This window comes from Bacteroidetes Order II. bacterium (genome assembly GCA_016788705.1).
GTDB lineage: Bacteria > Bacteroidota > Rhodothermia > Rhodothermales > UBA2364 > UBA2364.
Genome location: JAEUSQ010000014.1, coordinates 1 through 115,343 on the forward strand (window position 1 = coordinate 1; position 115,343 = coordinate 115,343).

99 protein-coding genes and 1 tRNA gene (1 of these 100 running past the window's edge) are annotated in these 115,343 nt (G+C 46.7%); 46 read left to right on the forward strand and 54 right to left on the reverse strand.

The annotated features are described in order from the left end of the window. Positions 1 to 52: 52 nt before the first annotated feature. Both JNN12_02245 and JNN12_02250 read right to left on the reverse strand, forming a co-directional pair. The gene (locus JNN12_02245) at positions 53 to 805 is read right to left on the reverse strand and encodes an alpha/beta hydrolase (GenBank protein ID MBL7977133.1); all 753 of its coding nucleotides are present in this window, start codon (positions 803 to 805) and stop codon (positions 53 to 55) included. 25 nt (positions 806 to 830) lie between these two features. Beyond that, a complete protein-coding gene (locus JNN12_02250; GenBank protein ID MBL7977134.1) occupies positions 831 to 980 on the reverse strand; it encodes a hypothetical protein in 150 nt (49 codons plus the stop codon). Positions 981 to 1,340: 360 nt separating this feature from the next. Here JNN12_02250 and JNN12_02255 point away from each other — a divergent pair, with 360 nt between their 5' ends. Beyond that, positions 1,341 to 1,934 carry a DUF4291 domain-containing protein gene (locus JNN12_02255; GenBank protein MBL7977135.1) on the forward strand — a complete coding sequence of 198 codons (594 nt, stop codon included), beginning with the start codon at positions 1,341 to 1,343 and terminating at the stop codon, positions 1,932 to 1,934. On the opposite strand, the gene JNN12_02260 is transcribed toward JNN12_02255, so the two are convergent. From JNN12_02260 to JNN12_02315, 12 genes are all read right to left on the reverse strand, one after another. After that, positions 1,921 to 2,409, reverse strand: a complete 489-nt coding sequence (locus JNN12_02260) for a HEAT repeat domain-containing protein (GenBank protein MBL7977136.1) — start codon at positions 2,407 to 2,409, stop codon at positions 1,921 to 1,923. The genes JNN12_02255 and JNN12_02260 overlap by 14 nt on opposite strands. Further along, complete coding sequence (locus tag JNN12_02265; GenBank protein ID MBL7977137.1) at positions 2,409 to 2,597, reverse strand: hypothetical protein; 189 nt, start codon at positions 2,595 to 2,597, stop codon at positions 2,409 to 2,411. The genes JNN12_02260 and JNN12_02265 overlap by 1 nt, the downstream gene beginning before the upstream one ends. Next, positions 2,594 to 3,151, reverse strand: a complete 558-nt coding sequence (locus tag JNN12_02270) for a hypothetical protein (protein ID MBL7977138.1) — start codon at positions 3,149 to 3,151, stop codon at positions 2,594 to 2,596. The genes JNN12_02265 and JNN12_02270 overlap by 4 nt, the downstream gene beginning before the upstream one ends. A 165-nt stretch (positions 3,152 to 3,316) precedes the next feature. After that, positions 3,317 to 3,772, reverse strand: a complete 456-nt coding sequence (locus JNN12_02275; protein ID MBL7977139.1) for a hypothetical protein — start codon at positions 3,770 to 3,772, stop codon at positions 3,317 to 3,319. After that, entirely contained in the window at positions 3,772 to 4,146 is a 375-nt protein-coding gene (locus JNN12_02280) for a hypothetical protein (GenBank protein MBL7977140.1), read from the reverse strand. The genes JNN12_02275 and JNN12_02280 overlap by 1 nt, the downstream gene beginning before the upstream one ends. Next, positions 4,136 to 4,567, reverse strand: coding sequence for a hypothetical protein (locus JNN12_02285; GenBank protein MBL7977141.1), 432 nt, complete (start codon positions 4,565 to 4,567; stop codon positions 4,136 to 4,138). The genes JNN12_02280 and JNN12_02285 overlap by 11 nt, the downstream gene beginning before the upstream one ends. A gap of 628 nt (positions 4,568 to 5,195) precedes the next feature. Beyond that, positions 5,196 to 6,071 (reverse strand): hypothetical protein, encoded by an 876-nt coding sequence (locus JNN12_02290; GenBank protein ID MBL7977142.1) that lies wholly within the window; start codon positions 6,069 to 6,071, stop codon positions 5,196 to 5,198. 374 nt (positions 6,072 to 6,445) lie between these two features. Further along, positions 6,446 to 6,931, reverse strand: coding sequence for a hypothetical protein (locus JNN12_02295; protein MBL7977143.1), 486 nt, complete (start codon positions 6,929 to 6,931; stop codon positions 6,446 to 6,448). A 10-nt stretch (positions 6,932 to 6,941) separates the two neighbouring features. Beyond that, positions 6,942 to 7,427 (reverse strand): hypothetical protein, encoded by a 486-nt coding sequence (locus JNN12_02300; protein ID MBL7977144.1) that lies wholly within the window; start codon positions 7,425 to 7,427, stop codon positions 6,942 to 6,944. 1 nt (position 7,428) lies between these two features. Next, a complete protein-coding gene (locus tag JNN12_02305) occupies positions 7,429 to 8,130 on the reverse strand; it encodes a hypothetical protein (GenBank protein ID MBL7977145.1) in 702 nt (233 codons plus the stop codon). 131 nt (positions 8,131 to 8,261) lie between these two features. After that, a complete protein-coding gene (locus tag JNN12_02310) occupies positions 8,262 to 8,741 on the reverse strand; it encodes a hypothetical protein (protein MBL7977146.1) in 480 nt (159 codons plus the stop codon). Next, positions 8,738 to 9,577 carry a hypothetical protein gene (locus tag JNN12_02315; GenBank protein MBL7977147.1) on the reverse strand — a complete coding sequence of 280 codons (840 nt, stop codon included), beginning with the start codon at positions 9,575 to 9,577 and terminating at the stop codon, positions 8,738 to 8,740. Before JNN12_02315 ends, JNN12_02310 begins: the two co-directional genes overlap by 4 nt. Before the next feature lie 43 nt (positions 9,578 to 9,620). On the opposite strand from JNN12_02315, the gene JNN12_02320 reads away from it, so the two are divergent. The 4 genes from JNN12_02320 (at position 9,621) to JNN12_02335 (ending at position 13,369) form a co-directional block, all read left to right on the forward strand. Then, positions 9,621 to 9,986 carry a hypothetical protein gene (locus JNN12_02320; GenBank protein ID MBL7977148.1) on the forward strand — a complete coding sequence of 122 codons (366 nt, stop codon included), beginning with the start codon at positions 9,621 to 9,623 and terminating at the stop codon, positions 9,984 to 9,986. Between the two features lie 13 nt (positions 9,987 to 9,999). Continuing rightward, a complete protein-coding gene (locus JNN12_02325; protein MBL7977149.1) occupies positions 10,000 to 10,344 on the forward strand; it encodes a hypothetical protein in 345 nt (114 codons plus the stop codon). A gap of 10 nt (positions 10,345 to 10,354) precedes the next feature. Then, positions 10,355 to 11,584, forward strand: a complete 1,230-nt coding sequence (locus JNN12_02330; protein ID MBL7977150.1) for a sigma-70 family RNA polymerase sigma factor — start codon at positions 10,355 to 10,357, stop codon at positions 11,582 to 11,584. 231 nt (positions 11,585 to 11,815) lie between these two features. After that, positions 11,816 to 13,369: a sodium-dependent transporter gene (locus tag JNN12_02335; protein MBL7977151.1), complete on the forward strand. Its 1,554-nt coding sequence runs from the start codon at positions 11,816 to 11,818 to the stop codon at positions 13,367 to 13,369. A 506-nt stretch (positions 13,370 to 13,875) separates the two neighbouring features. Here JNN12_02335 and JNN12_02340 read toward each other — a convergent pair. After that, positions 13,876 to 14,937 carry a hypothetical protein gene (locus tag JNN12_02340; GenBank protein MBL7977152.1) on the reverse strand — a complete coding sequence of 354 codons (1,062 nt, stop codon included), beginning with the start codon at positions 14,935 to 14,937 and terminating at the stop codon, positions 13,876 to 13,878. A gap of 241 nt (positions 14,938 to 15,178) precedes the next feature. Between JNN12_02340 and JNN12_02345 the strand changes: the two genes are divergently transcribed. Next, a complete protein-coding gene (locus tag JNN12_02345; protein MBL7977153.1) occupies positions 15,179 to 15,895 on the forward strand; it encodes a hypothetical protein in 717 nt (238 codons plus the stop codon). A 7-nt stretch (positions 15,896 to 15,902) separates the two neighbouring features. Here the strand turns inward: JNN12_02345 and JNN12_02350 are convergent, their stop codons facing one another. Continuing rightward, positions 15,903 to 16,751, reverse strand: coding sequence for a TIM barrel protein (locus tag JNN12_02350; protein MBL7977154.1), 849 nt, complete (start codon positions 16,749 to 16,751; stop codon positions 15,903 to 15,905). A gap of 233 nt (positions 16,752 to 16,984) precedes the next feature. Between JNN12_02350 and JNN12_02355 the strand changes: the two genes are divergently transcribed. Next, positions 16,985 to 17,575 (forward strand): orotate phosphoribosyltransferase, encoded by a 591-nt coding sequence (locus JNN12_02355; protein MBL7977155.1) that lies wholly within the window; start codon positions 16,985 to 16,987, stop codon positions 17,573 to 17,575. 121 nt (positions 17,576 to 17,696) lie between these two features. Here JNN12_02355 and JNN12_02360 read toward each other — a convergent pair whose 3' ends face one another. Genes JNN12_02360 through JNN12_02370 form a run of 3 tightly spaced genes read right to left on the reverse strand, consistent with a single transcriptional unit; the run spans position 17,697 to position 20,502 of the window. After that, positions 17,697 to 18,470, reverse strand: a complete 774-nt coding sequence (locus JNN12_02360; GenBank protein MBL7977156.1) for a GNAT family N-acetyltransferase — start codon at positions 18,468 to 18,470, stop codon at positions 17,697 to 17,699. Positions 18,471 to 18,485: 15 nt separating this feature from the next. After that, complete coding sequence (gene nhaD, locus JNN12_02365) at positions 18,486 to 19,760, reverse strand: sodium:proton antiporter NhaD (protein ID MBL7977157.1); 1,275 nt, start codon at positions 19,758 to 19,760, stop codon at positions 18,486 to 18,488. A gap of 37 nt (positions 19,761 to 19,797) precedes the next feature. Next, positions 19,798 to 20,502 (reverse strand): hypothetical protein, encoded by a 705-nt coding sequence (locus JNN12_02370; protein MBL7977158.1) that lies wholly within the window; start codon positions 20,500 to 20,502, stop codon positions 19,798 to 19,800. 56 nt (positions 20,503 to 20,558) lie between these two features. Here JNN12_02370 and JNN12_02375 point away from each other — a divergent pair, with 56 nt between their 5' ends. Both JNN12_02375 and JNN12_02380 read left to right on the forward strand, forming a co-directional pair. After that, entirely contained in the window at positions 20,559 to 20,978 is a 420-nt protein-coding gene (locus JNN12_02375) for an STAS domain-containing protein (protein ID MBL7977159.1), read from the forward strand. A gap of 60 nt (positions 20,979 to 21,038) precedes the next feature. After that, a tRNA-Glu gene (locus JNN12_02380) sits at positions 21,039 to 21,110 on the forward strand. Positions 21,111 to 21,209: 99 nt separating this feature from the next. Here the strand turns inward: JNN12_02380 and JNN12_02385 are convergent. Next, positions 21,210 to 23,108 carry a hypothetical protein gene (locus JNN12_02385; GenBank protein ID MBL7977160.1) on the reverse strand — a complete coding sequence of 633 codons (1,899 nt, stop codon included), beginning with the start codon at positions 23,106 to 23,108 and terminating at the stop codon, positions 21,210 to 21,212. Between the two features lie 279 nt (positions 23,109 to 23,387). Here JNN12_02385 and JNN12_02390 point away from each other — a divergent pair, with 279 nt between their 5' ends. Further along, on the forward strand, positions 23,388 to 24,299 hold the full coding sequence (locus JNN12_02390; protein ID MBL7977161.1) for a ChaN family lipoprotein: 912 nt from the start codon (positions 23,388 to 23,390) through the stop codon (positions 24,297 to 24,299). After that, positions 24,299 to 24,778 (forward strand): cytochrome c, encoded by a 480-nt coding sequence (locus JNN12_02395; protein MBL7977162.1) that lies wholly within the window; start codon positions 24,299 to 24,301, stop codon positions 24,776 to 24,778. Before JNN12_02390 ends, JNN12_02395 begins: the two co-directional genes overlap by 1 nt. Here the strand turns inward: JNN12_02395 and JNN12_02400 are convergent, their stop codons facing one another. Beyond that, positions 24,779 to 26,038 (reverse strand): ABC transporter permease, encoded by a 1,260-nt coding sequence (locus JNN12_02400; GenBank protein ID MBL7977163.1) that lies wholly within the window; start codon positions 26,036 to 26,038, stop codon positions 24,779 to 24,781. A gap of 137 nt (positions 26,039 to 26,175) precedes the next feature. On the opposite strand from JNN12_02400, the gene JNN12_02405 reads away from it, so the two are divergent. Beyond that, positions 26,176 to 26,862, forward strand: a complete 687-nt coding sequence (locus tag JNN12_02405; GenBank protein MBL7977164.1) for a hypothetical protein — start codon at positions 26,176 to 26,178, stop codon at positions 26,860 to 26,862. 55 nt (positions 26,863 to 26,917) lie between these two features. On the opposite strand, the gene JNN12_02410 is transcribed toward JNN12_02405, so the two are convergent. The 4 genes from JNN12_02410 to JNN12_02425 form a co-directional block, all read right to left on the reverse strand. Then, positions 26,918 to 28,075: a threonine synthase gene (locus tag JNN12_02410; protein ID MBL7977165.1), complete on the reverse strand. Its 1,158-nt coding sequence runs from the start codon at positions 28,073 to 28,075 to the stop codon at positions 26,918 to 26,920. 107 nt (positions 28,076 to 28,182) lie between these two features. Further along, positions 28,183 to 28,755 carry a hypothetical protein gene (locus tag JNN12_02415; GenBank protein MBL7977166.1) on the reverse strand — a complete coding sequence of 191 codons (573 nt, stop codon included), beginning with the start codon at positions 28,753 to 28,755 and terminating at the stop codon, positions 28,183 to 28,185. Positions 28,756 to 28,758: 3 nt separating this feature from the next. Continuing rightward, positions 28,759 to 30,972 (reverse strand): BatA domain-containing protein, encoded by a 2,214-nt coding sequence (locus JNN12_02420; GenBank protein ID MBL7977167.1) that lies wholly within the window; start codon positions 30,970 to 30,972, stop codon positions 28,759 to 28,761. A 230-nt stretch (positions 30,973 to 31,202) separates the two neighbouring features. After that, positions 31,203 to 32,567, reverse strand: coding sequence for an NAD-dependent succinate-semialdehyde dehydrogenase (locus tag JNN12_02425; GenBank protein ID MBL7977168.1), 1,365 nt, complete (start codon positions 32,565 to 32,567; stop codon positions 31,203 to 31,205). A 173-nt stretch (positions 32,568 to 32,740) separates the two neighbouring features. On the opposite strand from JNN12_02425, the gene JNN12_02430 reads away from it, so the two are divergent. Genes JNN12_02430 through JNN12_02445 form a run of 4 tightly spaced genes read left to right on the forward strand, consistent with a single transcriptional unit; the run spans position 32,741 to position 36,153 of the window. Then, the gene (locus JNN12_02430) at positions 32,741 to 33,634 is read left to right on the forward strand and encodes a TIGR00159 family protein (GenBank protein ID MBL7977169.1); all 894 of its coding nucleotides are present in this window, start codon (positions 32,741 to 32,743) and stop codon (positions 33,632 to 33,634) included. Between the two features lie 42 nt (positions 33,635 to 33,676). Continuing rightward, the gene (dapB, locus tag JNN12_02435) at positions 33,677 to 34,414 is read left to right on the forward strand and encodes a 4-hydroxy-tetrahydrodipicolinate reductase (GenBank protein ID MBL7977170.1); all 738 of its coding nucleotides are present in this window, start codon (positions 33,677 to 33,679) and stop codon (positions 34,412 to 34,414) included. A gap of 21 nt (positions 34,415 to 34,435) precedes the next feature. Further along, positions 34,436 to 34,801: a DUF4359 domain-containing protein gene (locus tag JNN12_02440; GenBank protein ID MBL7977171.1), complete on the forward strand. Its 366-nt coding sequence runs from the start codon at positions 34,436 to 34,438 to the stop codon at positions 34,799 to 34,801. Between the two features lie 44 nt (positions 34,802 to 34,845). Continuing rightward, on the forward strand, positions 34,846 to 36,153 hold the full coding sequence (locus JNN12_02445; GenBank protein ID MBL7977172.1) for a serine hydroxymethyltransferase: 1,308 nt from the start codon (positions 34,846 to 34,848) through the stop codon (positions 36,151 to 36,153). 74 nt (positions 36,154 to 36,227) lie between these two features. Here the strand turns inward: JNN12_02445 and JNN12_02450 are convergent, their stop codons facing one another. From JNN12_02450 to JNN12_02475, 6 genes are all read right to left on the reverse strand, one after another. Beyond that, complete coding sequence (locus JNN12_02450; protein MBL7977173.1) at positions 36,228 to 37,781, reverse strand: hypothetical protein; 1,554 nt, start codon at positions 37,779 to 37,781, stop codon at positions 36,228 to 36,230. Between the two features lie 121 nt (positions 37,782 to 37,902). Continuing rightward, positions 37,903 to 39,873 carry a hypothetical protein gene (locus JNN12_02455; protein MBL7977174.1) on the reverse strand — a complete coding sequence of 657 codons (1,971 nt, stop codon included), beginning with the start codon at positions 39,871 to 39,873 and terminating at the stop codon, positions 37,903 to 37,905. A 2-nt stretch (positions 39,874 to 39,875) separates the two neighbouring features. Beyond that, positions 39,876 to 40,238 (reverse strand): VanZ family protein, encoded by a 363-nt coding sequence (locus JNN12_02460; protein MBL7977175.1) that lies wholly within the window; start codon positions 40,236 to 40,238, stop codon positions 39,876 to 39,878. Beyond that, positions 40,235 to 41,806, reverse strand: coding sequence for an NAD(P)H-hydrate dehydratase (locus JNN12_02465; protein MBL7977176.1), 1,572 nt, complete (start codon positions 41,804 to 41,806; stop codon positions 40,235 to 40,237). Before JNN12_02465 ends, JNN12_02460 begins: the two co-directional genes overlap by 4 nt. Before the next feature lie 403 nt (positions 41,807 to 42,209). Next, positions 42,210 to 42,722 (reverse strand): 2'-5' RNA ligase family protein, encoded by a 513-nt coding sequence (locus JNN12_02470; GenBank protein MBL7977177.1) that lies wholly within the window; start codon positions 42,720 to 42,722, stop codon positions 42,210 to 42,212. A gap of 737 nt (positions 42,723 to 43,459) precedes the next feature. After that, positions 43,460 to 44,143: a response regulator transcription factor gene (locus JNN12_02475; protein MBL7977178.1), complete on the reverse strand. Its 684-nt coding sequence runs from the start codon at positions 44,141 to 44,143 to the stop codon at positions 43,460 to 43,462. Positions 44,144 to 44,345: 202 nt separating this feature from the next. Here JNN12_02475 and JNN12_02480 point away from each other — a divergent pair, with 202 nt between their 5' ends. From JNN12_02480 to JNN12_02490, 3 genes are all read left to right on the forward strand, one after another. Further along, entirely contained in the window at positions 44,346 to 45,977 is a 1,632-nt protein-coding gene (locus JNN12_02480; protein ID MBL7977179.1) for an NAD(P)-binding protein, read from the forward strand. Between the two features lie 135 nt (positions 45,978 to 46,112). Next, complete coding sequence (gene nifJ, locus JNN12_02485; GenBank protein MBL7977180.1) at positions 46,113 to 49,685, forward strand: pyruvate:ferredoxin (flavodoxin) oxidoreductase; 3,573 nt, start codon at positions 46,113 to 46,115, stop codon at positions 49,683 to 49,685. Between the two features lie 21 nt (positions 49,686 to 49,706). After that, positions 49,707 to 50,699 carry a dihydroorotate dehydrogenase-like protein gene (locus JNN12_02490; GenBank protein ID MBL7977181.1) on the forward strand — a complete coding sequence of 331 codons (993 nt, stop codon included), beginning with the start codon at positions 49,707 to 49,709 and terminating at the stop codon, positions 50,697 to 50,699. Positions 50,700 to 50,856: 157 nt separating this feature from the next. Here JNN12_02490 and JNN12_02495 read toward each other — a convergent pair whose 3' ends face one another. The 4 genes from JNN12_02495 to JNN12_02510 form a co-directional block, all read right to left on the reverse strand. After that, complete coding sequence (locus JNN12_02495; GenBank protein MBL7977182.1) at positions 50,857 to 51,681, reverse strand: EcsC family protein; 825 nt, start codon at positions 51,679 to 51,681, stop codon at positions 50,857 to 50,859. A 61-nt stretch (positions 51,682 to 51,742) separates the two neighbouring features. Then, positions 51,743 to 53,221 (reverse strand): sigma-54-dependent Fis family transcriptional regulator, encoded by a 1,479-nt coding sequence (locus JNN12_02500; protein MBL7977183.1) that lies wholly within the window; start codon positions 53,219 to 53,221, stop codon positions 51,743 to 51,745. 144 nt (positions 53,222 to 53,365) lie between these two features. Beyond that, positions 53,366 to 53,791: a hypothetical protein gene (locus JNN12_02505; protein ID MBL7977184.1), complete on the reverse strand. Its 426-nt coding sequence runs from the start codon at positions 53,789 to 53,791 to the stop codon at positions 53,366 to 53,368. 24 nt (positions 53,792 to 53,815) lie between these two features. Further along, the gene (locus tag JNN12_02510) at positions 53,816 to 54,442 is read right to left on the reverse strand and encodes a sigma-70 family RNA polymerase sigma factor (GenBank protein MBL7977185.1); all 627 of its coding nucleotides are present in this window, start codon (positions 54,440 to 54,442) and stop codon (positions 53,816 to 53,818) included. 231 nt (positions 54,443 to 54,673) lie between these two features. Between JNN12_02510 and JNN12_02515 the strand changes: the two genes are divergently transcribed. From JNN12_02515 to prmC, 4 genes are all read left to right on the forward strand, one after another. Next, a complete protein-coding gene (locus JNN12_02515) occupies positions 54,674 to 55,885 on the forward strand; it encodes a C40 family peptidase (protein MBL7977186.1) in 1,212 nt (403 codons plus the stop codon). 95 nt (positions 55,886 to 55,980) lie between these two features. Further along, complete coding sequence (locus tag JNN12_02520; GenBank protein MBL7977187.1) at positions 55,981 to 57,387, forward strand: MBL fold metallo-hydrolase; 1,407 nt, start codon at positions 55,981 to 55,983, stop codon at positions 57,385 to 57,387. A 29-nt stretch (positions 57,388 to 57,416) separates the two neighbouring features. After that, positions 57,417 to 58,475 (forward strand): VWA domain-containing protein, encoded by a 1,059-nt coding sequence (locus tag JNN12_02525; GenBank protein ID MBL7977188.1) that lies wholly within the window; start codon positions 57,417 to 57,419, stop codon positions 58,473 to 58,475. Next, on the forward strand, positions 58,472 to 59,320 hold the full coding sequence (gene prmC, locus JNN12_02530) for a peptide chain release factor N(5)-glutamine methyltransferase (GenBank protein ID MBL7977189.1): 849 nt from the start codon (positions 58,472 to 58,474) through the stop codon (positions 59,318 to 59,320). Before JNN12_02525 ends, prmC begins: the two co-directional genes overlap by 4 nt. Before the next feature lie 56 nt (positions 59,321 to 59,376). On the opposite strand, the gene JNN12_02535 is transcribed toward prmC, so the two are convergent. Beyond that, complete coding sequence (locus tag JNN12_02535; protein MBL7977190.1) at positions 59,377 to 60,783, reverse strand: Glu/Leu/Phe/Val dehydrogenase; 1,407 nt, start codon at positions 60,781 to 60,783, stop codon at positions 59,377 to 59,379. Positions 60,784 to 61,092: 309 nt separating this feature from the next. Further along, a complete protein-coding gene (locus tag JNN12_02540; GenBank protein ID MBL7977191.1) occupies positions 61,093 to 63,258 on the reverse strand; it encodes a LysM peptidoglycan-binding domain-containing protein in 2,166 nt (721 codons plus the stop codon). 446 nt (positions 63,259 to 63,704) lie between these two features. On the opposite strand from JNN12_02540, the gene JNN12_02545 reads away from it, so the two are divergent. Further along, positions 63,705 to 64,574, forward strand: a complete 870-nt coding sequence (locus tag JNN12_02545) for a hypothetical protein (GenBank protein ID MBL7977192.1) — start codon at positions 63,705 to 63,707, stop codon at positions 64,572 to 64,574. Positions 64,575 to 64,587: 13 nt separating this feature from the next. Here JNN12_02545 and rnc read toward each other — a convergent pair whose 3' ends face one another. The 5 genes from rnc to JNN12_02570 all read right to left on the reverse strand — a co-directional run bounded on the left by rnc (position 64,588) and on the right by JNN12_02570 (position 69,769). Then, on the reverse strand, positions 64,588 to 65,400 hold the full coding sequence (gene rnc / locus JNN12_02550) for a ribonuclease III (GenBank protein MBL7977193.1): 813 nt from the start codon (positions 65,398 to 65,400) through the stop codon (positions 64,588 to 64,590). A gap of 500 nt (positions 65,401 to 65,900) precedes the next feature. Next, on the reverse strand, positions 65,901 to 66,551 hold the full coding sequence (locus tag JNN12_02555) for a hypothetical protein (GenBank protein MBL7977194.1): 651 nt from the start codon (positions 66,549 to 66,551) through the stop codon (positions 65,901 to 65,903). After that, complete coding sequence (locus JNN12_02560) at positions 66,551 to 68,797, reverse strand: TonB-dependent receptor (GenBank protein MBL7977195.1); 2,247 nt, start codon at positions 68,795 to 68,797, stop codon at positions 66,551 to 66,553. The genes JNN12_02555 and JNN12_02560 overlap by 1 nt, the downstream gene beginning before the upstream one ends. Before the next feature lie 60 nt (positions 68,798 to 68,857). Next, on the reverse strand, positions 68,858 to 69,289 hold the full coding sequence (locus JNN12_02565; GenBank protein ID MBL7977196.1) for a hypothetical protein: 432 nt from the start codon (positions 69,287 to 69,289) through the stop codon (positions 68,858 to 68,860). 120 nt (positions 69,290 to 69,409) lie between these two features. Further along, the gene (locus JNN12_02570) at positions 69,410 to 69,769 is read right to left on the reverse strand and encodes a hypothetical protein (GenBank protein ID MBL7977197.1); all 360 of its coding nucleotides are present in this window, start codon (positions 69,767 to 69,769) and stop codon (positions 69,410 to 69,412) included. A 53-nt stretch (positions 69,770 to 69,822) separates the two neighbouring features. Between JNN12_02570 and JNN12_02575 the strand changes: the two genes are divergently transcribed. Together JNN12_02575 and JNN12_02580 are read left to right on the forward strand one after the other, a co-directional pair. After that, positions 69,823 to 71,262 (forward strand): alpha/beta hydrolase, encoded by a 1,440-nt coding sequence (locus JNN12_02575; protein MBL7977198.1) that lies wholly within the window; start codon positions 69,823 to 69,825, stop codon positions 71,260 to 71,262. Between the two features lie 419 nt (positions 71,263 to 71,681). Next, entirely contained in the window at positions 71,682 to 72,287 is a 606-nt protein-coding gene (locus JNN12_02580) for a MarC family protein (GenBank protein MBL7977199.1), read from the forward strand. A gap of 18 nt (positions 72,288 to 72,305) precedes the next feature. Here JNN12_02580 and JNN12_02585 read toward each other — a convergent pair whose 3' ends face one another. Further along, positions 72,306 to 73,976 carry a T9SS type A sorting domain-containing protein gene (locus tag JNN12_02585; protein MBL7977200.1) on the reverse strand — a complete coding sequence of 557 codons (1,671 nt, stop codon included), beginning with the start codon at positions 73,974 to 73,976 and terminating at the stop codon, positions 72,306 to 72,308. Between the two features lie 161 nt (positions 73,977 to 74,137). Here JNN12_02585 and JNN12_02590 point away from each other — a divergent pair, with 161 nt between their 5' ends. Together JNN12_02590 and JNN12_02595 are read left to right on the forward strand one after the other, a co-directional pair. Continuing rightward, a complete protein-coding gene (locus JNN12_02590) occupies positions 74,138 to 75,079 on the forward strand; it encodes an ATP-binding cassette domain-containing protein (protein ID MBL7977201.1) in 942 nt (313 codons plus the stop codon). Continuing rightward, on the forward strand, positions 75,076 to 76,362 hold the full coding sequence (locus tag JNN12_02595) for an ABC transporter permease (GenBank protein MBL7977202.1): 1,287 nt from the start codon (positions 75,076 to 75,078) through the stop codon (positions 76,360 to 76,362). The genes JNN12_02590 and JNN12_02595 overlap by 4 nt, the downstream gene beginning before the upstream one ends. A 74-nt stretch (positions 76,363 to 76,436) precedes the next feature. Here the strand turns inward: JNN12_02595 and JNN12_02600 are convergent, their stop codons facing one another. From JNN12_02600 to JNN12_02615, 4 genes are all read right to left on the reverse strand, one after another. Continuing rightward, on the reverse strand, positions 76,437 to 77,369 hold the full coding sequence (locus tag JNN12_02600) for a hypothetical protein (protein MBL7977203.1): 933 nt from the start codon (positions 77,367 to 77,369) through the stop codon (positions 76,437 to 76,439). 265 nt (positions 77,370 to 77,634) lie between these two features. Next, positions 77,635 to 78,258: a DUF1080 domain-containing protein gene (locus JNN12_02605; protein MBL7977204.1), complete on the reverse strand. Its 624-nt coding sequence runs from the start codon at positions 78,256 to 78,258 to the stop codon at positions 77,635 to 77,637. Then, complete coding sequence (locus JNN12_02610; protein ID MBL7977205.1) at positions 78,255 to 78,977, reverse strand: DUF1080 domain-containing protein; 723 nt, start codon at positions 78,975 to 78,977, stop codon at positions 78,255 to 78,257. The genes JNN12_02605 and JNN12_02610 overlap by 4 nt, the downstream gene beginning before the upstream one ends. Before the next feature lie 38 nt (positions 78,978 to 79,015). Further along, positions 79,016 to 80,371: a Gfo/Idh/MocA family oxidoreductase gene (locus JNN12_02615; protein ID MBL7977206.1), complete on the reverse strand. Its 1,356-nt coding sequence runs from the start codon at positions 80,369 to 80,371 to the stop codon at positions 79,016 to 79,018. 73 nt (positions 80,372 to 80,444) lie between these two features. On the opposite strand from JNN12_02615, the gene JNN12_02620 reads away from it, so the two are divergent. From JNN12_02620 to JNN12_02630, 3 genes are all read left to right on the forward strand, one after another. Then, positions 80,445 to 80,696, forward strand: coding sequence for a hypothetical protein (locus JNN12_02620; protein ID MBL7977207.1), 252 nt, complete (start codon positions 80,445 to 80,447; stop codon positions 80,694 to 80,696). Positions 80,697 to 80,895: 199 nt separating this feature from the next. Beyond that, entirely contained in the window at positions 80,896 to 82,188 is a 1,293-nt protein-coding gene (locus tag JNN12_02625; GenBank protein MBL7977208.1) for an APC family permease, read from the forward strand. Between the two features lie 146 nt (positions 82,189 to 82,334). Beyond that, positions 82,335 to 83,096 (forward strand): 1-acyl-sn-glycerol-3-phosphate acyltransferase, encoded by a 762-nt coding sequence (locus JNN12_02630; GenBank protein MBL7977209.1) that lies wholly within the window; start codon positions 82,335 to 82,337, stop codon positions 83,094 to 83,096. Between the two features lie 7 nt (positions 83,097 to 83,103). On the opposite strand, the gene JNN12_02635 is transcribed toward JNN12_02630, so the two are convergent. Continuing rightward, the gene (locus tag JNN12_02635; GenBank protein MBL7977210.1) at positions 83,104 to 83,700 is read right to left on the reverse strand and encodes a dephospho-CoA kinase; all 597 of its coding nucleotides are present in this window, start codon (positions 83,698 to 83,700) and stop codon (positions 83,104 to 83,106) included. A 4-nt stretch (positions 83,701 to 83,704) separates the two neighbouring features. Then, positions 83,705 to 84,511: a DUF1295 domain-containing protein gene (locus tag JNN12_02640; protein ID MBL7977211.1), complete on the reverse strand. Its 807-nt coding sequence runs from the start codon at positions 84,509 to 84,511 to the stop codon at positions 83,705 to 83,707. 130 nt (positions 84,512 to 84,641) lie between these two features. On the opposite strand from JNN12_02640, the gene JNN12_02645 reads away from it, so the two are divergent. Next, complete coding sequence (locus JNN12_02645) at positions 84,642 to 85,370, forward strand: hypothetical protein (GenBank protein ID MBL7977212.1); 729 nt, start codon at positions 84,642 to 84,644, stop codon at positions 85,368 to 85,370. Positions 85,371 to 85,475: 105 nt separating this feature from the next. Here the strand turns inward: JNN12_02645 and JNN12_02650 are convergent, their stop codons facing one another. Continuing rightward, the gene (locus JNN12_02650; GenBank protein MBL7977213.1) at positions 85,476 to 87,899 is read right to left on the reverse strand and encodes a leucine--tRNA ligase; all 2,424 of its coding nucleotides are present in this window, start codon (positions 87,897 to 87,899) and stop codon (positions 85,476 to 85,478) included. Between the two features lie 249 nt (positions 87,900 to 88,148). Between JNN12_02650 and nspC the strand changes: the two genes are divergently transcribed. From nspC to JNN12_02685, 7 genes are all read left to right on the forward strand, one after another. Next, the gene (gene nspC, locus JNN12_02655) at positions 88,149 to 89,339 is read left to right on the forward strand and encodes a carboxynorspermidine decarboxylase (GenBank protein MBL7977214.1); all 1,191 of its coding nucleotides are present in this window, start codon (positions 88,149 to 88,151) and stop codon (positions 89,337 to 89,339) included. 72 nt (positions 89,340 to 89,411) lie between these two features. Then, on the forward strand, positions 89,412 to 92,090 hold the full coding sequence (locus tag JNN12_02660) for a PP2C family protein-serine/threonine phosphatase (GenBank protein MBL7977215.1): 2,679 nt from the start codon (positions 89,412 to 89,414) through the stop codon (positions 92,088 to 92,090). 408 nt (positions 92,091 to 92,498) lie between these two features. Then, a complete protein-coding gene (locus JNN12_02665) occupies positions 92,499 to 94,307 on the forward strand; it encodes an NACHT domain-containing protein (protein ID MBL7977216.1) in 1,809 nt (602 codons plus the stop codon). Positions 94,308 to 94,448: 141 nt separating this feature from the next. Continuing rightward, positions 94,449 to 94,910, forward strand: coding sequence for an IS200/IS605 family transposase (tnpA, locus tag JNN12_02670; GenBank protein ID MBL7977217.1), 462 nt, complete (start codon positions 94,449 to 94,451; stop codon positions 94,908 to 94,910). A 432-nt stretch (positions 94,911 to 95,342) separates the two neighbouring features. Beyond that, positions 95,343 to 96,764 carry an aminopeptidase P family protein gene (locus tag JNN12_02675; protein ID MBL7977218.1) on the forward strand — a complete coding sequence of 474 codons (1,422 nt, stop codon included), beginning with the start codon at positions 95,343 to 95,345 and terminating at the stop codon, positions 96,762 to 96,764. A 6-nt stretch (positions 96,765 to 96,770) separates the two neighbouring features. Further along, a complete protein-coding gene (locus JNN12_02680) occupies positions 96,771 to 99,023 on the forward strand; it encodes a M1 family metallopeptidase (protein ID MBL7977219.1) in 2,253 nt (750 codons plus the stop codon). 155 nt (positions 99,024 to 99,178) lie between these two features. Beyond that, the gene (locus JNN12_02685; protein MBL7977220.1) at positions 99,179 to 102,358 is read left to right on the forward strand and encodes a pentapeptide repeat-containing protein; all 3,180 of its coding nucleotides are present in this window, start codon (positions 99,179 to 99,181) and stop codon (positions 102,356 to 102,358) included. 292 nt (positions 102,359 to 102,650) lie between these two features. Here the strand turns inward: JNN12_02685 and JNN12_02690 are convergent, their stop codons facing one another. The 4 genes from JNN12_02690 to JNN12_02705 all read right to left on the reverse strand — a co-directional run bounded on the left by JNN12_02690 (position 102,651) and on the right by JNN12_02705 (position 109,011). Continuing rightward, complete coding sequence (locus JNN12_02690) at positions 102,651 to 103,874, reverse strand: NAD(P)/FAD-dependent oxidoreductase (GenBank protein ID MBL7977221.1); 1,224 nt, start codon at positions 103,872 to 103,874, stop codon at positions 102,651 to 102,653. 1 nt (position 103,875) lies between these two features. Next, positions 103,876 to 104,667: a hypothetical protein gene (locus JNN12_02695; GenBank protein ID MBL7977222.1), complete on the reverse strand. Its 792-nt coding sequence runs from the start codon at positions 104,665 to 104,667 to the stop codon at positions 103,876 to 103,878. 252 nt (positions 104,668 to 104,919) lie between these two features. Beyond that, complete coding sequence (locus tag JNN12_02700; GenBank protein ID MBL7977223.1) at positions 104,920 to 105,672, reverse strand: hypothetical protein; 753 nt, start codon at positions 105,670 to 105,672, stop codon at positions 104,920 to 104,922. Positions 105,673 to 105,732: 60 nt separating this feature from the next. Then, on the reverse strand, positions 105,733 to 109,011 hold the full coding sequence (locus JNN12_02705; protein MBL7977224.1) for a DUF1080 domain-containing protein: 3,279 nt from the start codon (positions 109,009 to 109,011) through the stop codon (positions 105,733 to 105,735). A 211-nt stretch (positions 109,012 to 109,222) separates the two neighbouring features. Between JNN12_02705 and JNN12_02710 the strand changes: the two genes are divergently transcribed. From JNN12_02710 to JNN12_02740, 7 genes are all read left to right on the forward strand, one after another. Further along, on the forward strand, positions 109,223 to 109,519 hold the full coding sequence (locus JNN12_02710) for a 4a-hydroxytetrahydrobiopterin dehydratase (protein MBL7977225.1): 297 nt from the start codon (positions 109,223 to 109,225) through the stop codon (positions 109,517 to 109,519). A 119-nt stretch (positions 109,520 to 109,638) separates the two neighbouring features. Continuing rightward, entirely contained in the window at positions 109,639 to 110,499 is an 861-nt protein-coding gene (locus JNN12_02715; GenBank protein MBL7977226.1) for an SGNH/GDSL hydrolase family protein, read from the forward strand. A gap of 117 nt (positions 110,500 to 110,616) precedes the next feature. After that, the gene (locus JNN12_02720; protein MBL7977227.1) at positions 110,617 to 111,612 is read left to right on the forward strand and encodes a MoxR family ATPase; all 996 of its coding nucleotides are present in this window, start codon (positions 110,617 to 110,619) and stop codon (positions 111,610 to 111,612) included. Beyond that, positions 111,612 to 112,637, forward strand: a complete 1,026-nt coding sequence (locus JNN12_02725) for an HPr kinase/phosphorylase (protein MBL7977228.1) — start codon at positions 111,612 to 111,614, stop codon at positions 112,635 to 112,637. Before JNN12_02720 ends, JNN12_02725 begins: the two co-directional genes overlap by 1 nt. A 292-nt stretch (positions 112,638 to 112,929) precedes the next feature. After that, positions 112,930 to 113,418, forward strand: coding sequence for an isoprenylcysteine carboxylmethyltransferase family protein (locus JNN12_02730; GenBank protein ID MBL7977229.1), 489 nt, complete (start codon positions 112,930 to 112,932; stop codon positions 113,416 to 113,418). A gap of 252 nt (positions 113,419 to 113,670) precedes the next feature. Then, a complete protein-coding gene (locus JNN12_02735; protein ID MBL7977230.1) occupies positions 113,671 to 114,963 on the forward strand; it encodes a 4-hydroxy-3-methylbut-2-enyl diphosphate reductase in 1,293 nt (430 codons plus the stop codon). 93 nt (positions 114,964 to 115,056) lie between these two features. Continuing rightward, positions 115,057 to 115,343, forward strand: the 5' portion of a protein-coding gene (locus JNN12_02740) for a DUF4377 domain-containing protein (GenBank protein MBL7977231.1). The gene runs 58 nt beyond the window's last position; 287 of the gene's 345 nt are visible here — the first part of the coding sequence; its start codon is at positions 115,057 to 115,059; the stop codon falls past the right edge of the window.

A 115,343-nucleotide genomic window follows, 5' to 3' on the forward strand; every position in this document is an offset into this window, starting at 1 on the left:
ACTATACAAGTTATGAATCCCAAGAACCCTCTCTTGACTAATTTGAGTACTTTCATTTTGCTAAACCTCGATGAACTAAATACTGATGGACAAAATTCATGACATTCTGATTGGTGTGCATGGCACCATGTGCGTCCCATATACCTGGGTTTTGTGTTCTATATCCTACTTGGCGACCTTTTGCATAAATTGGAACTTGTAGGGATTTTAAACCTGTTAAGTCAGTTACATCTCGATTATCAAAACCTCCGTGTGCCCTGCCAGCAGGTCCAATTTCAAAACCGCCTGTATAAACAGGATTTCCTAGACGATCTCCACCTACAAATCTTGGTGTACTTCCGCCATTAGTTTGTACTCCATCATATTTATTGTACAAATTGAGCGTCGTTTGAATATGTCGTCTTGCAGTATCTGTCAGTTTGTACGCTCGTGAAGGGGTACCCATCATAACGACCGTTTTTGTGTTAATACCTGCATTTGCAAGTGTATTAAGCGCCATAATTGCAACATTGCCACCATGACTGTGTGCAACGATATTAACCGTTTTGGAAGGATCTTTGTGTAGTGTTTGCATGATTGAAAATGCCAATTGAGCTGCTGCCTCCCTCCGTTCTTTATCATTATTTCCACCTGACCAATTGGAAAAATGCCCTTCTCCTGTATCTCCTAAAGCATTTTGCCATGATCGCAGATGACCCTCTGCATATCTTTTTCCTAACGATTGAAAATGATTATCATCTTGACTATAATCCGCAAATATTGTTCCATGTACAAACCAAGTGTCTTTCCCATCCGGATCCACCATCCCCAGCGGGTTGTTCAGCACATAATTATACGGACTCTATGCGGGGTATTTCTCCGCCAGCGGGTCCACCGACAGCCACCGCCCACTCCCCGAAGCGTAGTACCCGTGCGCCACACGAGGCGAAGCCGACCAATGGAGCGAAGCGGAATAAAGTAATCAAGCCCCGTCTCTGCATCGCGCTCCTTGTTCCGCTCGCTAAGGCGGAGCGGTGAACCGCTCCTTTGTAGGATTGCCAATCGCATAACTACGACCGGGCATAATACCACCCCATGCCTCATAATCGTGCCCCTCCATAACCATACCATCTTCTCGAATAACCGAACGGGTGCTTCCAAAGTGGTCTTTTTCGGCACACCCAAACGCCGTGTTCCAATACTGGTTGGCTTTTGGTAATAATTTGGCTATATTTTCTCATTGGGAATCAGTTAGCCCTGCTGAATTGCTTTAGTGTATGGAAAATACAAAATAAAACCATATCCTACACGTACTGGATAGCTTTATTAAATCCGTTAATCTTAAAAAATATCGCTGCTTTATGAATGAAAGAATAGTAAGAGCTGTATATGATAACAATACCATTACAGTTTATCAAGCGTTTAATAAATATATCGCTCAATCCGCAGTAGAGCATCAAACTTTTGTATCTCCTCCTTTTAAAAAGGAAAGAATGACTTGGATTAAACCTTCTTTCCTGTGGATGATGTATCGTTCTGGTTGGGCTATCAAAGAAAATCAGGAGTGCATTTTAGCAATAAAAATAAAGCGTTTAGGACTTGAATGGGCTCTACAAAACTCCTGCCTATCTCATTTTGATAGTTCAGTTCATACATCATATGAAACATGGAAAAAAATACTCAAAAATTCGCCTGTTCGTATTCAATGGGATCCTGAAAAAGATATTTTCTTACATCCCTTAAATTATCGTTCTATTCAAATAGGTTTATCAGATATTGCAGTAGAAAGATATGTTACTGATTGGATTGTGCAGGTTGATGATATTACAGAGAATTGCAAACACATCAACCAACTTATTAATGAGGGTAAAATAAATCAGGCAAAGGATTTATTGCCACAAGAACAAATTTACCCTTTGCCTGAAAATATCGCTTTAATAGTTAATGCTTTTTAAGAACTTCCTCAAGTTGAAAAGTTGCATTTTCTTTTATAATTGGATCATCAACTTTTTCTAAAAGCTTTAATTTTTGTATTGCTTCAGGTGTATTAACAGCACTCAAAGCCCATATAGATTTTTTGGCTATAGCTCTCATATCATCGTAATCAGGAACATCAAGAGCAACTTCATATAATTTGTCTACGCTTTTAGGGTCTTTAATCAATTCGAGAACACTTATAATATCCTCTTCAGAAGTGTGCCATTTCTCATCTAAAAGTTGCAGTAAAATATCTGTGTAATCAGCATCTGCGCCGTCATAAAAAAGAACAGATAGAGTGGTTTCTAAACCCTCTTGGTCTTCATTTTTGACATTTTCTTTTAATAAAGAAAGGGTTTCTTTTTTAAAACGCAATAATCGCTCTTGAGGAAATTCATCAAAATAAATTTCACCATTTAAAAGCTTTTTATAAAATTTCCAAAATTCAAACATTACTTAATTACTTTAAAGTTATTTATCCATGGATTAAACATATGAGTATTTTGTTGTATTCCTAAATTCCAAGCTTTTCTCTCATATTTCCACATTAATAATCCTCTATTTGCCCATCCTTTACTTGCCGCTGGTGTTCTATGCATTACCCCAACCTGTTTAAAGTAATTCATTGCACCTGGCTTCATATTAAACTGAACCAATACATCATACCATCTTTTTGTAGGTACGGTCTTGAATATGCAGATTTTGTAGAAACAAACAACTTTTTTCCTTTCATATATGTTAAGCCTTGATTGGCTTCTAATGCAGCATATTCAGCATTAGACATTGCTCTATAAAACGCTACTTCCTTCGTGGCAAGGAGTGCAGAACCTCCTCCTTGTGCTAGCCTTTGGGCAACCCCCAAAGCACCGCCAGACAATAAAAAAGGAAGGGTATCATCTTCTACTAAACCTTCAGGGTTTGCTATTTCTCCTGCTTCTACTAACTCTCGTACATAAGGGTCTGTTATATTTTCGCTAACCCAGAGCTTCCATGCAAGTAAATAATCCGTACTACTAGGAGGGGAAGACCAACCCCAAGATGGTTGACGTTGTTCATGAAGGTCAAAGGCGATTGAGTTGATTTCACCCCGCCGTTCATGACTAAAACCGACCGCTTCAACGGCCACTTCTTGGCAATAACCCTGTGTCTTTACATCCCAGTTCTTACATGGTTCAAGCCCAAATAAGTCCACCATCCCCAGCGGGTTGTTCAGCACATAATTATACGGACTCTATGCGGGGTATTTCTCCGCCAGCGGATCCACCGAAAGGATGTTTTGGCACTTTAAGCAACGAAACTCACCTATAGTAAGCCATTCATTGAATTAATTACTTACTTTGCTATTATTTTAAAAGTCTAACTATATAATCCTGAATGGCCAGATCAACTCAACCCTTTCACTGGGTGGTATCAATACCTTTACTTTTTTAAATTCGGATATCAACCACTTTTCTAGAATTTCATCTATAGGAGGCTCAGAAAATCCATGCTTATAATAAAAAATTGTTTCACCTTTACCATCCCAAAGTTGAATAAAATTTATCCGCTTTATCTCATATGTTTCATCGGGAAAAAGAACCACTAAAGCATCAGAACCTCCATTCATAAACCCTTTGAAACGGCTTCTAATTTCGTTTGGCATTACAAAATGGGGTGGTTTATCCAAAACACGCCCAGTTGGCTTTGAAACAACGACAGGGCTCCCTTCTTTAGGAGAAAGGACGGCCTCTTTAGGAGAAGGTATCACCTCTTTAGAGGAGCAACAAGCCCCCAAGAAAAAGGAAAAAACAATAAAAGGTAGTAAATACTTTTTCATTACATTCCAAAATTAGCCCTCTGTGGATGATAAAACCTAATTATTAATGGTTGAGCAGAAACTCTGATAAAATAATCTTTATATATAGATCTTTCATTGTTCTTACTCCCTTTTTTAAAATTCAGGATTGCTGTTTTATATTTTTGATGGTCAAATTCAATTTGGGGGTTCTGTAATTTGTCTGTTAATCCTACCATTGAGCTTTGGTAAAGTTCACCCTCCTTATTATTTCTACCAAAAGGCATTCCTGATAGCCCTGGCAAAGTAGTGTTGATAAACAACTCCTGCATCACAAATACCTTAAAAATATCAGCCTCTACCTCCATACTGATAAAACGTCCCGTTGCATTTTTCTGATCGTGTTCATAAAACATGATATAGTTCGTGCGCAATCGCTTTTGTATCAGTTTTAGTATCATCTGAAAGATCTCCTTTAATCGTTCTTGATTTATGAGAATAGGACATAGAAGCATTAATCTCATCTGGCTTTTGGTGATTAAAGGTGTAGGTTTCTTTACTCCCAACAAGCGTTGATATAACATGGTTTCCTGATTCAGATTTAGAGATTAGGTTTAATTCACTAATAGCTCTATAAACAGATTTATTGTATTTATATTGTTCTGCATCCATACCTTCTTGATAATAAAGGGCACACTCCCGCTTTTCATTCATATATAAACACACCTGCTTCCCATCTGGGTCTATGGCATTTAGTGGAGAATTTCCTACGTAATTATACGGCGACCAGCTGGGGTATTTCTCCGCCAGCGGGTCCACCGCCAGCCAGCGGCCAATCCCCGAATCATAGTACCGCGCGCCACACGAGGCAGAGCCGACTGATGCAGCGAAGTGGAAAAAATACCAGCCCTAAACAACCAATTAGGACTGGCATAATCTCAGTTTATTATCTCAATGGCTCAGTAGCATGACTTCGCCGTATCGCTACACCGCACCGCTGCCGTTGTCGCTACGAAGCAAAACGGTACTTCGGAGAAGCGCCGTTTTTGAAATAAGTTTTTATACAACACGATGAGCAACATTATGGTATAATACTAATCCAATTAGAAGAGTAATAGATGTGATGCTACTATATAAAATTGCTGAGTAAATATAATATTTTACAAGAATACTACTTTGGATCATGTTTTTGTTATAGATGCTAAATATAAATAAACTTAATTGCATAAAAAGTAAAAATAAATACAGTTGATACTTGATCATGGGAATAGTATCCATTAAAAGAACACTATCTTCATAAGATTCACTCAAGTTAGTAATATCTTGACCAACGATCATAGAAACGATTTTATTTGAATAAGTATAAAAACTATAAAGTATTACAATTGCTGAAATATATAATACGAGATGAGAAATAAGTTTTTTTTGCATTGTAATAGCTTAAATAGGGTGAATCAGAAAATTATCAGTGTCTTTTTATCATGTAATTACGCAGGATCATTCCAGAAGCGTATTCTCCTCCTGGATATGGCATTTGATGAGGAGCTACTTTATGCCCCATTGCTTGCATCCCATATGCCCACCTTTCTTTGACATTCATCAAATTTCCTGAGGCAGGGAAGGGTGCCATACCAGGTACTAAAATTGGTGCAATAATAGACATACCAGCCAGACCCTGTTTTGAAGCCGCTGAAACCAGTCCAAACGCTTTAGTATTTTCATACAACGGTTGAATTAAACTTTGTTCCTGTGCCAAAGTAAAACCATCCCATCTTTTTGCATCACGTCCTTTTAAGACAGTACCTTTAATGAGATTTTTGAGTTTGGGGAACACATTCTCAAATATAACTCTATTCCCTGTTTTTGCAAATTGAGATGCGTCAGCAGAGCTATACCCAAGTAAAGCTCCTGCTTCATATCCTTCATACTCATCAGATAAAAAACTGATAGAACCTGCAACTTTAGATGCTGCCTTTGCCCAACGCGTTTCAAAACCTAAACGAGCCGTATAACTATCAAACCAACCATAAAAAGCTGCTCTTTGTTCAATAGTTTGATATTCCCAATGGCGCTGGTTTTCTAAATTATAGAGATTTGCATTTTGCCATCTAACAGTATTATTCATCCTATCGTCATAGGTCCAATCTTCAGGGTTGTTAGATTGCAAGCAAGTTCTTATCTTGAATGCTCCCAACGATCCTTGCATATATCCATTATAACAGGGCAATTCTTTTTTACCGTCAGGATCAATTCTGTCGGTAACGCTGTTACTTACATAATTGTATGGAGACATATCAACAAAAGATTCCGCCAGCGGATCCACCGAGAGCCAGCGGCCAATCCACGAAGCGTAGTACCGTGCGCCACACGAGGCGTAGCCGACTCATGGAGCGAAGCGGAATAAGTCGCAGATTCACCGGAAGGTAAAGTAATCTAATCCCGTTTACTACGCTACGCTTCGTGAATCTGCGCTAACGCTTGATTTCGGCATCGCGTTCCTTACCGTCAGGTCGAGGCTCTAGCCTTCGATGGGCGCAGTTACACCCTCTTTTAGCACAGATCGCATTGTACCAAGATGTAATTTCTCTATGCGTGCTTATGCCAGTCTTAAACAACCAATTAGGGCTGGCATATACCCATAATCAGAATGATGCCAGCCCTATCGCGTTATACCCCTCTCTAAAACATCTTCACATGTAAAACATCTTCATAGCCTTACTCTTTTTTCCATGACTTATAACGAGAACAGGTCCTTGCTGAAAACCCAAAAAGAATAAGGGGCATTTTCTCTTGCCGACTCATCTCAAGTTGGTCTGCTTCCGTCTTTGAAAACAGGTTGGGATAACGGGCATAATAAGCATAAAAAGCCTGCTCTAACCACAATGGATTCATATACGTATTCTGACGGGCTAAAGACTTATTCTTGGCGTTATCTTCCACAGAAATATCTTCCCTTTTCTTGATATCATAATACGAATAAACATAGGTTCGTAAGTATATAATACGGTTGTTTTCCTTCTTGTATAAAAATCTAATTCCTGCCTCACCATGATTTTTTATTTTTAAGGAATCGGGTACAACAATGCAGGGATCACCATAAAAATCAAGTTCTTCTTGTTGCTGCCCGTAGCAAAATGTGCTCGTTAAAAAAAGGATTTTAAATCCGCTAAGGCAGCATATCCTATAAAATAGTTGTTTCATCTTCACAGCCTTACTCTTTTTTCCATGACTTATAACGAGAACAGGTACTGGCTACAAACCCAAAAAGAATAAGGGGCATTTTCTCTTGCCGACGCATCTCAAGTTGGTCTGCTTCCGTCTTTGAAAACAGGTCGGGATAACGGGCATAATAAGCATAAAAAGCCTGCTCTAACCACAATGGGTTCATATACGTATTCTGACGGGCTAAAGACTTATTCTTGGCGTTATCTTCCACAGAAATATCTTCCCTTTTCTTGATATCATAATACCTATAAACACTAGTCCTTAAGTATATAATACGGTTGTTTTCCTTCTTGTATAAGAAAGAAATTCTTGCCTCACCATGATTTTTTATTTTTAGGGAATCAGGCACAACAATGCAGGGATCACCATAAAAATCAAGTTCTTCTTGTTGCTGCCCGTAGCAAAATGTGCTCGTTAGAAAAAGGATTTTAAATCCGCTAAGGCAGCATATCCTATAAAATAGTTGTTTCATCTTATTTCCTTACGTTTTTGTAAAAGGTGGTAATAACAGGAGGGCGGGTTAGGGTATAGGTAAATTCCTTAAAGTTTGCATAAGACCCCATTTGCTTAGAACCCATCTTGAACAAACCAACCGCATCATTAAAATCTTTCACAGGAAAAGATTGTTTTTTATGAAACGCTTCTAATAGAGTATTTATTTCTCTATTGTAAGCCACTCCTTTATCTATATCATTTCCCCCTTTGTAATCCCTTATGGATGTTGTCTTATTATTTGATAACCTATCCTGAATGAAGTAGCCATAGAGATACCCTTCAACTTCAATATCAATTCCACTTCCAAATTCACTGCCAAGTTTATCTTTTTGGTAAGCATGGAAAAGTTCATGTCCCACCCTCATCATGTCATCAATATCCATCTCTTCACTTCCAAGCCCACCCATATAAAAGGTTCTTGTTGTTCCGCCAAAAGCATAAGCCCCTTGGGGAGAACGTTGATCAGAGAATATATACCGCTCTGGGCTCTTAATCAATGTGGCAATGACGGTTGCACCCACATCAATGGTCGCAAGTTTGTTGAGTCCTAGAACAAAATTATACAGGTCTTTATTGTCCTTAAACTGCTCGGCATCCATCCGTGATTTGTATTGCTGGGTACAAGATTTGCTTTTGTTGTCATAGACCAAGCATATTTCTTTCCCATCCGGATCCACCATGCCCATTGGGTTATTGAGCACATAGTAGCGAATTTTAAATTCGCCATAAGGGCTGGCATGATGCTGATTAGAAATCAGAAAGGTATTTATCCGCTAGCCGATCCACCACCACCGCCCGATGCCTTGAAAGACTATTCTTTACGAGAACAGGTATATACGCCAAGTGAAAAATAATACAAGGTTGCTCTGTCTGTTTTATACATATAAGTTAAGAACTCTTCTCGCTTCTTAATAATTTCTGGATAGGATGAGACATATCTATAAAAGGAAGCCTCTAACCAAGCAGGATTCAAGTAAGAATTGGGGTGTTTTTTGTATTCAACTTTTAATAAATCAACCCTGTCAAATACATCAACCTCTTTACGCTTATTGAGATCATAATAAGAATACACCCTTGCTTTTACCAGAAGATTTTCTCCCTTTTCTGAATTTTTATAAAGGTAGCTAATCAGAGTTCGGTTATGATAACTGATTTGCAAGCTATCTGGAACCTGCAAGCATGGGCGCTCATCTATGGTAGGTAGTATCCAGTTTTGCGAGTAGCAGTATTGGAAAACCATCCCAAAGCCAATGAAATATTTTCCATACTTATTGAAAATTAATGTCATCATTGTTTTACCTTGGTATGATAAAGTGAAGCAATAACAGGCGTTTGTTTTTTCGTATAAGTGTAGATTGGGAAATCTTTATATGCTCCCATCGTATCTGAACCCTCCTTAAAATTATCAGCTGCTTTGCGAAAATCACGGATAGGAAATTCTTTTCTATCCAGATAATTTATAGCCATAGAAATCATACCCTTAGAGTATTCTTCTCCTTTTGGTACATCATTTCCGCCAATATAATCATTAGGGTCAGGGCGATAGTTATCCAAACCATAACGAATAATGTATTGAAACAGATAGCCTTCAACTTCAATATCAATTCCACTTCCAAATTCACTGCCAAGTTTATCTTTTTGGTAAGCATGGAAAAGTTCATGTCCCACCCTCACCATGTCATCAATATCCATCTCTTCACTTCCAAACCCACCCATATAAAAGGTTCTTGTTGTTCCGCCAAAAGCATATGCCCCTTGGGGAGAACGTTGATCAGAGAATATATACCGCTCTTGGCTCTTAATCAATGTGGCAATGACGGTCGCACCCACATCAATGGTCGAAAGTTTGTTGAGTCCTAGAACAAAATTATACAGGTCTTTATTGTCCTTAAACTGCTCGGCATCCATCCCCGCTTTGTATTGTTGGGTACAAGATTTGCTTTTGTTGTCATAGACCAAGCATATTTCTTTCCCATCCGGATCCACCATGCCCAGCGAGTTGTTCAGCACATAATTATATGGACTCCATGCGGGGTATATTTGTCCGTACAGCACAGGACACTCGTATGGGTCTGAAAAAAATTCTTCGGGTGTCCGGATTTTGGCACATGATTCGTCTATGATCATGTAACATGGGAGCATTTTCCCAACACACCTAACAAAAACGTTTATGAAAACCCCTTTTCTTTATCTATTCCGGGAGTCGCCAGAGGAAATGGCCCGTTTATCGCCAGCAGAACTACAAGAAGACATGGCGCGGTGGATGGCTTGGACCGAAGCCCTTGCACAGCGCGGCAACCTCGAAGATGGGCAACCCCTTGTTGCTGAGGGCCATGTGGTGGGTCCGACATTTGAACGTATGACCGATGGCCCGTATCCCGACGGTAACGAGGTCGTAAGCGGCTACTTGATGGTCCGCGCAGAGGATTTAGACCATGCCACCGAACTTGCAAAGGAGTGCCCCATTTTGCATTATGAAACCGGCTCTGTAGAAATCCGCGAAATCATCAAACTTCCCAATCCTTCTAATGACTAACACAAACAAACGCATGAAAAACTTTATTTATCTTTTCCGAGGAGGCGAAGCCGATCCAGAAAACCCTGCCGCTGCGCCGAGTGCCGAAGAACTGCTTTTGTGGGACCAATGGATGAAGCCCCTACTAGCCGAAGACCGCGTGACGGGTGGAGACCCGCTTGTACCAACAGGCCGGGTGATCCGGAGCAAACACAAGATCGTCTCTGATGGCCCTTTTACGGAGGGGAAGGAAATGGTGGGCGGATATTTCTTTTTAAAAGCCCATGATTTGAAGGAAGCTGTCGCCTTATCTAAAAATTGCCCCATCTTGCAAACAGCAGATGGAACCGTAGAAGTTCGTGAAGTACATCAGTTGTAAAAAGACCTGAATGGACGAACATTTTTTCAGACACGAATCCGGACGTTTGGTGGTGCGGCTAACCCGCTTTTTCGGAACGCACCACCTTGCATTGATCGAGGATGTCGTTCAGGACACCCTTGTTAAGGCATGGGAGGTTTGGCGATTTCGCGGTCTTCCAGAAAACCCCTCGACATGGCTCTTTCGGGTGGCCCGTAATAAGGCCCTTGACGTGCTAAGACGCAAGAAAAGAGAACAACCGCTTTCGTGGGAGCACTTGGAAGCATTCGAGACAGAGGAGCATGAGCGCGAAGTTTTGGCACATCCGCTTCTTGCAGACGATGTCTTGCGTATGATGTTCGTTTGTTGCCACCCCAGCCTTCCGCAAGAATCGCAGATTGCCCTGATGCTCAAATACCTTTGTGGTTTTTCGGTTCAGGAGATTGCCCGTGCTTTTCTCACGACCGAAGCCAATATTGAGAAGCGTCTTTATCGGGCACGCCAAACGTTTCGGAAACAACACATTCCTTTCGAGGTTCCGACACAAGGTGCACTACCAGCGCGTTTTTCGCAAGTTCTGTTGGCGATATACCTCCTTTTTAATGAAGGCTACAAATCCAATCAACTTCATGAAGTGATTCGGCAGGAGTTGATGGAAGAGGCCCTCCGGCTGGGGGTTTTACTGACTGAACAACCTCAAACCCGTCAACCAGAAGCGTTTGCCCTGCTTGCACTCATGTGTTTTCAAGCGGCCCGCACCCATGCCCGCCTTACGGAAACGGGCGCTTTGTGTCTTTTACCAGATCAGAACCGATGTTTGTGGAATGGTGCACTCATCGAGATTGGAAAAACGTATCTAAACAAAGCTGCTACGGGCACCCATTTATCACGCTACCACCTGGAGGCGGGTATTTCGTGGGAGCATACCCGTGCCGCTACCTACCAAGCAACCAACTGGGGCAAAATTTTGCAATATTATGATGCCTTGGAAACAATAGCCCCCTCTCCGATAGCCTCCCTCAACCGCTTGATTGCACTTGCTGAGGTTGAAGGCCCCCGTGTTGCCCTCGCAGCCTTCGACCACCTCCCCCATCGAGATGCGCTCTCCACACATCACCTGTATTTTTCCATTCGTGCCTATTTATTGTCTGCAGCCGGAGAAAGAGAAAAGGCACTTTTGGCATGGGAACAAGCCTTAGAAAAGGCGCCGTCTGAAGCAGAGCGCCTGCTTATTCAGCACAAGATAAACGCCCTTATCTGAAGCCTGATACGCTACTTGGGGAGCATGATCGCCCTTCTACGCTCAAAATAAAATCCGTTTTGCCCAAGATTGTGGACGGAAAATGAAGAAAAGCCTTGCTTTCGCCTATATCTTTTTTGTTTCTTCATGGGTTACTTAAACAAGGTTCGGGTCGTCCTTATTTTATATACAACATCTAAGATTACCCTACAAACCCTTTTGTTTTCATTTTCCCCTAACAAAGATACCGTAATGAGTACAAACACAGAATCCTGGGGCTCGCGGGTGGGACTGGTTCTGGCCATGGCAGGCAATGCTGTTGGTCTCGGAAACTTTCTCCGCTTTCCCGTGCAAGCCATTGAAAATGGCGGTGGTGCATTCATCATTCCCTATTTAGTCTGCTTTCTACTAATGGGCATTCCCCTGCTCTTTGTAGAATGGTCTATGGGCCGTTTTGGTGGTCAACACGGACACCACAGCACTCCCTTCATCGTTGGCTCGATGGCCCCCAATGGCAAACTATGGAAATACGTAGGTGTTTTTGGGATATTCACCAACCTTGCCGTTGCTGCCTACTATTGTTATATCGAATCTTGGACCATGTCTTATGTATATCATACAATCGTCGGTTCTTTCAACGGGAGTACCCAGGCATCGGTAGCACAATTCTTTACTGATTACACTGATATTGGCGTTTCGCATACGGGTATTCCCTACGAACCAGTGGTATTTTATATACTTTGCTTGCTACTCAATACCTGGATTCTGTCTCGCGGTTTGAGTGGCGGGGTAGAAACCGTTGCAAAAATCGGAATGCCACTCCTCATTATTTTTGGGATTTTCTTGGCCATTCGCGGCGTTACCCTGACCGCAGGAAGCGATGGAGCGGTAAATGACGGTACAATGGGGCTTAATTTCCTCTGGAATCCGCAATTCGATAGCATCTGGAATGCAAAAGTATGGTTGGCAGCCGCCGGACAAATCTTCTTTACCCTGTCTGTGGGGATGGGAAGTATCCATTGCTATGCGTCCTACCTCCGTTCCCGCGACGACGTGGCGTTGAATGCAATGGGCGCTGGATGGACCAATGAATTTGTTGAGGTGGTCTTGGGCGGCGCGATTGTTATCCCGATCACTGTTGGCTATTTGGGGATAGATGGCGTAAAAGAAATTGTGGTAAATGGGGGCGGTTTTGGTTTAGGTTTCCAAACCCTGCCTTACCTCTTCCAGCAATGGGGGCCAGTTTTGGGTGTTATTTCTGGTGTGATGTGGTTTGGCTTGTTGTTTTTTGCAGGAATCACGTCTTCTTTGGCCATGGGAACCCCGATTATGGGTTTCTTACAAGACGAATTTGGCTGGAAGCGCGAGAAGTCCGCTTGGACGTTTGGTCTGGCCGTATTGATTCTTGGCTTGCCCACCGTTATCTTCTATAAAGAGGGCGTTTTTGGCGAATATGACTATTGGGCAGGAACGGTCTCGTTGGTGGTTTTTGCCTTGTTGGAAATCATTCTCTTTGCATGGGTGTTTGGCATGAAACGCGGCTGGGACGAGATCAATCGTGGGGCAGATATTCAGGTTCCGACAGCCTTTAAGTTTATCATCCAATACATCACGCCGGTGTTTTTGCTGACCGTGTTTGCTTTCAGCCTTCCAGACATCATCCAAAAACTGACAGACCCACAACCAATAGCGGTACATCTTTCTCGCTTGCTCTTGTTGGCACTTTTTGTAGGAATTGCCTACCTCGTTCGGGTGGCCTACTATAAGCGCATCCGAGAAGGCCGTCATATTGTTAACAACGCATAGGAGGTACGATCATGACTACTGCAGCACTTGTTTTATGGTTAACAACCATTATCCTTATCACTGCGATTACGGTGTATTTCTTCCTAAAAGTATTAAATACACCGCCCCACGAAGGAGGAGAACATGAACCTCCGCACATAAAATCCTTCGACGCAACCTGATTGGTTTAACCCACGAGAGAAGGTAAAGGCCCGCAACAACAACTGTTGACGGGCCTTGTTTTATTGATCGCGTCACAGAACACAGAAGAATGGAAAGGCGTAACCCTAAAATCCAGATAAACCCTAATATTCCTCGCCTATGCGTGTCACCAACCAATCATTCCCGCTCCAAAGCACCTCAACACGGCGGCTTTAGTTCATTAACAGGGGTAACCACTTCTCCGTATCGCCCCGAAAATGATGTATAAAACAGGACTTTCCTCCCATCCATTCGTATTCCCATCTCCATTTAACCATCTTTTATTTGGAACCTTGCGGGTAGCCTCGGAGAAGCCCAAGGTAGGCTCACTTCAGAGCAGCCAGAATTTTCAGTTGACTCTCGGTAACATCACCAAAGAGGGAAATTCCGCTGGCACCGTTCCTTCGCGCATAGCGCACGCCCATTTCGAAGGTGTTGTCATTGGCAAAGGCAGGCAAGTACAGGCCTGCATAAAGAGGCTTTGTATCCCGAAGCCCAAAAACCCCTTGCTCCACTGCTTCGCCAATCCACTGTTCCGGTTCCAAATAAAAACTATGGTACACCATTGGGCAGAAGGCATCCAAGTTCCAACGAGTCCAATCTTGCCGCACAATGCGCTGAGCAATTTCCGGCGTTGGGAAAACCGCAGCCGTAATGGGTTTTTTATGTGCGCTAACTACCTTTGCCAAACGATTTACCAGTTGTGTAACCGCATCGTAGCGAAACTTCCGCCACGAGTACTGGTCGGATGGATAGGCAATGTCCTTGGGGTCTTTGCCATATTGTGCCTTATACTTCGAGCGACACACATCACAATAGCAAAAATCATAATCCGGCAATTCCTCGGTTTGTACCAAGTTATAGGTGGGCCAAAGTTCCACTGGCAAGATCACATCGCAGAAACGCACATAATCCAAATGAATGCCCTGTACGTATGGCTTTTTAAGGTGATCGCGGACAAATTGCTCCAAGTAATCACCCACTTCTTTGCGGCTCGGGCATACCCATCGGTAGTACTCCACGTAGGGCGGCTGATCAAAACAAGACTTTCCGTTACGACTTACCGCATACCATTCCGGATGGTTATCCCGAATCCATTGGTCGCGCCGATTGGTTGTCCACATCCAGAGGTGCGTAGAAAGTCCTGCATTGGCTGCCGCTTGGAAGGTTGCTTCGTGATACCACTCTATAAACACGCCGTAAATCCCATAACGTTTATACATTCGGAACAAGTCACGGCGTTGTGCATCGGTCTGCTTGTCATCTGGACGAATCCAAATCCAGTTCCGAATGGGGCGTTTGGCAACAGCCGCCGCCATGCCCATTTGCGGATCGGCCAAAGCCATCGCACCCATGCCCATTAGTTTCAGCGAATTTCTACGGTCCATATTTTTGGGGGATTAGGTTGAAGGGGAAGAAAATAAGTTATCCAATTCCAGTTATATCTCCAAGACATTTTAAAGACTTGGCAAACAAAAATACCAAATAGTGCGTTTATAAAAAAACATCAGGTTTCCGACTTGTTATTTTTCCAATCAATCGCTATTCGCTATGTACTTTCCTAAGCCGTTTCCCCTAATCGCATTTTTCGCCTTATGCGGTACACTGGTTGTATCTGCTCAAAATACAATGGTTTCATTTAAGCCCGTTACTGCGGACGAGCGAGAGGTGGTACAACAACTAACAGAAGACAATACCGTTTCGCTCTATGTGGATATTTTGGGCCGGAGCCACCTTGAGGCATTTTTGTATGGCGTTTGGGGTTTAGGGCCTGGCCCTTTGCGCTCAGTTTTACTCCGCACCAAAGACGGTGGAAAAACGTGGCGCGAGGTCATGACCCCCGTAGGTTCCAGTCAAGTCTGGGAAATGCACTTCTTGAATGCCAAAACTGGATTTGCGCTTGTGCTGTTTACGATGGAAGGACCAGGTGAAGTACAACTTTTTCGCACCTTAGATGGCGGTGCTACCTGGACTAGGCGTACAGCAATACCCAAATCGGATCACTCCGATGTTCCAGTCCGGATGTACTTCACCTCCGCACAGAAGGGCGAGGTCTATCTGACGTGCAACCCTGGCGCTGATGCAGAACACCTTATGCGCCAAAGCACGACAAATGGGGGGAAGACATGGAAAAAAGGGCCTTGTCGGTTGGCGGATACCTTTACCTTACCGCAGCACCGTCACCAACTACCCAAGGACCTGACGATGTGGGAGCTTGAGCAAGCGGAGCGTAGTCCCCACATAACTATTTTACGGTATCGAGCCACCGAACAACAAAAACCACCTGTTGCCCGCCTCCATCGGATGTGGAAGATCGTCGGCAACCAGCTACACCCCGCAGAATGACCCGTACTTAAACGTCACAAATCCGAATACCTTCTTGTAGGGATGCCATTGGGTTTTTACTTTTGGGGATAAACTCCTGTGCTACATAGCCCTTATACCCGATCTCCAAGAGCGTCTTCATGATGATAGGATAGTAAATTTCCTGCGTCTGATTGATCTCATTTCTGCCCGGATTCCCTCCTGTGTGGAAGTGCGCGAGATGTTTTTGATGTTTCCGGATCGTGCGGATGAGGTCGCCCTCCATGATCTGCATGTGATAAACGTCATAGAGCAGTTTAAAATTGGGATGGTCCTCCAACTGGTTACAAACCCCCACGCCCCATTCGGTGGTATCTGCTTGATACCCTTTGTGATCTATGCGACTATTTAGCATTTCCAGAACCAGCGTAATACCCGCACGTTCAGCCAACGGCAATAAACGTCGGATACCGGAGGCCATATTTTGAATGCCTTCTTCGTCCGAAAGGCTGTTTTGATTTCCGGAGAAACAGATCACTTGTTTATAACCATTTGCAGCCGCTTTCGGGATCAGGTCTTCATATCGTCGTACCAATTCATCATGGAGGGCGGGGTCATTAAAGCCACGGGTAAGGCTAATTTCCGCCCCATTCACCATCGAACATGTTAAACCATGCTTTTTGAGCACGGGCCAGTCGGCCTCCCCTACCAAGTCTATGGCTTCTAAGCCCAAAGCCTTGACTTGACGACAAAACGTATCCAATGGTATTTGCCCATAGCACCATCTGCATACGGAATGTCGGATACGACCTTTCAAGGGACCATTCTCGGCAAATACCCCCAGAGGAGCGGTTGCCAATAAAATAGATTGCTTAAGCGCGGTACGTCTGCTTTGCATGTTCTTTTGGTTTTTACAGGTTTGTTAAAGCAATATAAAAGTATTTGCCCTCAAAAGCATGAATAGACGGATGGAAAATACAGACCAGCACAACCACCAGAACATTCCACCAATCTTTTGCCCCTGCTCCCAGATCAGGTTTTTTATGGGAAAACCCGCTTTTTCCTGTTCTGAGAATACAATTCGCGCATGGTTTTTGTATCTTCCTATGATATAACCCAAAATGTTCTGACATGACCGAGACCGAATTGATTGACCTTGGCAACCGACTCTATCAGCAAGCCATGGTTCGTAGCGAACAGGAAGCCATTACCGATCCAGCAGGATTGCCCATTCGTTGGATGTTGGATACCCGAACCCCGATGTTGGATGCCGTTTTTTTTAATGAGGTCGGGGGCGTTTTGGCAAAACGTTTAGCAAAGAAGGAAGTACATCAGGTGGTTGGCCTGGGGTATGGTTCCTTTCCATTGGTGTGTTCAGTACTGAGTTCGGGACCTGAAATGGGGTTTAAAGGTGGATTTGTACGCGAAACCCGCAAGGCATATGGCCGTCGTCGCTTGGTGGAAGGCCCTATCAACCGGAATGAACCTGTGGTGTTGTTAGACGACGTCCTGAACAGCGGCAAAAATGCACGTCTGGCCATTAAATTACTGCGTGAGGATGGATTTAAAGTTGTGGGTCTTTTTACCCTTTTCTGTTTCACATGGGGTAATGGAAAAGAAACCTTGCAAAACGAAGGGGTTTGGGTGGACTCATTGTTAGACCTGAATCTTCGTAATAAAAATGACGACGAAAAGAGTACCTCGGATAGCAGTCCGGTCTAAGGATGGTAGCGAGAACGACGTACCAGAACTTGCTTATGGAACATTTGCCCTTCACAACGCATAAGGACGTCTCACTTCTTGCATCATTGGCGTAGATCCAGCAGGTGAATATATCACTTGCCTAAGCGCGTGATCCTTTTCGAAACATTCGGATATGTGGGATACCTGCTTCATCAAATAATTTGCCAATCGGCCGAAATCCGAGTGTATTATAAAAGGCTTGTAGGTGCGCTTGCGCATGTATTATCTGTACCGAATATCCCGCTTTTTCGGCCTGGTCTATTGTCCATTCAACTATTTGGCGACCATAGCCTTTGCCCCGAAAGGGGGTTAATAATGCAAATCGCTCTAATTTGGCAAGGCCATCTCCATCCCCACTTTTCACGGTGCGCCATCTTGCACAGGCTGCGGGGACACCATTTACCGTACCCAAAATATGCGTTGCCGTTTCATCAAACAAATCCCATTCTTCTTCCGGTGGACAAGCCTGCTCCAGAATAAATACTTCCGTCCGGATGTGCTTAACGGACTGCCATTCGCTTTCATTGGATACCAGACGTAAGTGGAGAGGAGGCAAAGCTGGCTCCCCCCCTTCAGGGCCATAAAACATCACCCAAGCCGAAAAATCATCTGAAAAGTCCTCGAACCGATGCACCACGCCAGCCGGAACAAACAAAACATCGTTTGGGCCAAATGGATGCTTTTGGTCGCCATTTACAAACCAACCAGTACCACTTGCCACCACATACAATTCGTCGCGGGTATGTGGGGTTTGCAAGTCCTGCTGTTGAGGTGCATAAAGTTCCACCACCAACGTCCCGTGTTCAAACAACTTGACAAAGGGCTGGTGGTGGTGTTCGAGTATCGTTAAACCTTCCGCAAGGCGTAGGTGCATGGCCTCTTACGTTTATCAATGGGTATGTAAAAGTGCGTATATCACGATGTATGCCGCTGCACCCGCAAAATAGCCAATGGCCGCCCAGATCGAAATCTTTTTGACATACCAAATAAAGTCTATTTTTTCCATGCCCATCACCGCTACGCCAGCAGCAGAACCGATGATTAGAATAGAGCCACCTGTTCCGGCTGTATAGGCAATAAACTCCCAGATTTTGGAATCCATCGGATAGGTTGCGAGATCGTACATCCCCATTGTGGCAGCGACCAATGGTACGTTATCCACAATGGCAGAAAGAAGGCCAATCACCACGGCGATCACATCCAAGTTCCCAACCGTATCGTTCAGCCATTGCGCAGTTGCTCCGAGGATACCCGATACCTCCAGTGCCGAAATGGCCAGCAATATCCCTAGGAAGAACAAAATACTGGGCGTATCTACTCGCTTGAGTGCTTCGGATGCGGTATAAGGCTTACGAACTTCTTCGTCTTTGTTTTTATGCAACAACTCGGAGGCAATCCAAATAACAGACAAGGAAAGCAACATCCCCACATAAGGAGGTAAATGCGTAACCGTTTTGAAAATAGGTACAAAAACCAAGCCCCCTACGCCGAGGATGAGCATGAGGGTGCTACCATCCGGAATGTGGTCTTTGGCTGGTTTGGCAGGTGCTTCTACGGTTCCCTTCAGGTGAAACCCAATCCAAATTAGCGGAACCAACAGGCAAATGACGCTTGGAATAAAAAGAGATAAAATGATATTAACCGTTGATATCTGGCCGCCAATCCACAGCATGGTCGTTGTAACATCCCCAATTGGTGAAAAGGCACCGCCTGCATTCGCGGCAATCACCACCATACCCGCAAACATTTTCCGCATTTCGTGGTTTTTAATCAATTTGCGCAGCAAACTAACCATCACGATGGCGGTTGTGAGGTTATCCAAAATAGCAGATAAGAAGAAGGTAACCCATGAAATGAGCCACAGCAGTTTGCGTACATCCTGCGTCCGGATGCGATCTGTAATCATGCGAAACCCTTCGTGCGCATCCACCAATTCCACAATGGTCATCGCACCCAACAAAAAGAACAGAATTTGGGCAATATCCGCGAGATGGTGGCCCAACTCCGTTTCTATATGATGTACCTCTCCCGATGTAAGTACGACAACGGTCCATAGCAGTACGCCCGTTAGCAGCGCCGTAGCAGACTTATTGATTTTGATGGGGTGTTCAAAGGCGATTGCGGCATACCCAATAATAAATATACCTACCAACAAAGATTCCACAATATTTAGGATTTAAACGTAAAGGAAAACATGCCCTTTATGGGCGCGGCAAATAAAGCTGGCCTCCTGGTGATACAATGCCCGATGTATGATGGGCTGTATTTCCGCAAGCACCCAGTAAGGTAGCAAATTCAGAACTGATTTTGAATAGTTCTGAATTGTTAATCATTTGAGAAGGCGCATAAATCGCGGCTGCAACATGACGCGTTTCGGGCAAGGTCTTGGTTTTGAGGCTATCTTTCACTGGATTTACGATCGGAAGCCCAGTCGGGTAGTTCTGAAAACAGGCGCACCCAACAGGAAGGTCTTGCAATCCTATTTCTTGGCTTCCGGAGTTAAAAACATAGGTCTCGCCGGGTTGACCAAGCCGAAATAAAAAATCATCAGTACCTGCCAACTCCAGGTCCCATAATGAGATTGGGAGTAAATATTTAATGCTGATCAGGTTATTGATATCTACTGGTGCATTGATTCTAGGGAACTTTTCTCCCTGTACCGCCCGGATCAAATATTCATTTGCCGGTTTTCCACGACCCGTCGGTTTATAATTCCCATTACGAAGCATATCCCTCGCGGCTTTTCGGATGGACTCATCCTTTTCGCTAAGTGGTTGTTTTCTATATGTAAGCCATTGTGATAGCTCTTCATTGAATGTAGGTGGGTAGGTACGTGCATCAATGCCAAAGGCACACGCAATACCAATGGATATCTTTCCGCCTTCAATTTGATTGATAAAATTCACGTTTTTCGATAAATAATGGTATGGAATTAGATACAACGTCCGACAAAACACCCGTTATGCCGAACCAAGATATGGCTTTCCAACTTCAGCCTGCAACAGACCTTATAACAATTGCCGAAATTGGACCTGCTTTAGACTTTCGTAATGCCTCGGCTTTCAAAGAGGTATGTATGCAGGAAGTAGAAAAAGGAGTCCGTTTTTTTGTATTGGATTTCTCTGATACTGGAATTTTAGACTCTACTGGTTTAGGCACTATTTTTTATTTACATCGTCAGGTAAAACCTACTGGAGGACGAGTGGTTTTTGCGGCCCCCTCGCGCCCTGTTCAGGTTGTTGTCCAACTTACCCGTGCCTTTAAACACTTCCAGCAGTTTGTAACCATCGAAGAAGCGTTGGAACGACTACAAATGCACAGCCGAATGGCCGTCGGCCCCATTCTTACACAATACAAAGCCCAATTAAAAAAAGAAGTTTGAAATGAACTTCACTTGATTCCCCAGATCCTTATTTGTTATCTTGATAGTCTATCAAAAAATGTCCAGTTCGTCTAGCGGTCAGGACTCCGCCCTTTCACGGCGGCAACACGGGTTCGATTCCCGTACTGGATACCCCAACCGGACTTCCTTAAGAGGTCCGGTTTTTTTATGCCTATTTTCAAACAAAAAAGCCCCGACCATTGGGCGGAGCTCTTTCGCAGAGAATTATGGTTAGAACCTACCTATGGCAAACCGCACACGAGATCGGCTCTCGTTGGTTACATTGTCTTGCGCTCGGATATCTATAGTGTAGATTCCTTCTTTTAACCCCTTAATAGAGCCAACAAAAGGCATCTCCTTCCCTCCATTGATGGCATACCAAATAGCCTTCGTACCGGAAATATCATCGGTTGCAGCCAGAAATATTTGCGTGAGTTGCGGATAAACCCCTAATACCTCGCTGCCCTGTCGGATGTCTTCATACTTATTGGCGCTGAGGTGACTAAAGATCTGAGGTGGCCGATCATCTACCACAAAAGCAACCCGCCGATTTTCTTCTCGGTTATTTACTTGGTCAATCGCGTGGAAAATCACTTCATGGAAGCCACGCCCTTGGATGACAAATGGGTTGCTAAATATCTTCTGTGGATCGGTATCTTTTTTATAATTAACCAGTTTTACCGTAGAGTACTTATCCGTAGCGGGGAGTTTCAGATGGGTACGGGTGGTGATGTAGAGGGTGTCTCGCAGCATAAAAGTTGGTCCATCGAATATATAATCTGAAACGGGTTTTTCTAAATCCATATAAACGATCATTCGTTTAGGCTTCGAGGTGTTTTCTACATTATCCGTAGAACGGTAGTCTATGCGATATTCGCCATTTGATTGTGGAATCTTAAAGGGTTGTGTATAACGTAAAAACCCACTCTCATTGATTTGGTATTCAATCCGACTTACGCCAATTTTATTGTCTTGAGCCGCCAATTTCACTTCGGTACGCGGGGAAACATATTGCCGACCATTAATAAAGAATTTATCCCCTTTCACTTCAGAAGAAGACAGAGGGCTTGTAAGGTCAAAATAAAACGAGAAAACCTTATCTGGTTCCCTATTGCCTACGTGGTCTATGGCGTAATAATATAATTTATTGCCCCCTTCTTTAAGGCTCCCCAGTTCAATGCTTTTTCCGTTGTATAATCGGTATTGGGTTTCACCCTCGTATCGGTAGTAAATTTCCCGCACCCCAGAAAGATTATCTCGGGCACTCAGCACAACCGTTGTTTGGGGTGAAATGGTTTCCGAAACATATGGTTTTTGAAGGGTCATTGTAGATTGAGGCGCTGTCAGGTCCACAATAAACAACTCTTCTTTGGGCTTTCCAGCATTTCCTACATTATCCACCCCATAGGTACGAAGGCTATAGGGTTTCTCTTTATCGAAAATTAAAACGGATTGGTTAGAAATAAAGGCGTCACCGTCAATAGAGACAAAACTTTCTTGCAGGCCAGAAATTTTATCCTCGGACTTCACGTCCACTTGCAGGCCCTTGCCAAAATACACGGTGCTGTCTTTGGCATAACGCTGGGCTCCTTTAAACTCTGTCCAGACTTTGGGGGCTGCATCATCCGATGTGAGATTAAAAACATTCAGATCAGCACCGCCACGCTCAGTATGAGAATGACGAAGATGGTGTTCACCAGGCCCGTCTAATTTCATGGGCGCAGCGTTCATCCCCGTCAGACGATAGGACGGCGCATTGGGGTCTTCAGAAACGGCAATTTTGACATAGACAGGCATTTCTTGCTGTACATAGACCTCTCCCTTGGCGCCAATAAACACTTTGTGTGGATGTTGATGCGGTTTGGCCATGTTTGAGCGATCCATGGTTTTCGCCAATAACTTGGAGACCGAAACCTGCGGCTTCTCCGACGGCGTAGCAGGGGCATTGATCCACTTTTGGTACCCCCAAACACCACCTGCAATTAATCCCAGCACCCCACCTGTTATCAGCAACAATGGCCAGAGAGATGGTTTAGGTTTAGGGGGTTCTGGCTCCGGCTCTAAAAAGGGTGGCCCCTGATCAAAAGATTTTAAGGGCACTTCGGGAGGATAGGACGAAGAGTAAGACATAACAAATACGTTAAACGGGTAGTGGGCAATTTGTTTAAAGACATGGTTTTGATGTTGCAAAAAACAAAACGCTTAATCCATTCATGACACAAACCTTTAAATTATAATTACTTGTTTAGACAATTAAAAATTGTTTAGCCAAGCAGTTGGATAATTTGATTGTTTTATATTTTGTGTGCCTCTGAACGGACTACCGGGTACAAAAGAAAGCAAAATGTTGTAACTTCAGACATAGCGGTTAGCCACTGCGTATTTCCCATTGATCATCTTAAATAGCCCATGAAAGCCCTCTTAACCCTCTTCTTGGCCCTCGCCCTTAACACAATGCTCTCTGCTGGAGTACCTGATTCCACCATTACAGCATCGCATTACCGGATATATGGAAAAAATGGTGAAGCCTTGCGCATAGAAGATATTGTACGGCAAATGAGGGCAGCCGATGTGGTTTTTCTGGGAGAAGAACACAACGATCCCGTGGCCCATCACCTCCAATTCGAGTTACTCAAAGCCCTTTTCGAGGCAGAGAAAACACGCCCGATCGTGCTGGCGATGGAGCAATTTGAGCGAGACACCCAAGAAGTACTGGACTTATACCTTTCAGGTACCATCAGGGAGCGAGACTTTAAATTAGATAGTCGCCCATGGACCAATTATGAGACTGATTATAAACCGATGATTGAGTTTGCAAAAACAAACCGTATTCCAGTCATTGCAGGCAATGCGCCCCGACGGCTTGTAAGCCTGACAGGCCGAGAAGGTATTGCCGTACTCAATTCTTTACCTACGATCGCCAAGCAATGGCTTCCACCCTTGCCCTTGCATCCAGCATCTGCCACATATGGCCAGAAGTTTAATGCAGAGATGGAACGGCAAATGGGTGTTGCACACAACAATCCAAAAATGTTAGAGGCCCAAAACCTCCGAGATGCAACCATGGGATGGTCTGTGGCCCAAGCATTCAAAAAACATAAAAAAGCCCTTGTCGTCCATATAAATGGGGTGTTTCATAGCGAAAGCGCCTTGGGTACTCCTGAACAGGTATTGCACTACCACAAAAAAGCCCGAATTTTTACTGTGACCATGCACTCTGGTATGGGTTTTCCCGAATACAAACCGAGTGAACACCAACATTTGGGTGATGTCTTGATCTTGACAGATCCCTCTCTACCCCGTACCGACAAGCGCAATTGATGATGCGTAAAACATTATTTCTCTTGGTATTGGTCGCATGGATGGGTTGCAAACAGACACCCTCTCCTATCCCACTTCCCCCGCCAGGGATGGCTTTTTACGAAAAGCAGTGCGCTTCGTGTCACCAATCGGATGGGGAGGGTGTGTTACGCACCTTTCCTCCACTCAAAAACAATGTAACGGTCGAAGGACCACATGGACGATTGATTCGTTTGGCACTTCATGGCTTGGAAGGCGAATTGGTCTCTGAAAACGAAGTATATCGTGGGGCTTGTCCACCGTGGGGACATCTAAGCGACGAGGATATTGCAGACATTCTTACCTTTATCAGAAGTCGCTGGGGAAACAATGCGCCCCCCGTCCCTGCCGACGACATAAAAATGATTCGGTTATTCTATCGCGACCGCACCACACCTTGGACGCCAGAAGAATTAAAAAAGCCCGAAAACACGTCGGTTCCGGGTGTTGCTGGTTGGTAACTATTCCCAACGAATCGCCTCCACAGGCTCTGTCTGTGCAGCCCGCCATGCTGGATATACGGCGGCCAATGTACATAAGACCAATACCCCAAGGGCAATTACCAACACATCGCCATACTGTACCGCAACGGGATAGGCATCAATAATGAAGGAATCCCCGCCCATCAGTGGGACCCATTTAAAGCGATCTTGTATATAGCAAAGGAGCAAACCAATGGTTGTTCCAACAGCTATGCCTACGCTACCAATCAGCAAGCCTTCTAAGAGGAAAATGTGACGAATGTGAGACCGTGAAACCCCCATCGCCTGAAGAATGCCCAAATCCCGCCGTTTCTCAATCACGACCATGGTGAGCGATCCTACGATATTAAAGGCAGCCACCAGAATAATGAGGCCAAGGATTAAAGAGGCGCCCCACTTTTCGAAGAGCATTGTCTCGTAGAGGGTTTTCTGGATATCAAACCAAGTACTAACGCGAAATTTTTGGGCGTTCAGCTGTGCCAAAAGATGGGCTTTTACTTGCGTAGCAGCGTTCAAGTCGTTTAAACGTAGTTCGACCCCTGTTACCCGACCATTCATTCTGAACAGACGCTGGGCTTCTGGCAAATCAATAAACACATGACTTTCGTCGTAGGTGGGGTCTATTTGGAATAGGCCCCTGACCTGAAATCGTGGGAAGTCTGGAAAACCAAATGTAGCTAAACTACGGGCAAGACCCGCCGCAGACCGAAGTTCCACCCGATTGGGACCATAATCATTATTAAGTGAAAAAATACCAATCCGATTGGCCAATGCCTCGCCCAATATTACACCCGGCTCGCCCTCGCCACGCGCCAATTGCAGGGTACCAGTTGTCATCTTTCCGGAAACGGTATTTTCGCCTGTTCCTAAGTGACCTACAATGCCTCTGACGATCACAACCTTGTTACCGTGTTTCCCCTCGCCCCAGATAAACTGTGCTTTTCCTTCTACATACGGTGCAACCGATTGTACGTGGGGGGTGTTACGAATGGCTTGAATCAGAGAATCCGGATTTAAAAACCCTCTTGAACTGGCCGATTCTATCCGAATGTGGGGATCAAACGAGACCATAAGGTCGCGCACAAGATTAAAGAAACCATTCAATACCGAAAGCACAACAATCAGCACTGCCGTCCCCAATGTAATCCCTGCAATCGATATGCCGGAAATAATAGATACCAGTGAGAATTGTTTTTTGCTCGCAAAATATCGGCGTGCGATTAGTAAGCGATAGTCCATATCTCCAATTTTCGTTACCCCAATATCGCCAAAGGCGGCTTTTGGGGCAGGAACAATTTTTAAAAGTAGGAATCAATTTTCCATCATGGCCGTCTAAAGCCTGTTTTCCAATTGATTTTCACTAAATGACCCCCAATATGAAAACGATCGTATTCGGTGTGCTCTTGTGCTTTGCATCTGTTATGGGTGGGTGGGCACAAAAAGTTCAGACAACCACCAAGCCGTTTGACTTTAACAATAACAAAGGCTTAGCAATTAACCTGCACAACAGTGGTTTCGGCATCAACGGCTTTTGGACCAAGTCCATGTCTAAGGATCTGGCCTTTACCGTTGAAGCCTCTCTTCGTTCCGAGAAAGACGAAAAAGAAGAAAAATATTTTGACTGGTGGGGGAATAGCATTATCCCATATAAGTTAAACTATCTTTTGTTATTACCCGTACAGGCTGGCATTCAAAAGCGGCTTTTCTCGGAGGTCATAGACGACAGTTTTCGCCCCTATGTGCAAGTGACCGCAGGTCCAACGGTGGCGTGGGTTTCGCCATATTTCGACGATCAAAACCAAAATAAACAGTTGGATGACGTGGAACGAATTTATGACTCCATTGCATCTATTCCGCATGGGAAACCAGTTTTGGGTCTGGGAGGTGGATTGGCATTGGGAGCACAGTTTGGAAAGAGTCGCCGTGCGCTACAAGCAGTTCGGATTGGAGTGGATATTCAGCTTTACCCCGCCTCGATACAGTTAATGGAGCCCGCCATACGCGAATCGCAACAAGTTTTCCTCACCCCCAGTTTTGCCATTATCTTCGGGAAGTACCGATAAGTAATTGGAAATTTTGTTTCGAAAGCGACTTCTGATGACTTTGGAGCCGCTTTTTTTATTTCCAAAGGTTCTCGATATATTTATAAGCAGACCCCGTATTGATCAACACCACTTTATCTTTTGATTTCACCCAGCCAGACTCCCGAAGTTTTTTGAGGGCCATCCAAACAGCAGCACCTTCGGGCGCCACAAAGAATCCCTCGCCTGCGGCCAATTCACGAATTCCCGATTCCATTTCCTCGTCCGAAATGGCGATGGCCGTTCCGTTACTTTCATACAGCGCCTCCAGAATCAACCGGTCACCAAACGGAGCTGGTACACGGAGGCCATTAGCAATGGTTTCCGGCGGGTTTTCTACTGGCCGACCATCGGTTTCGTGCGCTTCAAAAGCCGGAACTATTGGATCACATCCTGCCACCTGTACCGCCACCATTCGGGTAGTGATTTCGGAAATCCACCCCAAATCCAACATTTCTTTAAACGCCTTCCAAATTCCGATGAGGCCCGTTCCGCCACCTGTAGGGTACAAAATCACATCGGGGGTTTGCCAATGCAGTTGTTCCGCCAATTCGTAGCCCATGGTTTTTTTGCCTTCTATCCGATACGGTTCTTTTAGGGTAGAAACATCAAACCAATGGCCCGGATTGGTCCGAGCCATCGTCTGGCCAGCATCCCGTATGCTTCCCGGGACGGTGGTTACACGCGCACCAAACCACATACAATCTGTTTGAAAAACTTTTGGCGTAGCTTCCGGCATAAAAACATGGGTTTTAATACCAGCTCGTGCGCCATACGCCGCCAATGCACTTCCGGCATTCCCAGCAGTAGGGATGGCCATTTCCTGAATACCGTACTCATGCGCCTTAGAGACTGCCATTGCCAGTCCCCGTGCTTTGAACGATCCAGTAGGATTTACCGACTCATCCTTAAACCATATGTCGGAAAGTCCTAATTTTTCGCCAATCCGCTTTAAGGGTAGCAACGGGGTAAAACCCTCGCCCAGTGTTACAATGAGCCGTTCGTCTTCTATTGGCAACAGTTCACGATACCGCCACATATTACTATTTCGGCCAGCGAGAATATTTTTGTCTAAAGGTGTGAGGTCATATACCGCCAAAAGAGGTTTTTTACATGCTGGGCAAAAAGTTTGGGGTTCATTTTTAGGAAATATGCGGTCGCAGACCGAACAAACAAGATGGGTAAAACGTGTCATAGGTCATTGTCTCAGATTGTTTTACATAAGATACGCGAAAATGACCACGGAGAAGGGTATCGAAAAAATAAAAGACGTTACCAAGAAGCCCGAGGAGAGGAGTGATTTTAGTCGTTTAAGGCTTTAGAACCAAATGATTGATAGACCAGAAAATTAAAGCGGGCATCCAATTGCTTCTCCACGATTTCATGAAAAGCCTTGCTTTGCCGTCTGGGCACAACCAACTCGCAACGCATCCGCTGCTGAAGCTCGTTACGACAGAAGAAAACATACACCTCGGCATCGGCTCGTTCATGTATCACATAATCTTCCACCTGCCCCCAAGCAAGCCACATTTTTTGGTTGCCTAATCTTTGAACAATGCCTTTTTCTGTAATGAGTGTACGGCTTACAGCAAGCCCGGTCAGCAATATAGCAAGCGTAACGAAACCATAGACCCATAATGCCCCCAGAACGGGCTTTCCTGTTCCCAAAGCCGCACAAATCCAAAGCATTAAATTACTAATCACACCAAGCAAAATCCACCGTGGCAAATAAAAACGATGAGGGGTGTACCAAGAGAGAAGAACATTTTTTAGCGTGAAGCGGGTTCGGAGAATGGCACTTACGTACAGAACTCCAAAGATGGTAAGCACCATCAGGAAGGAATCGTGTAGATACGTAAGAATAGCCCAGAACATGGCTTAAGTTTTTTGTGAGGAAGATTTTTTGCGGAGTGCCACAAACATTTCGGCAAGCAGGCATAACAACGCTAAAAACAAAAAGACGTTCCACAGATTTTGGCCAAATCGTGCCGTTCCAATGGCTTCTTTTATCTGACGGTCCGTTCCTGCTCCTACATCCACCATCCGAACCGAGGTTCCAGTCATTTGCTCTATTTGTTGTTTCCCTTCTTCGGGTGGCATTCGTACCAGATCAGACTCACGGCTGTCTGCATTAACAGCTACTTTCCGTAAAACTCGGTCCCCTTGCATTACATCGTAGAGGCCGGATTGCTGAATCGCTTCATCCACCGAAATCACCATCCCGTTATATACTAGGTTTTGCTGCGGTGTATATTCATCCCCCTTTACCCCTACCAATTTGACTGGCTCCGATCCTTGTAAACCGGATACAAAGACCTCTCCATCATCCGAGGTTCCCAAACTCCCCTCGCTCTGTGCCCGACTGGCCGAGAGGTAATACACTGCACGGTAGAGCAATGGAATAAACAAGCCGCGTGACGGTAAATCACTCCACAATGGATCGGGCGCAACCGTCACCAGCAGGGCTGATCCTTTGCCATTTCGGATTTCATGTAGAAAGGGCTGATTATTCGTGAGGCGGATCAGGGTCTGTTCGTCGCCCGTTCCCGGCTGATATAACATAATATAGCGGGCATCCACCGTCTCGACTTGCTTTCCGACAGACAGATCGCCGTTGGCAAACATCCCCTCAAAGAGGGGGTGCTCGGTTTCCACTCGGTCAAATTTCCCAATGGCAGGGCCTCCTGCCTGGCCAGAGAATCCACTAGCCTTCCCGCCGCCAAGAGCCGAAAAGAGTGCTGTGTACTCCCCAGCAACCATCCCCCCACTGGGGAACATTAAGAGACCGCCGCCGGAAGCAATGTAGCGTTTTAGATTTGTGATCTCGCCGGAAGAGAACCGCTTTTTTCCAATGATTAATACGCAATTATAAGACTCCAATGCCGTTCCACCCAACATGCCCTCTGTGATGGTTTGGGTTTGGAAAACCACCCTACCACCAGTAACCTGTGGCGAAAGGGCCAACTCTACAAAATTAGTCCGTTCCCCATCGCCTCGTACCAATAATACCGTCCGTTTTTCCGGAACAAGGAGCGAGAAATACCGACGATTGTCGTCTTCGAAAGTATCTCCTTCAATCCGCACTTCGCCTCCCAACCAACCACGTTTTTGCGGAGTTAGGGTAAATTGTACGGTTGCCTGATCTTTCGGACCTATGTTTGCAAGGGCTTGCGCAACAGGTTGGCCTTCCAAATATACACTTGCCTGAAAATTACTTAGTGCCTTGTCGCTATAGTTGGTGAGTGTGGCGGTCACCCCAACTGGCTGGCCTTGTTCTATGATACGACTATCTATCTCGACATCGGTAATCGCCACATTTGCCGGAGCGTCACTCCCTATCGGAACCAGTGCGATGGATACATTTTGCGGCTTTTCGGTTTCTAAAGAGTCTAAAAACGTAGCACGCTGTAAGTCTGAAATGAGATAGACCTCTTTGTTCCTGTCGGATATTTCTGCCAATCGTCTAAAAGACTGACGTGCGGTACGCATCAAAGACCGTGCGCCTGGTTCTGGCTGAATTTTCCGGATTTCCTCTAAGAGCGGTCCGGTATTCCGGTAGAGGTTGCGGGCTGTCAAACCATTGTTTGCCGTTGTAAGCAATAAAAACTCATCTCCTTTTTGCGCTTGTTTCACCAATTGAGCCGCAACGGTACGCGCCTGCTGAAGGTACTCGCCACGTACATTCCGCAATTTCATGGATAATGAATTATCTATTACAATGGCATATACGGTTTTGGCATGCTTTGCATCACTGGCTGAGCCTTTTAACATAGGCTGTGCAAATCCCAAAACCAAAAACAAAATGGCCAATACGCGTAGTGCCAGCAATAACCATTGTTCTATTTTCACCCGCTGCATGGCCGTTTTTTCCAGCTCTCGCAAAAAAGCAAGCGTGGAGAAATCCACTTTTTTGGGCTTTCTAAAATTAAACAAATGAATGAGAATGGGAATGGCAGCAGCCAATAACCCCAATAATATCAGTGGATTGAGAAAAGTCATATTAGCACTAAAATATTCATTAACGGTGGCGCACGTAGGCTTAACCGAAAGGCTTGCTATATGAACGACCAACCAGACTTCAGACTGGTACATCGCCCACAGAAAAAACAAAGGAGGATCATCAGTATCCTCCTTAACAACGATGCAAATGACGTTCCGGTTTCTCTTATTGGGCTTCGCTTAAAAAAACTTGCACCCTCCCAATTTTTTGTGTGCCCAAATATTCTCTGTGAGCGCATAAATTGACGCTGTTTAGGGATGCGGAACGCATACGCCCTCAAACCAATTCCAAGGAGAACCCAAAACCGTTCTACAAAATATTTTTACCGCACCCAAACCGTCTTTGCGTTCACAAACTCGTGAATCCCCATTTCCGATAGTTCTCGGCCATAACCGCTGTGTTTAATGCCCCCAAAGGGTAAACGGGGGTCACTTTTCACCATGCCATTGATGAAGACACAGCCCGCATTGATTTTGGCTCCCAGAGACTCGGCACGTGGCAGATCATTTGTGAAAATGGTGGAACCCAAGCCATATTCACTCCGGTTGGCCAAATAGAGGGCCTCTGCTTCGTCTTCTGCAACCACGAGAGCTGCTACTGGTCCAAACAATTCTTCGTCAAAAGCCGCCATACCTGGTTGAACATTGCCCAATACGGTTGGTTCATAGAAAAATCCTGTCCCTGTTGGCATGTGGCCACCACACAAAATTTTTGCCCCTGCCGCCACCGACCTTACCACTTGATCGTGAAGTTGCTGACGAAGATCGGCACGCGCCATTGGCCCAATGGCAACATCGGGCTGCACCGGATCCCCCACCTTAAGTGCTTTAACGCACTTTACAAATTTTTCCGTAAAAGCTTCGGCCACCGATTTTACCATGATAAATCTTTTGGCCGCAATGCACGTCTGTCCGTTGTTAAGGTATCGGCTAGAAACCGCAACCTCTGCCGCCAACGCCAAATCGGCATCTTCTAAGACGATAAACGGATCGCTTCCGCCCAGCTCCAGTACCGTCTTTTTGAGTGCTTCTCCGGCCAACCGTGCAACAGATCTGCCTGCCCCCACACTTCCGGTGAGAGTGACCGCTGCAACCCTCGGATCCTGAATGATACCAGCTACGGCCTCCACTTCCACAAACAGATTTTGGAAACTGCCTTCTGGAAAACCTGCATCAATCATCAACTTTTCCATCTCGTATGCCGATTCAGGCGTATTCGGAGCATGTTTTAAGAGAAACACATTTCCTGCCATCATGGTTGGCACACACGCACGAAACGCTTGCCAAAGTGGAAAATTCCAAGGCATAATGCCTAAGATGGCCCCCAATGGGCTATATGCCACATAAGAGTGGCTGGCATCACTGGCAATGGTGACTGGTTTCAGGAAACGGGTCCCATTTTCGGCATAATACCGACACACCGAGGCACATTTTTTGACTTCGGCAATGGCAGCCACAAGTGGTTTTCCCATTTCCTCCGTCATTATCTGTCCGAGATATTCAGCCCGCTCTTCCAAAAGTGCTGCCGCCCGAACCAGCCAGCCAGCACGTTCTGCCAAGGTGGTCTGGGCAAATGACGAAAAGGCATGATCGGCACGTTGCAACTTTTGTTCAAGTTCAGACGAAGTGAGGGTCGGATACGATTTTCGAACGACTTCGGTAGCAGGATTAACAGAAATAAAAGGCATTTTTCGCTTTGGTTAAAGGGAGCTTGATACACGGAAGGACCAGAAAGTAACGGGTTACTCTGCCAAAATCAAGTATAAATGGAATGGTGGTTTCGTGAAATTGCCTAAACGCTTTTTTTAGCTGTGTTGCATACCTATTTTTAGCCCATAGCTGTCCCAAGACATCCAAACACATGACCTTGTTCGAGATATATTTTTTACGCGTAACCCTCATAGACGTTCTGGATGTGGGCATAGTGGCTTTGCTCATTTATACCGTTTATCGGGTGATGCAACGAACCATTGCCATTCAGGTATTTGTGGGCCTTATCGTACTGTATTTTTTTGATGTATTGGTAACAGCGGCAGACATGACCATGCTCCGGTTCTTATTCCGAACCCTAAGTGAGGTTTTTGTGGTGGGTATTATTGTGTTGTTCCAGCCGGAGTTGCGTCGGCTATTGCTAATGCTGGGGCAAACAACGGGGCTTCAGCGCTTTTTTCGTCCTCCAGACCAAAGTAAAATCGTGGAAGATGTATTGACAGCCGTTGCCGATATGTCTCAAAAAAAAACGGGTGCTCTTATTGTATTCCGACGTTCTACCCCATTAGACACCTACATTGAAACAGGAACGCTTTTGCAGTCGCAGGTAAATCCCGATTTACTGATTGCGGTCTTTCAGAAAAACAGCCCGTTGCACGACGGCGCCATGATCATCCAGTCTGGTCGTATCGAGGCGGTACGTTGTATTTTGCCTGTTTCGGCAAGCAGAGAACTAAGCCCCAATCTGGGGCTACGCCATCGGTCTGCTATGGGACTTTGTGAACAGAGTGATGCGTTTATCATTGTTGTCTCGGAAGAACGGGGAAAAATCTCGACCGCGCACAACGGCAAACTCATGACCAATTTATCTTTGATTGAATTACGCAACCAGTTACATAAGGCCATTTCTTTGGACCCTGACCGGATTTCTGACGAAACACGAACCATGGACGAAGGCACCCCAGCCAAAATGACTGCTAAAAAACGGGCCAAAAGAGGGATTGGATCAACCCATCAGGAACCAGAGCCTCCCACCGTTCTATAATTGCCGTAAATTATTTAACGAACGATAAACGCTACAAAAAACATGAAAATTGCGCTCAATGGGGCCTCTGGACGTATGGGGCAAGCGATTGCTTTGCTGTTGAAAGAGGGTGGAACACATGACCTTGTGGCCTGCTTTGATGCGGAAGCCCCTTTGCTAACCGAGCACGAAATGGAGGTTATGAACGAGGCAGACGTAGTTATAGACTTCTCGCATCCTGCCGTAGTGATGGACCACATCCACCGTTACTGCCTTTGGGGGTTTGATGCCGTCATTGGCACAACGGGCTGGTACAACAAAATGGAACAGGTGAGAGATTGGGTAGAAGAAGGTCAAATAGGTCTCTTGTATGCCCCCAATTTTTCGATGGGGGTCGCCCTCTTGGTAAAAGCCCTGAATGCTGTTTTACCCACCTTAGAACACCTGAATGAATTTGATGCGTATGTACACGAGTGGCACCATACAGGAAAAGTGGATAGCCCTTCTGGAACCGCGCTTAAATTAGCCCAAACCATCTTAGAGGGCCTTTCCCGCAAAACACACCTGAGCACAGAAGCCCAGCATGGCGCAATAGACCCCGCAGCCCTGCATGTTACCTCGACGCGGGTGGGTCATGTTTTTGGGGAGCACTATGCGGGATTTGATAGCCCTTACGAGCAGTTACTGTTTCGGCACGAGGCAAAAAGTCGGGCGGTTTTTGCTGCCGGAGCGATCCGCGCCGCCGAGTGGTTACAAGGTAAATCTGGCTTATTCACCTTGCAGGACGTTTTGGGAGATTAATCCTTAACCCGAAAGACAACCATGAAACTCAGGTACTTTTTTTTAATCGCTTTATTCGCTCTTGTGGGCTATCTGGCCTATACCAACCCGAACGAAGCTGAATTTCGGACGTTTTCTCGGGATATGGTGGAAAAATTCTTCCGCGAACGTACCCAACTGCCGGACCACTCAATGAGTGGCCTGATTCAAGATCTAGCCAGTGTTTTGGCGGGTCAGATGGCTGAAAGTTTGGTACAACGGGAAAACTATTTTTTATTCAGTTTTTTCACCCTGGAAGTACCTGATGCCTTTGCCCATCATAATTGGCGATTTTTGGGGATTGGTGGGTATTTCATTCCACTTGAAAGGCCGGAATTTCTCGAAAATAACCCACATTTACACCCTTAACTGGGTTATCTTCGACCCAATCCTAAATTCAAACCCTTGCAAACATGCAATATTTGCCCCTTCACGACCCCGAAGTTTTTGCGGCCATCGGCCAAGAAGTTGACCGCCAGAACAATGGGGTGGAACTGATTGCTTCAGAAAATTTTGTTTCACTGGCTGTACTGGAGGCCGCAGGATCGGTACTGACCAATAAGTACGCCGAGGGCTTGCCCGGAAAACGCTACTATGGCGGATGCCAGTTTGTGGATATCGTAGAAGACTTAGCCCGAAATCGTGCCAAACAGCTTTTCAATGCCGATTGGGTGAACGTCCAGCCCCATTCTGGTGCATCTGCAAACGCTGCGGTTTACCTTTCCTTGCTCCAACCCGGAGACACGTTATTGGGGTTGGATTTGGCACATGGCGGCCACCTGACACATGGTAGCCCGGCAAATTTTTCGGGTATCACGTACAATGCCGTGTTCTATGGCGTAGAAAAGGACGGCCCCCTTGCTGGTCGGATCAATATGGACAAGGTGCGGGAAAAAGCACGCGCCGTTCGGCCCAAGATGATCTCCATTGGTGCAAGTGCTTATACCCGTGACTTCGACTATACCGCCTTCCGCGAGATTGCCGACGAAGTGGGTGCATTCCTCTGGATGGACATGGCGCATACAGCGGGCCTCATTGCGGCTGGGCTTCTCCAAAACCCATTACCCCATGCACATGTGGTTACCACAACGACCCACAAAACCTTACGTGGGCCTCGTGGCGGAATGATCCTCATTGGTCGCGATCACGAGAACACGCTGGGCAAAACAGCCCCTAAAACAGGCCGGGTGAAGATGCTCTCGGAATTGATGGACTCGGCGGTGTTTCCGGGGACACAAGGCGGCCCCCTGATGCATATTATTGCTGCAAAAGCCGTTGCATTTAAAGAAGCACTCGCACCTTCATTCAAAACATACAGCGAACAAGTTATCCAGAATGCACAGGCCATGGCAAACGCCTTCCTCGAAAAAGGCTACAACCTCGTTTCTGGCGGAACCGACAATCATTTGCTGCTTATTGACTTACGCAACAAAAACATTACCGGAAAACAAGCAGAGGAAGCACTGGGAAAGGCGGAAATTACCGTCAACAAAAATATGGTTCCTTACGACACCCAAAGCCCGTTTGTCACTTCTGGTATTCGTATTGGGTCTCCAGCCATGACCACACGGGGATTGATGGAAGCAGATTTTGTTCACTTGGTAGAACTCATGGATCGCGTACTTTCTGATCCAACTAACGAAATGGTGCAAGATGCTGTCCGCTCGGAAGTGCATGATTTTTGCCACCGCTTCCCACTCTATGACCTAACCACCTCCTAAGCGTGGTTCAGATATACAAAAAAAGCGCACGTTTCATGCCGTGCGCTTTTTTATTTAGTATTATCGGGCATACGTTATAAATCAGGCGAAAAGCCCGGAACCAATTGCCGAATATGTGTATCCGAAAGGGCATCGGGGATGCCAGCACCCAAACGGTCGTACTTTTTCGCGATGGCATCCACCTTATCGCGGCAGGTTTGTACGGCACGTACCAAGTCGGCATATTCTGTCTGGAACTCATTCCGGGTTCGTTTTTCTTTGGCATTATATCGGACGGCATAGGTAGCAGCCCGAACCCTCAGATCAATCAGTGACTCAATAAGTTTGTCGCTATCGGTGGTGAATTGTGTTGGATTTGGAAAAATGGTGGTGCGTTCCAAACTGGCCAAAAGTGCCGTAAGTCCGCCCCCAACAGCCGAACCCCAGATTTGTGGTGTACCTTTGGTGGCAGCCCCCATGATGGCCGTAGCTGCACTTATGACAGCCGTCAAAACGGCCCTACGGTTTTTGGATCGTTCGGCTTTACTGGCCCGCTGACTTAGTACCTGCTGCAAATCTTGTATCCGGTCAATTTCCCGCGCCGAGTTTTCCAATACATCCCGGTATTGATTATAGAGTGAACCATGATCGGGTGCATCCAATACATCCAGTTCCACAGGCAAGTCTGCACGTTTACCATTCCGGTCCACGACAAACAACGTAAACTTCAGGGTCTGCTTTTTGACCGCCGCATCCGATGAAATAAACGTAAAAGGAGGCGTCCACGAAAAGGTATATACATTCCCTTCTTGGCTCAACTGATAACCCTCTGGTGGATTTCCTTCTATGCCCATAGGGGCTAAGTCATCCAAGCCGTCTGGATCATAAACCTGTGCACGCAATAGAAAAGGCTCCGCCTCCCGGACCTCACGTTTTCCGGAGAGTTGGGTGATGGCGGGCGGCAAACCAGCATCGTATTTAGACAACGTAAGCGTCTGAACGATTTCTGCCTCGCCATCGGTCAGTTTAAAAGAAATACTGATAGGTAAGCGGTCGTATTGGGTGGGGGTTGCCGTCCATTGAAACACACCTCGGTTAGAAAGGGAAGCCCCAGAAGGCATAGGACCCGACTGTTCGAAGCGCAACAGGTCGTTGTCTTCGTCGGTTGCGTTTAGCTCATGCGTAATCCGTACATTGGGCAGAATGGTCACATAAAGAGACGTGGGATCGATCTTAGGACTACGGTTTACCTGTCGCACATTTAGCAGCACTTTCTTGGAAATAGCCACCCCTTCTGCATCCCGAACAGAGAAAAACAACTCTATTGGCCTGATGCGGTTTTGCGTGGTAGCCACGTCGAAGCCCGGAGTCCACTTAAACAAATTATCAGTAAGTGAGCTACCAGCGGGGAAGGGCGAAGAAGACTCGAACAGGTATGGCTCGCGTCCTCCCGTAGCTTCCAATATCAAACGAACAGCTTCCCCTTCGTTTACCGTAAGCGGTTCTTGGGGCACCAGCAGATGAAGAGGCGCTTTCAACAAGGTATCGGGAAGCGCTCGAAAAAAAGGAAAAGCGTCTGCTTGGGCATATACGGGCAAAATAGTTGACCACCAAAGCCAAAGCATTAGGCATAAAGAACGAACTTTCATGCTAAACTTAGACCATTAAACAAAACAAGAAGTAACAACGATTCGGAAGTGGTGGTAGGGTATATACGTTATTTTAAAGTACGGATTTCACGATTAAATTTCAAGAACAGGCATTAGAGGCCTACCAACGCCATAAAACACCGATGGAAATATGAGGAAACAATTGGGTACGCCCCTTCCGCGCTGCATGAAGTACTTCCGGAATATCCGGTAGGGTCTGGTGGAATTGTTGACGGATGTTCTGATATTGGAGCCAACCTTCTGCGTGAAGAGAAGAACCTTTGCCAAGTGGAAAGACCACCGCCGTCGTAGGCCCTAATTGTCGGATAACTTCCCATCCTGCTCCCGATAGGGCTTTGCGAATGGGCTTACCATCAGCCCCTAAGGTGGGTTCTCCATTTCCGTCCCATTGGTCATAGTATAGCGTGAGGTTTTGGTTATAATCTTGCCGGAGGAAGAGCCGGACACCCACTTCAGCCGTCCAAGTGGTTCCAACACGATAACGTGCCCATCCGCTATATGTTTGCACGGTATCAAACGGAATTTCGGCAAAAGCGGCCCATAGCAGTCGTCCCAACCTCAAATCACTAAAATCAGATGCCAGACTCAGCCGGCTTTCGTCTGACCAACGGTGTTCGATGGTTGTATCAAAGCGCAATTCGCGGGCAGATTGGTCATTTTTGAGTCGTCCGGCCAATTCAAAATCATCAACAGTATAAGTAGCCCGCACCTCTGGAGAGAAGGTAATACGGGTTTGATCGGCGGGCAGCCAGCGGATAGTCGGCCGCCAGCGCAAGGAATGCTGGATATTGTTTTCTATGGAGCGGTCCGCTTTCAGATAAACCGTATGGTAGTAGGTGCCTAAAACCTGAAACTGTGCCATCAGAGACGGGGCCACTTGCCAAACAAGACGAAGTTCGCCATTATGGAACACTTCATCGCGGTCGTCAGGATTGGTTTCTGGGGTGTCGTGTCTCAAAATACTGGAAGCACCGTTGGCCTGAAGTTGTAAGCGCGATGTCACAGGTAAGTGAATTTGGGTATTCAGCGCAAAGGTTCCCCGCTCAAAATTGGTTTTGCGAAGTTGCTCTCCCCACGATGCCGGCAGATTAAACCCGACGGCCAAACGCCTTGCCTCTGCCTCAGCACCCCACTGAGCGGCCAAACGAAGCCGGACATTTCGTTGATGATAGGCCACACCAACTTCCCCATTCAGGCGTTGACGATTCAGGTTGGTATTGGGCGAAAGGGCCTCTTCCGGATGCTGTATGATGCGAATCCGGCGGTTATTCGCGGCAAAATCCGCCGAACCTATAAATGCAAGATGTTTTGAGATGGGTGTTTGAAAATTCAACCCGGCTTCCAATGTGTCACTCAAGATGGCCTCTATCATTTCCCCTCGCACATCGGGTGTTTGCTGTTGAAAAACCGCTTCTTGATAGGTATCTCGTCTCAGTGTAGCAAATTTCGCACGGACCTGAAAGGCTTGTGCTCCTTTTTGACGGCTAAAACCTGTACGAACCGATATTCCATGGTTTTGTCTGGGCTGGATTTTTTGGTAATCTGCCTCTCCCGAAACGTTCAGTGTACTTCCTTCTTCCAAAACTGGCACTGCCTCGAAGCGGAACCCAAGTGCAGGCCCACTATCCAGTCGCAATATCGGAATTCCTTGTAGATCCGGAATCCCCTGTCTTCGGTCCCAAGCAAAACCCATCAGGGGAAGTACCCGCCAAGTCGCATTTTTCTGATATTGAACGCCCGCCAACACCTCTTGAGACCAAACATTATTCTGACTAAATAAAGCGGTACGGTTAAGAAGTACCGTTTCTACATATGGACTTAGGCTGCGATTCAATTGAAAAAAAGTCAGGTTTTCATCGCGCCAAGCGGTGGTATTTCCCAAAACCAGGGCCTCTGAAGCAAAGCGATTACGCAACAAAAAGTATCCTTTGGGAAAAGCCTGACGAAGATTTACGTCGGCCTGCCATCTGTATCGGTTGGTCGCATGTTCAAACCGAGTCTCAACTTGGGCGTTCGTCACCAAAAGGGAACACGACCATACTAAGCCCAACAAACGCAGGTACCGCTTCATAATCAGGGCAGGGGTTGTTTTTTGGAAGACCTCCGCAAAAACCTCCACAATGTCACGCCCGCCAATGCCCCCAGCCCGTCCGCCAATGCATCTGCCCACTCAAATGCCCGCTTAGAGGGAATCAGATAAGGCAACCAATATTCTTGATGTACTTCGATCAACAGGCCAAAAGCAAACCCAAGCCCCACCACAATCATTGGTTGGATGGTAGATGATTCCAGCACCAAGAATGCCCAAACCATCAAAATAACAAAGTGTAGGAATTTATCTGCGGTAAAAATGGCCATGTCCGGTATGGCGCTACTCGGTACCGAACAACCCAGAATGATCAGAAAAGTCCAAAAAAATAAAAGTGCTTTTTTCAAGTAGTTGACGTTTGGATTTCATACAAAACGCGGGGTAATTCTTCCAATAAATCGGAGGCAATCATACCCGCCATCGCATTCCGTTTAATGTATCGGTCAGAGGCTTTGCCGGCCAAAAAATAACCACAAACAGCCGCCTCGAATGGTGGAAGCCCTTGTGCCAATAAACCCGCCACGCATCCCGCCAATACATCCCCTGTTCCTGCGGATGCAGCAGCCGGATTTCCCGTTGGGTTGATAGAAACCCGGCCATCGGGAGAAGCTACTAGCCCCGGAAAACCTTTGAGCAAAATGACACAGTTCCACTCTTGTGCATACTTCCGAACGAGCGAGAAACGAGCCGCCTCGTCTAACTGGGGATCACCGACCAATTTCTTGAACTCTCCCCAATGTGGGGTAAGTACCCATTTTCCTTGTGCATGTTTTTGAAGCAGATTCGGACTTTCGGCCAACGCTGTCAGACCATCGGCGTCTATTACCATCGGATCCGGATATTGTGTAAGCCAGTATCTAATAAATTGTTTGGTCGAAATGGCACGGCCCAATCCTGGCCCAACCAACATGGCCCGTGCTTTTTCCAAACGTTTTTGTACCACTTCCAAGCCAGATGGATCCAACCCACCGTCGGGTGCTTCAGGAAGGGCAAGGGTCATGGCCGTAGTAAATTTACGGGCGAGGATGGCTTGTGAGGCCGAAGACGTGGCACAAATTACGCCACCAGCTCCTACACGTTCCGCAGCCCATGTACACAACGTAGCCGCTCCGGTCATCTCCGGTGATCCGGCCAAAGTCATCAGATAACCGACACGATACTTATGATCCAGATTGGTGCGCACAGGTATCATTTTCTGTACCCATTTTTCTGTAGGAAGCCATGCACCGCCTTCAGAACGGGCCTGTTCTTGTATAAGATGTGCTGGAATACCGATTTCCAAAAGATCCAGACCTCCTGTAAAGTTGCCGCCCTCTCCCAGCCACAAACCTGTTTTATAGGCGGCAATAACATAGGTATGGCGTGCCTTTACGGCAACTCCGAGCGCGTACCCCGTGGTAGCATCCAAGCCACTCGGCACGTCCACCGAGACAATAGGTTCTGACTGTTGGTTGAGCCACTGAATGATGGATGCATGGGGTTCTCTTACATCCGAATGCAGGCCCGTGCCAAGTAAGGCATCCACCCATACATCTGGCCGAGGCAAACTATACAATACTTCGGGGCCCGAATAATACCAAAAGTGTAAGGGGGCAGTGGGGTCTTTTTGCTGGATCTCGGCAAGTAATAGAAGGTTTTGGCGGACGTCGGGTGTGGCTTCTTCAGGTGTACCGACAAATACCACCCTTGTACGAATGCCTTGTGCTACCAGATTTCGGGCGATGACCAAACCATCGCCACCATTGTTGCCTTTTCCACAGAGGATATTGACCTGACGTGGTTGGAATTGCTGTTTGATACATTGGGCTGTGGCGCGTCCAGCAGATTCCATGAGGGTAAAACCGGGAATGCCAAACTGCTGAATGGTGGCCTCGTCTGCCCGTTGCATGGCCGCAGAGGAGAGAAGGGGGATCATGTGTGCTCAGATTTTTTTTAGTGAAGGTGTTGTATCTAAAATAGCATGATCTCCCAAAAAAACCGAATAAAACACGATAAAGAAATGGTCGTTAGGCAATTTTGTAGGGAATGGCCTTGTAAGCAAAAAGAGTACGTTTCAAGTAGGGGCCTTGAAGGGGCAAAATCAAGCAACGTCATTTCTGACGGAACACGCACATTGATATAAAAGAAAATTTTGAAATACGATGTACAAAAAGCATTTGTACAAGGCGGATATTAGCAGTACCAAACCCTCAACCTTCAACGAGTTTGCAGGGCAACGCATTGGTCTTCCCGAAAAGCGATACGCTTGAACTCGCCGAAGCCTCACCTTCCCTGATACAAAATCCATACTAGTGGCTGGCGTTTCTTCGCTCTTGGTCTTAGATGCGGTCTGACAAATTAAAGTCTTCCAAAATTTCCCATTCTCCGCCGTCCTTTTGTTCAATAAGGCTAATTTTCTTAAAATTAAGTTTTATTGGCAACTTTATTGTTCTCACTTTTTTAAAAATCTTGTCTGTACAAGTTGAGTTTCTTGGATGCATCAAAGTTATATGTGCATTTTGTTTTATTGGATTATGAACAAGTCCATTCAAAATTTGTTTGCGCAAATTGTCAAACTCTTCATTGTCGCTGGTTGCAGGGAGAAAAAGTCCTTTCCCATTATCAAATCTTTCTACTTTTTCAAATTCAATATTAATATCAATATGTGCCAAACAAAGTATGTTCGATTTTATTTTTTCAATATTTTCAATTTCGTCTTCCCTACATAAAGTAATATGGGCCTTAATTATTTTAAATTGTATCGGATTAAATTCTTGCCTAATCTGTTCAATAGCTTCAGCATCCTTTGGTTCTACGAATAGGGTCAGTTGTCTGCGAATATTAGAAATCATTTTTGTCTCTTTATTATGGGTCTTTACGCTTATCACTAACGCTCCGGGCTTCGCGAAGGCAGGAGGTAAAACTGTAAGCGATCTGTTAGCACCAACGTCTATTAATTTGGTACAAATATTTCTATTTGTTTTACCATAATGTTTTAATCGAAGTCATAGAATGGCTCAAGTTGCTAGTACTCACTCCCTGTGAATCCAATTGGAGCATAAAAGTATAGAAAAGTCCATAATGAACCACTAAAAAGTTTGCTGTGCATACCATCCCCTTCATGAGAAAAATAAATCACCTCCGAGGGGTTATAATCAACCGCAATGATGTCACCATTTGGAACATTCATAAATGACAGTTTGTCTTTCCAGATTTTTTCAACCCCATCAATTGTATCTTAGTCATTATATTTTGGGTCTAATGAAGCAATTATCCACCATCTAAAACCTGCATATTATTTAGTCAACAAATTTAAGTTTCAATAAACTAAAATAGAAAATATTTGTGTAAATTATTCTAATGTTATTTTATTAGATTTATATCTAATCTCCGCGTGTCATGATAAAATGAATAATTATTTTAAATCTCACAATACTATTTGTTATATTTATATTTAAAAATGAATTTATTTTGTTAATTATTATTTAATTATTATTTAATTATTATTTTTAATAATCTTAACCGGTCAATCTATTTTATTAATTAATTTTTCAAATATTTTATTCGTTCTTCATAACGATAAAACACCTCAACCCATCACCCGATACCCCGCGCCAAAAACCGTGACAATAAATTGTGGATTCTTTGGGTCTTCTTCAAGTTTTACACGCAGGTTACGGATGTGAACATCTATTGTACGCTCGGTACCATCACTCATTTCGTCGTGTAGGTGATCAAAAAGTTCGCCTCGCGAAATGATCTGCCCCGGAGACGCCATGAGCAAGTACAAAATATCAAACTCTTTAGGGGTAAGCGATACAGAGGTGCCATTGCATTTCACTCGCCGTTGAACAGGATGCAAGGATACCCTTCTTATCCGTATCCAGTGGCTTTCATCTGGAGTCGGCGATTTCGTGCGACGAAGAATGGCGTTGATGCGGGCCAACACCTCTCGCAGACCAAACGGCTTGGTAACATAGTCGTCGGCCCCTAACTCCAGACCAATGACCTTATCGGTTTCTTCTTGACGTGCCGTGAGAAGCATCACGGGTGCGTCACTTTCCCGACGAAATGCGCGAATAAAGTCGTAGCCATCCATATGAGGCATCATAACATCTAATAAAACCAGTTCTGGCTGAAATACTACGGCTTTTTGGAGCGCTTCACGGCCATCGGCAGCAACTTCAACCCGAAAGCCTTGGGCTTCTAAATACTCCTGTAACATAGTCCGGACATTCGGCTGGTCGTCTGCTATTAAAATTCGTGTCGGCATTTTTCCTTTATTAGATACACAAAACCAACACGAATATAGCAACGGTTCTGCCCCTCTGTACTGTGTGCTACAATTATTGTACGTATTTCCCCTACTTTACCTTTCTCCAATATCGCAAAGTAGTTTTGCATAACAGGTCTTACCTTAAAAAAAGGTTTTTCATAACCTAGATCATACTTTTTCAGTAGCATCGTAGCACACCATGCCATTTACCCAGTCTGACATGACCGCGCCGCCCGATTTGCGCCAACATGCAAAAGGAACAGGTCCGCGACGGTCTCAACGCCCCATCTATCAGGATATGTTGCCCCCTTGTAATCATGCTTGTCCGGCAGGCGAAAATATACAAGGGTGGTTATCACTTGCGCAAGCAGGGGATTATTATGCGGCGTGGCAGAAATTGGTAGAGGAAAATCCGATGCCCGCGATTCACGGACGGGTATGTTATCACCCGTGCGAGGACTCGTGCAACCGTGCGGCAATAGACAAAACGGTGAGCATTCATGCGGTCGAGCGGTTTTTGGGCGATATGGCGATCGAGCAAAACTGGCAAGTCGCCTTTCCAAAAGCACGGTCTGGCAAGCGGGTTTTGGTGGTCGGCGCCGGGCCAAGCGGCCTCTCGGCGGCATATCATCTTACACGCATGGGGCACGAGGTGGAGATTCAGGAGGCTGGGCCATTGCCTGGCGGGATGATGCATTTTGGCATTCCGGCGTATCGCTTGCCACGCAACATATTAATGGCCGAGATACAACGGATCGTCGCAATGGGCGTAAAAATCCACCTCAACCAAAAAGTAGAAGACGTGATGGCGGCCAAGGCCACCGGAAATTTCGATGCCGTATTTTTAGCCATTGGTGCACAAATTGGAAAAAAAACCACCATTCCCACACAAGCCGCTGGTCAGATATTGGATGCTGTGAGTTATCTACGGGATGTGGAAATGGGCATTGCCCCGAAACTGGGACGGCGCGTGGCCATTTATGGCGGTGGGAATACAGCGATGGATGCAGCGCGGACGGCCAAAAGACTCGGAGCCGAGGAAACATTGATCATCTACCGACGAGACCGCGAACACATGCCAGCACACGACTTCGAGGCCGATGAAGCCTTGGGGGAAGGGGTAAAAATCCATTGGTTACGCACCATCAAATCCATCGAAGAAACCACCTTTACCGTAGAAGTGATGCGGGTCGAAAACGGAAAACCGGTGCCTACAGGAGAATTCGAGACCTTGGAGGCCGATGCACTGATTATGGCACTTGGACAAGACACCGATACCCGTTTTTTAAAGCAGGTCCCCAACTTGGTCTTTAACCAAGACGGTACCTTACAAGTGGGGTTGGATATGATGACAGGGTGCGATGGCCTGTTTGCAGGTGGTGATATGGTTCCTGAAGACCGCAGTGTAACCATTGCGGTGGGGCATGGCAAAAAAGCCGCACGTTTTATGGATGCCTATCTAAGAGGGAAAAGTTACCTGAAAGCACCTAAAAAACCCGTCGTAGGTGCAGATCTTCTGCATCTGTGGTTCCATACCGATGCCCCACCCCAAGAACAACCCCACCTTCCGAATGAGGTAGCAACAGAAGGATTTGATGAAATTGTGGCTGGATTGACGGAGGCTGAAGCCCGCTATGAGGCACAACGCTGTTTGTCTTGTGGCAATTGCTTCGAGTGTGACGGCTGTTATGGCTCATGTCCGGAAGGAGCCATCATCAAACTGGGCACGGGTAAACGATATCGGTTTAATTTAGATTTATGCACGGGATGCGCCGTTTGCCACGAACAATGCCCGTGTCATGCCATAGAGATGACACCGGAGCCTCTATAAATGAAACGCAAAGTTTTTTGGGTGCTGGTTTTGCATACCTATACAACCTTCCAACATCCAGAAAAACTTTTTCATTTGCAGCGCAACCCAACCTTTTTACGTCCCCCAATTTAATCCTATCAAAACCAACCGATCATGGCCGATCAGCATACCGTTCTAACCGTAGATGGCAACGAAGCTGCTGCCTATGTGGCATATCGCGTGAACGAAGTTTGCGCCATTTATCCGATTACGCCTTCCTCTACCATGGCCGAACTTGCCGACGAGTGGGCAGCCAAAGGCGTTAAAAACTTATGGGGCAATGTACCAGAAGTCATCGAAATGCAGAGCGAGGGCGGCGCTGCTGGCACGGTCCATGGTGCGTTACAAACGGGGGCCTTGACTACCACCTTTACCGCTTCGCAAGGGCTTATGCTGATGTTGCCCAACATGTACAAAATTGCGGGAGAACTTACGGCTGCCGTTTTTCATGTTGCAGCACGCTCACTTGCAGCACAAGGATTGTCCATCTTCGGAGATCATAGCGATGTAATGGCTGCTCGGACTACTGGTTTTGCAATGTTGTCTTCGGCCAATGTACAGGAAGCCCACGATTTTGCTTTAATCGCACAAGCAGCAACCCTCGAAAGCCGCTTACCGTTTATTCATTTCTTTGATGGCTTCCGTACGTCCCACGAAGTTAATAAAATAAACGTCTTATCGGACGAACAAATCCGACAGATCATCAACGACGACTTGGTAATTGCACACCGAGCACGGGCGCTTAATCCCGACAATCCCTTCATACGCGGGACGGCTCAAAACCCCGATGTGTACTTTCAGGGGCGTGAAACCGTCAACCCGTATTATACCCGCACCCCCGATGTGGTGGAAGCAGTAATGCACCATTTTGCCAAGTTGACAGGACGCAGGTATCAGCCATTCGAATATGAAGGTGCACCGGATGCCAACCGCGTGGTCGTTATCATGGGTTCTGGCAGCGAAACAGCCCTCGAAACCGCACATTACTTGGTAGGGAAAGGTGAAAAAGTAGGCGTACTGCGTGTAAGACTCTACCGTCCGTTTTCGGCCAAACACTTATTTGACGTATTACCAAAAACCGTCACCAAATTGGCGGTGCTTGACCGGTGCAAAGAGCCAGGGGGCATGGGGGAGCCCCTTTATCAAGACTTGTTGTCTGTTTTTGTAGAGGCATTTACACAAGGAACATTCCCATGTATGCCACACATCGTCGGCGGACGCTATGGCTTGTCTTCTAAGGAGTTTACGCCCGGAATGGCGAAAGCTGTTTTTGACGAACTGAAGCAGGAGCAACCGAAAAACCATTTTACGGTTGGGATTGTGGACGATGTCACCCATTCGCACTTGCCATACGATCCCGCTTTTGCATTGGATGAATCGGGCTGGACGCAAGCCTTGTTTTATGGATTGGGCGCAGATGGAACCGTGGGCGCAAACAAAAATAGCATCAAAATTATTGGAGAATCTACCGATTTACACGGACAGGGCTATTTTGTCTATGACTCCAAAAAATCGGGTGCAAGAACCGTTTCCCATTTACGATTTGGCCCAGAGCCGATTCGGGCGCCATATTTAATTAGGCAGGCGGATTTTGTAGCCGGGCATCAATTTAATTTTGTGGACCGTGTGGATATGTTGTCACTCGCAAGATCAGGGGCAACCTTCCTCCTGAATAGTCCATACGGCCCAAACGAAGTCTGGGATCATTTACCCCGCTCGGTGCAGGAAGCTCTTATCCATAAAAAATTGCACTTTTTTGTCATTGATGCCAATACCGTAGCACGCAAAACAGGTATGGGCGGACGTGTGAATACCATTATGCAAACGTGTTTCTTTGCGCTTTCGGGTGTTTTGCCCCGCGATGAAGCCATTTCACAGATCAAAAAAGCCATCGAAAAAACCTATTTCAAAAAAGGACAAGCCGTCATTGCGCAAAACTTTCGAGCGGTAGATCAGACGTTGGAAAACCTCTATCAAGTCACTATTCCCAATACCGTTACGGCCACCCGAGAATTACCAGATACTGTTTCCGACGAAGCACCCTATTTTGTACAAAATGTGACAGCCAAAATGATGGCCGGCTTGGGAGACGAGTTGCCCGTCAGCTTACTGCCCGCAGACGGAACCTACCCCTCTGGAACCACCAAGTGGGAAAAACGCGATATTGCGGATTTGGTACCGGAATGGGATCCCTCGGTTTGTATCCAATGCGGAAATTGTAGCTTTGTATGCCCTCACAGCGTGATTCGCGCCAAGTTTTATCACAAAGATCATCTCGCCGAAGCACCAGCAACCTTTCCTTCTGCGGCCATCAATGCAAGAGGTTTTCCCGATACGCGCTATACCTTGCAGGTATATGAAGAAGATTGTACCGGTTGTACCCTATGTGTAGAGGCTTGCCCTGCAACAAATCCGACAGACCGTACCCGCAAAGCCATTAATATGCGGCCAAATACCGCGCCCAAGCCAGAAATCAGGTCAAAAATCCGTTTCTTCGAGTCATTACCCATCAATGACCGTGCGCGGGTAAATTTTGCAACAGTACATGGCACCCAATTTCTGGAGCCGCTTTTCGAGTTCTCCGGCGCTTGTGCTGGTTGTGGCGAAACACCTTATGTCCGGCTCCTAACACAATTGTTCGGAGATCGTCTGATTGTTGCGAATGCTACCGGGTGTTCCTCTATTTATGGCGGTAACTTACCCACCACCCCATGGACAAAAAATGCAGCAGGCAAAGGCCCAGCATGGTCCAACTCATTATTTGAAGACAATGCCGAGTTTGGCTTGGGGATGAGGGTTACCGCCGATAAGCACCATACACTGGCCATAGAACTCTTGTGGCAATTGGCCCCACGTCTGGGCTTTGACTTCGTAAAACGTATCGCCGAAGCGCCACAGGTATATGAATCGGAATTGGTTGAACAACGGGCACGGGTGAAAGAATTAAGATCCCGCCTACAACACATTCATGCTCCCGAAGCCCGACACTTGCTCTCGGTGGCCGATCACTTGGTGCGGCGAAGCATCTGGTTGGTGGGAGGAGATGGCTGGGCGTATGACATCGGTTCGGGTGGCTTAGATCACGCCCTTTCAACCGGACGTAATGTAAACGTTCTGGTCTTAGACACCGAGGTCTATTCCAACACAGGTGGACAAAGCTCCAAGGCCACTCCTACAGCAGCCACTGCTAAGTTTGCCGCTGCTGGAAAACGAGTAGGCAAAAAAGACCTCGCTATCCAGGCCATTTCGTATGGGAATGTGTATGTAGCACAAGTGGCCATGGGCGCCAATCCACAACAAACCCTACTTGCCCTCCGAGAAGCAGAGGCATACGAAGGCCCTTCGCTGGTGTTGGCCTATAGCCATTGTATCGCACATGGGATCAACATGGAAAAAGGGATGGACCAACAAAGTAAAGCCGTTGCATCTGGATATTGGCCATTGATCCGCTACAATCCCGTTCTACGAAAAGAAGGACAAAATCCATTTATCTTAGATTCGCCCGCTCCTTCTATGCCGTTTAAAGATTATGCGTATAACGAATTGCGTTACAAAGTACTGACCCGCACCAACCCGGAAGAGGCCGAACGCCTCATAAAATTGGCACAAGAACTGGTGGATCTCCGTTGGAAAAACTATGTGGAAATGGCAGGCTTTGGAGCCGATGCCTTTAGCCCAATTGCCTAAACCGTATAAACAATAGTTAAAATGGACTTACGGACTACTTATATGGGCCTTGAACTTCGGTCTCCGATCGTTGTCTCCGCATGCCCCCTCTCCGAAGACTTGGACAATATCTTGAAGATGGAAGACTACGGTGCAGGCGCGGTGGTACTTTTCTCACTCTTCGAGGAGCAAATCCGGCAAGAACATGCACACTACGATGCCATTATGGCAGCTACCAATCATATGTTTGCCGAAGCAGCAGATTTTTTTCCTGAACTGGACGATTATCATGTGGGATCAGCGCAATACTTAGAATTGATTCGTCAGGCCAAAGAGCGCGTGGACATGCCCGTCATTGCAAGCCTAAACGGTATCACAAACGAGGGCTGGATTCAGTATGCCGCCGAGATGGAGGCCGCAGGTGCCGATGGCTTGGAAATGAATGTCTTTTGGATTCCGGCGGATATTAGGCTTCGGGGAGACGAGGTGGAAGCACGATATTTAGAGATTATTCGAGCCGTAAAAGCGGCAGTCCGCATACCTGTTGCCTTTAAACTAAATCCGTATTTTAGTGGAATAGCACATTTTGCCGACCAAGCCAGTAAGAATGGGGCAGATGCGTTGGTTTTGTTTAATCGCTTTTATCAACCCGATTTCGATATTCACAAGTTGAAGGTACTACACAACCTACGTTTCTCGGACGCCGCCGAAATTCGTCTGCCCTTGCTTTGGATTGCCGTTTTGTACCATCGCATTGGGGCCTCATTGGCCGCAACAACGGGCGTCCAAAGTGCCAGCGAGGTGGTAAAGTACCTGCTCGCAGGAGCCGATGTTGCCATGACGGCATCGGCTTTGTATAAATATGGCATCGGCTATCTAAAAAACATGCACCATGACTTAGAGGAGTGGATGCAGGAAATGGGATTTGCAAGCGTAGAAGCCTTTAAAGGGGTGATGAGTCAACAAAATATTTCTGACCCTGTAGCCTATGAACGCGCCAATTATATACGCATTTTGGAAAACGCCAAACCCTGACCTGAGCAAAGCGTCATCTGAACCGTATCACAAATCCCGCACTTAAGACCTATACTTGCATAACGAAAAGCAACAGGGGAACGAACGATTCCCCTGTTATTTCCTTAAAAACCAAAATAAAAGATAAGCCCGCCTTTCCTTACCCCATTCTCCAGCACTACATGCGTTCTTTCCGTTCGATGTACAACTGACGAAACAACATAAACGTAGTTAGCGCAGTTTGTGAAGTAAACCAGTAATTTACCCCTGCACCAATTGCAATACCAGCCAATGGAATCATTTGTCCCAATTTTGCTCCGATAAGATTCTTGGCAATTTCGCGGGGCAAATGACGATTCTGATCTTGGAAGTTTGCTCCTTTTCGTCCTTTATAGTTCATTTCGTTCGCAAATGCCGCCGCAGCCACACTTATTTCACGCAAAGCATCTTTTTTGGCGGTTTGGCCACCGGAAGAAGCCACATTATAAATAGACAACACAAGCGGGGTAAATTGGTCGCCGCGCATGGAAAAGCCATAACAAGCGCCAATTTGCTGGATCAATCGGAAATTGATGGTGAAAAGCAGCGGTACGTCGGCCAGTAACAAGACAGGGCCACCAAGGCTCATTCCACCACCCTGAATTGCCGCCAACAAGGCATTTTCATCAAAGTAAGACCGCGCCAGTTCATCCAGTTTTTCGAGGGGCTGTTCCTGTAAATCCTCAATCTTTTCTAAGCTGATTTCAGATTTTTGTGCGCGCTCCAGAATAGAATGCTCGGTGTAGGTCCATTGCGACGCATCATTCAAGACTTCCAAGCCCTTTGTGATTAATCCATCGGCTTCAATAAGCAAATTTTCTGGAACAAATTGGTTCACGGCCCAATCCACTGGCATCATTGCCCAGTCCATCATCTGTTGGACTAAACTGGAACCCCCACCATGCCATTTGTCAATTTCTTTCAGGGCTTTTTTTTCGTAGTCAGTCAGTTTCATAAAAGGAATCGGTTGAGGAAAATGAGGCATCCGATTCCGCGCAAAACGCTTGTCACGGCTCGGTAAGCCCTTAAATGTCCAAAATACCAAATTTCTTCAGGAGACGGTACATGGTGGCACGGCCAATGCCAAGTTCAACAGCGGCTTTGTCCACATTGCCCTCACATAGCCGATAGGCCCGCTCCACCGCCTGCCGCTTTAGATCATCTAAAGAAACGATGGTGTCGTCCTGTTTGGTTCCCAGTAAGACCTCTATTGTAGAAGGTGTTTCCATTACGGACTCATCAAACTCAGGTTTCGCTGGTTGAACCGAGGTTTCGGTAGTGGGCGGTTTTTCACGCGAACCACTCCGTTCTTCCCAAGGCTTAATGGAAAGGGAGAGGTGAAGCATGAGGTCTTCCGTCATAATTTCCTCGGTATCCGCCACCAAAAGCGCACGTTCTATGACACTTTTCAACTCACGGACATTGCCCGGCCAATTGTACTCCAAAATAGACCGTGTAGCCTCGGAAGATAGGCGCTTGGCAATGGTATCCGGCTTGGCTTTCCGGTATTCTTTTAGAAAATGTTGCGCCAACACCAAAACGTCTTGTCCACGTTCACGTAATGGCGGGAGTGTGATGGGGAATTGGAAGAGGCGGTAATACAAGTCTTCGCGGAACTTGCCTTCGCGGATCATTTGAAGGATTTCGCGGTTGGTGGCCGATATGACGCGGGCATCAAACATAAAGGTGTCATTCCCCCCCACACGGGTAATTTCGCGGCTCTGGAGGGCGCGTAACAACTTGGCTTGCAGCCCCAGATCCAATTCCGAAATCTCGTCGAGAAAAATAGTCCCACCATGTGCTTGTTCAAACTTACCCGTTTTTCGGGCGATGGCCCCTGTAAACGAGCCTTTTTCATGACCAAAAAACTCGCTTTCCATTAGTTCATGTGGAATAGCAGCACAGTTTACCACCACAAATGGCCCTCGGCGTCGTGCCGAATTGTAGTGGATGGCACGCGCAATAAGCTCTTTGCCAGTTCCGCTTTCGCCCTGAATGGCCACTGTAAGATCGCCACGTAAGGACTTTTGAAGGAGGCGGTACACACTTTCCATGGAAGGCGAGTCGCCCACGATTTCGTTAAGGCCATATCGTTGGGCCACTTCGCCGCGCAGATTTTCCACCTCGCGGGCCAACGAAATTTTTTCGGTAACATTCCGAACAATATTGTTCAGCTTTACAAAATCATCTTGCCCCTTCGTGATATAATCATAGGCGCCACTTTTCATGGCTTCGATGGCAATGTCTAAAGTACCTTGCGCAGAAACCATCACCACGGCTGCTTCGGGCATACGACGCTTAATTTCCTTCAGGGTTTGAATCCCATCAATACCCGGCATCATAATGTCTAAAAGGATTAGATCGGGACGGTCGTCCATGACAGCCAGGACATCTTCCCCACTATTATACACCCGAACCTCATTTTCGGTACCCTTTTCGAGTTGGTAGCTAAGCAATCGGGCATAATGCCGATCGTCATCCACGACGTATATCAAGAATTTCATGGTCTATTTTGGATTGCGGAGTTTTGCAGATGAGAGACAATATCAGAAGGTAGAATATACAAGAATAATGCTCTTGTATCAAAATGAAACAAAAAAAAAGCCCCGAACGAGGCTTTGTGGATAACAAATGACGAAGGTCTTGCATTACCGGATTTCTTGTACCGAGTAGATAAAGTACCGGGTTTCTCCCAGAAAAAAGACATCCATAAACTTTTCCCTATAATACAATTTTACTTTCTTGTTTTCGGTAATGGCCTTTTCAATAGACCTACGCACGTTTTCATCTTTGGTGTGTACCGAGAAATTCCAAATTCGGGTATTAATCCCACCTGGCTCCTGAGTGATGTACCCTTGATCCAATTGGCCTTCCCAAGTTTTAAAGACAAAGCCCTTATTGCTCATTTTAATGACATTGCCCACCCGAAACCCATCGCTGTAATAACCAAAAGTGGCATAGGCGAAGATACTGACAACAATGACTACGGTTAGCACGAGGACAAGGACGAGGTAACGTTTTATTTTTTTTCCGAGAGTACTGACTGGTTTCGCAGCGGAAGGAATGTCAACCATTGGTTTGTGGTTTTAGTTGTTCAGTTAAAATTCTAAAGACGTTCTGTTGTCTTTTAGAAAACGATACAGCATTTCACGCGCACGGAAGATATGTGCCTTTACGGTTCCTAAGGGCAAACTTAGTTGATCGGCAATTTCCTCGTAGCTCATTTCTTGCTGGTGGCGCATCACTATAACACGATGGTATTTTTCTGGTAACTTGGCGATCGCCTCTTCAATCAGACGATTGCGCTGATCTTCCACAATATGGCGATCTGGGCGATACTCCACATCCGGAATTTCCAACTCCATTTCTCCGTCTTTCGTCTGAACCGGCTTGTCTATGGAAATGGTTTTAAGGCGCCGCTTCCGCAAGAAGTCTATTGTGTGATTCGTGGCTATTTTGTACAACCAAGTCGAAAAGGCAAATTGTGTGGAGTACGAACCAAGCGAAGAGAAGGCTTTGATAAACGCCTCTTGCACCAGATCATCCACTTCTTCGTCGTTCCGGATCATTTTTCGGATGTGGTGCCAGATGGGCTCACGATATTTATTCATCAGACGCTGAAAGGCCACTTCGTTTCCGATCAGGGCCTGCTCCACCCACGTACGGTCTTGTACACTTGAGGCAGAGGGCGCGGACGATTGTCCGGTGGATATTTGATCCGTCATGGGTTTTGGTATGCTGGGAGGGGTTTTCTCGGAAAGGGAATCTAAGAAAAAAATAGCCCATCCTGTATAGTACGATCTTTTTTTCGCAGTTCGTATGGCAGATCAGGCAAACTGACGTTTATGTTGGTCATTTCAACAGAACGATAAAAAGGATAATTGGATTCATCCAGTAAGAATTTCCTTATTTTCGGATAAATTATTGTATCAACCTATACAAATACGCTTATGCCAATGCGGATACCCCAATATATCGGCCTGTGCTGGATTGGATTGGTTTTCATAACGACTGGATGCAACAGTACCGCGCCTTCCGTAAAACCAGCCACTCCTGTACCACCAAGTGCTCTTCTGGATGCTGCCCAGGAAATTCAAAAGACCTTTGCCCCAGATGGTCGAGTAGCCCATTTCCAAACAGATTTTCTGCCTCGTGGTACTCGGTGGGTACTGAAAGGTGAGACGAATCTGCCCGTTGCAAAATTGGCATTGCTGCAAAAAATAGCCCAACTCGGCATGGTAGTGACCGATAGCCTACAGTTGTTGCCCAATACCACTGTCGGCGAAAAAGCGTGGGCCATTGCCAATAATGCCGTTATCAATTTGCGCTATAAGCCTGAACATGCCGCCGAGATGGCCACACAAGTATTACTGGGGCAATTGGTACAGGTTCTTAAAGCAGAAGATTATTGGTATTGGGTACAAACACCCGATGGCTATTTGGCATGGGTGGAGGGAGGAGCCTTACATCGCCTCACGCAGTCAGCCAAAAAACAATATGAAGCGGCACCCAAAATGGTGTATTTACGTCCTTTTGGATTTTCTTTTTCCCGACCTGATGAACGGAGTGAACCTGTCTCGGATCTGACTGCGGGCAATATTTTGGTGATTGTACGGGAGGAAGGCATGTTTTTTCAGGTGAATTACCCTGATGGTCGTATGGGGTTTGTCCCTAAGGCGGATGCAATGCCCTATGATTTATGGCAAACACAAACGCGGGCTACCTCGGCCTCTTTGGTCGAAGCCGCACGCCGTTTAATGGGCGTGCCGTATCTGTGGGGCGGCACATCGGCGAAAGGAGTGGATTGTAGTGGATTTACCAAAACCATTTATGCCATGAATGGCTTAATGCTCCAACGGGATGCATCACAACAAGCACATGAAGGTATTTTGGTGGATGAAACGGGCGATTTCTCCCACCTTCAGCCCGGAGACTTATTGTTCTTCGGCAAAAAAGCCACCCCAAATAGCCGAGAACGGGTCATTCATGTGGGCTTATGGATTGGAGAAGGACGTTTTATCCATGCTTCCTCACGAGTCCAGATCAACAGTATGATTCCGGAACATACGGACTATAGTGCCTACGAACGCGGTAGGTACTTGTATGCCCGCCGGATGCTGGGCCATGTTCCCGAGGTTCGTTTGTCTGTACCCCTCGTGCCGCAATAAAAACAAATGCAACATGGGGCGTTTATTAAAAGATGTGGCTATCTTGCGTCATCTCTTGAAAATCTTTTTTTGTTATACCACTATCTACACTACGCATGAAACTCACTTTTTGCGGCGCCGCTCAAACAGTAACAGGTTCGATGCACCTGCTCGAGTTGGAAAGCGGTCATAAGATTTTAATGGACTGTGGCCTGTTTCAAGGAAGAAGGGACGAGGCCAATCACATCAACCGGACTTTTTTGTTTAATCCCGCCGAAATTGATGTGGTACTTCTGTCCCATGCCCATATAGACCATGCAGGTCTTCTGCCCAAACTCTGGAAAGATGGCTTTCGAGGACGTGTTTATGCCACCCATGCCACCTACGACCTTTGTGCAATTATGCTCATGGACTCGGCCTACATTCAAGAATCCGATGCAGCTTTTTTGAATAAACGCAACAAAAACCGCCGTGGGCCACAAGGTCCGGAAATTGTACCGCTTTATACACAGGCAGATACCGAGGACATGCTCAAAAGATTTGTTTCGGTGGGCTACGATACCCCTTTTTCACCATTACCAGGGCTATCGGTAGAGTATCGGGATGCGGGGCACATTTTGGGATCTGCTTCAATGGTCTTGAAAATCCAAGAAGGCGGACGAGAGAAAAGATTAGGTTTCACTGGAGATATAGGCAGACCGGAACGACCAATCATCCGTGATCCCCAAACCATGGAAGACTGTGACTGGATCATTACAGAATCCACCTATGGCGGCCAAACCCATCCGCCCACTACAGAAACCAATGAGGCGCTGGCCAATGTCATCCGTAACACGGCCAGTAGAGGCGGTAAAATTCTGATTCCAGCCTTTGCGGTAGGACGAACCCAAGAACTGGTATATGCCTTAGACCAGTTGTGGAATGAAGGTGAATTACCCCGAATTCCGGTGTATGTGGATAGTCCGCTTGCGGTAAGTGCTACAGCCGTTTTCCAATCACATCCAGAATGTTACGACGAAGAAACCCGGCACTACCTCCGGGAGGATGAAAATCCATTTGGTTTCGAGAAACTGCGCTACGTTCGTTCGGTAGATCAGTCTAAAGCCTTGAATACACAACGTGGTTCAATGGTCGTGATTTCGGCATCGGGTATGTGCGAAGCTGGCCGCATACTACACCACCTACGCAACAACATCAGCAATCCCAAAACGACGGTATTGATGGTGGGCTACTGCGCCGAGAACACCTTAGGGCGACGCCTGATCAATAAGGATCCTGTGGTACGTATTTTTGGCGAAGAGTATCTCCGAAAGGCTGAAGTGGTTACCCTTTCTTCGCTTTCTGCTCATGCCGACGAACCGGAATTGCTGGATTTCCTGGGGAAATTAGACATAGACCGCCTCCAACAAACATTTCTAGTACATGGCGAATTAGAACGCCAGCAGTTGCTACAAACAGCCCTCAAAACCAAGGGCTTTAAGCAGGTGGAAATTCCGGTCCGTGGTCACTCAGTTATATTGTAAATGGGGTACAGCCCAAGTTCTAAATAACAATGGATTGGTTACATCCTATATTCTTATGGTCGTTATTCGCGGTTCCAGTGGCCATTTCAGGCTATCTTTGGAAAGCATTTCAACGAAAACGGGCACGTGATGTATTTGGGGACGCCATGCTGGTGGAACGCCTCTCCGAAGGTGTTAGCACCAGACGGCGTAGGTGGAAAGCAACGCTGTTTGCACTTTCGGTGTTTTTTTTGGCTCTGGCTTTAGCTGGACCAAGAATGGGGACAAAGGTCCGGGAAGTTTCTCGTGAAGGGGTAGATTTGATGATCGCCCTAGATGTCTCCACTTCCATGCTCGCGGAAGACGTGGCCCCCAACCGCCTGAAAAGGGCTAAGTTTGAGCTAACAAAATTGGTAGAAAAACTCAATGGCGACCGAGTTGGGCTAATCCTATTCGGTGGAGATGCCTTTCTTCAATGCCCCGTGACATTGGACTATAACGCCCTAAAGTTGTTTTTAGACATCTCGGAGCCAGACCAGATGCCCACGCAAGGCACACAGTACGACCGGATGTTGGAGGTGGTCATTAAGGCGTTCGACATGAAAGGGACCGACAAGGATTCTAAAGGCAACCGCAGCAAGGTTCTATTGGTTGTATCAGATGGCGAAAGCCATAGCGGAGACATGAGCACACTCAGGAGTAGGGCGGCAGAATCTGGCATTACCCTATTTACAGCTGGTGTAGGCGAAACCGTAGGCGTAACCATTCCAGCATATCTAAACGGCCAACGCACCGAAGGACTTAAAACCGACCGAAATGGCCAAGCCGTGATCACCAAATTAGAGGAAGCAGCCTTACAGGATTTAGGCAAAGACGGCGCCTACTTCCGGATTGCCCGTACCACCAGTAACCTTTCAGACTTCAGCGATGTATTGGCCGGAATGGAAAAAACAAAATTTGGAACCACTAAGTTTGCTGCCTATGAGGAACAATTCCAATGGCCTTTGGGTGTGGCGTTGCTGCTGTTGCTGATTGAATGGCTCTTGCCAGATCGCAGAAAAAAGCCCAAAACATTGTTCTCTTCTGCTATGACCCCACACACACTTTGACATACCGCGATCTAAAACAAGCATCCATTCACCGTTTGATGCAATTTGGGCTAGAGACACCCGAAGCCAACCTCGAAGTCCGTTGGCTATTAGAACACCTCACGGGATGGTCTGGAACTGGTGTATTACTCCACTTGGATGACTCCGTCACCATTACGCATCTCGCACGTTGGGAATCTTTTTTGCACCGAAGAATCCAGCATGAACCCATTCAATATATTATTGGAACGGTACCCTTTTTGGGATTAACCCTAAAAGTTAACCCAAATGTTCTCATTCCTCGCCCCGAAACTGAGTGGCTTACCCATTGGCTTAGCACACACTTACGCGGCCCTCTACGGATACTAGATGTCGGGACAGGTAGTGGATGTATTGCACTTGGTCTAAAGCATTTACGACCAGAATATCAGGTGACAGCCTGTGATGTGAGCATAGGCGCCTTGGAAGTTGCCCGGGAAAATGCCCAACTGAATCAGATAAATGTTCAATTCTATAGCGCCGATATGCTTGACCCTATGTTTCCAGAAGTCTTTCACACCCCTTTTAACCTGATCGTTTCTAATCCGCCCTATGTGTTGCGCGAAGAGGCACATACATTGCAAAATGAAGTGATCGCATACGAACCACATTTGGCACTTTTTACGGAAGGGGAGCCTTTAAGATTCTACCGCGCCTTGGTTTTAAGTGCCACCAAAATGCTTGCACCGGGTGGATGGGTGGCCTTGGAGTGTCATACCGACTTTGCCGACGATGTAAAAAATCTCTTGGAGGACTCCGGCTTCTTTGAAGCTCAAGTGATCCATGACCTATCGAATAAACCCCGTCTGGCAATAGGCAAAAAGTAAAAAAGAGCCGGACTTTATAAAAAAGACCGACTCTTTAGCCCTGACGCAAGGTTTTATCAAGGGAAAATACCCATTTCCAAATATGAAACCGCTACTTTATCTATTGCATTGATGAAAGAAGCGGTTCTTAAGTCTGTTTTGTGGTGTTGTGCAATCGCCCGTACTTCGTTATACGCATTGATCATCGTGTCCTCAAGTCCGGAGTTTACCAAGTCTTCTTCGCTTGCTCCATGTATCACCTCCTCCATAAACCGAGGGTCTAATTTTTGTCCAATTAATGTTTGAATAGCGTCCAGCATTTTGGTTTGCATATTCTGTTCGAACCGCTTGCTCATTCGTCCAAATCGAACATGTTGTAGGTTTCTAAGCCATTCAAAATAAGAAACCGTTACTCCCCCCGCATTCAAAAACACATCCGGAATAATCATAATGCCTCGCTCATTCAAAATGGTATCGGCATGGGCCGTTACAGGGCCATTTGCTCCTTCGGCTATGATCTTGGCCTGAATTCGGGTGGCATTTTCTCCAACAATTACGGCTTCGAGTGCTGCCGGAACCAAAATATCGCAGGGCAATTCCAATGCCGCTTGCGAGTGGGTAATGTTCTCGGCACCAGGGAAGTTCAAAATAGAACCGGTTTCTTTACGGTGTTTAACCACTTTTTCCAAATCCAAGCCATTGGCATTGTAGATAGCACCTTCATACTCTGCAAGACCGACAATAACCGCCCCGCCTTCTTGAATAAATTTGGCCGCATGATAGCCCACATTCCCCAACCCTTGCACGACCACCGTTTTCCCCGCAAGCCCAGGACTGAGCCCCAACTGAGCCATATCTTCGGCGTGGGAACATGCTTCACGCAGGCCAAAGAATACACCGCGTCCAGTTGCCTCTTTACGCCCCCGAACCCCGCCTTGCCCCACTGGCTTTCCGGTTACACAAGCAAGTGCATCCAACGAATCGCTGGTAAGAGAGTTGTAGGTATCCAAAATCCACGACATCTCTTTTGCTCCGGTTCCATAATCCGGTGCCGGAACGTCTATACCCGGACCGATGAAATTTTTCTTCACCAACTCGAAGGTATAGCGCCGGGTAATGCGTTCAAGTTCGGCTTCCGAATATTTGCGACGGTCAATACAAATTCCTCCTTTTGCGCCACCAAAAGGGACATCCACAATGGCACATTTATACGTCATCAGCGAAGCGAGTGCCGTAACCTCGTCTGCATTTACATTGGGTGCATAACGGATGCCACCCTTGGTTGGAGTTTTATGCTGGCTATGTTCTGCACGCCACGCCCGGATCACCTCGATCGAGCCATCGTCACGTTTTAATGGAAATTGCATGGCATACGTACTATTGCAAATACGAATCTGATCCAGCAATCCTTTTGGGTGTTTGGTGTGGACCGCAGCCTTTTCAAACATACGGTTGACTTGAGCTAAAAAACTAATGTCGGACATAAAATTGACGTTTTACGTTAGAAAAAGCCACTCTGAAAGCAGCATGTTTCCGAGGAGAAGACTTCATATAACGGGTACAAGTTGTACTTGTTGTTTTTGACCCTGCAATCCACAAGTCTTTATGGAAACGCTTCCAATTTAATCAAAAATAAGAACTAAAAAGCACCCGAAGGAAAATTATTCGTTGTACCACGGTTAAATAGCATCCATTCCGCTTATACCTCCCACAATCTGCTACCACTCCCCCCCAAAAAAAAACGGCCTTCTGCTGAAACAAAAGACCGTTTAAAAAACGAGTGGGTGAAAAACTTAGCGACGTTTCTTTTTAGTAGTCGTTGTTTTTTCTTTTTTGCTGCTCTTGGTATTGGCTTTGGTGCCTTTAGGATCAACCGTTTTGCCACCTTTAATTCGAAGAATATCACCTGGCTTAATAGTGCTACTTTTCAGATTATTGACAGACTTCAGTTCCGCAACAGTTATACCATATTTACGGGCAATGCTCGTCAGACCTTCTCCTTTGGCAACACGATGCGAGGAAGGCGCAGCCGTTGTTTTCGTCTTGGAACTACTTGTGGTACGTTTAGAAGATTCCCGTGCAGCCGCCACTTCCCGTGCACCTGGCTCCTCCGGCTTGGTATCCGAGAAGATCACAATGCGTTGACCAACATTGATTTGGTTATGACGCAGGTTATTCCACTCTTTGATGTCGGAAGCCTCTACTCCATACTGGGTTGCCAACTGTGTAAGGGTTTGACCCGGTTTTACTTTTACAACCTGACGCTTACCCTTTGGTGCGGCCACTTGGCGCTCCTGTGGTTTCGGTGTAGGTTTAGCCTTTGTTTTGGGCGGTGCAGGGGTCAAGTCCGCAATGGCCGCTACAGCAGGAGCGGGTATGGTAACAGGAGCAACAGCCGTATCGCTTGCTGATGTTGAACCAAAAACGGAAGAGGGCTGGCCACTATCCGGTTTCGTCGGAGAGGTTTTAGGTTCAGGCTTGGAACGAACCCGATCCCGTGAAGAAGGCAACACCGAAGCGAGGCTTTCTAAGGGGTTTTCGGCACGTTGTGCAAGGTTACCAGTCCGTGTGCCATAACTTACCTGCAATGGTGTACCCAATGCAAGGTCACCCAAGTTTGAACCCGTATTCTTAGGAACCCGAAGTAAATACCCTTGTTCAGGCATTTCACCATTCCCCAACAAAATTCGGTCAGGCATGAATGAGGCAGAAACAGCCGACGGTGTCTTGTCGGTTTTTAGTTCTGGATTCAATGCGCGAATATGGGTGATGGGGATTTGTAACTTGTCAGAAATCTCGTCTAAAGAAGTACCCCCCTGAACAGCTACCACATCATACTCATATGATGGCGCTTGTGGATAAGTACCCAAATCGAACGCCTGTTGGTTGTTCATAATCAGGTACGTCGCAATGAATAACGGGACATAATTGCGGGTCTCGCGTGGGAGTTTGTCCATAATCTCCCAGAAGGTGGCTTTGCGGCCCAACCGCTGAGAGGCTTGTTCTAGTGCTCGCTTTACGCGGTAAGGATTACAGTTATATCCTGCCAGCGCCAATTGCCAGTCTCCACCAAACATCTGGTGTAGATCACGGAGGTGGCGTGCGGCAGCACGAGTTGCTTTTTCTGGGTCCCGCCGTTCGTCTATTGCATTATTGATATTAAGACCGTATCCCGCTCCTGTAGCCGGAATAAACTGCCATAAGCCAGCAGCGGCAGCCCAGCTTTGGGCACGGGGATTCAAAGCACTTTCTACTACGGCCAAATACTTGATTTCATCCGGCAAACCTTCTTCTTCCAAGATGCGCTCAATCATAGGGAAGTATAAGTCTGCACGGGTACGAACCGTCCTAAAGTGTGTTTTATTGCGACTGAGCGAGGAAATTGCCCGGAGAACGGGGCGTTCCAGATCCATCTGAAATACCGTATTAACGGGAGCCAGACCGAGCTGGGACGGCGCGTTCACATTTTCGAGCAAATTAGAATTGTCGTCGGTCTCAAGTTCTGCAATCACTTCTGCACGAAGTTCAAAGACTTCATCATTCTCGGCAACCAGTAAAGGATCTACTTTTCCGTAAAAATCTTTTGTGGTCCGAATAGCCGTCCGGTACATATCCCGGAAAGGCATCAAATCTGTAATACCGGGTTGGGTTAACAAAGATTGCAGTTCTGCAACAATGTTCCGTAAAATTCCGTCTGCCTTGTTGCGGTCTTTGCTACGGTCCAACTCCAGAAAACGGGCATAATCTCGATAGATTTTCGCAATTTTACGATCTTGCTCATCTACCGAGATGCTTTCATCCACAGGTGTGGACTGGATGGCCCGATACAGCCGTCCCTCAACTGACATTGTCGTAGGCTCAGGCTGAGTGGCCAATGGGGTTGTTTTAGGTTGTTGCGCAAAGACCAGTCCTGTAGGCCCCAGACACAACACCCACGCTAATAGTTTTGATCGGTTCACCTTTTCACTCCTCTCTGTTTTTGGCTTGGCATACACAAAGCTGGTGGGTTCCCTTATGTTGTTTAAGGTAAGAGTATAAAAAATTTAGAACAGTACAACGGTGAATTTCATCTGGTGGACATACTGCCCCTATACCGGAAGCGCTTTTATTCATAAAATTTAAACAATTTGAAAAGGCTTCTTTAAATTCAGAGCACACACCATTGCTATTCTAATAGAAACAATGATCGTCTATCGTGATTCCATTCATCGAAAACACGTAGTTTTCTGAACGAAATATTTTCTCTATGTACTACAACGCCAAAACCGTGCCTTTTATGATGGGCGTATAGATTTTGTGGAGAAACCTCCATCGTATATTCCCATCATTGTACGCCATATTTTTAGCAGACCGAAAAATTAATAATCGTACAACTTGGATGAAGACCAAAAGAAGAGGTTTAATAATGCAGTTTTTGCGTGCTGTCGGTTGTTGGCTGGGGTATTGCCTTTTATTCGGGGCAACCTGTTTGTGGGGCCAAAGTATCTGGGTATCGGGGCGTTTGGGTAGCCTTACATCTGCCTATGACGCACTTGGGAATACGGTAGAAATAGGCGGTGGTGTACGACGGTGGGAAGGTGTTATTGGCGGAATATTGCCTTTGCAGAATGGTTGGTTTATACAAGCCTTGTTGGCAGGGGGCGGCGAACGTTTTACCAATACAACCAATTTGCAGAAAATTTATGGCCTTCGTAAATCATCCCTCGGCGGCGGATGGGAGCGGAAGCCCCATCAATGGGTCTTCATATTTCATCAAGACCTTGCGCAAAACCGAAAAACCTTTTTCCCACAGCCAGGCGAATCACTGACAGATGACCAAACTGCCTGTGAGTGGTCTTACCACTTCAGCAAACGAATGGGTCGCCACACCAAAAGTACTGCTATTCATCTTACCGGACATGCAAGTTATTTCTACACCTTTCCATTGACGATTGAAGCGAGGAGCCGATTCACTTATGATGGAGGAGACCGTCTCATCCTAGGTATGGGGATAGTAGGCCAAAAAGGGCCATGGCGTGGAAGTTTTGCGCTACGCCAACACGGAGTATATTTTATGCGGATAGACGGAGAAAAGATTCAAGATTTTAGCCTTCTAACCGATATATTGGCTGAATTGACCTACCAACCAAAAGAGACTCCCTTGAGCCTCTTAGTAAATAATGCCTTACCAGCAGATATGGGAGTACAAGGCTGGGGGATTGCAGGCATACGCCAAATGCGCGGCAGGGGGATTTCTTTTGGCATACGATGGCATTTCGTGCCTACAATGGATTAGGGATGTAAACCGATTAGTGTTCTAATACAGAATTGTAGTACTCCATAGCTTGGGCAGCGGCACGTTGTTCCGCTTGTTTTTTAGAAGCACCTGTCCCTTGTCCTAAAGGCTTGTCTTGGATATAAACACAGACGGTAAAGACCCGTTGGTGACTGGGGCCTTCTTCCGAGACCAAACGATAGTCGGGCTGTGCCCACCCCTTAGATTGTACATATTCCAGTAACTGACTTTTAAAGTTTTGCTGCTGTTGCACCAATTCGTCGAAGCTGGCATGTTCTACAATAACACGAAGCACAAAGCGTTGCGCAGCCGCATACCCCTGATCCAAGTATAATGCGCCAATAACCGCTTCAAAGGCATCCGCCAAGATAGTGGTATTGGTACGCCCTCCCCCATCTTCCATATTTCGGCTGATCAGTATCGCATGATTAAGGCCAATCCGGCGTGCATAAATAGCCAACACCTCGCCATTCACCAATTTGGCACGGGTACGGGTAAGAAAGCCCTCGTCTTTGTCGGAGAACCGTTGGTACAGATACTCCCCAATGATCATGCCCAAAACGGCATCTCCCAGAAACTCCAAACGTTCGTTCGATTCTAAAATCCGAGAGGGGTCATTGCGTAGAACAGAGCGATGACGTAGCGCCATCTCGAATAAATACAGGTTTTGGATAGGCGTATCCAACATTTCCTCTAGGGCGAGGCGGTCCACAGGCGATACAACAACGGACGGCGGAAGAATCTCTACCGGAGGAGATATAACCGTAGGTCGTTTAAACAAACTACGAATGGCCCGAAATAAGGGAGCTGGCTTGGGCAAATGCATGGCTGGGAGCGCAATAACGCCGTATCAGGTGAATGACATCTGGCACCGGAGTGCAAAATGCAGAAAAAAAGATCGTTTGCCGTAGAATGGAGGGAGGACATTAAGGGAATTTAAGCAGATCACGTTCGGAAAAAAAATATTGTCCATGTTCCCATAAACAATAAATAGATTCTTAATCGTTTATCAGGAAATGTCTCCTTGAACAACCACGAATGAACAAATTATTATATTTTGGACCTGCCATTGCTGAGTGTACTATCAGGACCATATAAGCCTGTGTCTAAACTTCTTGGGGTAACGATCTTGTACCCTATAGAATACTTAACGCTTTCAAAGAGGAACTGGCTTTCTCGGTGGGTTTAAAACCTAAAAACATTGCCCAAAAGCACAAAAACAAAGTGACCTTATCTATTACCATAGGTGTATAAAATTTAATGTCTTATAGAATAAAACATTGCAATTTAAACCTATTATTAAGTTGCACCTATCTTTACGAGGCATTACGTCATTCTTTTTTCCCAGTAGGTACATTCTCGCTTCAGGTTTTTGCGGGCGATGGCTTCATAAGTACGAAAAAACGATTCGGCATAAAATATCCGGTCCCGATCCAAAAAGCAGTGCAACACGGCCATTCGGCCATTACGGTAACTTTCGTCTGGATAAAGCGCATATTCGCTCCGAATGGCTTGGGCGTAGCGCAGATATTCTGGCCATGTACTCCCCAAAACAGCAAGATCGGCGCCAATAAAAAGATTAAACGTCTCCTCGTTATGACGCCGATGCGTCGCTGTTGCCAAAATTAGCGCTTCGCAAAGGTGTAGAGTGGCAGTTGGCACAAGTTTATCGAATCGTTCGCAAGCCCATTTAGCACTCTGGACTTCATTGTCTGAAGCCACCGGATTATATACAACATCGTGACAAAACAAGGCCAGTAGAACCGCATCCCAATCCCGTAGAGTATGCTTATAAGGGCGTAGAACATGGAACATATTTTGTAAATGCACCAGATTATGGTAAGCACGATGAGGTTCTGAGTAAGCCTTGGTCAACTCTTCCCAAAGTAGAGCAGCTTTTGTACCCACAAGGCCCAAGAAAACCGGCCAAAGTTTTTCGGCGGCCTCTATGCGACCTTTTTCAGAAGCGGTAGTCATTAAAAATATATCCGATAAAGCAATTTCATGTTAAACCCCGGTTCTGGCATAATACTCTTCACCCGAGATAAATGATCTCGATAGATGGTATTGGTCAGGTTGTTAAGGCTTAGGTCTATGGTATGCAGTTTTTTACCCGTTGTAAGGTGGTATTGTGCCGATAGGTTTGGAACCACATACCCATTGGTGGCTTCCTCAAAATCGCCTAATTGGTCTTGTTTTACAGCAAACTTAACACCACCGGAAAGACGTAGATTGCCCAGATGATACTGTACAGCCGCATTTCCATTCATTGGCGGCATTTGTGGGAGTGGTTTTGACGCCTCTACCAAGGTCCCTGAAACAAAACTAAGGGTGGTCGTTACCGAAAGTCCAGCAAAAAGCGATTGATGAAGCATCGCCTCGAATCCCTGCAATCTTGCATCCCCACCACTATACTGATATACTGGTAAAAGGGTGCGGTTATTGATTTTTCCAGTATTGGCCAAATAAATGTACGTCGGAATCCGGTTGCGGAAAAGCGTTAATTGGGCTTCGCTTCCGGTAGTGCGGTAACGAGCGCTCCACTCTGCACCATAGCCTTTTTCGGTGATCAGTTCAGGATTTCCTGTGTCATAAGAATAGGCCGCCAAGTGCGGGCCTTCTGTAAACAATTCTTCTATGGCAGGCATCCGGATAGAACGATTGAACGTTAATGCCATCGAGAGACGGCGGCTCACTTGGTTGTTTATACTAACCGAGGCCGCAAACCCACCAAAATCGCGTTTTCGGATAAAACCAATACGGGTTTGGGTTTCTTTTTCGGGAATGGCTGTACGAACATCGTATCGAATTCCAGCACTAAGCGTCCAAGGCCCTGCTTTTGCTTCCTGATACGCATAACCGTTTGCCGCAAACTCAGTGACATTGGGTGAAAAAACAAGCCCCCCTACATTATACTGGCGATACAAACCCGAAATGCCTGTCTTGCCGCGCTGGAATGGCCCGATGGATTTGGTTTGCGCATCTATTTTGGTATGTACTTCGAGGGTCTGAAACTCCATACCAATGGCACCACTGGCCTCAAATTCTTGATGGAAATAATACGTGAAATTATTTTTGAGGGTTATATTTGTCAGATGGATTGCATTTTGTGGTACATATTCAGCGGAAAACTCTGCATGATTGCGGTAGAGTGCAATACGTACCCCATTAGGGTGCGCACCCACAAATCCACCAGGAATACCATATCGCGAATTGTAATGACTATAAGCGACACCCACATGTCCCCACTTTTGGATAGAGGAAAGACCAATAGAGCCATTGAGGGTACGGAGGTCGGTATTTTTAAGTACTCCAGAAGGTGTCTGGAGATCTTGGGCTGTTCGAAACGAGCCATCGGTATGTAAGGCTATTTTTCCGATGGGTGCACCAACCATGTACCCCACCGAGATGCCTTTATTTACACTTTCTCCTTGCAAAGATGCTGCCACATGTAGGGCTTCTGGTTGATGTGTGGGAATGAAGTTCCGCACAACGTTAATAACTCCACCAAGGGCACTGGCACTATACGCCAATGCTACGGGACCGCGTAACACCTCGATACGCTCGGCGTTGAGTGGTTCGATGACCACCGCATGATCTGCCGACGAAGCCGAGAGGTCGCCCGTCCGTCCGCCATCTTCCAAAACGGTTAAACGATCTCCTCCCATCCCTCGCAACACAGGCCGCGCAGGTGCCGGCCCCATAGAGCGCATCGCCATTCCTGCTGTTCCCAAAAGCGTCTCGGCAATCGTTCCGGACAAGTTTTGGCGGAGCGTGGCGCCTTCCACAGCAAGTGCAGCCTTCTCTAATTTATTCTCTGATTCACCCATAATTTCCACCTCCCCCAGTTGGTTAATGGAAGCCGTTAGTCGGACCGTAAGGCGAACCGTGTCTTGGGTACTTACTTGAATAGGTTGTTCTATTGACTGATACCCTACCCTAAAGGTTTTCAGGTGATAAATTCCAGAAGGTACATTAGGAAATACAAACTGCCCACTTTCATCTGTCATCGAGGTTCTCCGTAGTTCCTCTAAGAGCAATTGGACAAAGGGCACAGGATCACCCGTGGCGAAGTCGGTAATACACCCAGCAAGCACCGCACCTGGAGATAGGAGAGAAGATGAAGGTGGCGCCCAGTAAGGCTCTTGTTTGACCCGACTGTATGACGTCTGGGCAAACACAAAGTTAGGAAGCACCAGCAACAAAAGGAATGAACGGCTCATACCAGCAAATAAAGTGCATCCGGACACCATTGGCACCCGGATGCAAACAGAAAAACGTGATTATTTAATTTCTACAGGAATGGTTCTTTTCGCAAAGTCGAAATGGCCTTCATGCAAAAGACCCACCTCCAAATCGGCTGTACCTGCTTTTTTGCCGGTCACCTTTAATCCCCATGCCCCATCAAGGGCTACGGTAAAAATGGTGGCATCCGTACTGGCGATATGTAGGGAACTCCCTTCTTCCAGTTCAGTAATTTCTTTTTTATCGGCATCTAACCATTTAACCGTATAGGCATCGGTTGCATTAAGCGTAAGACTGATTTTGCTACCGCTGTCAATTTTCCCATCAAAATAGCGAATCACTTCGGTGGAGCCTTTATAGATGGCAAAACCTTCGGCTTCGGTGTGTTCTTCGTGGCCATTTACCAAATCGCAGGCAGGAACAAAAGCCAATACTGCAAAGAGCAGTGTTGAGATAACTTTCTTTGTCATGATTGTAAACATTGAATTTTATAAAATGAATCGTTATGAGGTGTCGCAAGTTTTGCGCACGCCCATGTTCCGAAGATGTTTTATGTTCGGAACAACAAGTGATGGCCTAGTAAAAAAGTATTAGCTTAGCGGGGGCGCCCGGCTGGGTGGAGTACAGAGAAATGCAAACTCATTTTGTTCGACTGTATCGGCGAATAATAGAGCCTTAGGATGTAAGAACGCCTGCTTCGCCACAACAACGGCCCCATTCCACAGGGTCAAAGCATGGTGCAGGGCACAATCGTGATGATGTACATCTGCACTACATGGTTTTTCTGCGTGGGGTTCGTGTTTATTTTGTACTTGATGATGCGTGCGATCGTGAACAATGGCTTCATGTGCTTGAGATACTTCATGAAACATCGGCGAAACCATACCACCCAACAACAAAGCTGTTAGGGCAAGATGGAAAACTTTGGATACAAAGCCGATGGATCGCATAAAACACCTTGCACGGTCGGATACAGTTTTTAAAAGCCAATTTAAGACGTCTTATGCTCAGAAAATGTTTCCTCTTGTTGCTTTGTCTGCCATCTGTGGCTGTAGGGCAATCATCTGCAGATACCGTTTTGTTTCGGATTGACCTACGCACCGCCATTAAGAACGGCACTTTTAATCCTCAATATGAACAGATTGGGATTCGTGGAGGCCAGCCGCCCCTATCGTGGGCTACCTCTGTTATGGCCTTTGATGTGGATCAGGATGGGATTTATGAGGCTGCTGTTATTTTTGCAAAAAACGACGCACGTTCGATGCGTGTTTCGTACAAGTTTAAGATAGAGCACCCCAACGAGGGCAACAGTGGCTGGGAAGACGGCCCCAACCGTACTGTAGTGGCAAAGGGAAAGACCAAAATTGAACGGGTTTTTAATGCACCGCCCGAAGCCACTCCGCCTACTTTTACCGGAAAGATCATCACTCATTCAGACTTCAACTCCAAGTATTTGCCTGTGCGCAATATCTTTGTGTATTTACCGCCCAATTACGATCATAAGTCCCGACAACGCTATCCTGTTCTCTATATGCACGATGGGCGTAATGTCTTAGACGCATCGGTAATTGGCCAAGAGTGGGAGATGGACGAAACCGCAGAGCAACTTATTCCAAAAGGGGAAATTCCTCCATTTATTTTGGTGGCCATAGACAATACACCACATCGAATTTTTGAATATACACACGAAGCAATAGCCTCTGAAGGTACACAAATCCTTAAACGAATAGACCCGTCTTCCACCTCAGCGGCAGACCTATTAGCAGCTCCGGGACGTTATGGAGCAGACTTTCTAACCAATATCAGCATCACCGCTGCCGAAAGAAGTCTTTGGCTCCGCTCAAATGGCTCTGCATCAATGGTAAAATTAGAAAAACACACAGACGGAACCTATCACTCGGTAAAAAAAGACCTCCATATTCGGTTTTTACGGGATGCGAACAGCCAAATAACAGGGGTTGAAACAACAGGTCTTCGTATTGGCGGAGGAGGAACCTTGTATGGCAAGATGCTGGTGGAAGAAATCAAACCTTTTATTGATCGCACCTACCGCACCCTAAAAGCGGCAAAACAAACATTTGTAGGTGGTTCCTCATTAGGCGGCTTGCTTTCCATGTACTTAGGGATGACGTACCCCGATGTTTTTAGCGGTCTTTTGGTGGTTTCCCCCTCGGTTTGGTGGAATGGCGAGCGCGTAGTGCAAGCTGTCCAAACATTCAAGCACAAGCACCGCCCAAAAATCTGGATAGACATGGGAACGGCGGAGGGTACGAATGCAGTCCCAAGTACCGATCGCTTGGTTGCAGCATTGCGCGCCAAAGGTTGGACAACCCAAAACCTCAACTATGTGGTGATTCCAAATGCCCAACACAACGAGGTGGCATGGGCGCAACGCGCACCCGATATGCTCAGATTTTTATTCTCCCATATACAACGACCATGAATGGCTCTGTACGTCTTGCTTTGTGTAAGCAACCCGATGAAACATGCTCTTCGTCACAATATATTTTCGATCGTTCGGATTGGCGTAGCATATTGCAGTCTTGAATGGCTTATTGGCTCTTGGTTTCTACCACAACGTAAGTGCGTTTATCGTTGCCGCATTCTTGCTTGATTAAAGCCCAATCGGGGTCATGGTTGCTAATAGACGTTTTGACCACAAGCCAAGGCGGTAATTTAATGTAAAACGTCCTTTCAGCTTTCAAAGGTTTTGCACAACCTCGTTCCGGCGTAGAAAGAGAATTATCAAGAAGATGATTGGGGCACAGCGCCGGAAGTGTCATAATGGAACGGTGGATACTGTGCTAATTGGCGTAAAATTTGCAATGTCATTATCCTAAAACCTAACCCCTTTATACCATCATGGATTTTCAACCATTTATCAAAGCCTTCCTACCCCTCTTTGTGGCCATAGATGTCATCGGGATTTTGCCGCTTTTTGTGGGAATCACACGGGGGATGGATACCCATAACCGCAATAAATTGGCATTGGAAGCGATTTTGGCGGCGTTTATATTGGCGTTTCTCATTTTGTTTTCCGGCAACATGATTTTTCGCGTTCTGGGCATCCAATTACATGATTTGCAAGTGGGCGGAGGAATCATTTTATTGGTCTTGAGCATCAACGATTTGCTATTTAGCGATTTTCAGCGACGTAATCCCAAAGACGAAGCCGATTATACGGTGGGGGTAGTTCCCTTGGGCATTCCGCTGGTCATGGGGCCCAGCGCCATTACGACCATCATGGTTTCGCAACAATCTTTTGGATACGGACCAACCTTATTCGCTATGGTGGCCAACTTGTTGATTGTTTTGATCGTTTTTTATTTTGGCCCACGGTTATTGCATTACCTGGGTACTGGAACCACAAAAGCCATTGCCAAGGTAGTAAGCCTGTTTTTGGCGGCGATTGCCATCGCCATGATTCGTTCCGGTGTCTCCGAGATGATCCGAACATTCAACGGTTAACCCAAACCACCCAAGACCTTACCGCACCACGGTTAGATTTTGCGTTTCCCGCGTTTTTGGGGTTTGAAGTACCAGAACATAGGTTCCATTAGGCAGGTTATCGGCAGTAAGACGCAAGGTGTGGAGTCCGGCTTGGCTTGGCCCATCCTGTAAAGTTGTCCGCAAGCGGCCTTGCACATCAAATACCTGAAGCCGGACATTCTCGCTTGCAGAGAGTTGGTACTGGATGGTGGTTTCTGAATGGAATGGGTTGGGGAAGTTGCCTTGCAGACGACGAGCTTGAGGCGATACTTCGGCCTCGTTTGCAACCGAGACTGCTCGGTCAAGGCGATAAACCCCATCGGTTTGCGTTCCGGCCAAGAGATAGCCGTCTTTGTTCAGTACCAAAGCGGTTGCGCCAATGGTATTCGGGGCAAGGGTCGTCCACGTTGCGCCTCTATCGGTGGAAGTCCAGATAAAATCGTTATTTATGGCAAATATCTGACCATTTCGTGCGGCGTAAAAATTTCCGGCATCCAATGGGCCTGTAGGATGGGTGGCTGTTTTCCAGTTCTCGCCACCATCTTCCGAGAAATACGTTCCGCGACTGGTGTGCGCCAATACCTGCTTTTCATTGACCCACTTCAGCTCGTGTACCAATCGGAACGGTGTTGTGGTGTTTTTCCATGTTTTTCCGCCATCGTCCGAGCGCACCAAGCCACCTTCTTGCCATGCCGCCAATAAGATAGCGCCTGATTGTGCAAGTGCTGTCACCGTCTGCCCGAAGCCAAAGGTTTTTCCACTCAGTCCGCCATCTTCTGAAATCCACAATCCTTTGCCCGCCGTTCCCACCATCCAACAGTCTTGTACCACAGAAAAGGCGGTTACGGTTGCATGAAAAGTGGCTTTATCTTGCCATGTTTGCCCTTGGTCGGTAGAAGTGCGAAAAACGCCCGGCTCGGCGGCCACCCATGTACCATTTTGGATTTCTATAAAAGGCGTGGTTGTGGGAGTAGTGGCCACCCAAGAACGGCCTTCATTTTTACTACGCCATATACCGTTTGTGGGGCTTACCAAGAGCAAACTGCCATCGGTGTCGCGCAAAAAGGCATGACTTTCAAAAGCCGTAAGGTGGGCTTTTTGCCACGTTTGGCCACTATCTGCCGAGCGCCACAAGCCGTTTGGGGTCCCAGCCAACCAATCGCCATTAGTGGATATCGCCACACTCACAACCACATATCCTTCGGGACGATTAACACCTTGCCACGTGTGGCCGCCATTTGCCGAGTGTTGCAGGTGGCCATTATTCACCTTAAGCCCCAGACCACCGGGGAGTATGGCCGGATTTTTTGTTTTAAAAAGGGGCGTTTGAACATCTTTCACCTCTTGCCACACATTATAAGTGGTATCTAAGGTGTACCAAACCGGGTCGTCGTCCTCGCCTGTTCTGGCCCAAAGAACGCCTTTTGTGTCGGTGTCTAATTGTTGGACCCAAAGATTGCCCAACTGCCGATTGAGCGCCTTCCAAGAGTTGCCACCATCTTCCGAGGCGAATACGCCCGCCGTTGCCGTTGCTGCAAAAATTTGTCCATTGGGAAGGGCAACCAAATCCGAGATATGGCCGGAGTAGAGACCGGTAGAAGTGTGTATCCAGTTTTGAGCCTGAGCAAACGAGGCAAAGAAGAGTAATAAAGAAAGGATCGTTTTCATGTTTTTTAAAGACTTGGATAGGTTAATCATAGCGTTTCCAAGATGAAACATTAGCATCACAAAACATAACCTTATCGGAAGGTTTTTTTGGTTGTTTCGGTTGTAACTTATGTCTCAAAACAGCGAACCATTGACCATCCTTCCATTAACCCATTTTGTTTATGCCTGTATTACAAATCGAGGGCGTCACCAAGCGGTACGACCGAACCTTGGCCGTGAACGATGTTTCTTTCTCGGTGGCGTCTGGGCGCTTGTTTGGCTTACTTGGACCAAACGGTGCCGGAAAAACCACCTCGATCCGCATGATTACCTATATCACAACGCCCGATGAAGGCCGCGTGCTTTTTCAGGGAAAACCCGTGGGGACGTGGAGCCAAGAACGGATGGGATATATGCCCGAAGAACGGGGCTTATACAAAAAGATGAAAATCGGTGAGCAATTAATTTTTATGGCCGAACTGAAGGGCCTTTCCCGTAGCGAGGCACGCAAGCATGTGCAGTATTGGTTAGAGCGGTTTGGCGCAGCAGATTGGGCAAACAAAAAAACCGAAGAACTTTCTAAGGGGATGCAACAAAAGGTGCAGTTTATTTCCACGATTGCCCATAATCCTGATTTGATTATCTTGGACGAGCCTTTTTCTGGCTTAGACCCAGTGAATGCCGAGTTGCTCCGCGAGGTGATTCTGGAACTAAAAAGTGCCGGAAAAACCATCTTGTTTGCCTCTCATCGTATGGAACAAGTGGAGCAAATGTGTGATGACATCTGCTTGATTGCCCACGGAAAAGCCGTTCTAACAGGCTCCCTCCGCGACGTAAAACGCTCGTTCGGGCGCAATACCGTAGAGGTGGAATTTGAAGGTTCGGATGAGTGGATTGCCCAAACAGGCGCCCATCTAGGTATTTCGGTAAAAGCGCACACCCGTAACCGTGCAGAGTTGGTCATTACCCAAGAGGCGCAAGCACAAGAAATCCTCCAAATGGCGATAGGTGCTGGTGTTGCCATTGTCCGCTTTGAACTCATGGAGCCTTCGTTGAACGAGATTTTTATCCGCACCGTCGCCTCAGACACGCCCTCTTCCACTTCAACCCATGTTGCGTCATGAAAATAAAATTGGTATTCCTGCGCGAATTTATGCAGCGCATTAAATCTAAAGGGTTTATTCTTTCCACTTTGCTGGCCCCTTTTGGATTGGTGGTTTTTCTCGGCTTAACCATTTATAGTGTCTCCCTTGGTATGGAAGAGGATAGCAACCAGAGAATAGCCGTTAAAGATGAAACGGGTGGAGTCGCCTCATTACTAAAATTGCCATCATCCTATACCCTAATACTGGAGCCAGCAACCGAAGAAGCCTTGCGTAAACAGGTTTTGGAGGGCAAGTTAGACGGTTATTTGTTTATCCCGTCCGATGCATTAAAGGGCGATGCCAAACTGACGTATGTCTCCGGTGGGGGAGGCGGAATAAACAAGCAAATCCAGCTACAAAATGCCGTAGAGGATGCCATTCAGGAGGCACGGCTGAAGCAGGCGAATATCCCAGACAACGTAAAGGCCATTTTTGCAGCCAATACGCGCCTCGAAATGAAGGAAATCACTGCCTTTGGCGAGAAAGCAGACACAACGGGTGCGCTCACAGGTATCGCTTTTGCGATGTCTTTCCTGATTTATATGATGATGTTTATCTATGGTTCTTTAGTGATGCAAAGCGTCATCGAGGAAAAACTGAACCGCGTGATGGAGGTGCTCATATCGTCCGTTCGTCCATTCGAGTTGTTGATGGGAAAGGTCTTGGGCATGGGCGCACTGGGCTTGGTGCAAATGTTGGTCTGGAGCGCCCTCTCGATGGCCATGACAACTGCTATGGGGCCTTTACTGTTGCTCTTTTTTGATCCAGCCAAGATGAACCTGCCCGATACGGCCTCGCAACAACAGGTTTTGGACAGCGCCGGATTTGCCATTCCAGAACTTTCGCCTATGTTGTTTGTCTGGTTTGTGCTGTTCTTTATTGGCGGATACTTGTTATATGCCAGTTATTTTGCGGCGGTTGGCTCGGCGGTAGAGTCACCACAAGATGCCCAACAACTGATGATGCCTGTTACGTTTCTGATCATCATACCGATGTTGTTTATCAATACGGTGATTATGAATCCAGATGGCACAACGGCCAAGATCCTTTCCATGATTCCGTTTTTCTCTCCAATTCTGATGCCGGCACGTATTGCCGCCACCGATGTGCCCTTTTGGGAGCCTGCGGTGGCATTTGTATTGCTCGTTTTCACCTTTATCGGAGCCATTTGGGTGAGCGCCCGTATTTACCGGATTGGGGTTTTGAGCTATGGCAAAAAACCTTCCATCCGCGACCTCGTCAAGTGGATCCGAACGGCGTGAGGCCAACCGCCCCTTAACAAGAGCGCCTTGCATGTGGAATCAGGCAAGGCGCTCTTTCGTCTGTATTTTTGTGACTACCGCAACGTTAGGGTGTATAAAGGATTCCATTGTCCACCTGTCCGCCAAAAGGAAGTTCCTCCAGAAACAGGAATCCGAAGTTGCATATTGCGGGAGCGGTCTTCAATCACATAAAACGTCTTGTCTTGCGATATTTCCTGAAACGTATAGTTTGGCAATCCGTTTTTATCGGTTTCTGTCCATATGGTGCCCTGCTTCAGAAACCACCCCCCTTCATGATGGTATTTTGCACTAAACGCTTTTTTTCGGGCATTCCGAACGTTCATGAAAGGAGAATTGTCCAAAATAAACAAATCTTGAAGGGTGAGTGTGGACTTAGGGTAAAGGGTGTAGCCATACATCATCAACGCATTCGACTGATCGGTGACGGCATGAACCAAGCCAAACGCATGACCTACTTCGTGCGCCAAGCCACCGTACCACCGTCCGATGTAAGGCTGATCCGTACTTAGCCCACTCACTCCCAGTACATCATGTTCTGGCAACGTGGCTCGTCCACCGCCGCCTGTTCCGGTTTGGCCCTTGGCGTCCACATATACCACCCAGTTATAACGTGGGTCGTTGTACACGTCTCCATAGATGCTTTTCATCTCCGTTCTGGTATTACCCGTAAACCACAAATGGCGGTATTCGCCGTTCCATACCTGATCGGGAGTATTGTCAAACCAATCTGCGGGTTTTTCGCTACGCTTGATTTCCACAACAGGTTTGGAGAGCGTAAAGGTCATACCTGTGGTGGTATAATACCAATTTCGCACCTCCTTGATGGCTTTTTCGATAGACTTGCGGTATAATTCCTTTGGTTCTCGATCCGCCGGAACTAAATAGACCACGCGAACTATTTTTCGGTCATTCGTATTCTGAGCGTACAATAAGGGGCTGATGGCCAAAGACAAAACCATCCACCATAAAGAGAACTGATACTTCATAACGATTTTGGAAAAAAGTATGGCAGAAAACAGAATGCCAAAGATAAGGCAATATCCCCCACTTTTGTACCAAAATCACCGATATGTGGCCCATGACAAATTCACGCCACATTTTGGGCACCGATCGCTTTGTACAACGCTTCGTTCCGAGAAGTCAATCAATTTAACGCAATCCTAAAGCCTTTTGCGCCTCTACTCGATCGCGGTATTTATCTAAACGATATTCGAATCTCTTACGCAGGTCTTTGTAAAATAACCCTTTGCATTATGGAGTAGATCGTGTCAATGGCGTTAGCCTCAGGTTTCGCCAACGAATTTTGATGCCGCCCCCATCGTGTATTTGCAAAGCAATTTGACCACTCGCTGCCCCAATTTTCTCGTCCTTAATCGAGATCATCTCGGTTCCATTCAGCCACGTAGTCACTTGGTTGGCCACCACCCGAACGCGCAAGGTATTCCACATCCCCACTTTGAGGGCCTGTTCTTTTTCGGGCAATGGCTGAACAAGCCAGCCCCGCCCATACGATTCGTAAATCCCTCCGGTGTGTTGTCCCAATGGCGCAACTTCCGCCTGCCATCCTGTGATTTTCACCCCTTCGATGGAGGAGCGGAAGAAAACACCGCTATTGCCATTGGCCTCTTGTTTAAACTCCGCCGTGAGGTCAAAATCGCGATAAGATTTTTCGGTGGCCAAATAGCCATATTGTTTGTCTGGCCCACTTTCCGAAATCAACTCACCGTTTTCTACATACCATTTTTCGCTCCCATAAACCACCCATCCGCTTAAATCACGGCCATTAAAGAGCGTAATATCTTGCGAGTTTTTACGAACTCCGGTACATCCAGAAAAGATAAAAAGTGTGGCCAGCAATAGATAATATTTTGTCATAAAGATTTGATTTTAATGTTTTTGAACCAAATCTGATTACCATGATCCTGAAGTGCAATTTTACCTTTTTTTGCACGGCCATAACCTGGAAAATTCTTCCATTTACCTTCTGTCACCATTCGTTCCCATTCCGGTGTCCACATTTGGTATTCCACCGTTTTTTGGCCATTTAGCCAATGGGTTACGTGCCCCCGATTCACCACAATCCGGGTATGATTCCATTCGCCAACAGGCTTAAAGGCTTTGACAACTGGCGGGTGCATGGCATAATTGGCGGCACTGGTTTGCCAATCTTCTAATTTTTGAGGGAAGCCCACGTCGTCTATTAACTGGTATTCCGGCCCTGTTTCATACACGGCTTTGTACCGTTTGTCCTCCACGACATTAAAAAAAATGCCACTATTACCGCCCTTCGAGATTTTCCACTCCAAGACCAAGTCAAAGTTCTCGAACTCTTGTTCCGTAACAATATCATTGGCGGTTCCTTCGTGGCCAGCCTGCCCTAATGCCACCATTTCTCCATTCTGAACCGCCCATCCACGGGTTCCGGCAATCCCATAGGTATGCCAACCTTGCATGGTTTTTCCATCGAAGAGTAATTGCCAACCTGCTTTTTCTTCCGATTTACTGAGGGTATTGGGCATCTTAGCAGTTCCGGAACAGGCACTGAGGTAAAACAGACCAACCAGAAGGCCGGTATATAAAAAGGTGTGTCTCATGGTTTTTAGGAAGATTAATCATAAGATAAAAAGATGGCCTATCCCAAGAGTTTCATGTTTTCGGGATCCCAGCGAACGGATTTTTCGCCAAAATAACTATCGTTACAGAGCAGGGCAGGGGCACAAGCCCGATAGCCGAAAACGGCATCCTCCGCCACCGCTTCCCCCAGCCGTATGCCACGCATCCAGTTTACGAAATGGTCGTAATGCGCACCTTTATACCCTTCTTCCACCTGATATTTTTGTTCACGAGGTGGGAGCATTTTTTTCCGGTCGCCCAAAACACGGTCTATTTCATTCCCTTTCAGTTGCATAAAGGCATCCTGAGGATCACTTGCGAGATTTTTTCGGAGGATTACATCATCCCAAGTCACATCCATCGCTCCTTCAGAACCAACGAGCCGCAAATAGGTGCTCCCCGATGTACCGTCCACAAAGTTCACCCGAAGCGAAAGGTTAAAGGCCGCATGTTGAGGTGTTTCGGGATAATCAAACATACCGAGTAACACATCTGGCACTTCTCGGCCATCTTTCCAATAGCGAAGACCACCCGTTGCCATAATTTTATTGGGGCCATTAGACGAAATGACAAAATGCAAACTGGAAAATAAGTGAACAAAAAGATCACCCGATACACCGGTGCCATAGTCTCGATAGTTCCGCCAGCGAAAAAACCGCAACGGATCAAACGAACGCTTATTGGTATTGGCCACATAGCGATCCCAATCCACCGTTTTGGGAGAAGCATCCGTCGGAATGGCGTATTGCCAAGCCCCAACCGGAGAATTACGTGCCCAGTACCCCTCAGCATAGATTAATTGTCCGATCGCACCCGCGCGAAAAAGTTCTCTTGCCTTTTCGTTTCCCAGTGAACTCATGCCTTGACTACCAACCATAAAGGCTTTCCGGGTGCGTTTTTGTGCTTCAATAACCGCAGGCCCTTCGCCAATGCTGTGTACCATTGGTTTTTCGCAATAGACGTGTTTGCCCTTGTCCATGGCATCCACCGAGATTTGTTTGTGCCAATGGTCTGGCGTACCCACAATAACGGCATCCACATCACTATGTTCCAAAACCTGACGATAATCCTTCGTGACCATAAGGTCGTTTCCCCAACGCCGCTTGGCCTCGTTTAGGCGGCCATCGTAGAGGTCGCAGGCCGCCACTATTTTCACTCCCGGCACTTGTAAAGCGGTCATGGCATCTGCCACACCCATTCCACCAGCTCCGATCAGCGCAATTTGGACTTGGTCATTCGAGCTGTATTTGTCCGGATTACTGCGATACAAGGGTTGTTCTTTGGCAGAGAGGACGGCAGGAGCACCCGTAAAAGCAATGGCGGCGCCAGCAAATTTCTGGATAAAATCCCGACGTGTCTCGGTTGTCTTTTTCATGAGAATACGGGGTTGAGGATAGAGTACGTAAAAATTTAAGCTAATTCATTTATGTCCTAACTTCAACCCTTGAATGACTTTATTTAGAAAAAGCGTTTTTATAACCATTTATGATAGTTGTACCGAACCGTTATTGTTCATTATTGATCGAGCGAAAAAACTGTTTCATCAGACGATCGTAGAAGTCAAGACTTGTAAAAACTGCGGTGCTTGCCACGTCGTCACGCCCAATAACACCGAGTTAACGACGGAGCCAATAGAGTTGACCGCCAAGACCTACCAAGAACGCAACCGTACCCGTTCGACTGATCGGGTTTTGGGGTGACCCATATTCTGGTCGAAAATTGATTAAAAAAACCAAATCGTTGACACCATTTAAAAGTTTGCATTTGGTACTCAAATCTTTTTGTCGCTCGAAAACTTGGAACCAACTACTAATTACCACTACCTCTTATGTAGGAAATGGCACTGCTTCGGCTTAGTTTGAGCAGTCGGAGCAAGTCTTTTTATTCGAGGAAACCTATATGAAACAACCAAAACTTGCAAAAATTGGCTGGATAACCGCCACTGCCTTGGTGGTTTCCAATATGATTGGAACGGGGGTTTTTACCAGTTTGGGTTTTCAATTGACAAATGTGCAAAATACGGTGAGCATTGTCTTACTCTGGTTGATTGGCGGGGTTTTGGCCTTAATTGGGGCTTTTACCGTTGCCGAGCTTGGCACGTATCATAAGCGTTCGGGGGGAGATTATATTTTTATTTCGGAAGCGTTTCATCCATTTTTTGGTTACTTATCGGGCTGGACTTCCTTGGTAGCGGGCTTTTCTGCGCCAGTCGCCATTGCTGCGATTGCGATGGAGGACTATTTCAAGCCTTTGGGCGTGCCTTATACCCGCTATTTATCGGTGGTCTTGATTTTGGGACTAAGCGCGATGCACTCGATTAGCATTAAACATAGCGGCTGGTTCCAATTGCTCACAACCATCGTTAAAGCCTTGTTTATTGGCATTTTATTAGCCCTACCTTTTTTCTTTGGCGGTGTACCCAACCACGCCATCAATTTTTATGCACCGATCCAACCCGAAGTTTTTTCAACAGGCTTTGCGGTTTCGCTGCTTTATGTAACGTATGCTTATACCGGTTGGAATGCCGCCGCTTATATAGTAGGCGAAATTGACCAGCCGCAGAAAAACTTACCTAAAGCCTTATTAACGGGTACGTTGATCGTCACCATCGTTTACATTGCGCTACAACTGGTGTTTTTGCAGTTTGCCCGCACCGATCAATTAACGGGTAAAAGCGAGGTAGCCTTGGTTGCCATTCAAAACATTTTCGGAAACACCGGAGCCAACTGGGTGAGTTTGGGGATTGCCGTTCAACTCGTCGCCACGATGAGTTCTTATATCTGGATTGGCTCGCGCATCACCCATACAATGGCACAACAACATGGTCTATGGCAGTTTCTGCGCCCTTGCAATGCGGCCCAAGTGCCCGTTCGGGCGCTCTGGTTGCAAACAGGCATTACGCTTATCTTGTTGTTTTCTGGAACCTTAGAAGAAGTACTGCTTTATACTTCTTTCGTGCTGCAACTCATGGGGACTTTGGCCGTTGCCAGTCTGCTCCGTACCAAGCGCACCGTGGGGCACTTCCACAGCCCACTCCGCCCCTATATTCAATGGGCCTATGTATTGTTCAGTTGTGCCGTCTTGATTTTCATCATGCAAGATCGGCCAAAAGAAAGCATTAGCGGACTTTTGATGATCTGTGTAGGCGGGGCTACCTACTTCTTTTCTAAGGTGCGATATAATACCAAATAACAAAAACCACTGCAAATCCTGTACAAACAGTGCCCATCAATGAGAGCCAGCGAAGATTTTATTATGGGACGATGCGCTTAAGAGCGTCTTTGAGTATATTCTGGCTTGGGTAGTGTACCGTAAAGACAAAAAATACAAATGCCAACATGCCATTAGCCATCCTCCGCTGCGCCTTATTGATTGTCGTTTTAGCCACCGGAATGTTTGTCATTCTGTTATTGGCACTCATTCCGTTCCGATACAAAGGCATTCGCTTGGCGGTATGGATACCCATGTGGATGTCACGGATTACGTCGTGGCTTTTTGGGATACAGGTTGTCTGCACCGATTCGACAAAATTCCAACAGCATCAGGGCTTAATTCTACCCAATCACCTCTCCTATGGCGACATTACCACCCTTTTTTCGGTTTCGCCAGTACGGTTTCTGGCCAATCACGGGGTTAAAACCATTCCATTCATTGGATGGATTGCTTTTGCGATAGATACCGTTTTTGTAAATCGCTCAGACAGAAAATCGTTAGCGGCTGCCAAGAAAAAAGTCGCCGAGAAGTTGCACGAGACACCACGCCCCCCTTTGGTCATTTTTCCAGAAGGGGCTATTAACAACCAAGAAGAAGATAACCTACTACCTTTCAAACTAGGTGCTTTTAAGCTGGCCGTAGAGAGTAACTTACCTTATCTGCCCGTGATCATCCACTATAGCCATCCCAATGTTTGCCGCTGGTTATCAGATTCCGAAAGTATGTACACTGCAATGTGGCGTTTGGCCAAGGACCGACACCGCAAAACGGCAACCGTTCATCCCTTGGTCTCTTTTAGCCCGGACCCGGCTATTCGCGCAAATCTGATAGCTGAACAAACCCGTGCGTTCATGTGCAAGGCCATTGAAGAGGGGAATTGCCGCTAAAACAAGATTATGGCTCCACAAATTGCTTCCAGAACCGAATCACCTGTTCTTCCAGTTCTATGAGATTACCTTTGTTTTCGATTACAAAATCGGCACGGCGACGCATTTCATCCGATGAAAGTTGGTTTTTTATTCGGACTTCTACTTGCTCCACCGTGCTGCCATCCCGTGTTTGTACCCTTTGAATACGGTCGAGGGTCGGAGCATCTACTACTAAAACAGCATCCACCACGTCTTCACCACCCGTTTCAAAAATAAGAGCGGCCTCATATACCAAGAGCGGGTATCCAGCATTCTTGGCACATTTCTTTTTATCCAACAAAGCTTTTCTAACCCTTGGATGTACAATGCCATTCAGCAAACGCATTTTAGAAGCATCCGAGAAAACCTGCTGAGCCAAAAAAGCCCGATTTAGGCTCCCATCTGGTAAATAACTCGCAGTTCCGAATACTTGTTCGATTTCTGCACGGGCTTCCGGGTCTTCCACCTGAATCCGCTTGGCTTCTATGTCTGCATAAAAAACGAGGGCACCCCGTTTCTCTAATATTTTACAGACAGTAGTTTTGCCAGAGCCAATTCCACCTGTTATCCCTAATGTTTTCATACACTTATTTCATTTTTTCGCTATTGGCTTCCTTTTTTGGCCTCCAAGGAATAAATGCCGAAGTGCGTTGTATGTATCCTTGATAGGCCAATTTTCGCGTTATCAACCCCGTCTCCAGCATGGCCACTCCAGAAACCCTAACCAATAAATACGTCATCATGAGTGGTGCATATAACGTCCACCATCCACCTACTCCAACCGCAAAACAGCCGTATCCCCACCAAAGCACCGCTTCTCCAAAATAATTTGGATGTCGAGAGTATCGCCACAAACCACGATCCATGACTTGCCCGCTGTTTTGTGGATTTTTTTTCCACTTCCGCAACTGCCGATCGGCTACCCATTCAAATATAACCCCCCAGCCCCACAACACACTTCCAACAGTATCCCAAACGGTCCAGTCATCTGGAATAGGAGTAACCAAAACCACCATCATCACGGGAAAAAGGACCAACATGATTGCCCCTTGCAACATAAAAACCTTCAGATAGCTTTTCCACCACCATTGAAGCGGCTGCGCAGACCGCCACTGGGCATATCGCCAGTCTTCGGGCTTTCCCACCCCCCTAAAAAAGATATGCATTGCCAATCGGAGAGACCAAATCAATACCATTGCCATGAATACAAATTGGCGTGGAACCCCCACCGACTCCCACCAAAAAGTATAAAGGGAAAGCATCAAAAAACCCAGCCCCCAGAAGACATCCACAATGCCGGAATCCCGCCGAATCAGGCTTAACACCCATACAAGGGTCATTAACCCCCAGACCATTCCTACATTATTCATCCAGAGTTCCCGCATTGTATTCATGATCGCCTCATTTTTTATACGCCTTCCTGTAACCTTTTTCCAAATAAAGCCGTAGTTTCCCCTGTTAACTTCCGGTGATTACTAAATTACATCATTACCGGGCAACTACCCTAAACTCTTGTTCAAACCCATGAAAAAAATTTTCACCTTTTTCCTTCTTAGCTTTGTATTTGCTGCATCCGGCGCTTTTGCACAAGATGTTGCTGTCACCGACGCAAAATCTTTGCTTCAAGCGGCCTATGACAAAAGCGGCGGCACCAAGTGGGAAAATGTATTAACACTCACCCGAAAGGGAACCCTTACCATTATCGGCACAGAAATTGGCGATTTGGATGGCACCATCAGCCAAACCAATAAATTCCCTACACATTCGGTTGTTTCCCAAGAAATTGGTACCCCAATGGGAATGATGTCTATTAAGAATGTGGTAACGCCAGAAAAAGCATGGATGGACCATAGCTTCTCTGGACGTCAAGAAATTCCAAAGGACGAGGCAAATATTGAAAAAAATGCCAGTTCCGAAAAGAATTTGCTTAATGACACCGCAACCACCTATACCTTTGCCGAAGGGACTTTTGAGAACAAGGCGGTGTATGTACTTACCTACACCAAAAAAGAGGACACCCACACCCGTTATTACGACAAAACGTCTCTGCTTTGCCTCGCATCTAAAGTAGAGTCAGACAACGGAACCTCTACCCAGTATTTTGTAAACCGGATAGACAAGGATGGCCTTTCGTTTGTCAACGAAATGAAGATCGTTCAAAACATGGGGGGCAATGAGTTGACCATCAAGGTTAAGTATGATGAGATATCTGTAAATCCCACCGTAGCTGACGACCTGTTCTCTGACAACTAATCCTGTTTCGTTTTATACACGATTTAGCAATAAAAAAATCGCCTCTCTCTGTATGGGAAGAGGCGATTTTCTTTTTGTTATTTTTTGTACTCTCACCTTCGTTCATCAACCCACCACAATATTAACAATTTTCCCAGGCACATATATTTCCTTCCGAATCGTTTTGCCTTCTAAATGTAGCTGGACATTGGCTTGTGCCTTGGCATGGGCCAATACTTCATCTTTTGGGGCTTCCACCGGAATGGTAATGGTAGCGCGGAGTTTACCATTGATCTGAACAGCAATCTCTACGGTATTTTCTTGCAGATACATGTCGTCGTATTTTGGCCAAGGCTCATAAGCCAACGTCTCCCCGTGTCCCATTCGGCTCCATAATTCTTCCGCCAAGTGCGGGGCATATGGGCTAAGTACTAAGGCAAAAGGCTCCATCACCTTGCGCGGACGGTTTTCCCATTGCATGGCTGCATTCACAAACTCCATCATCGCGGCAATAGCCGTATTATATCGCATAGCCTCGATGTCCTCGCCCACTTTTTTGATCAAGCGATGAATTTCTTTCCACTGTATATCTGTAGGTTCCTCGTCCGAGACCAGTATTTCGCCAGATTTCTCATCCACCAACATCCGCCATGCCCGATTCAAAAAGCGGTGAACACCAGCCACTCCATTCATACTCCAAGGTTTCATTTGTTCTAATGGCCCCATAAACATTTCGTAGAGGCGCAAAGAATCGGCTCCAAACTCCGAAACGATATCATCTGGATTGATGACATTCCCACGGCTCTTAGACATTTTTTGATTGTTTTCGCCCAAGATCATACCTTGGTTCACCAATTTCTGGAAAGGTTCCTTGGTAGGGACTACGCCCAGATCATACAAAACCTTGTGCCAGAAGCGTGCATACAATAGGTGCAGAACGGCATGTTCGGCTCCGCCAACATATAAATCAACCGGAAGCCAGTAACGGAGTTTATCTATATCTGCCAACGCATGTTCGTTTGCCACATCTATATACCGGAGGTAGTACCAGCACGATCCAGCCCACTGCGGCATAGTGTTCGTTTCCCGAATGGCAGGTTTCCCGGTTTCTGGGTCGGTGGTATGTACCCATTCTGTTGCTTTGGAGAGCGGGCCTTCGGGGGTTCCGGAAGGTTTAAAGTCTTCCATTTCAGGTAAAACCAAGGGCAAATCGTTCAATGGAATCAGTTTAGGTTCGCCCTCCACATAAATAATCGGGAAAGGCTCACCCCAGTATCGTTGCCGACTAAAGAGCCAATCGCGGAGTTTGTAGTTTGTTTTTTTGGTGCCAATGCCTGTTTGCTCGACCCATTGGATGGCTTTGGACTTGGCCTCTTTTACACCCAATCCATTCAAGAAGCCGGAGTTGATAGCAGGACCATCCCCTAAATACGCCTTGCCTTGAAAGCCTGCAGGAGGCTGAACCGTTCGAATGATGGGCAAGCCGAACAATTCGGCAAATTCCCAGTCTCGTTCGTCTTGTGCCGGAACGGCCATAATGGCCCCAGTTCCATAGGTCGCCAACACATAATCGGCAATCCAGATAGGGATTCGCTCTTCATTGGCCGGATTAATGGCATAGGCCCCGGTCCAAACGCCAGTTTTTTCTTTTGCCAGTTCGGTTCGTTCTAAATCAGATTTTCGGGCTGCGGCTTCACGATAGGCTTCTACGGCATTTGTTTGGCCTGGCGTCATAATTTGCATCACCAGCGGATGTTCTGGGGCCAAAACCATAAACGTTGCGCCAAAAATAGTATCTGGCCTAGTAGAATAAACCCGAATGGCGGCATCGTGCCCCTCCACAACAAACTCGAATTCGGCCCCTTCCGAGCGCCCAATCCAGTTGCGCTGCATGGTTTTTAGGCTTTCTGGCCAATCCAAGGTATCTAAGTCCTCCAGCAAACGCTCTGCATAGGCCGTGATTTTCATCATCCACTGCTTCATCGGACGGCGGACAACCGGAAAGCCGCCCACTTCCGACTTGCCGTCTATCACCTCTTCGTTCGACAGTACCGTTCCTAATGCTTCGCACCAATTCACAGGCACTTCGGCCACATAAGCCAAGCCTACTTCGTAAAGTTTAGCAAAAATCCATTGCGTCCAGCGGTAGTACTTCGGGTCGGTGGTATCCACCTCACGCTCCCAATCATACGAAAAACCGAGGCTCTGTAATTGTTGACGGAAGCGGTTGATGTTTTGTGCAGTTGTAGCGGCGGGATGTGTCCCAGTTTTGATGGCATATTGCTCTGCGGGCAGGCCAAAAGCATCCCACCCCATGGGATGTAGTACATTAAAACCTTTCATCCGCTTGTAACGTGCGGTGATGTCGGTGGCAGTATATCCTTCCGGATGTCCCACATGCAATCCAGCCCCGGAAGGATACGGAAACATGTCTAAGGCGTAATACTTGGGCTTACTGGTGTCCACCTCTTCAGGAGTACAAAACGTTTTGTGGGCTTGCCAGTAAGCCTGCCATTTACGTTCAATTTCAGAAACAGGATATGATGCCATTGTGGTATTATTTGCGGAAGGATGAATATTCGGTTTTTTGGTACGCTTAAGGCGTAATTTGCCAAATGCATCAGGTTAATCTAATACGCAAGATACCAAGAACCTGCATATTTTGTGTAAAAGCCACATGTTTTGATTTTAGATGCTTAACTATGGCGTATGGTTTTTAAATCCCCCTTTTTTTCGCCTTTTCCGGTTTGTTATTGCCGTATCCTTTGTCATTACGCTCCTATTTTAGCCCCGCAATCCATGACCGTATTACCCGTCGAAAAAACCACCGTCTCAACAACCGTTGACTTTAACAACCTCCCATCGCCATGTTTTGTGATGGAAGAGTGCCTACTTCGCCGGAACTTAGAGAAGTTGCACTATGTAAAGGAACAATCGGGCTGTACCCTCATTTTGGCGCTTAAAGGCTTTTCCTTGTACCGTACCTTTCCGATGGTGCGTCAATATTTGGATGGTGCAACAGCCTCATCGCTCAACGAGGCTCGGCTGTGCGTGGAAGAAATGAAAACCTTGGCACATGTTTATGCACCTATCTATTTAGAAGCCGAGTTTAGCGAAATGCTCACCTATACCCGCCATCTAACCTTCAATACGTTGGGGCAATGGGAACGATTTAAAGACCGTGTGGCCGCCTATGAGAAAGAGACCTTACATAAAATATCATGTGGCATTCGTATCAATCCACAATACTCTGAGGTAGAGACCGAAATGTACAACCCATGCGTCCCCGGCTCTCGGCTGGGCATTACCGCAGACCATTTTGGAAAAACCCTACCCGAAGGTATTGAAGGACTACATTTTCATACCCTTTGCGAAAAAGATTCTTACACTTTAGAACGCACCTTGGTTCATGTAGAAGCCCGATTTGGCCACTTGCTGCATCAGGCAAAATGGGTGAATTTTGGCGGCGGTCACCTCATCACCCGTGCCGATTACAACCCGGCGCATCTAATTTCCTTGCTCCAACGATTCAAAGAACGGTATCAGGTAGAAGTTATCCTCGAGCCCGGCTCCGCTATTGGCTGGCAAACGGGCTACTTGCTCTCGACTGTGCAAGACCTTTTCGACTCGCAAGGGATACAGGTTGCGATGCTGGATGTTTCTTTTGCGGCCCATATGCCCGATACACTCGAAATGCCCTATAAACCCCGAATTCATCATGCCTATCAAGACCCTATTGACGGAAAACCCACTTATCGGTTCGGCGGGATGACATGCTTAGCGGGCGATTTTATGGGTGATTATTCTTTCGACGAACCCTTAAAGATTGGAGATCGCGTGGTTTTTGACGACATGATGCACTATACAATGGTCAAAACCACCACTTTTAATGGGGTTCCTTTACCCTCTATTGGTATTTGGCATGAAGACAATCAATTTGAATTACTCCGAAGCTATGGATACGAAAGTTTTAAAGACCGCCTCGGATAGGTGGCCCCGGTTGTGTATCTCGCAGCATGGCCGAATACGTAACTTTTGGCTTCTCCTTATGGTCTTTAAGTTATGCGCCTAAACCCTTTCTCACTTCCATTTTTTGGCCATCGGCTGTTTCTGAAAGACCTCATCCTTTTGCTTGGGGCATTGGTGGGCATATGTATTTTTTTGATTACAGCCCCTCTTACCCATCCGGATACCACCGCCGATTGGCACTTGGGGAACGACGTGGCTATTCAGCGGGCACAAACTTTTTTGAAAAGGGCAGGATATAGCACTGCCGGATTTACGCCCACCGCCGAGCTACGACGAAATACGGCCTTATTGTCCCTGATTCAATGGGAAAAAGGACGAAATGAAGGCGTTACACTTTTACACCAACGCCCTTTTAGCGAACGATTTCCGGCTTATTACTGGCGGGTTTCGTTCCGTAGATCAGGCGAAAACCAATTCCGTAGCCCTTTAGCCGAGGTTTTGCTCACACAATCGGGGCAAATTTGGGGACTGCGACAAGAAACACAAGGATTGGAGGTGGTTAAAGGAAGCGACGCTGGGTTGACCAGCGCACTTCAACAGATTCATCAACAACAACTTTCCCTCACCTCAGACCAACGCCGTCTTCTAACGGCACGACTCGAAGGGAAGGAAGACGCTACCAATCGCCCACTTTTTTATTTCTCTATTCCCGACACATTAACAGGCGAGGCGCTAATGCGGACGATTGCAAACGCATCTTCCAAGATAGACGTACCCCGTTTGTTGGCCGGCGAACCACAGCCCTTAGACGCTGCCTCAGCCATGACCCTTGCACAGGCACACCTCAATACGACCACAAACAAGGGTATTTCGCTGCAATTGGATTCTCTCTGGGTACGAAATTCGGTGGCGCATCTTCAGTTTTCGTCTAAAACACCCTCTCATGACCTCTCACAGCGAACCTCCGTCCGGCTGACCCAAAATGCGCAGTTGCTTAGCATCCGAACCACCTTTTTACCCGCAAAGCCCCATCAATTCGTCCCTAATCTTCGAGACATAACCGCACCCATCACATTGCTTTTTGGTATTGTAGCCATTGGCCTAACCCTTTTCTATCTCTTTGTGTTCTTCAGGCGGATTTCCGCACGCATCCTCGATATCCAGTCCGCCACTCGCGATGGATTATTTGTTGGGGGGGCTTTAACCGCCATGCTGGCCAGTACCCTTTGGCACGACGCCACGAATACAGCGCTCCCCACCGAGGCACGCTTGAGCATCTTCTTAGGGATTTTCTTCGGCGGTGGAGCGGGTGCATTACTGATGTTCATGATTTCGGGCGCCACCGACTCGATGATGTATGCCGTATGGCCGGAAAAACTCCGCTCTTTACAATTGATCCGAAGGCTATATGTCTTTAATGCTGTTATTGGTCGTACCATATTACAAGCAATTGCCATCACAGGGGTCTTATTGGGACTTTCCGGGCTTTATCGGTGGTTATTCTCTGGCGCCTTAATGGTTTTTGGCGGGGGCAGCCCAGACCAGTTTTTGACCAACCAGGTTTTTAGTCCGTTTTTATATGCCCTCTTTTATGCAACCTTTAATGGCATTTTGTTCTTACAATTGCTCTACGCAGGCGTAGGAAGTTGGCTAAAACCCCGCGTATCCACCTTTTGGTGGTTTATTCTGATGGGCCTGACCCTCTCCACCATTCCCCTTTTTGCATCGCCAACCTTCCCGCTCTATCACAATTTTTTCCTTTTTCTTTTATTTTCGCTTACCACTTCTTGGGCCTTTTGGCATTATGACCTTCTAACGATTTTTTTGGCCTATGTTCTTTTTATAACAGCAGAGTTATTAACCCCAAACTGGCTGGCTATTGCAGCTCCCGACCGAACCGAATTTCTTTTCTTTGTTTCGCTGGTGGTTTTCTTGTTGCTCTATGGGGTTTTCGCCCTATCAAAAGGACGCACAGATACAGCATTGCCTACTGGAACCCCGGCTTATTTGCTTGAAATGGCCAACCAAAAACGGGTAGAACGCGAATTAGAAATTGCCCATGAGGTGCAACAATCTTTTCTCCCAGGGAAAATGCCGGAAATGCCAGGGGTAGCCCTTGCAGCGTTATGCCAAGCAGCACACGAAACGGGCGGTGATTATTATGAAGTACTCCAGTTGGACGAACACCGCATGGGAATCGCCATTGGTGATGTTAGCGGAAAGGGCATTCAGGCCGCTTTTTACATGACCCTCATAAAAGGGATGCTTCAAACCCTGATGATGGAAACCAATGATCCCGCCGAAGTGCTTTGTCGGGTGAACCGCCACTTCAAACGAAATGCCCGCCCTGGCATCTTCGTTTCTGTGGTCTATGGCATACTTGATATCCAAAAGCGTACCTTTACATTTGCTCGTGCCGGACATAATCCCACCTTGCTTAAGCGCTCCAATAGCCAAATCGCCGAGAGCCTCCGACCAAACGGGATGGCCATTGGCATGACCTCCGGTCTCCAGTTTGATGCCTTGATAGAGGCACAAACCATCTCGTTGCGTGCTGGAGACACGATTGTCCTTTATACGGATGGCTTCTCGGAGGCTGCCAATGAGCAAAAAGCCATTTTTGGCGATCAACAACTGGCAGAATTGGTGGCTCAACATGCCCAAAAACCACCCGAAAAACTGATTCAGTTTTTGCAAGAACAAGTGCAATCTTTTGTCGGTAGGGCTGGTCAGCGCGATGACATGACGATGCTGGTGTTTAAGCTCACCTGATTTTTTCCCATGATAAACGCCTTCCGATGCTTCGGATGCGAAAGGGTTTTCTTTCCACCTTTCGGCGTTCGCAGCACCTATAACCTTTCGGCGTTCACAGCACCCGAAAGCGTTACCAACCCCGCGCCTCGGTTCAAACGCCTTCCGATGCTTTGGATGCGAAAGGGTTTTTGCAGCACGAAAGCGTTACCAACACCGCGCCCTGTACGATTTCTTTAGAACGGGCGCAAATGGGGCGTAGCCCTATGATCTTCGTAGTAGGAGCCACACATTCAAGAAGGCACAAAGGGGCGTAGCCCTAACATCTTAAACCGATGATAAAGCCACAAAATCGCAGATAAAAACCTTGTGCGAAACACAAATCATTCATAAATTGCGAAGCAACCATTCCTCTTATTTTGCTTGCTTATGCGTAAAATCATCCTCATATTTTTGGATATTTTTGTTGGCGTTGTCGTGCTTGGCGTATTCGTGAACATTCTTTCTGATTTGGATTTTCCTCCAAAATGGTTCAAAGTCAACGGATATTATGTTTGGGCTACGTTCTTACCTTTCATTCTACTTTGGGTTTATCTTCGTTTTTTGCAAGACAAACTAAATGCTCCTTCCAAGAAACCCAAAACGCTTTTAGACAAAGCCAAAGCCCATTACCAAAAACGCACCGAGCAGAAACTCATGAAGCGTTTGCCTGTAACGCTCACGCTTAAACCCAGCACCACAGGCACAGACAAAGCATTTGCCGAGAAGTATTTCAAACAAGAGAAGCGCGACATTAAGCCCGAAGAATGGTTAGAAACGTTTGATGCACACAAAAAACTGCTGATGATTGGCAAGCCCGGCGCAGGAAAAACGATCTTGCTCTTAGACTTGGCGCTACAATTATGCCAACGCGCTGAACAAGACGACACGCAACCCGTTCCTGTGTGGCTAAACGTGGCAACGTGGCACGAAAACATCGCCGATAAAGAGATGAAACAAGGCTTTTTGCAGCGTTTTGGGTTTAATAACGCACCGAACAAAGCCCTGACCGACACGCTTGCCACCAAGTTGCCCTTTGTGCGTTGGCTCGGCGCTACCTTGAAGCACGATCCCATTTTCAGCCTCTTGCCCGATGAACTGCTTTCGTTGCTTCAACAAAGCAAAATCTGCCTCATGTTAGACGGCTTAGACGAAACCGCCCAAGCAGAACGCGCCTCGTTTTTGCAAGCGTTGGATAAATTTTGCGGCGAATACCCCAATGTGCGCTATGTGCTGACTTCGCGTGTGGACGAATACGAAGATGTGAACGAAAACGCTTCGGTGAATGCCCAACTCGAAGTGCAACCGCTAACATGGCGCTCTATTCGTGCTTCGTTACAACGTGCCGAGCAAAAAGACCGCCCCGAAGCCCAAAACTTGATTAAGGCAGTGGAACACAACGCCGCGTCGAACCAGGTTGTTACCACGCCGTATTACTTGAACTTGGCAATGGAATGTTACCAATTTCGCAGCGACGTACCAAAATGGATGGAAACGCAAAACCCCGAACTTTTAGCCGCCGAGATACAAGAGTATTTCATGGAAAAGCAGTTGGGTAGCGACAAAATCTTGCGCCACACGCTTTCATGGCTTGCCGCACAGATGCAACCACGCAACAAGGTTACGTTTGAGCTGACGGACTTGCAACCCACGATGTTGGGAACGCGAAAATGGGTGTATGGGCTGATCGTCGGGCTGATCTTCGGGCTGATCTTCGGGCTGATCTTCGGGCTGATCGTCGGGCTGATCGTCGGGCTGATTGATGCAGGAATGCGAACCGAATCGTTAGGATCACTACAAAAACCTTATACACGCTTAAAGGCTTCGTTATGGAATGAAGGATTGAAATGGGCGTTTATCTTTTTAATTGCACTACCACCTGCTGCCTACTTCCAAGCACAATACAAAGGCTCAAATTTAGATTTTATTTCGTGGCTATGGGCAATGTTGCAAAACCCAAAACAACCGCTTGGCTTCATAGGTATTCCAATCGTTTTACTCATCTCAAACGCCTTCTTCCAGCATCTCTGCCTTCGGGTTGCGTTGTGGCTTGCGTATCGGTTTCCGCTTCGGTTGGTTACGGTGTTGGCGCGTGGCGTAGCGGCGAAGCTGTTGGAGCAAGACGGCGGCATTTGGCGGTTCAGGCATCAGAACTTGCGGGATGCGTTTGCGAAGATGGCTGCTGATAAAACGGCGTAGCGCTCTGTTCGTCGGCGCGAAGATTCAGCCATTCGAGCGCTTACTTTGCAAAATAGGGCAAGGGTGTAGCCCCACAATCTTTGTAGATCAATCAGTATTTCACCACAACATAAGGGGCGTAGCCCTGACATCTTATACGAAATGGCAAATACCTACACACAATTATACATTCAATTTGTTTTTTCCGTTAAAGGCAGACAAAACCTTATCAAAGAGGCATTTCGAGATGAATTAGAAAAAGTAATGTGTGGGATTGTAACCCATCAAAAATGTAAACCTCTTGCTATTTATTGCAATCCCGACCACACGCATCTTTTCATTGGGTTGCATCCAACGATTTCGCCCTCGAAGTTAATGGAGCAAGTGAAATCAGGTTCGTCTAAATGGCTAAACGAAAAAAATTACATACAAGGAAAATTCTCGTGGCAAGATGGATATGGCGCATTCACCTATTCTAAATCACACATTGACAAGGTTGTGAAATACATTTTGAATCAGCCCGAACATCACAAAAAACAATCCTTCAAGGATGAATATCTGAATTTGCTTGAAAAATTTGATGTGGATTATGACGCGCAATACCTGTTTGAATGGTACGAATAAACAAGATTGCAGGGCTAGCGCCCCTTTGCCAATATTTGAAATCCTTTTCTACTAAGACATCAGGGCTAACGCCCCTTCCATCAATCAAAGCCGTAAGCAGATTTGGGAACATGATTTGAATGGCACGAATAAACAAGATTGCAGGGCTAACGCCCCTTTTATGATAAACGCCTTCCGATCCTTCGGATACGAAAGGGTTTTCCGTTCCACCTTTCGGCGTTCGTAGAACCCATAACCTTTCGGCGTTCGCAGCACCCGAAAGCGTTAACAACCCCGCGCCTCGGTTCAAACGATTTCCGATCCTTTGGATGCGAAAGGGTTTTTGCAGCACCCGAAAGCGTTCATAGTACCAAAACAGGGAAGTAGAATTTTCTGTTTGCCTTTTTTGTATCTTGTTCTTTTCCAATTCACTTATCTTAATGCGCGCTTCTTATGTTCAAATATCTTGCTTTCTACTTGCTTTGTGCTTCTTGCGTGTTTGCACAAAACGAAATTCGTTATCAAACGGATTTTCCGCCCGAAGAATTTGCTGCACGATGGAATAAGGTCTATGATAAAATTGGGCAGAACGTTGCGATCATTCAATCGGCTGCCGAGCCATTAGACTATCGCGTGTTTCGTCAATCGAATGATTTTTATTACCTATGTGGACTTGAAACGCCCAATTCGTACTTGGTTTTAGATGGTCGCTCGCGTCGCGCAACCTTGTATTTACCTCACCGCGATCAGGGACGAGAGCGTAATGAAGGCAAGCGACTTTCCGCAGAAGATGGCGCAAAAGTGCGCGAATTGACGGGCGTTTTCTCAGTCTGGCCCATTGAGCAATTGGGGCGCGACTGGGTTTGGGGCAACTTGGTTCGACAACCGATGCCCGCGATTTTCACCCCATTCAGCCCTGCCGAAATTGGCAACGATGCCCGCGACCAATCTTTGGCGGCTTTTGCCAACAACAGCGCCGATCCTTGGGATGGCCGCCCTTCTCGTGAAGGTTGGTTCATTGAGCGCTTGCAACAACGTTATCCGCAGTTGGCGGTGAAAGACCTTTCGCCGATCCTTGACGAAATGCGCATGATAAAATCTGAGCGCGAAATTGCCCTTATCCGCCGTGCTTCTGAATTGGCGGCTCATGGCATTATGGAAGCGATGCGCTCTACGGAAGTGGGCGTGTATGAGTATCAGCTTGAGGCGGCGGCGCGGTATATGTATCAAGTCAATGGTGCGCGGCGCGAAGGCTATTCCGCTATCGTCGGCGGGGGCAAAAATGCGTGGATGGGGCATTATTTCCACAATGATATGCCGCTCAAAGATGGCGACTTGGTGCTACTGGATTATGCGCCTGATTATAAATATTACACTTCCGACATCACCCGAATGTGGCCCGTCAATGGCAAATTTAGCCCCGAACAGCGCGAATTGTATGGTTTTATTATTGCGTATCGAGATGCCCTTTTGAAGCAGATTAGACCGAATCGTACCAGCAATGAAATCATGGATGCGGCGGCGGCAGAAATGAAAACGTACATCGAATCGCGGAAATGGTCGAAGCCCCATTATGAAGTAGCCGTTCGTAATGCGCTTTCGTTTCGTGGACATTTGTCGCATGGGGTGGGCATGAGCGTTCACGATGCAGCGAATTATCGGGCGCTTCCGCTTCAAAAAGGCATGGTGTTCTCGGTGGATCCGATGATTTGGGTTCCCGAAGAGCTGCTCTATGTGCGCATGGAAGAGGTGGTGGTCGTTACCGAAAAGGGGGTAGAAAACTTCACGGCTTTCATGCCAACAACGATTGAGGAGATCGAAGCGCTGATGAAAGAAACGGGTATTGTGCAGTTTAGAAAAGCACTCAAAAACTAAATAGCCATGCAAAACTTGATTTTCAGCCCTTGTTTAAAAGCAAACGTCCAAACGAAGCATCGCACCAACATTTTCCTCGTTGCGAATATTTTTTCTGTTTTATCTATCTTCGTTTCCTCAATTTCTGCACAGCCCAAAGCGTTGTTTGAGGCAACGCCGTTTCCCGAAAAAACGCGCAATTATGATGTGCTGCATTATAAAATTGACCTCCGCTTGGATTTTGCACAAGAGGCCTTTTTCGGAGAAACAACGGTTTCTTTTCGCGCTTTACAAGACGGTCTGAAGAAAATCGAATTGGATGCAGAAACCTTTAGGGTTAAGGATGTACGCGACTTTCAGGGGAAAGCACTGAAATTTGAGTATGCGCCAAGTCTGCGACATCGGCAAGGCGGCTTGCAAATTGAATTGGGTAAATCGTTGAAATATGACGAAAAAGCTGCCGTTACGATTCGATACGAAGCCATTGGCGTAAAGCCTGATCCTACTAAGTTTGGCATGTCGGCAGATTATGATTTAGGCTTGACCTTTAAAAAAGCGACGGAATCGCGCAACGTTTTGGCCAATACGCTCTCTTTTCCCGAAGGTGCGCGGCATTGGTTTCCTTGTAATGACACGCCCAACGACAAAGCAAGTCAGGAACTCATCGCGCACATTCCTGCTTCCATGAAGGCACTCTCGAATGGGAAACTAATATCCAACACGGTAAAAAATGGCGTTCGCTCGGTACATTGGAAGCAAGAAAAGCCCCATTCTACCTATCTTTCTGTGCTGGTGGTGGGCGATTATGCGGTTTTGCACGAGCAGTATAAAAAGGTGTCGCTTGGGTATTGGGTGTATCCCAAAGAGGTCCCAAATGCGATGCGCTCGTTCCATCAAACACCAAGCATCATGGCGTTTATGGAAGAACTTTTTGGTACCGCATTTCCTTGGGATAAAAACGATCAGATCACGATTCCAGGCATCGGCGGTGGGGCGGAAAGCACAGGTGCAACGGTTCTGGGCGAAAGTACGATCCACGATGAACGTGCCGATCCCGATTTTCCCAGCCATTGGCTGGTCGCACACGAAGCCGCGCATCAATGGTTCGGCAATCTCATCACCGCACGCGATTGGTCGGAAACATGGCTCAACGAAAGTTTTGCGACCTTTGCCGAAAATGATTATATCCGTCATTCACTTGGCGAAAAAGAAGGGCAAAAATACCGCATGGACAAATGGAATGGCTATTTGCAAGAAACAAATACGAAATATACGCGCCCCATGCGCTATCGCGGATTTACCATGCCCAACGAGCATTTTGACCGCCACACCTATCACAAAGGCTCAATCGTCTTGCATTATTTGCGTGCTGTCATGGGAAAAGACGCTTTCACCCGATCTTTGGCACTTTTTTTAAAACGCCACGCCTTCCAACCTGCAACGACAGAAGACTTGAAAGATGCCATTAAAGATGCAACAGGGCAAAATCTCGATTGGTTTTTCAATCAATGGATTGACCGTGCAGGACATCCGAGTATTACGGTAAACTATGAATGGAACGAGGCGGAAAGGGTCGTGCAGTTAAATGTGTTACAAACACAAACGCTTTCGGAAGCCGTTCCGCTGTTCAATATCAAAACACAAGTCGAACTCGTTTTTTCCAATGAAACCATCCGCGTTCCTTTCGAGGCGCAAAGTTTGAAAACGGGTATTTCTTATCGCATCAAACCTGAACATATTGGTAAACCACGCATCCGATTCGATCCTGACATGACGCTGCCAGCAGAAGTGCAATATGATGTATCCGAAGTTGAATGGCGCAAGATCCTTCAAGACGGAAATGTGCGCGACCAGCTTTTGGCGGTTGCATATTTTGGGAAAGACCTTGAAAAATATGCTTCGTTGTTACAAGAAACTGCGCAAAAAGCTCCGTTTTGGGCAATACGCCAAGCGGCAACCCAGGTTTTTGTGAATGCCTCCGATCCCAATCGCTTTGCTGATTTCTTCCGCGCACAACTGAACGATGCGCATTCACGGGTTCGTGTTTCGGCGGTTCGGGGACTTGCCGCAACCAAGCAAACGACGCATGCACCAACCCTCCGCACCCTTTTTACCAACGACAAGAGCTATTTGGTACAAGCTGAAGCACTTCGTGCCTTGGGCGCTTGCGGCAACCCATCGGATATTTCATTGTTGGAAGCGGCGCGAACAATGGCTTCGCCGCGCAATGTACTTCAAACTGCCGCCGATGAAGCGCTTCGGGTATTGCGCAAGCCTTAGGGATGCTTAATACCTTTTATGCAACAAAACCGCGCCCTGATCCTCGCAATGCGAAACTACCTTTCAGCGTTTGCAAAACCCAAAAGCATTAACAAAACTAAATTCCGAAGCAACCATTTTCCGTATTTTCCTTAACGATTTAGCACACCAAAGCGATGATAATATCCATTGGACAAGACAAGAAAAAAATAGGTGAACACGGAAAAAACGTGTTACAAGGCATATTGAACAATTTAGATGACCTTGCCGACTTCAAATTTGGTAGCTTTTTGCGGGAGGCTTATAAGGACATTAAAGACAAAACACCCGAACAACAGGCTTTTTTATGGCTACAATCTGCGTTAATCGAGGCGTGGATTGAATGTTTGGAACAATATCATCGTGATTATGCACTAGATGTGTCCTTGTACCGAAAAGAAGGCATTCTGGATGTGTTACAAGAAAGCTTCGAGATAAACGAAGAGTTTTACCAAAAACCCGATGAGCAGCCTTTTGTGAAAGCCGCGCAACGTAGTTTTGAAGCATGGTTGAAAAGGGAAGCGATGGCAGCCCGTTTGAAGGAAAAGTATGTATTGCAATATCCCACCTTCGTAGCCAAAGCGTTGTACACCGCCTTACAAGCAACGCCAAGCCAAAGCGCGTTTATTGATCAAGCGCTGAACGATAAGTTTTTTCCGTATCAAAAGCGTGTGCTGCGCTGGCGCGAGCAACAACAAACGTGGAAGCAGCTCTACGAAACCGCAGATGCCTTTGGGAAAGAATTTGCGCTGAAAGAGGCGTACATCATGCCCCGTTTTGTGCTATTTGCAGGGAAACAGCCACATGAATGGGGTTCGATGGGTGAAGATGAAATGGAAGAAGCATGGAAAAACAAGCAAGGCTTTCCCGACAACCCACGCTTACAACAAGAATGGCGGCGAAAACGCACCAAGCAATATCAATTTACAGCACCTTGCGACAACCCTGAAAACCATGATATACATAAGTTCCTACGCGCTTTTGCACAAGGAAAAATACGCAACCTGAACTTATCGAAGATAGATAAAGAAGCCCAAAATGCACGGCTTCTGCTCTTGCTCGGTCATCCCGGACAAGGCAAAAGTTCCTGCTGTTTACGCTTTATGCACGACTTGGCGCAAGACGAAAGCACCGAAACGAAGCCGTTATACTTTGTGAAATTGCGCAATCTTGAAGCACAAGACACATTCTGGGGAAGCCCTTTGCATAGCTTAAAGACCTGGTTTGCCCAAAAACACCGCCTCGATGATGCCGATTTTGAATTTAAGGAACATGGTATCTTGATTTTGGACGGCTTCGACGAGTTGTATATGCAGCAAGGGCGCGGCGATACCGATGTTAAAAGTTTCTTGGACGTATTGAGCGCACAGTTGAAAGGCGAAGAATACCGCACCTTGCGCGTTTTGCTCACCAGCCGCACCATGTATGTTCCTTTGCACCAACTTGAACACCTTAAAACCGATGTCTTGGTCGCGCATTTAGCAGATTTGAGCTTTGAGGAACAGAAAAACTATGTGGCAACGTACCAAAACGCTACACAAAAAACAGCCTTGCCCTTAGCGGAGTTTTTGAATAATACTGATGATGATGACGACCTCTACCAAAATGTGTGCGAATTGCTGTCTCAACCGCTTTTGTTGCAAATGGTCGCCATGTCTGAAATGGCCATTATGACAGGCATGAACCGTGCTACCTTGTACGAAGAATTGTTTGATAAACTCATTCAAAAAAGCATTGAGCGCGAACAACCCAAGATAGACAGTAAAGGCAAAAGCCGCTTAGGATCGCTTACGCCCCGAAAAGAAGCCGATCAGCAGATTGCGCGAAGTTTCTTGCGGGATATGGCCTATTTCATCTTCCTAAACCGCCACGAATACATCCGCCATACCGATTTTGATGATACCGAAGGGCTTTTGCGTAAAAGTGCCAATACCTTTGCCAAGGCCATTGGGCGCGAAAGCTTCAAGGACTTAGAAGCCGATTTACGAAGCCTGTTCTCGGCATTCTATTTTGTGCAAGTGCCAACCTCAGACAAAGATAAAGTTGCCGAAGCCAAAGAAGCACAATATGCCATTGAGTTTTTGCACAAGTCGCTTTGGGAATATTTGGCTGCGGAACGGCTTTTTACACGGATGTGCCGTATTTTGACCTTCAAAGATGAGGAAGCGAATTTTTATGATGCCAAAACCGTCTTGGCAAAACTGCACGAACTCCTTGCTTACAAATGGCTCTCGCCCGAAATTGTGCAGTACTTTCACGACATTTGCCACCGATACGCCAATAACCCCAACCACGACAAAGACCGCCACAAAATACGCCAGCGCCTCACCGAGCTATTGCCCAAACTGATCCGCCGCGACTTCGTTTCTGCCTTGACCGATGACGGCTTGCCACCCATCGAAGCGGCATTGAATACGTTTTATGCGGTTTGGATTTTGGGTACGAATTTGCTTTCCGAGCAAGAGAAACAAACCTGGGATAGGGTTGTGGATGCGGAAATGGAAACGTATGAAAAAAGCGAAACCGCAAAAAAAGAACGCGCTGAATTGAATAAATTAAGGTATTGGGATTCGGCTAAAAAACGCGAAGTGATAGAGAAATATCGTGCGCCTTTGTACCAACGCATCGAAGCAAAACGCTTGGAACAAAAATTGGATGTTTTAATAAATTGCCAAGAAGGGGAACGCAACAAAGTTTCGATTTTATTATTTGCCTTACGCCATCAACACCTCCAATTTAGCCAACAAAAATTGGGTGATTTAGACACTTGGCAGTTTTCATTTGCCTATCAAAATTGGAAAAATGCGAATTGGGCGGGCGCAAATCTTGAAAGCGCAAATCTTGTAAGCGCAAATCTTTATCGCGCAAATCTTGAAAGCGCAAATCTTGTAAGCGCAAATCTTGTAAGCGCAAATCTTGTAAGCGCAAATCTTGTAAGCGCAAATCTTGTAAGCGCAAATCTTGATAGCGCAAATCTTTATCGCGCAAATCTTGATCGCGCAAATCTTGATCGCGCAAATCTTGTAAGCGCAAATCTTGTAAGCGCAAATCTTGATAGCGCAAATCTTGATCGCGCAAATCTTGTAAGCGCAAATCTTGTAAGCGCAAATCTAAAAGGGGCAGATTTATCTTTTGCCGATTTGCGCCATTCAACATGGAATCGAGACGTACAGTTTGGAGAAGGGTTATGGGAGGATGAAGAAACACGCGGCATGGAAACGGCGCAATGGGAAGGGGCGACTTTCGAGGGGCAAGCAGTGCAGTCGTGGGCGGAGATGAAAGCGCTCTTGGTGGCGCATGGTTGCTTGAAGGAATGACCACCGGCATAAAAACCTTGTTAATAACAAACGCCTTCCGATCCTTCGGATGCGAAAGGGTTTTCTCAGCACCCGAAAGCGTTAATAAAACCGCGCCCTGTACGATTTCTTTAGAACAGACGTAATAAATGGGGCATAGCCCTATGATCTTCGTAGAAACCGCACATTCAATAAAGCAAAAGGGGCATAGCCCTGGCATCATAAAAAACATACTGTTTTAAAAAGCCACGAAATTACGAAAGGGTTGATTGGTCATAACCTTTGCCACCCACAAACGCGCTATATCCTTCACCTAAGACGGTGATGTCATGGCACTTCCGGCGATGTATCCCGATGTCCAAGCATGTTGAAAGTTGAAGCCACCTGTTAAGGCATCCACATCCAAGACTTCTCCGGCAAAATACAACCCGGAGAACCGTTTGCTCTCCATGGTTCGGAAGTCCACCTCGGATAAACGCACACCGCCACACGTTACGAATTCGTCTTTGTTGGTAGATTTTCCTGCCACCTCGAACGTTGCCCTCACACATTGTTGGGCCAGGTGTTGCAAGTGCTTTTTGGAAACATCCGCCCACCGAATGACCCCGCATTGGGCGGCCTCGGTCAGGCTTTGCCAAAGTCTGGTAGGCAGGCCCCAAAGAGGGATTGTCCCCATATTTTTTCTTGGGTGCAAGGTTCGTTGTTGTTCAAAGAGCGAAAGGGCTTCGCTTTCGGTGGCCTTACCTGTAAAGTTGATTTCTATCGTAAAGCGGTAATGGGCTTCGTTTAATAAGCGTGCACCCCACGCCGAAAGCCGCAGAATGCTGGGTCCAGAAAGCCCCCAATGCGTCACCAAGAGCGGGCCTTCGGCTTGCAGCTTGGTTCCCACAACCCGAATCGTCGCATGGGGAACCGAGACACCCGCCAAACCCGCCAATCGTGTATCGCGGGTATTAAAGGTGAACAAAGACGGAACCGGTGGCTCGATGGTGTGCCCCAAGTCGGCTAATTGTTGCCAAATAGCCGCATTGCTCCCTGTGGCCACCAAAATTTTTGGGGTATTAATAACTTGCCCGTCGGAAGTGATCACCCGCCAGCCAGCCATATTCAAAGGCATAAGCTTGCGGAGTCCACATTTGGTTTTTACCACCACGCCCGCCTTTTTTGCGGCCTCGGTCAAGCATTGGATAATGGTCTCGGAAGAGTCGGAAACGGGAAACATGCGCCCATCGGCCTCGGTTTTGAGGGCAATGCCACGCTCGGCAAACCACGCCACGGTATGTTTTGGATTAAAGCGGTTAAACGGGCCAATCAGTGCTTTTCCACCACGAGGATAATGACGGATCAGGGCGCTGGGATCAAAACAGTGATGGGTTACGTTGCATCGCCCGCCACCGGAAATCCGTACTTTGCCCAAAACATAGGGCGCACGTTCCAATATGCAAACGTTTGCGTTGGGGTTAGACGTCGTTGCTTGAATGGCCGCAAAGAAGCCAGCGGCTCCACCGCCAATGACCAAAATATCGGGGTGAGTCATTTTATATACGGCTTCTATTGCGTAGATTTACAGAAATATCTTCGTCTTCGATAGGGAGTTCTTCGTCGGGAAGCGAGATACGCGGGGATGCCGAAAGAGTGACGGCATTGGCGGCTCGTGTAGGAGCCTCGGTTTCTATCATCTGGCGAAATTCATGGAGCAAAACCTCTCCTTTTGTGGGCTGTCGGTTGCTTTGTATAACCGCCAATCGTTGAAGTAAATACCCTACAAATAGGGTTAAAAATGCAAATAACCAACCCGAAAGTCCGGCATCGGATGCGGCGTCGCCCACAATACCCGTTAAAATAAAGATAAAAATGGTACTAAACACCAAGCCCAATTGTAAGCCATAACGTTCTTCTCGGAGGCGAATCCGGGTGCGGCCATTTTTAGAGGTGACGCTGATCGCTGCTATTTCGTCGTCATTGGATGCATAAATCCAATCGCGGGTATTGCCTACCCGTTCCACACGCCCTTGATTTTTGTAGGTAAAGCGTAATTTATGCACCATTTCTTCCCATAATTCCTCGCTTACTTCGCCCTCTACCATTTTTTCCTGTGTGGTTTGCAAGGGGGCGCCCCAGAAATAAAATTCTTTTTTTAGTACTTGCGCGTCTTGTCTTTGAAGTGCTTCCTCCAAAAAATGGGGTTGGATACCCATTTCTTCAGCCAATTTCCGCAATTCCTGCTCTGTCAGGCCATACCCGCTCTGGACATCGTTTGCTTGCTGAAGCTCATATGCCTTATGGATGAGGGCGCCCGTTTCTTTTTCGGTATAAAGCCTTTCTTTCATGCTGCTATGGGTTTCTGAAAGATAATAGGATTACCGACCAGTGGCAATGGTGTATAAACAAGGTGCGTGTATATTTCCTGCCATGTGTTTTGCTTCACTTTGGATAAAACACTGCAAATAGCTTTGGGCTGGTCTATAATCTATTTAAAACTTTGTTTTTTACTTTAATAAATAACAATGTAGCCACTGTAAAATTATTATAAAGACATATTCAGCCATTACAAATTTTCGCATACTTGTTCTCTGATTCCCCTACCCCTCATAGGCATACCGATAACGGATGGAAAGGTTTTGCGGAGAGAGAAAGAGGGTTTGGGAAAGCAGCGTAAAACGGGCCTGGATGGGAAGCCACGTACCCGCAACAGGCTGAAGCAAAAGCGTACCAAAAGATTGCTCGGCAAAAATAAAATTTTGAATAGTGCGCTTTATTTCTACCCCTACTAATTTTTGATCTTTTTTGGTGATAAAATAGCGCAGTTGGGTGATTTCAGGCGTTGTGCGGTTGTTCGGATGAGCGACCATCTCGAAAACGTGTACAGTCCCAAAAGGCAGGGTTCGGTCTGCTAATTGTCGGTAGAGGTATTTTTCCCAGAACTGAGCCGATTGCATGGCATTGGGATCTGGTAAAAAGAGTGCAGGAAAGGTTATGTCGGTTATAGGGACTTCTTCTATGTTTCCGGATTTAAACAGCCCACTTTGGATGGTAGAGCGCACGACAGGTGGTTGCTTGGGGACGAATTTTAACGTTCTAACTTCCCTTCCCGCTTCGGCCCCGGATGTATCCAAAACACGCAAGTCCACTTCCGATTGGTGGTTTCGGTGTGCAGCCCGCTCGAATGCTTTCCGAAAGTCGTCGGTTTTCATGCTTTTTAGCTGAGCAATGACCGTTTTTCGGACGCTCGTATCTTCTGTAAAGGGTAATTTTTGATCGCCCTTTGATTGGTTACAACCGATCAGTATTACGGCCAAAAGGCTGCTCAGAAAGAGAGGTTTAATATTTCGCATGGATTTTAGAACTTATTTTCCTTCATAACGATGGTCTGCCAAAATGGTTCGCCTGCTATTTTAGGGGATACGAATGGTAGTGTAGGCATTTTCACGGCCCTCTGCATGTCCAAGTCCTATAATCCGGATATATCGGGTGGTTGTCGAAGGGAAAGAAAAGGTTTGTAGGCCAGTTTGTGGGCTACTTTGACCCTCCTTCAAAATTCGCCAGTGTCTCCCTTCTTCGGAAGCCAATATCCGGAAAGCATACCGACGCGCTGCGGCCATATGAAAAGCTATTTGCACCGATGAAACAAGGCGAGGCCGCTTGAAATCGGCTTCAATCCATGAATCGGGTGCAGAGGATTGCCAAAAAGTTACTGGGAGGTCGTCGTTCACCGCCGAGATGGGGTGATCTTGGGGGTCTGAATTGGCAAACCAAGTGGTCGTTTGATAATCCAACAGACGGATGTTTCGCCAGCGTACTTTTAAGCCTTTTTTGGTGACATCATTGCCAATACCATGAACTTGCAGGCCGATGAAACCGCTAAGGGTAAGGCCGTCAGCCAAGTCGGCAATAGGAACCCCATTCACCCATGTCCGTATGCGGCTCCCCACAACTGCGATTCGGTAGTGGTTCCATTGGTTGTTGCGGAAAGCCTGCTGGGCCTTAGGCTTGTTTTTTAGGTCATACATCCACAAACGGCGGTTTTCGTCATATATACCGCCACTCCAGGCCCGTATAGAGGGATCCACCTCAACTTGATACCCGTGTACCATGCCATTTAGGTAGTCGGGGAAGGTATTGCTCCGGATCTGAATGCCAGAGTTGAGCAGGGTATCCACTTTTAATTCTAATTCTAAGACAAAATCTCCATAACGCTCGTGGGTGGCCAGAAATGTATTCGGCGTATTCAAGGCTGTTTCCCCAATAATTTCGCCATTTTCAACGCGGAAGGTGGCTTTTCCACCCAAAATATGCCAACCTTTTAAGGTTTTCCCGTCAAAGAGTTTGCGCCAGCGGGGCCGGTCAATGGTCATTTTATGACGTACTTGCGCAGGCGAAGAAGTATGGTACGTCCGTAGCGGTTGTATCACGCCAATATGTCGCGGATTGGGCGATATTGCCCTGAGTTCTTTTTCTGCATAGGGCTTATTGCGTCTTTGGGTCTCTGCACGGAGTAGGATCATATCTTTCGCCCAGACAACCCCTGCTTTATGCCCCCAACTATTTCGGATAAAAGTAAGGATGCCTGCAAGTGCTTCGTTATTCACCTCAATATTATCGCGGAATCCAGGCATAGGTGCATTAAACGTGTAGGTTTCCCCTTGGACGGTAATGGGCCCAGTAAGGCCATCCAAGACGATGCGACCCAACAAACGGGGGTCGCCCGATACCCACTCCGATCCAGCCAAAGGTGGCGCTAAATTCTTAATTCCTTCACCCGAAGAAGCATGACAAGTAGCACAATATTTGGCATAATTTCCTTTTCCTGCGGCAAAAAGGCCGCGTTCCGGCTTGCTTAGGTGTTGCAAAGCGGCATCGGACGATTGACGGGATTTTTCGATTGCCTCATGCAGGGCGTTTTTTACAGAAGTAGGTACATGTTGGCCCAGAAGGCGCAGTACAGGCGTCTCCAGACCTGCTATATTGGTAATTAAGGCATCTATGAGCACCGGAAAGGTATCTGCCTCGGCAAGGGTCGGATATACTTCTTTTAATACCGTGACGTTATCGCGGGCATGGGCAGCAATGGCTGCCACCCAACTGGCTTTTTCTCGCACCTTTACCGACTTACTGGGGGGATGGTTCTTCAACCAAGACAAGGCCGTCTCGTGCTGCTCTCCGCCTGCCCATCGGGCCATTTGGTGTAAGATGGCCTCTCGGATAAAGCCCTCTGGCGCGGTCTGCCAAATACGGTCTAAATGCTCCACTGAATGTGCCTTTAGTCCTTCCAAGGTCCATAGGGCATGGAGTTTCGTGAGCGGTGCCCCTATCAACGAACTCTCAATCAATAATGGAATAGCTGTTGGATCTTCACGCTCTATCAAGAGCCGTTGGGCCGTGTCGCGCCACCAGCCATTGGGGTGGGAGAGTGTCGCCACCAAGTGTTTTACGGTAGCCATCCGTAGCTGAGGTGCTTTCGCCAGTGGCTTGTTTTTATGTCGGATACGGAAGATACGCCCCATGCCAGTAGGCTGATCCAATCGGTAGTGCTGAATGTGATTCCGTAGGTAAGGGGTCATGTAAGTGGCGTGTTGGATAATACCACTATGCATATCCACAACAAACAACGATCCATCTGGAGCAGTATGGGCATTTACCGGGCGGAACCGTTCATCGGTGGCGGTCAAAAATTCTTTTCCAGCGTCAAAAGCACCCCGTGGTTGATCGTTCTCCTCTCGTAACCGGATGTGTTTAATAAGGTAGCCAACAGGTTCCATCACAAAGGCGTGACCGCGATACGCTGCTGGAAACTGATCACCTCGATATATAACGGGGCCACAGGCACTCGTCACATTCCGGAGTTTTCCGGCAGCATCCAATACGTCTTTTTCGTATCCTCGGTTTACCCCTCGTGTTTGACGGCGTGGAAAAACCGTATTTGCCACCAATTGCAGGTTGTAAATGGTATTGGACTTTGGGGCATGGTGTGGGTTTACTGGAAAGACGGCTGGCAGATAGGCATCGCCAAGGAGCGTGGTACTGTTGTTGTTGTAAAACAGTCGCCCATAATCATCTTGACTAATGCCCCATTGTCCTCTAAAAATCGCTTCCTCGCGTAGCCATCCGTTTCCATTCTGGCGATACCGAACTTCTCCTTTGGCGCTGTAAATCCAGTTATCCATTGCACGGAGCAAGCCATTGGGCTGATGTTCCACATTTCCGGTATCGGCATAGGTACTGTCTATCAAGACTTTTTGCCCTGGTTTGTCGTTTTGAATAGGTACAAACCAAAGGTTGGGCGGCTCGGCCAAGAGAACACCACCTTTTACAAACGACAAGGCACGGGGTTGTACCAAGCCCTCCATAAAAGTTTTTCCCGATTCAAAAAAGCCGTCACCATCCCTATCTTGCAAAATGCTGATTCGTCCGACCGCCTTGTCTTCATTGGTTCCATGGATGTTTGGCATGTATCCACGCATCTCCACGACCCACATCCGGCCATTTTCGTCGAAATTAATGGCAACAGGCGATGATATTTGCGGCTCGGCAGCCACCAACTCCACTTGAAACCCCTCAGCCACCCGAAAATCGCGTATGGCTTCATCCGGCGTGAGCATTGGAACCGGAATATCTGCTTTTTTGCATCCAAAAATGGAAATTATACAAAAGAACAAGGTGAAGTTGAGACGCATGGTTATAGCTTTTGGGAACGAAACTCCTTAAGATACGCCCTTGCAAGGATAAGACAATCGTTTATTGGGCCTTGATCGCGAAGACACGCGGCGGGGCGCTTAATGCCAGATCAACGATGTTTCTGGAAACCCGCATAGGTTTTGATGCGTTAAAAATAAAATATTTTACCCTACTTGTAAGTCCTATTTATCTACCCAATCGTTCAAATCTATGCCCACTCCTCTTGCACCCGAAGGGTACGCAGCCGCCTTGGCACAATTGCCCGGTTGGCGGTTGGAAGATCGCGCCCTAAAAAAAACCTTTCATTTTGCAAATTTCCGTGCTGCTATATCCGCGATGGTACGGCTTTCCTTCGAGGCGGAGACGCTCAACCATCACCCTGAATGGTTTAATGTTTGGAATCGAGTGGAAATTACCCTTCGTACACATGATGCCGGAAATCAAGTAACGGATTTAGACCTGACTTTAGCCCACAAAATCGAAGCAGCATTGTCGGAATTTAAATGATGCAATGGCTTAAAAATGTTGTCGTCCTCATAGCATCGTGTGGGCTGTCCTTGCTATTGGCTGAGGGATTCGTTCGATTGTTTTTTCCTCAGACACTTTTTGGGCCGAAGTTCGAAATTTTGGCTGATGGCTCTAAAGTAAACCGCTCGCAAGGTGCAACCATAGACGAAATGTTTGGACGTACCGTGCAGTATCATTTTAAACCTTTTCACCTTCGCGAAACGGATCGTCGGCCCAAAGCCTTTGAAGTCTTGGTTTTAGGTGATTCCTACACACTTGGTTGGCTCTTACATGCGCACGAAACCTTTATTTCTAAGCTTCAGCAACAGGCGGATCGTCATTTTGGAAACGGTAAAATCCACTTTTTGAATGCAGGAACAGGAGGCTGGGGTACGGCAGACCAAATGGTTTTTTTAGAAAATATGGGCGATCGTATAAAACCAGATGCGGTTCTGGTGATTTATAATAACGATGATATTCACCGTAGCCTGAGTAGTACGCTTATACGCTTTTCGGAGCGCCCATACCATAAATTGGTGAGACAGTCTAACCCGGTGGTATGGTACAAACGATTTTTTGCTGGAGGTGAACTTTACAATGCCGCCATCACCCATAGCCACGTTTTACGGCTGGTGCGTAATGTATTTTTAAAGAGGGCGGTGAAAGCGCCAGAGGTTGCACAGCCAAGCCCCGAAACAGTCCGGCAGGGCGTGCAGTTAGGAAAAATGCTGTTTACCCGCATGAAAACTTGGGCCGATACCCGTAAAATTCCATTTTGGGTGTGCTCAACAGGCTGGTTTGACGAGGTGAACAATCCGGTAGAGCCAATAAAGCCTTTTTGGCCGTTGCTCCTACTTTTTTTCGAGCACACTGGGTGCCCTTCGCCGATTCTTCTCGATACGTTTGGCGGTTTCGAAAACCTCGTCCCTCGTTTTGGGAGGTCCCAGACGGACATCCGAATCCACAAGGTGCAGATTTGATTTCAAAAGCCGTTTGGCCCTTTGTATATTCTATGCTTTCTACGGTTTCAAAATGAGTTGCGTGGCTTACCTTACGCATCATCCGAACCGTTTACCTCCGAACATTCGTATAACAACATGAGTTTTTTTGATTTGCAGGCTGCGAACGCACAAGTGGCCCAAGAAAGCCACTTTGTGGATACCTTATTAGAAAGCGTTCACCGCGTGGTGGTGGGGCAACAATATATGATAGAACGTCTCTTGATCGGGCTGTTGGCTGATGGCCATGTTCTGCTCGAAGGCGTTCCCGGACTTGCGAAAACCCTCACCGTGAGTACCCTTGCAAAAGCCATTGGTACGAAATTTCAGCGGATACAGTTTACGCCAGATTTATTGCCTGCCGACTTGATCGGGACGTTGGTGTATAACCAAAAAGCAGGTGATTTCTTTATCAAACAAGGTCCCATTTTTGCCAATATCGTTCTGGCCGATGAAATCAACCGGACACCCGCCAAAGTGCAATCCGCCCTCTTAGAGGCCATGCAAGAGCGTCAGGTAACCATTGGAGAAACCACTTTTCAATTAGAACAGCCTTTTTTGGTACTGGCCACCCAAAATCCGATTGAACAAGAAGGTACCTATCCGCTTCCTGAAGCACAAGTGGATAGGTTTATGATGAAGATAAAGGTGGGGTATCCTACGCGCACCGAGGAATTGGAAATCATGCGCCGAATGGCCCGAACGGGTGAAAAGGAGCATATCCAACCCGTTGTACATGCCGAACAAATTATGCGTGCCCGTCAGGTGATTAATGGCTTGTATATAGATGAAAAGGTGGAGCAATATATTGTGGATTTGGTGATGGCTACCCGTGAGCCACTGAGGTATCGTCTGCGTGATATAGAGCAATACATAGATTTTGGAGCCTCTCCACGTGCCACCATCAACCTCAACCTTGCTGCGCGTGCCCATGCCTTCCTACGTCACCGGGCTTATGTAACCCCTGAAGACGTGCGTGCCATTGCAATGGACGTATTGCGCCATCGGGTTATAACAGGTTATGAGGCCGAAGCCGAGGAAGTGACGCCGGAAATGGTCATCCAAAAAATATTAGACACCATCGAAGTCCCCTAATGCCCATGATCCGTTCTTCCCGCATCCTGTGCAAATCTTCCATTACAGTCGCTTTTCTTGTCAAGCAACTTCAGGAATTGCGTGGTGGAGGCCTGGAACTCATTACCGTTTCGGGTGCAGGTGCGGCGGAGAATCAAATTTCTCAGCCCATCTCCAACCGCCCTGGTTTGGTATTGACTGGGTTTACGGCGAAGTTCTCCGATCAACGGGTGCAGATTTTGGGTAATACAGAATGTTATTACTTGGAAAGTTTATCACCAGAGGCGCGTAAAAAAGCTTTCCAGACACTCATTTCATTCCCTATACCATGTCTTTTTCTGACAGACAACAACCGTATGCCCGATGATCTGGTGTGGGAGGCGGCTCAGAAAAATATTCCCATCTTCCGGACACCTAAGCCAACAGCAGAATTTGTATCAGTCCTACACGACTTTCTGGCAGATCAATTTGCGGAGCAGCAAACCGTGCATGGTTCCTTAATGGATGTATATGGCATTGGGCTGTTGCTCACTGGCAAAAGTGGTATTGGTAAAAGCGAGGTGGCGCTGGATCTGATTGAGCGGGGGCATCGCTTGGTCGCAGACGACGTGGTGGTGTTGACGCACCGCGAAGGAAATGTACTTATCGGTTCGGGAACCGATTTGGTGCAGCATTTTATGGAAATCCGTGGCTTGGGCTTGATTGATGTACGGGCGATGTTTGGGGTACGGGCTATCCGGTTTCATAAACGGGTGGAAGTGGTAGTGGACTTGCAAGCGTGGGACCCGGAGAAAGAGTACACCCGCCTCGGAATGGTAGATGAACATAAGGCGTTTTTAGGCGTCTCGTTGCCGCTCGTTAAACTGCCCATCATTCCAGGAAAAAACATGACTGTACTGTGTGAGGTCATTGCCATGAACCACCTCTTGCGGTACTATGGCTACGATCCTGCAGTTGTATTTCAGGAGCGCTTGCAAGAACGGATCCGCCAGAAAGGCCCAGATGCTACACGGGGTATTGAGTATTTTGGACATGATTTTGAATAAATACCTTCTGTCTGGCGTTGGTGATGTCCGTAAAAAGAGGGATTCCTTATCGGTATAAAAAATCATTTCTTTAGTCTTATGTTGGCCAAAAATTAAGGAGAACTCAAAATAATCAACTTTCCGGGCATTGAACGTAGTCGAGCCGAGCGAAGCGATACACGAAGTAAATACCCATCTTTACAACGTATTTGAGGGTGATAAATAAATTTTGGGCTTTATTCTAAAAAATGGCCAATATATAGTTAGTATTTTCCTTTAGACGGAATCAAAGTACGTTTGATTGATGACAAAAATGCCAAACACTTCTACCTTCCGATCACGCGGCGGTCAGTGGCTTATTGGCCAAGGCTTGCTCTTTGCACTTTATGGATGGGTTCTCTTTAGGCCATTTCATCGGGCAACGCATGTGTTGGATGCAGGGTGGTTGTTGCCGTTTTTGGGTGTTCTTTTTATGCTTATTGGCATTTTAATGGGCATCTCGGCGTTTTGGACATTGGGCAAAAGCTTAACAGCTTTTCCGGTGCCTTTGGAACATGGTCGTTTGGTGTCTCACGGCGTTTATACTTGGGTGCGTCACCCTATCTATGGATCCATTATCCTCTCAGGCTTGGGCGTAGCTTTATGGGTTCAGAATCCGGAAGCAGCGCTTGTGGTGGGTATGCTTCTGGTGTTTTTCCGGATGAAGTCTGCCAGTGAAGAAGTGTTCTTGGAGCAAAAATATCCGGATTATGCAGCCTATCGTCTCAAAACCCCACACCGGATGATCCCATTGTTGTGGTAAATTCTGCGTCTAAACGTCATAATTTATCTATGAACGGTTGGACAGTTTTCATGATTCAGGCGTTTATGAATGAATCAGTGATGGCCCTGTCTGCCCAAATACTTTTTGTCCATTACCCTAAGCCTTTAGATTTGCGAAACTTCTAAGAAAGCGTGAGTTTAAGAATTAGGAGAAATCTGGTTGCATCAAATTATGCGGGATGGCGTTCATGTACGACTTACGCGCAATTTGTAACCCCTTTTGAGCAGCAATATGGGCTTTAGTACGCAACAGCACAAGCAAAAGCTAAGGAGTCAGAAGATGGCACGCACCTTCGACGTTCCTGTTTTTTACAAAAGCACCGTTATTTCCACCGTAAAAGAGGTGCAAAAAGTGATGGATCCGCGCAAGCGCGACCTTAGGCCGGCTGTTTTAGACTATGGCCCAGTCCGCTTCAAAATTGCCCGCCATTTCGGTTTTTGTTTTGGCGTGGAACAAGCGGTAGATATCGCATATCGGGCAATAGAAGAGAATAAAGGGAAGCAGATTTTTTTGCTCTCGGAGATGATCCATAACCAACAAGTGAATGAAGATTTAAAGGCACGAGGGGTACGGTTTTTACGTTCTACGACAGGGGAACAACGGATTCCTTTCGAATCACTTACACCGCATGATATTGTCATCATCCCTGCATTTGGCGCCTCATTGGAGGTAGAACAAGTGCTTCAAAAAAGGGGGGTAGATGTGCAGCAATATGATACCACCTGCCCGTTTGTAATGAAAGTTTGGAAGCGAAGTGCCCAGATCGGACAAAATGGATATACTATTGTGGTGCATGGAAAACGATACCACGAAGAAACACGGGCGACCTTCTCGCGGGCCAAAGAAACCTCGCCCGTGGTGGTGGTACGAGACCTCGAAGAAGCGCAATTATTGGCAGAGGTCATCCGAGGTGAACGCGATACCGCCTTCTTCTATCAGACCTTTGCAGATCGGTATTCCGAAGGGTTTGATCCACAAAAAGACCTTCAACACATAGGCGTGGTAAACCAAACAACCATGTTGGCCACCGAAACCCAAGCTATTGTGGATTTGCTTCGTCAGGCGGTGGAACTGCGGTATGGCACAGCATCTCTTCAAACGCATTTTGCCGATACAAGCGACACGCTTTGCTATGCTACTAACGAAAACCAAAGTGCAACCCGCGCATTGATAGACGACGGTGGAGACTTGGCCATTGTGGTGGGAGGTTATAATTCCTCTAACACAAGCCACTTAGTAGAACTATGTGAAGAGGTGATGCCCACCTATTTCATCTCCCATGCCGATGAGATTGCCTCCTCCACTGAAATTTCTCACTTCATATATGCATCCGGTAAACGCATTCAAACCCACTCTTGGTTCCCAAACAAACGCCCGTTAGATATTATACTGACTGCCGGAGCTTCTTGCCCCGACTCGCTGTTGGAAGAAGTCCTTCGTAAAATCGTGAGCTGGTTTCCGGATGCCCGCTCAGACGAAGACGTGCTGGAGTCGCTCAAGCATAATTTATTGCCTCAAAACTGAAGGCTACGTTTTTAGGGCAAGCTTGTATTTGGGCATTAATGGGCGTTTGGGTGTAGTTTGGCTATAATCATCCCAATTATAGACTCACAAAAAATGCGGTATAACGTTTTCTTGTTGATTGCTTTATGGGGCTTTTTCGGTTGCGACTCGATGGAAAACCCACATGTAAAGCCCTTTTCTTCGGTTCGGAAAACCCTGTATGTAGGCCCGCAACAGGTGGATTGTGTGGGCGTGGGGTCACAAAAATGCCTCCTCGTCCGCGAAAAAACCTCGGAAGAATGGACGTATTTCTATGATACCATTTTGGGGTTCCAGTTTCAGCCCGGATATCTGTACACCTTAGACGTAAAACGGGAAACCCTTAAACACCCACCCGAAGA

Coding starts and splice junctions, on each gene's coding strand:
- nspC (MBL7977214.1), top strand. CDS start 88,149: ATGACCGTATTACCCGTCGAAAAAACCACCGTCTCAACAACCGTTGAC.
- JNN12_02680 (MBL7977219.1), top strand. CDS start 96,771: ATGCAAAACTTGATTTTCAGCCCTTGTTTAAAAGCAAACGTCCAAACG.
- JNN12_02710 (MBL7977225.1), top strand. CDS start 109,223: ATGCCCACTCCTCTTGCACCCGAAGGGTACGCAGCCGCCTTGGCACAA.
- JNN12_02615 (MBL7977206.1), bottom strand. CDS start 80,371: ATGAAAAAGACAACCGAGACACGTCGGGATTTTATCCAGAAATTTGCT.
- JNN12_02275 (MBL7977139.1), bottom strand. CDS start 3,772: ATGAAAAAGTATTTACTACCTTTTATTGTTTTTTCCTTTTTCTTGGGG.
- JNN12_02705 (MBL7977224.1), bottom strand. CDS start 109,011: ATGCGTCTCAACTTCACCTTGTTCTTTTGTATAATTTCCATTTTTGGA.
- JNN12_02265 (MBL7977137.1), bottom strand. CDS start 2,597: ATGAAGCCAGGTGCAATGAATTACTTTAAACAGGTTGGGGTAATGCAT.
- JNN12_02450 (MBL7977173.1), bottom strand. CDS start 37,781: ATGAAAGTTCGTTCTTTATGCCTAATGCTTTGGCTTTGGTGGTCAACT.
- JNN12_02630 (MBL7977209.1), top strand. CDS start 82,335: ATGCCATTAGCCATCCTCCGCTGCGCCTTATTGATTGTCGTTTTAGCC.
- JNN12_02565 (MBL7977196.1), bottom strand. CDS start 69,289: ATGACAAAGAAAGTTATCTCAACACTGCTCTTTGCAGTATTGGCTTTT.
- JNN12_02480 (MBL7977179.1), top strand. CDS start 44,346: ATGCCATTTACCCAGTCTGACATGACCGCGCCGCCCGATTTGCGCCAA.
- JNN12_02470 (MBL7977177.1), bottom strand. CDS start 42,722: ATGATTTCTAATATTCGCAGACAACTGACCCTATTCGTAGAACCAAAG.
- JNN12_02560 (MBL7977195.1), bottom strand. CDS start 68,797: ATGAGCCGTTCATTCCTTTTGTTGCTGGTGCTTCCTAACTTTGTGTTT.
- JNN12_02400 (MBL7977163.1), bottom strand. CDS start 26,038: ATGGACTATCGCTTACTAATCGCACGCCGATATTTTGCGAGCAAAAAA.
- JNN12_02360 (MBL7977156.1), bottom strand. CDS start 18,470: ATGCACCTACGCCTTGCGGAAGGTTTAACGATACTCGAACACCACCAC.
- JNN12_02415 (MBL7977166.1), bottom strand. CDS start 28,755: ATGTTCTGGGCTATTCTTACGTATCTACACGATTCCTTCCTGATGGTG.
- JNN12_02405 (MBL7977164.1), top strand. CDS start 26,176: ATGAAAACGATCGTATTCGGTGTGCTCTTGTGCTTTGCATCTGTTATG.
- nifJ (MBL7977180.1), top strand. CDS start 46,113: ATGGCCGATCAGCATACCGTTCTAACCGTAGATGGCAACGAAGCTGCT.
- JNN12_02475 (MBL7977178.1), bottom strand. CDS start 44,143: ATGCCGACACGAATTTTAATAGCAGACGACCAGCCGAATGTCCGGACT.
- JNN12_02305 (MBL7977145.1), bottom strand. CDS start 8,130: ATGGTGGATCCGGATGGGAAAGAAATATGCTTGGTCTATGACAACAAA.
- JNN12_02320 (MBL7977148.1), top strand. CDS start 9,621: ATGAAAACCCCTTTTCTTTATCTATTCCGGGAGTCGCCAGAGGAAATG.
- JNN12_02345 (MBL7977153.1), top strand. CDS start 15,179: ATGGTTTCATTTAAGCCCGTTACTGCGGACGAGCGAGAGGTGGTACAA.
- JNN12_02690 (MBL7977221.1), bottom strand. CDS start 103,874: ATGACTCACCCCGATATTTTGGTCATTGGCGGTGGAGCCGCTGGCTTC.
- JNN12_02595 (MBL7977202.1), top strand. CDS start 75,076: ATGAAAATAAAATTGGTATTCCTGCGCGAATTTATGCAGCGCATTAAA.
- JNN12_02700 (MBL7977223.1), bottom strand. CDS start 105,672: ATGCGAAATATTAAACCTCTCTTTCTGAGCAGCCTTTTGGCCGTAATA.
- JNN12_02520 (MBL7977187.1), top strand. CDS start 55,981: ATGAAACTCACTTTTTGCGGCGCCGCTCAAACAGTAACAGGTTCGATG.
- JNN12_02650 (MBL7977213.1), bottom strand. CDS start 87,899: ATGGCATCATATCCTGTTTCTGAAATTGAACGTAAATGGCAGGCTTAC.
- JNN12_02675 (MBL7977218.1), top strand. CDS start 95,343: ATGTTCAAATATCTTGCTTTCTACTTGCTTTGTGCTTCTTGCGTGTTT.
- JNN12_02315 (MBL7977147.1), bottom strand. CDS start 9,577: ATGATCATAGACGAATCATGTGCCAAAATCCGGACACCCGAAGAATTT.
- JNN12_02545 (MBL7977192.1), top strand. CDS start 63,705: ATGCAGTTTTTGCGTGCTGTCGGTTGTTGGCTGGGGTATTGCCTTTTA.
- JNN12_02515 (MBL7977186.1), top strand. CDS start 54,674: ATGCGGATACCCCAATATATCGGCCTGTGCTGGATTGGATTGGTTTTC.
- JNN12_02300 (MBL7977144.1), bottom strand. CDS start 7,427: ATGAAACAACTATTTTATAGGATATGCTGCCTTAGCGGATTTAAAATC.
- JNN12_02255 (MBL7977135.1), top strand. CDS start 1,341: ATGAATGAAAGAATAGTAAGAGCTGTATATGATAACAATACCATTACA.
- JNN12_02490 (MBL7977181.1), top strand. CDS start 49,707: ATGGACTTACGGACTACTTATATGGGCCTTGAACTTCGGTCTCCGATC.
- JNN12_02575 (MBL7977198.1), top strand. CDS start 69,823: ATGCTCAGAAAATGTTTCCTCTTGTTGCTTTGTCTGCCATCTGTGGCT.
- JNN12_02325 (MBL7977149.1), top strand. CDS start 10,000: ATGAAAAACTTTATTTATCTTTTCCGAGGAGGCGAAGCCGATCCAGAA.
- JNN12_02505 (MBL7977184.1), bottom strand. CDS start 53,791: ATGGTTGACATTCCTTCCGCTGCGAAACCAGTCAGTACTCTCGGAAAA.
- dapB (MBL7977170.1), top strand. CDS start 33,677: ATGAAAATTGCGCTCAATGGGGCCTCTGGACGTATGGGGCAAGCGATT.
- JNN12_02535 (MBL7977190.1), bottom strand. CDS start 60,783: ATGTCCGACATTAGTTTTTTAGCTCAAGTCAACCGTATGTTTGAAAAG.
- JNN12_02425 (MBL7977168.1), bottom strand. CDS start 32,567: ATGCCTTTTATTTCTGTTAATCCTGCTACCGAAGTCGTTCGAAAATCG.
- JNN12_02245 (MBL7977133.1), bottom strand. CDS start 805: ATGGTGGATCCGGATGGGAAAGACACTTGGTTTGTACATGGAACAATA.
- JNN12_02610 (MBL7977205.1), bottom strand. CDS start 78,977: ATGAGACACACCTTTTTATATACCGGCCTTCTGGTTGGTCTGTTTTAC.
- JNN12_02585 (MBL7977200.1), bottom strand. CDS start 73,976: ATGAAAACGATCCTTTCTTTATTACTCTTCTTTGCCTCGTTTGCTCAG.
- JNN12_02590 (MBL7977201.1), top strand. CDS start 74,138: ATGCCTGTATTACAAATCGAGGGCGTCACCAAGCGGTACGACCGAACC.
- JNN12_02420 (MBL7977167.1), bottom strand. CDS start 30,972: ATGTACCAGTCTGAAGTCTGGTTGGTCGTTCATATAGCAAGCCTTTCG.
- JNN12_02270 (MBL7977138.1), bottom strand. CDS start 3,151: ATGGTGGACTTATTTGGGCTTGAACCATGTAAGAACTGGGATGTAAAG.
- JNN12_02510 (MBL7977185.1), bottom strand. CDS start 54,442: ATGACGGATCAAATATCCACCGGACAATCGTCCGCGCCCTCTGCCTCA.
- JNN12_02640 (MBL7977211.1), bottom strand. CDS start 84,511: ATGAATACAATGCGGGAACTCTGGATGAATAATGTAGGAATGGTCTGG.
- JNN12_02695 (MBL7977222.1), bottom strand. CDS start 104,667: ATGAAAGAAAGGCTTTATACCGAAAAAGAAACGGGCGCCCTCATCCAT.
- JNN12_02720 (MBL7977227.1), top strand. CDS start 110,617: ATGAGTTTTTTTGATTTGCAGGCTGCGAACGCACAAGTGGCCCAAGAA.
- tnpA (MBL7977217.1), top strand. CDS start 94,449: ATGGCAAATACCTACACACAATTATACATTCAATTTGTTTTTTCCGTT.
- JNN12_02440 (MBL7977171.1), top strand. CDS start 34,436: ATGAAACTCAGGTACTTTTTTTTAATCGCTTTATTCGCTCTTGTGGGC.
- JNN12_02605 (MBL7977204.1), bottom strand. CDS start 78,258: ATGACAAAATATTATCTATTGCTGGCCACACTTTTTATCTTTTCTGGA.
- JNN12_02570 (MBL7977197.1), bottom strand. CDS start 69,769: ATGCGATCCATCGGCTTTGTATCCAAAGTTTTCCATCTTGCCCTAACA.
- rnc (MBL7977193.1), bottom strand. CDS start 65,400: ATGCATTTGCCCAAGCCAGCTCCCTTATTTCGGGCCATTCGTAGTTTG.
- JNN12_02335 (MBL7977151.1), top strand. CDS start 11,816: ATGAGTACAAACACAGAATCCTGGGGCTCGCGGGTGGGACTGGTTCTG.
- JNN12_02645 (MBL7977212.1), top strand. CDS start 84,642: ATGAAAAAAATTTTCACCTTTTTCCTTCTTAGCTTTGTATTTGCTGCA.
- JNN12_02250 (MBL7977134.1), bottom strand. CDS start 980: ATGCAGAGACGGGGCTTGATTACTTTATTCCGCTTCGCTCCATTGGTC.
- JNN12_02280 (MBL7977140.1), bottom strand. CDS start 4,146: ATGTTTTATGAACACGATCAGAAAAATGCAACGGGACGTTTTATCAGT.
- JNN12_02735 (MBL7977230.1), top strand. CDS start 113,671: ATGGGCTTTAGTACGCAACAGCACAAGCAAAAGCTAAGGAGTCAGAAG.
- JNN12_02355 (MBL7977155.1), top strand. CDS start 16,985: ATGACCGAGACCGAATTGATTGACCTTGGCAACCGACTCTATCAGCAA.
- JNN12_02395 (MBL7977162.1), top strand. CDS start 24,299: ATGATGCGTAAAACATTATTTCTCTTGGTATTGGTCGCATGGATGGGT.
- JNN12_02500 (MBL7977183.1), bottom strand. CDS start 53,221: ATGAAATTCTTGATATACGTCGTGGATGACGATCGGCATTATGCCCGA.
- JNN12_02310 (MBL7977146.1), bottom strand. CDS start 8,741: ATGATGACATTAATTTTCAATAAGTATGGAAAATATTTCATTGGCTTT.
- JNN12_02330 (MBL7977150.1), top strand. CDS start 10,355: ATGGACGAACATTTTTTCAGACACGAATCCGGACGTTTGGTGGTGCGG.
- JNN12_02600 (MBL7977203.1), bottom strand. CDS start 77,369: ATGAAGTATCAGTTCTCTTTATGGTGGATGGTTTTGTCTTTGGCCATC.
- JNN12_02430 (MBL7977169.1), top strand. CDS start 32,741: ATGACCTTGTTCGAGATATATTTTTTACGCGTAACCCTCATAGACGTT.
- JNN12_02375 (MBL7977159.1), top strand. CDS start 20,559: ATGCCGAACCAAGATATGGCTTTCCAACTTCAGCCTGCAACAGACCTT.
- JNN12_02260 (MBL7977136.1), bottom strand. CDS start 2,409: ATGTTTGAATTTTGGAAATTTTATAAAAAGCTTTTAAATGGTGAAATT.
- JNN12_02455 (MBL7977174.1), bottom strand. CDS start 39,873: ATGAAGCGGTACCTGCGTTTGTTGGGCTTAGTATGGTCGTGTTCCCTT.
- JNN12_02635 (MBL7977210.1), bottom strand. CDS start 83,700: ATGAAAACATTAGGGATAACAGGTGGAATTGGCTCTGGCAAAACTACT.
- JNN12_02725 (MBL7977228.1), top strand. CDS start 111,612: ATGCCCATGATCCGTTCTTCCCGCATCCTGTGCAAATCTTCCATTACA.
- JNN12_02620 (MBL7977207.1), top strand. CDS start 80,445: ATGACTTTATTTAGAAAAAGCGTTTTTATAACCATTTATGATAGTTGT.
- JNN12_02340 (MBL7977152.1), bottom strand. CDS start 14,937: ATGGACCGTAGAAATTCGCTGAAACTAATGGGCATGGGTGCGATGGCT.
- JNN12_02580 (MBL7977199.1), top strand. CDS start 71,682: ATGGATTTTCAACCATTTATCAAAGCCTTCCTACCCCTCTTTGTGGCC.
- JNN12_02525 (MBL7977188.1), top strand. CDS start 57,417: ATGGATTGGTTACATCCTATATTCTTATGGTCGTTATTCGCGGTTCCA.
- JNN12_02730 (MBL7977229.1), top strand. CDS start 112,930: ATGCCAAACACTTCTACCTTCCGATCACGCGGCGGTCAGTGGCTTATT.
- JNN12_02465 (MBL7977176.1), bottom strand. CDS start 41,806: ATGATCCCCCTTCTCTCCTCTGCGGCCATGCAACGGGCAGACGAGGCC.
- JNN12_02390 (MBL7977161.1), top strand. CDS start 23,388: ATGAAAGCCCTCTTAACCCTCTTCTTGGCCCTCGCCCTTAACACAATG.
- JNN12_02350 (MBL7977154.1), bottom strand. CDS start 16,751: ATGCAAAGCAGACGTACCGCGCTTAAGCAATCTATTTTATTGGCAACC.
- JNN12_02685 (MBL7977220.1), top strand. CDS start 99,179: ATGATAATATCCATTGGACAAGACAAGAAAAAAATAGGTGAACACGGA.
- JNN12_02660 (MBL7977215.1), top strand. CDS start 89,412: ATGCGCCTAAACCCTTTCTCACTTCCATTTTTTGGCCATCGGCTGTTT.
- JNN12_02625 (MBL7977208.1), top strand. CDS start 80,896: ATGAAACAACCAAAACTTGCAAAAATTGGCTGGATAACCGCCACTGCC.
- JNN12_02555 (MBL7977194.1), bottom strand. CDS start 66,551: ATGACTACCGCTTCTGAAAAAGGTCGCATAGAGGCCGCCGAAAAACTT.
- JNN12_02295 (MBL7977143.1), bottom strand. CDS start 6,931: ATGAAACAACTATTTTATAGGATATGCTGCCTTAGCGGATTTAAAATC.
- JNN12_02385 (MBL7977160.1), bottom strand. CDS start 23,108: ATGTCTTACTCTTCGTCCTATCCTCCCGAAGTGCCCTTAAAATCTTTT.
- JNN12_02665 (MBL7977216.1), top strand. CDS start 92,499: ATGCGTAAAATCATCCTCATATTTTTGGATATTTTTGTTGGCGTTGTC.
- JNN12_02445 (MBL7977172.1), top strand. CDS start 34,846: ATGCAATATTTGCCCCTTCACGACCCCGAAGTTTTTGCGGCCATCGGC.
- JNN12_02410 (MBL7977165.1), bottom strand. CDS start 28,075: ATGACACGTTTTACCCATCTTGTTTGTTCGGTCTGCGACCGCATATTT.